This window comes from Burkholderia sp. SCN-KJ, from assembly GCF_024656005.1.
Lineage (GTDB): Bacteria > Pseudomonadota > Gammaproteobacteria > Burkholderiales > Burkholderiaceae > Burkholderia.
In genome coordinates this window covers 1-113,627 of record NZ_JANKOG010000008.1, presented here as the reverse complement: position 1 = coordinate 113,627, position 113,627 = coordinate 1, and the positions used below count along the sequence as shown (strand labels likewise).

109 protein-coding genes and 2 tRNA genes (1 of these 111 running past the window's edge) are annotated in these 113,627 nt (G+C 67.3%); 64 read left to right on the top strand and 47 right to left on the bottom strand.

What is annotated here, in order from left to right; all coding sequences use genetic code 11:
* Both NQV17_RS15385 and NQV17_RS15380 read right to left on the bottom strand, forming a co-directional pair.
* Positions 1–3,216 carry the 5' portion of a DNA translocase FtsK gene (locus NQV17_RS15385; RefSeq protein WP_257772902.1) on the bottom strand. Its footprint begins 1,734 nt before the window's first position, so only the first 3,216 of its 4,950 coding nucleotides appear in the window; the start codon lies at positions 3,214–3,216; its stop codon lies beyond the left edge, outside the window.
* 180 nt (positions 3,217–3,396) lie between these two features.
* Positions 3,397–3,942, bottom strand: coding sequence for an META domain-containing protein (locus NQV17_RS15380; RefSeq protein ID WP_124487195.1), 546 nt, complete (start codon positions 3,940–3,942; stop codon positions 3,397–3,399).
* Positions 3,943–4,168: 226 nt separating this feature from the next.
* Between NQV17_RS15380 and purT the strand changes: the two genes are divergently transcribed.
* The 4 genes from purT to NQV17_RS15360 all read left to right on the top strand — a co-directional run bounded on the left by purT (position 4,169) and on the right by NQV17_RS15360 (position 8,070).
* Positions 4,169–5,383: a formate-dependent phosphoribosylglycinamide formyltransferase gene (purT, locus tag NQV17_RS15375; RefSeq protein ID WP_257772901.1), complete on the top strand. Its 1,215-nt coding sequence runs from the start codon at positions 4,169–4,171 to the stop codon at positions 5,381–5,383.
* Between the two features lie 18 nt (positions 5,384–5,401).
* Positions 5,402–5,596 carry a DUF6726 family protein gene (locus tag NQV17_RS15370; RefSeq protein ID WP_257772900.1) on the top strand — a complete coding sequence of 65 codons (195 nt, stop codon included), beginning with the start codon at positions 5,402–5,404 and terminating at the stop codon, positions 5,594–5,596.
* A gap of 92 nt (positions 5,597–5,688) precedes the next feature.
* Positions 5,689–6,072: an MliC family protein gene (locus NQV17_RS15365; protein WP_257772899.1), complete on the top strand. Its 384-nt coding sequence runs from the start codon at positions 5,689–5,691 to the stop codon at positions 6,070–6,072.
* A 447-nt stretch (positions 6,073–6,519) separates the two neighbouring features.
* Positions 6,520–8,070 carry a DEAD/DEAH box helicase gene (locus tag NQV17_RS15360; protein WP_124572221.1) on the top strand — a complete coding sequence of 517 codons (1,551 nt, stop codon included), beginning with the start codon at positions 6,520–6,522 and terminating at the stop codon, positions 8,068–8,070.
* 281 nt (positions 8,071–8,351) lie between these two features.
* On the opposite strand, the gene gluQRS is transcribed toward NQV17_RS15360, so the two are convergent.
* The gene (gene gluQRS, locus NQV17_RS15355; RefSeq protein ID WP_257772898.1) at positions 8,352–9,245 is read right to left on the bottom strand and encodes a tRNA glutamyl-Q(34) synthetase GluQRS; all 894 of its coding nucleotides are present in this window, start codon (positions 9,243–9,245) and stop codon (positions 8,352–8,354) included.
* 22 nt (positions 9,246–9,267) lie between these two features.
* Complete coding sequence (locus NQV17_RS15350) at positions 9,268–10,122, bottom strand: sulfurtransferase (RefSeq protein ID WP_257772897.1); 855 nt, start codon at positions 10,120–10,122, stop codon at positions 9,268–9,270.
* A gap of 223 nt (positions 10,123–10,345) precedes the next feature.
* Here NQV17_RS15350 and dnaE point away from each other — a divergent pair, with 223 nt between their 5' ends.
* The 3 genes from dnaE to NQV17_RS15335 all read left to right on the top strand — a co-directional run bounded on the left by dnaE (position 10,346) and on the right by NQV17_RS15335 (position 16,643).
* Entirely contained in the window at positions 10,346–13,879 is a 3,534-nt protein-coding gene (dnaE, locus tag NQV17_RS15345) for a DNA polymerase III subunit alpha (RefSeq protein WP_257772896.1), read from the top strand.
* Positions 13,880–14,158: 279 nt separating this feature from the next.
* Positions 14,159–15,253 (top strand): glycosyltransferase family 9 protein, encoded by a 1,095-nt coding sequence (locus tag NQV17_RS15340; RefSeq protein WP_257772895.1) that lies wholly within the window; start codon positions 14,159–14,161, stop codon positions 15,251–15,253.
* A 211-nt stretch (positions 15,254–15,464) separates the two neighbouring features.
* Positions 15,465–16,643, top strand: a complete 1,179-nt coding sequence (locus NQV17_RS15335; RefSeq protein WP_124487202.1) for a glycosyltransferase family 9 protein — start codon at positions 15,465–15,467, stop codon at positions 16,641–16,643.
* 243 nt (positions 16,644–16,886) lie between these two features.
* Here the strand turns inward: NQV17_RS15335 and NQV17_RS15330 are convergent, their stop codons facing one another.
* From NQV17_RS15330 to NQV17_RS15320, 3 genes are all read right to left on the bottom strand, one after another.
* On the bottom strand, positions 16,887–18,167 hold the full coding sequence (locus NQV17_RS15330; RefSeq protein ID WP_257772894.1) for an O-antigen ligase: 1,281 nt from the start codon (positions 18,165–18,167) through the stop codon (positions 16,887–16,889).
* A 134-nt stretch (positions 18,168–18,301) separates the two neighbouring features.
* A complete protein-coding gene (locus NQV17_RS15325) occupies positions 18,302–19,144 on the bottom strand; it encodes a glycosyltransferase family 2 protein (RefSeq protein WP_257772893.1) in 843 nt (280 codons plus the stop codon).
* A 145-nt stretch (positions 19,145–19,289) separates the two neighbouring features.
* The gene (locus NQV17_RS15320) at positions 19,290–20,042 is read right to left on the bottom strand and encodes a glycosyltransferase family 2 protein (RefSeq protein ID WP_257772892.1); all 753 of its coding nucleotides are present in this window, start codon (positions 20,040–20,042) and stop codon (positions 19,290–19,292) included.
* Between the two features lie 223 nt (positions 20,043–20,265).
* On the opposite strand from NQV17_RS15320, the gene msbA reads away from it, so the two are divergent.
* Positions 20,266–22,017, top strand: coding sequence for a lipid A export permease/ATP-binding protein MsbA (gene msbA, locus NQV17_RS15315; RefSeq protein ID WP_257772891.1), 1,752 nt, complete (start codon positions 20,266–20,268; stop codon positions 22,015–22,017).
* Between the two features lie 88 nt (positions 22,018–22,105).
* On the top strand, positions 22,106–22,498 hold the full coding sequence (locus NQV17_RS15310; protein WP_257772890.1) for an RcnB family protein: 393 nt from the start codon (positions 22,106–22,108) through the stop codon (positions 22,496–22,498).
* Positions 22,499–22,565: 67 nt separating this feature from the next.
* Here NQV17_RS15310 and NQV17_RS15305 read toward each other — a convergent pair whose 3' ends face one another.
* The 5 genes from NQV17_RS15305 to NQV17_RS15285 all read right to left on the bottom strand — a co-directional run bounded on the left by NQV17_RS15305 (position 22,566) and on the right by NQV17_RS15285 (position 27,675).
* The gene (locus NQV17_RS15305) at positions 22,566–23,144 is read right to left on the bottom strand and encodes an aromatic acid exporter family protein (RefSeq protein ID WP_044844713.1); all 579 of its coding nucleotides are present in this window, start codon (positions 23,142–23,144) and stop codon (positions 22,566–22,568) included.
* Positions 23,145–23,176: 32 nt separating this feature from the next.
* Positions 23,177–24,436 carry an MFS transporter gene (locus NQV17_RS15300; protein WP_257772889.1) on the bottom strand — a complete coding sequence of 420 codons (1,260 nt, stop codon included), beginning with the start codon at positions 24,434–24,436 and terminating at the stop codon, positions 23,177–23,179.
* Positions 24,433–25,398 carry a PRC-barrel domain-containing protein gene (locus NQV17_RS15295; RefSeq protein WP_257772888.1) on the bottom strand — a complete coding sequence of 322 codons (966 nt, stop codon included), beginning with the start codon at positions 25,396–25,398 and terminating at the stop codon, positions 24,433–24,435. Before NQV17_RS15295 ends, NQV17_RS15300 begins: the two co-directional genes overlap by 4 nt.
* 347 nt (positions 25,399–25,745) lie before the next feature.
* Positions 25,746–26,888 carry a collagen-like triple helix repeat-containing protein gene (locus NQV17_RS15290; protein WP_257772887.1) on the bottom strand — a complete coding sequence of 381 codons (1,143 nt, stop codon included), beginning with the start codon at positions 26,886–26,888 and terminating at the stop codon, positions 25,746–25,748.
* A gap of 451 nt (positions 26,889–27,339) precedes the next feature.
* The gene (locus NQV17_RS15285) at positions 27,340–27,675 is read right to left on the bottom strand and encodes a YggL family protein (protein ID WP_044844709.1); all 336 of its coding nucleotides are present in this window, start codon (positions 27,673–27,675) and stop codon (positions 27,340–27,342) included.
* Positions 27,676–27,969: 294 nt separating this feature from the next.
* On the opposite strand from NQV17_RS15285, the gene NQV17_RS15280 reads away from it, so the two are divergent.
* Together NQV17_RS15280 and NQV17_RS15275 are read left to right on the top strand one after the other, a co-directional pair.
* On the top strand, positions 27,970–28,401 hold the full coding sequence (locus NQV17_RS15280; RefSeq protein WP_374692719.1) for an STM2901 family protein: 432 nt from the start codon (positions 27,970–27,972) through the stop codon (positions 28,399–28,401).
* Between the two features lie 2 nt (positions 28,402–28,403).
* Entirely contained in the window at positions 28,404–28,787 is a 384-nt protein-coding gene (locus NQV17_RS15275; RefSeq protein WP_257772885.1) for a DUF1493 family protein, read from the top strand.
* A 59-nt stretch (positions 28,788–28,846) separates the two neighbouring features.
* On the opposite strand, the gene NQV17_RS15270 is transcribed toward NQV17_RS15275, so the two are convergent.
* The 10 genes from NQV17_RS15270 to upp all read right to left on the bottom strand — a co-directional run bounded on the left by NQV17_RS15270 (position 28,847) and on the right by upp (position 36,995).
* Positions 28,847–28,923 (bottom strand) — tRNA-Met (locus NQV17_RS15270).
* 200 nt (positions 28,924–29,123) lie between these two features.
* Positions 29,124–30,593: a ribonuclease G gene (rng, locus tag NQV17_RS15265; RefSeq protein WP_044844707.1), complete on the bottom strand. Its 1,470-nt coding sequence runs from the start codon at positions 30,591–30,593 to the stop codon at positions 29,124–29,126.
* A gap of 8 nt (positions 30,594–30,601) precedes the next feature.
* Entirely contained in the window at positions 30,602–31,234 is a 633-nt protein-coding gene (locus tag NQV17_RS15260; protein ID WP_257772884.1) for a nucleoside triphosphate pyrophosphatase, read from the bottom strand.
* 51 nt (positions 31,235–31,285) lie between these two features.
* Positions 31,286–31,756 (bottom strand): 23S rRNA (pseudouridine(1915)-N(3))-methyltransferase RlmH, encoded by a 471-nt coding sequence (gene rlmH, locus NQV17_RS15255; protein ID WP_257772883.1) that lies wholly within the window; start codon positions 31,754–31,756, stop codon positions 31,286–31,288.
* Positions 31,757–31,775: 19 nt separating this feature from the next.
* Entirely contained in the window at positions 31,776–32,222 is a 447-nt protein-coding gene (gene rsfS, locus NQV17_RS15250; protein WP_257772882.1) for a ribosome silencing factor, read from the bottom strand.
* 4 nt (positions 32,223–32,226) lie between these two features.
* On the bottom strand, positions 32,227–32,934 hold the full coding sequence (locus tag NQV17_RS15245) for a nicotinate-nucleotide adenylyltransferase (protein WP_257773022.1): 708 nt from the start codon (positions 32,932–32,934) through the stop codon (positions 32,227–32,229).
* Positions 32,935–32,975: 41 nt separating this feature from the next.
* A complete protein-coding gene (gene hemF / locus NQV17_RS15240) occupies positions 32,976–33,896 on the bottom strand; it encodes an oxygen-dependent coproporphyrinogen oxidase (RefSeq protein WP_257772881.1) in 921 nt (306 codons plus the stop codon).
* Between the two features lie 118 nt (positions 33,897–34,014).
* Positions 34,015–35,292 (bottom strand): phosphoribosylamine--glycine ligase, encoded by a 1,278-nt coding sequence (gene purD / locus NQV17_RS15235; protein WP_044844701.1) that lies wholly within the window; start codon positions 35,290–35,292, stop codon positions 34,015–34,017.
* A gap of 105 nt (positions 35,293–35,397) precedes the next feature.
* A complete protein-coding gene (locus tag NQV17_RS15230) occupies positions 35,398–36,126 on the bottom strand; it encodes a YebC/PmpR family DNA-binding transcriptional regulator (protein WP_044844700.1) in 729 nt (242 codons plus the stop codon).
* 218 nt (positions 36,127–36,344) lie between these two features.
* Positions 36,345–36,995 (bottom strand): uracil phosphoribosyltransferase, encoded by a 651-nt coding sequence (gene upp / locus NQV17_RS15225; RefSeq protein ID WP_006478229.1) that lies wholly within the window; start codon positions 36,993–36,995, stop codon positions 36,345–36,347.
* A 245-nt stretch (positions 36,996–37,240) separates the two neighbouring features.
* On the opposite strand from upp, the gene NQV17_RS15220 reads away from it, so the two are divergent.
* A complete protein-coding gene (locus NQV17_RS15220) occupies positions 37,241–38,020 on the top strand; it encodes an SDR family oxidoreductase (RefSeq protein WP_044844699.1) in 780 nt (259 codons plus the stop codon).
* Positions 38,021–38,073: 53 nt separating this feature from the next.
* A complete protein-coding gene (locus tag NQV17_RS15215) occupies positions 38,074–38,466 on the top strand; it encodes a methylglyoxal synthase (RefSeq protein WP_044844698.1) in 393 nt (130 codons plus the stop codon).
* 129 nt (positions 38,467–38,595) lie between these two features.
* On the opposite strand, the gene NQV17_RS15210 is transcribed toward NQV17_RS15215, so the two are convergent.
* The gene (locus NQV17_RS15210; RefSeq protein WP_257772880.1) at positions 38,596–39,063 is read right to left on the bottom strand and encodes a type VI secretion system amidase effector protein Tae4; all 468 of its coding nucleotides are present in this window, start codon (positions 39,061–39,063) and stop codon (positions 38,596–38,598) included.
* A 15-nt stretch (positions 39,064–39,078) separates the two neighbouring features.
* Positions 39,079–39,432, bottom strand: coding sequence for a Rap1a/Tai family immunity protein (locus NQV17_RS15205; protein WP_257772879.1), 354 nt, complete (start codon positions 39,430–39,432; stop codon positions 39,079–39,081).
* A 307-nt stretch (positions 39,433–39,739) separates the two neighbouring features.
* Between NQV17_RS15205 and NQV17_RS15200 the strand changes: the two genes are divergently transcribed.
* The 14 genes from NQV17_RS15200 (at position 39,740) to NQV17_RS15135 (ending at position 55,744) form a co-directional block, all read left to right on the top strand.
* Complete coding sequence (locus NQV17_RS15200) at positions 39,740–40,714, top strand: quinone oxidoreductase (RefSeq protein WP_257772878.1); 975 nt, start codon at positions 39,740–39,742, stop codon at positions 40,712–40,714.
* A 368-nt stretch (positions 40,715–41,082) separates the two neighbouring features.
* Positions 41,083–41,175: a K(+)-transporting ATPase subunit F gene (kdpF, locus tag NQV17_RS15195; RefSeq protein ID WP_257772877.1), complete on the top strand. Its 93-nt coding sequence runs from the start codon at positions 41,083–41,085 to the stop codon at positions 41,173–41,175.
* Positions 41,172–42,977 (top strand): potassium-transporting ATPase subunit KdpA, encoded by a 1,806-nt coding sequence (gene kdpA / locus NQV17_RS15190; RefSeq protein ID WP_257772876.1) that lies wholly within the window; start codon positions 41,172–41,174, stop codon positions 42,975–42,977. Before kdpF ends, kdpA begins: the two co-directional genes overlap by 4 nt.
* 54 nt (positions 42,978–43,031) lie before the next feature.
* A complete protein-coding gene (gene kdpB, locus NQV17_RS15185) occupies positions 43,032–45,143 on the top strand; it encodes a potassium-transporting ATPase subunit KdpB (RefSeq protein ID WP_257772875.1) in 2,112 nt (703 codons plus the stop codon).
* A 24-nt stretch (positions 45,144–45,167) separates the two neighbouring features.
* Entirely contained in the window at positions 45,168–45,749 is a 582-nt protein-coding gene (kdpC, locus tag NQV17_RS15180) for a potassium-transporting ATPase subunit KdpC (RefSeq protein WP_257772874.1), read from the top strand.
* Positions 45,750–45,911: 162 nt separating this feature from the next.
* Entirely contained in the window at positions 45,912–48,755 is a 2,844-nt protein-coding gene (locus NQV17_RS15175) for a sensor histidine kinase KdpD (RefSeq protein ID WP_257772872.1), read from the top strand.
* The gene (gene kdpE / locus NQV17_RS15170; protein WP_040127870.1) at positions 48,748–49,446 is read left to right on the top strand and encodes a two-component system response regulator KdpE; all 699 of its coding nucleotides are present in this window, start codon (positions 48,748–48,750) and stop codon (positions 49,444–49,446) included. The genes NQV17_RS15175 and kdpE overlap by 8 nt, the downstream gene beginning before the upstream one ends.
* A gap of 157 nt (positions 49,447–49,603) precedes the next feature.
* Positions 49,604–49,888, top strand: coding sequence for a DUF333 domain-containing protein (locus NQV17_RS15165; protein ID WP_044844690.1), 285 nt, complete (start codon positions 49,604–49,606; stop codon positions 49,886–49,888).
* Between the two features lie 181 nt (positions 49,889–50,069).
* The gene (sugE, locus tag NQV17_RS15160) at positions 50,070–50,390 is read left to right on the top strand and encodes a quaternary ammonium compound efflux SMR transporter SugE (RefSeq protein ID WP_124612514.1); all 321 of its coding nucleotides are present in this window, start codon (positions 50,070–50,072) and stop codon (positions 50,388–50,390) included.
* Between the two features lie 221 nt (positions 50,391–50,611).
* A complete protein-coding gene (locus NQV17_RS15155) occupies positions 50,612–51,229 on the top strand; it encodes a DUF4126 domain-containing protein (RefSeq protein WP_257772871.1) in 618 nt (205 codons plus the stop codon).
* Between the two features lie 107 nt (positions 51,230–51,336).
* Positions 51,337–53,841, top strand: a complete 2,505-nt coding sequence (locus tag NQV17_RS15150) for an ABC transporter permease (protein ID WP_257773021.1) — start codon at positions 51,337–51,339, stop codon at positions 53,839–53,841.
* 42 nt (positions 53,842–53,883) lie between these two features.
* On the top strand, positions 53,884–54,294 hold the full coding sequence (locus tag NQV17_RS15145; RefSeq protein ID WP_044844686.1) for a group II truncated hemoglobin: 411 nt from the start codon (positions 53,884–53,886) through the stop codon (positions 54,292–54,294).
* Between the two features lie 104 nt (positions 54,295–54,398).
* Positions 54,399–55,130, top strand: coding sequence for an alanyl-tRNA editing protein (locus NQV17_RS15140; protein ID WP_257772870.1), 732 nt, complete (start codon positions 54,399–54,401; stop codon positions 55,128–55,130).
* Positions 55,127–55,744: a DUF924 family protein gene (locus tag NQV17_RS15135; protein ID WP_257772869.1), complete on the top strand. Its 618-nt coding sequence runs from the start codon at positions 55,127–55,129 to the stop codon at positions 55,742–55,744. The genes NQV17_RS15140 and NQV17_RS15135 overlap by 4 nt, the downstream gene beginning before the upstream one ends.
* A 93-nt stretch (positions 55,745–55,837) precedes the next feature.
* Here NQV17_RS15135 and NQV17_RS15130 read toward each other — a convergent pair whose 3' ends face one another.
* From NQV17_RS15130 to NQV17_RS15080, 11 genes are all read right to left on the bottom strand, one after another.
* A complete protein-coding gene (locus tag NQV17_RS15130; RefSeq protein WP_257772868.1) occupies positions 55,838–57,733 on the bottom strand; it encodes a glycosyltransferase family 39 protein in 1,896 nt (631 codons plus the stop codon).
* Positions 57,734–57,961: 228 nt separating this feature from the next.
* Complete coding sequence (locus tag NQV17_RS15125; RefSeq protein WP_257772867.1) at positions 57,962–58,723, bottom strand: SDR family oxidoreductase; 762 nt, start codon at positions 58,721–58,723, stop codon at positions 57,962–57,964.
* 22 nt (positions 58,724–58,745) lie between these two features.
* The gene (locus tag NQV17_RS15120) at positions 58,746–59,327 is read right to left on the bottom strand and encodes a TIGR00730 family Rossman fold protein (protein ID WP_044844682.1); all 582 of its coding nucleotides are present in this window, start codon (positions 59,325–59,327) and stop codon (positions 58,746–58,748) included.
* Positions 59,324–60,079: a TetR/AcrR family transcriptional regulator gene (locus NQV17_RS15115; protein WP_044844681.1), complete on the bottom strand. Its 756-nt coding sequence runs from the start codon at positions 60,077–60,079 to the stop codon at positions 59,324–59,326. Before NQV17_RS15115 ends, NQV17_RS15120 begins: the two co-directional genes overlap by 4 nt.
* Positions 60,080–60,271: 192 nt before the next feature.
* Positions 60,272–60,808, bottom strand: a complete 537-nt coding sequence (locus tag NQV17_RS15110) for a diacylglycerol kinase (RefSeq protein WP_044844680.1) — start codon at positions 60,806–60,808, stop codon at positions 60,272–60,274.
* Positions 60,805–61,839, bottom strand: a complete 1,035-nt coding sequence (locus tag NQV17_RS15105) for a glycosyltransferase family 1 protein (protein WP_044844679.1) — start codon at positions 61,837–61,839, stop codon at positions 60,805–60,807. Before NQV17_RS15105 ends, NQV17_RS15110 begins: the two co-directional genes overlap by 4 nt.
* 30 nt (positions 61,840–61,869) lie before the next feature.
* Positions 61,870–62,808 carry a UDP-2,3-diacylglucosamine diphosphatase gene (locus NQV17_RS15100; RefSeq protein WP_044844678.1) on the bottom strand — a complete coding sequence of 313 codons (939 nt, stop codon included), beginning with the start codon at positions 62,806–62,808 and terminating at the stop codon, positions 61,870–61,872.
* Between the two features lie 291 nt (positions 62,809–63,099).
* The gene (locus tag NQV17_RS15095; RefSeq protein WP_257772866.1) at positions 63,100–63,612 is read right to left on the bottom strand and encodes an RDD family protein; all 513 of its coding nucleotides are present in this window, start codon (positions 63,610–63,612) and stop codon (positions 63,100–63,102) included.
* A gap of 6 nt (positions 63,613–63,618) precedes the next feature.
* Positions 63,619–64,380 (bottom strand): DUF3106 domain-containing protein, encoded by a 762-nt coding sequence (locus tag NQV17_RS15090; protein WP_257772865.1) that lies wholly within the window; start codon positions 64,378–64,380, stop codon positions 63,619–63,621.
* 30 nt (positions 64,381–64,410) lie between these two features.
* Positions 64,411–64,836, bottom strand: a complete 426-nt coding sequence (locus NQV17_RS15085; protein WP_257772864.1) for a DUF3619 family protein — start codon at positions 64,834–64,836, stop codon at positions 64,411–64,413.
* On the bottom strand, positions 64,833–65,396 hold the full coding sequence (locus NQV17_RS15080) for an RNA polymerase sigma factor (RefSeq protein WP_040144687.1): 564 nt from the start codon (positions 65,394–65,396) through the stop codon (positions 64,833–64,835). The genes NQV17_RS15085 and NQV17_RS15080 overlap by 4 nt, the downstream gene beginning before the upstream one ends.
* A gap of 352 nt (positions 65,397–65,748) precedes the next feature.
* On the opposite strand from NQV17_RS15080, the gene NQV17_RS15075 reads away from it, so the two are divergent.
* From NQV17_RS15075 to NQV17_RS15050, 6 genes are all read left to right on the top strand, one after another.
* Entirely contained in the window at positions 65,749–67,512 is a 1,764-nt protein-coding gene (locus NQV17_RS15075) for an acetolactate synthase 3 catalytic subunit (protein ID WP_044844674.1), read from the top strand.
* Positions 67,513–67,624: 112 nt separating this feature from the next.
* Positions 67,625–68,116, top strand: coding sequence for an acetolactate synthase small subunit (gene ilvN / locus NQV17_RS15070; RefSeq protein ID WP_034207977.1), 492 nt, complete (start codon positions 67,625–67,627; stop codon positions 68,114–68,116).
* A 104-nt stretch (positions 68,117–68,220) separates the two neighbouring features.
* Entirely contained in the window at positions 68,221–69,237 is a 1,017-nt protein-coding gene (gene ilvC, locus NQV17_RS15065; protein WP_044844673.1) for a ketol-acid reductoisomerase, read from the top strand.
* A 138-nt stretch (positions 69,238–69,375) separates the two neighbouring features.
* Entirely contained in the window at positions 69,376–70,020 is a 645-nt protein-coding gene (locus NQV17_RS15060; RefSeq protein ID WP_039370565.1) for a phosphatidylserine decarboxylase, read from the top strand.
* A gap of 15 nt (positions 70,021–70,035) precedes the next feature.
* The gene (pssA, locus tag NQV17_RS15055; RefSeq protein ID WP_257772863.1) at positions 70,036–70,908 is read left to right on the top strand and encodes a CDP-diacylglycerol--serine O-phosphatidyltransferase; all 873 of its coding nucleotides are present in this window, start codon (positions 70,036–70,038) and stop codon (positions 70,906–70,908) included.
* Positions 70,909–71,231: 323 nt separating this feature from the next.
* A complete protein-coding gene (locus tag NQV17_RS15050; protein WP_044844671.1) occupies positions 71,232–72,776 on the top strand; it encodes a 2-isopropylmalate synthase in 1,545 nt (514 codons plus the stop codon).
* Between the two features lie 79 nt (positions 72,777–72,855).
* On the opposite strand, the gene NQV17_RS15045 is transcribed toward NQV17_RS15050, so the two are convergent.
* The 3 genes from NQV17_RS15045 to NQV17_RS15035 form a co-directional block, all read right to left on the bottom strand.
* The gene (locus NQV17_RS15045) at positions 72,856–74,406 is read right to left on the bottom strand and encodes a SulP family inorganic anion transporter (RefSeq protein ID WP_257772862.1); all 1,551 of its coding nucleotides are present in this window, start codon (positions 74,404–74,406) and stop codon (positions 72,856–72,858) included.
* A gap of 36 nt (positions 74,407–74,442) precedes the next feature.
* Positions 74,443–75,084, bottom strand: a complete 642-nt coding sequence (locus NQV17_RS15040; protein ID WP_124522486.1) for a carbonic anhydrase — start codon at positions 75,082–75,084, stop codon at positions 74,443–74,445.
* Positions 75,085–75,471: 387 nt separating this feature from the next.
* The gene (locus NQV17_RS15035; protein WP_124487226.1) at positions 75,472–75,984 is read right to left on the bottom strand and encodes a hypothetical protein; all 513 of its coding nucleotides are present in this window, start codon (positions 75,982–75,984) and stop codon (positions 75,472–75,474) included.
* Between the two features lie 190 nt (positions 75,985–76,174).
* On the opposite strand from NQV17_RS15035, the gene NQV17_RS15030 reads away from it, so the two are divergent.
* The 28 genes from NQV17_RS15030 (at position 76,175) to NQV17_RS14895 (ending at position 102,873) form a co-directional block, all read left to right on the top strand.
* Positions 76,175–77,434, top strand: a complete 1,260-nt coding sequence (locus NQV17_RS15030) for a branched-chain amino acid ABC transporter substrate-binding protein (protein WP_257773020.1) — start codon at positions 76,175–76,177, stop codon at positions 77,432–77,434.
* A 117-nt stretch (positions 77,435–77,551) separates the two neighbouring features.
* Positions 77,552–77,821, top strand: coding sequence for a 30S ribosomal protein S15 (gene rpsO / locus NQV17_RS15025; protein WP_006398792.1), 270 nt, complete (start codon positions 77,552–77,554; stop codon positions 77,819–77,821).
* 291 nt (positions 77,822–78,112) lie between these two features.
* Positions 78,113–80,260, top strand: a complete 2,148-nt coding sequence (gene pnp, locus NQV17_RS15020) for a polyribonucleotide nucleotidyltransferase (RefSeq protein WP_044844667.1) — start codon at positions 78,113–78,115, stop codon at positions 80,258–80,260.
* A gap of 144 nt (positions 80,261–80,404) precedes the next feature.
* A complete protein-coding gene (locus NQV17_RS15015) occupies positions 80,405–81,424 on the top strand; it encodes an NAD(P)H-quinone oxidoreductase (protein WP_257772861.1) in 1,020 nt (339 codons plus the stop codon).
* 140 nt (positions 81,425–81,564) lie between these two features.
* Complete coding sequence (tpiA, locus tag NQV17_RS15010) at positions 81,565–82,320, top strand: triose-phosphate isomerase (RefSeq protein ID WP_257772860.1); 756 nt, start codon at positions 81,565–81,567, stop codon at positions 82,318–82,320.
* Between the two features lie 72 nt (positions 82,321–82,392).
* Positions 82,393–82,755, top strand: coding sequence for a preprotein translocase subunit SecG (gene secG, locus NQV17_RS15005; RefSeq protein WP_257772859.1), 363 nt, complete (start codon positions 82,393–82,395; stop codon positions 82,753–82,755).
* A gap of 111 nt (positions 82,756–82,866) precedes the next feature.
* Positions 82,867–82,951: transfer RNA gene (locus NQV17_RS15000), tRNA-Leu, on the top strand.
* A 154-nt stretch (positions 82,952–83,105) separates the two neighbouring features.
* Entirely contained in the window at positions 83,106–83,465 is a 360-nt protein-coding gene (locus NQV17_RS14995; protein WP_006398798.1) for an NADH-quinone oxidoreductase subunit A, read from the top strand.
* A 62-nt stretch (positions 83,466–83,527) separates the two neighbouring features.
* The gene (locus NQV17_RS14990; RefSeq protein ID WP_006398799.1) at positions 83,528–84,007 is read left to right on the top strand and encodes an NADH-quinone oxidoreductase subunit B family protein; all 480 of its coding nucleotides are present in this window, start codon (positions 83,528–83,530) and stop codon (positions 84,005–84,007) included.
* Between the two features lie 21 nt (positions 84,008–84,028).
* Positions 84,029–84,631, top strand: a complete 603-nt coding sequence (locus NQV17_RS14985) for an NADH-quinone oxidoreductase subunit C (protein ID WP_044844664.1) — start codon at positions 84,029–84,031, stop codon at positions 84,629–84,631.
* Between the two features lie 10 nt (positions 84,632–84,641).
* On the top strand, positions 84,642–85,895 hold the full coding sequence (locus NQV17_RS14980; protein ID WP_044844663.1) for an NADH-quinone oxidoreductase subunit D: 1,254 nt from the start codon (positions 84,642–84,644) through the stop codon (positions 85,893–85,895).
* Positions 85,896–86,074: 179 nt separating this feature from the next.
* Positions 86,075–86,560 (top strand): NADH-quinone oxidoreductase subunit NuoE, encoded by a 486-nt coding sequence (nuoE, locus tag NQV17_RS14975; RefSeq protein WP_006478266.1) that lies wholly within the window; start codon positions 86,075–86,077, stop codon positions 86,558–86,560.
* Complete coding sequence (gene nuoF, locus NQV17_RS14970; protein ID WP_006756904.1) at positions 86,557–87,867, top strand: NADH-quinone oxidoreductase subunit NuoF; 1,311 nt, start codon at positions 86,557–86,559, stop codon at positions 87,865–87,867. The genes nuoE and nuoF overlap by 4 nt, the downstream gene beginning before the upstream one ends.
* Positions 87,868–87,951: 84 nt before the next feature.
* Positions 87,952–90,282: an NADH-quinone oxidoreductase subunit NuoG gene (nuoG, locus tag NQV17_RS14965; protein ID WP_257772858.1), complete on the top strand. Its 2,331-nt coding sequence runs from the start codon at positions 87,952–87,954 to the stop codon at positions 90,280–90,282.
* Complete coding sequence (gene nuoH, locus NQV17_RS14960; protein WP_044844661.1) at positions 90,283–91,350, top strand: NADH-quinone oxidoreductase subunit NuoH; 1,068 nt, start codon at positions 90,283–90,285, stop codon at positions 91,348–91,350.
* 15 nt (positions 91,351–91,365) lie between these two features.
* Positions 91,366–91,854, top strand: a complete 489-nt coding sequence (nuoI, locus tag NQV17_RS14955) for an NADH-quinone oxidoreductase subunit NuoI (protein ID WP_011885529.1) — start codon at positions 91,366–91,368, stop codon at positions 91,852–91,854.
* Positions 91,855–91,968: 114 nt separating this feature from the next.
* Positions 91,969–92,619: an NADH-quinone oxidoreductase subunit J gene (locus NQV17_RS14950; RefSeq protein WP_044844660.1), complete on the top strand. Its 651-nt coding sequence runs from the start codon at positions 91,969–91,971 to the stop codon at positions 92,617–92,619.
* 18 nt (positions 92,620–92,637) lie between these two features.
* Positions 92,638–92,943, top strand: coding sequence for an NADH-quinone oxidoreductase subunit NuoK (gene nuoK / locus NQV17_RS14945; protein ID WP_004185739.1), 306 nt, complete (start codon positions 92,638–92,640; stop codon positions 92,941–92,943).
* 17 nt (positions 92,944–92,960) lie between these two features.
* A complete protein-coding gene (nuoL, locus tag NQV17_RS14940) occupies positions 92,961–95,018 on the top strand; it encodes an NADH-quinone oxidoreductase subunit L (protein WP_124487230.1) in 2,058 nt (685 codons plus the stop codon).
* 18 nt (positions 95,019–95,036) lie between these two features.
* Positions 95,037–96,527 (top strand): NADH-quinone oxidoreductase subunit M, encoded by a 1,491-nt coding sequence (locus NQV17_RS14935; RefSeq protein ID WP_044844658.1) that lies wholly within the window; start codon positions 95,037–95,039, stop codon positions 96,525–96,527.
* A gap of 36 nt (positions 96,528–96,563) precedes the next feature.
* Positions 96,564–98,018 (top strand): NADH-quinone oxidoreductase subunit NuoN, encoded by a 1,455-nt coding sequence (gene nuoN / locus NQV17_RS14930; protein ID WP_193759852.1) that lies wholly within the window; start codon positions 96,564–96,566, stop codon positions 98,016–98,018.
* Positions 98,018–98,314: a DUF2818 family protein gene (locus NQV17_RS14925; protein ID WP_257772857.1), complete on the top strand. Its 297-nt coding sequence runs from the start codon at positions 98,018–98,020 to the stop codon at positions 98,312–98,314. The genes nuoN and NQV17_RS14925 overlap by 1 nt, the downstream gene beginning before the upstream one ends.
* Positions 98,315–98,350: 36 nt before the next feature.
* The gene (locus tag NQV17_RS14920; protein WP_257772856.1) at positions 98,351–98,941 is read left to right on the top strand and encodes an NUDIX domain-containing protein; all 591 of its coding nucleotides are present in this window, start codon (positions 98,351–98,353) and stop codon (positions 98,939–98,941) included.
* Between the two features lie 136 nt (positions 98,942–99,077).
* Positions 99,078–99,500, top strand: coding sequence for a DUF1178 family protein (locus tag NQV17_RS14915; protein WP_006756910.1), 423 nt, complete (start codon positions 99,078–99,080; stop codon positions 99,498–99,500).
* Positions 99,501–99,554: 54 nt separating this feature from the next.
* Complete coding sequence (locus NQV17_RS14910) at positions 99,555–100,751, top strand: acyl-CoA dehydrogenase family protein (protein ID WP_044844732.1); 1,197 nt, start codon at positions 99,555–99,557, stop codon at positions 100,749–100,751.
* 19 nt (positions 100,752–100,770) lie between these two features.
* Positions 100,771–101,904, top strand: a complete 1,134-nt coding sequence (locus NQV17_RS14905; RefSeq protein ID WP_257772855.1) for an acyl-CoA dehydrogenase family protein — start codon at positions 100,771–100,773, stop codon at positions 101,902–101,904.
* A gap of 34 nt (positions 101,905–101,938) precedes the next feature.
* Entirely contained in the window at positions 101,939–102,400 is a 462-nt protein-coding gene (locus tag NQV17_RS14900) for a MaoC family dehydratase (RefSeq protein ID WP_044844653.1), read from the top strand.
* Positions 102,397–102,873, top strand: a complete 477-nt coding sequence (locus NQV17_RS14895; RefSeq protein WP_044844652.1) for a MaoC family dehydratase — start codon at positions 102,397–102,399, stop codon at positions 102,871–102,873. Before NQV17_RS14900 ends, NQV17_RS14895 begins: the two co-directional genes overlap by 4 nt.
* Before the next feature lie 51 nt (positions 102,874–102,924).
* On the opposite strand, the gene NQV17_RS14890 is transcribed toward NQV17_RS14895, so the two are convergent.
* Positions 102,925–103,617 (bottom strand): glutathione binding-like protein, encoded by a 693-nt coding sequence (locus tag NQV17_RS14890; RefSeq protein WP_257772854.1) that lies wholly within the window; start codon positions 103,615–103,617, stop codon positions 102,925–102,927.
* 174 nt (positions 103,618–103,791) lie between these two features.
* Positions 103,792–104,583 carry an oxepin-CoA hydrolase, alternative type gene (locus NQV17_RS14885; RefSeq protein WP_257772853.1) on the bottom strand — a complete coding sequence of 264 codons (792 nt, stop codon included), beginning with the start codon at positions 104,581–104,583 and terminating at the stop codon, positions 103,792–103,794.
* Positions 104,584–104,794: 211 nt separating this feature from the next.
* Between NQV17_RS14885 and NQV17_RS14880 the strand changes: the two genes are divergently transcribed.
* The gene (locus tag NQV17_RS14880; protein WP_257772852.1) at positions 104,795–105,451 is read left to right on the top strand and encodes a glutathione S-transferase; all 657 of its coding nucleotides are present in this window, start codon (positions 104,795–104,797) and stop codon (positions 105,449–105,451) included.
* A 49-nt stretch (positions 105,452–105,500) separates the two neighbouring features.
* On the opposite strand, the gene NQV17_RS14875 is transcribed toward NQV17_RS14880, so the two are convergent.
* Positions 105,501–106,673 (bottom strand): pyridoxal phosphate-dependent aminotransferase, encoded by a 1,173-nt coding sequence (locus NQV17_RS14875; protein ID WP_257772851.1) that lies wholly within the window; start codon positions 106,671–106,673, stop codon positions 105,501–105,503.
* A 33-nt stretch (positions 106,674–106,706) separates the two neighbouring features.
* A complete protein-coding gene (locus NQV17_RS14870) occupies positions 106,707–107,204 on the bottom strand; it encodes a putative toxin-antitoxin system toxin component, PIN family (RefSeq protein ID WP_044844648.1) in 498 nt (165 codons plus the stop codon).
* A gap of 57 nt (positions 107,205–107,261) precedes the next feature.
* Between NQV17_RS14870 and yaaA the strand changes: the two genes are divergently transcribed.
* Both yaaA and NQV17_RS14860 read left to right on the top strand, forming a co-directional pair.
* Positions 107,262–108,044 carry a peroxide stress protein YaaA gene (gene yaaA, locus NQV17_RS14865; protein ID WP_257772850.1) on the top strand — a complete coding sequence of 261 codons (783 nt, stop codon included), beginning with the start codon at positions 107,262–107,264 and terminating at the stop codon, positions 108,042–108,044.
* 88 nt (positions 108,045–108,132) lie between these two features.
* Positions 108,133–109,287, top strand: coding sequence for a M14-type cytosolic carboxypeptidase (locus NQV17_RS14860; RefSeq protein WP_257772849.1), 1,155 nt, complete (start codon positions 108,133–108,135; stop codon positions 109,285–109,287).
* A gap of 83 nt (positions 109,288–109,370) precedes the next feature.
* On the opposite strand, the gene NQV17_RS14855 is transcribed toward NQV17_RS14860, so the two are convergent.
* From NQV17_RS14855 to NQV17_RS14835, 5 genes are all read right to left on the bottom strand, one after another.
* Positions 109,371–110,024, bottom strand: coding sequence for a BspC domain-containing protein (locus NQV17_RS14855; RefSeq protein ID WP_257773019.1), 654 nt, complete (start codon positions 110,022–110,024; stop codon positions 109,371–109,373).
* Between the two features lie 135 nt (positions 110,025–110,159).
* Entirely contained in the window at positions 110,160–110,834 is a 675-nt protein-coding gene (locus NQV17_RS14850; RefSeq protein WP_044844644.1) for an energy-coupling factor ABC transporter permease, read from the bottom strand.
* Between the two features lie 75 nt (positions 110,835–110,909).
* On the bottom strand, positions 110,910–111,746 hold the full coding sequence (locus NQV17_RS14845) for a response regulator transcription factor (protein ID WP_257772848.1): 837 nt from the start codon (positions 111,744–111,746) through the stop codon (positions 110,910–110,912).
* Between the two features lie 209 nt (positions 111,747–111,955).
* A complete protein-coding gene (locus NQV17_RS14840; RefSeq protein WP_044844642.1) occupies positions 111,956–113,173 on the bottom strand; it encodes a DUF2863 family protein in 1,218 nt (405 codons plus the stop codon).
* 158 nt (positions 113,174–113,331) lie between these two features.
* A partial coding sequence (locus NQV17_RS14835; protein WP_257772847.1) for a hypothetical protein occupies positions 113,332–113,627 on the bottom strand: 296 nt, incomplete at its 5' end.

Here is a 113,627-nt window from a genome sequence, read left to right as displayed (position 1 = left end):
CGACGGGGCCTGCGGCAGCGGTGCGGACGCGATGGAGTGCGCCGGTGTCGTCGTGTCGACGGATCCGCCCGGCGCGGAGTAGGTCGGCAATGCCGAGACCGACGGGGGCGCGGAAGTCGGCGACGCGGCCGGTGCCGTCGCGGCGGGGGCAGCGGCGAAGGAGGCCGGCGCGCCATTTGTCGCGGCAGGCGTGGCGCCGAATGCGGCGGGGGCGGCAACGGCGACCGTGCTCGTCGGGGCGAGTGTGCCGGAAGACGGTGTCGGGGCGATGGCAGTGGCAGCGACAGGCGCGGCGCCGGTTGTCGTCTGCGTCGCTCCAGTCGTCGCGGCCGGCACACCGAATGCCGAACCGTCAGGCATGCGGGTGGTCGATGCTGCCGAAGGCGTCGTCGGTGCGGTTGACGTTGCGGCCAATGCGCTGCCCGACGAGGCGAAAGACGCGGCGGCAGGCGACACCGGCGTGCGTTGCGCAGGTTGCGATCCGGTTGCGCTGAAGGACGTGCCGGTCGATGCGGGCGCCGTGGCGGCTGCCGCGGTCGGCGCGGGTGCGGACGGCTGCGCGGCGGACGGGACGGCGGCACTTGTCGAAGGCGTCCGGGCAGGCGTCGTCGGTTCGGGCGCCGGCGTGACCGTGCTCGATGCCGGATCCGTGGCGTCGATCGTCGACGCTGCGGCAGCCGGCACGCGAACGCCGGAACCGTACGCAGTACCCGTGACACTCACCGGCGCGGACGGTGCAACGGGCGCGACAGGTGCAGCAGACGCAACAGGTGCAGCAGACGCAACAGGTGCAGCAGACGCAACAGGCGCAACAGACGCTGCTGATGCGGACGGTCGCGACAGCGAACCGGCGGCCGGGTTCGTCATGCCGGTAAACGCAGGCGCTGCGGCGACAGGTGTGCTGTTCGGCGTGTTCGCGGGTGCCGGCGCAGCAGAACCGGGTGCGCTGCCGACGGGCGACGACGCGTCAGCTGCCGAGGTCGTCTGCGCATCAGCGAAGGGCTCAGCCGACAAAGGCTTCGACCATGATGCGGAGGAGGCAGCGGCGTCGACGAACGCCGGTTCCATGACCGCGGTGGCCGATGCCGCCGGTGCCGCCGGTGCTGCCGCCGTTGCCGGCGGCGTGGCGCGTTGCATGCCTGCAGGCAACGGAGCGGTTTCGCCACCGTGCTTTGCTGCCGCGTGCCAGACCGTTCCCGTCACGGCGCCGGCCGGTGCCGTGTTCGACGCGGCCGAGGCTGCCGTCGTCGCTGCTGCGACGGGCACTGCATCGGCACGCGGCTGCGTCGGCGTTGCCGCGATCGACGAAGCGGAGAGGGGAGGCGGCGTGACCGGCTGGACCGGCTTCACGACATCCTGCGTCGCGTGCGCGTGTTCTTTCGCGACGACCGATACGGCGGTATCGGCAAGCGCCGTAGCGTGCGATTGGACCTGGCCGGCAATTCCGGCGGCGGTTGCCGCATCCTTCGCATCGACGGTACGGCCCGTGGCGCTCACGGTCGACGTGACAGCGGCCGAAGGCGTCTCGACCGCTGCGCTCGCGGCCACCGACTCGTCCGCGTCCGACGGTGGCGCGGCAATCGGGCTTTCATGCGACGCGCCGAGCCCGGAAACCGGCGGGCTGACGATGTCTTCCCAAGGCGCAAAGTCGATCGGAGCATCGAATGCCGGCGCGGCTGGTGCATCGGCTCCATGCCGATGCTCGCGGTCCGCGTGACGCGTCGGCGCATCGGTTTCGACGCCGGGATCCGGCATGGCATGCCGCACGGTCTCGCCGAACGCCGGGGTACCCGTATCGACAGCAGGCACGCGCACGCCCGGCTCGGCCGGTATGAACGCATCCAGCACGATCGGTGCGTCGTCGGATGGCAGCACGGCCTCGTCGAATGCCGCGCCATCCGTATCGACGGCAGGCACGCGCATGCTCGGCTCCGCCGGCATGAATGCATCCAGCACGATCGGTGCGTCGTCATAGGCCGGCGCGGCTTCGTGCGAGTCCGGACGGACTGCGTCGCGGGGCGAGGCCTGATGCGCGTCCGCAACGATCCCGGCCGGTACGGCCGTCGACGCCGACGCGGCGACGCTGCCCGCCGCTGCAACCGCGGCGGCCGGTGCCGACGACGCATCGGCCTGCCGCACACCGTCCATCGTCGCCCACTGTGCGGTACTGGCTTCGATCGAGCGCAGCGTGTCGTGAACGCTCGGTGCCGGCGTGATCGGCTCCGCGGGCTGTTGCACCCACGCGTAGAGCGGCGCGCGTGCCGGGGCCGGCGGCGCGGGGCGGCGTCGTGCGGCGTCCGGCGACTGGCCGGCGGCGCCGGCGCCCGTCACCGGGCGGGCGGGCGTGCGCGGCGGCGTCGCGGCGGCCGGGCGCGGCGTGACCGCGGTGCGCGGCGCGGCCGGTTGCTTCAGCGCGGCTGCGGCCGGTCGCGCGGCGGTCGGTTGCGGCCGAACGGGCTCGAACCCGGCCGGCAGCGGGGCCGGACTCGGGCGTGGCACCTGGGTGTTCGCGGCGGCGCGCGCGAGGCTGGCGGTGCTGCCGGTCGTCGGGGGCGGCATGGCGCTCGTCGCGCCCGGTGCGGGCGGCGGCATGCGATTGGCCGACGTCGGCTTCAGCCAGCCCGTCGGCGCGACCGGCTCGGCGAGCGGACGCGGCGCGGGCTTGCTGCGCGGCTTCGGCCGCGCCTGCGGATCGGGCTTCCACAACGTCGGGCGCGAATACCGGCCGTTCTGCCGCGGCGCCATCGAGTTGACGGTATGGGCGGTGGTCGGCTGCACGATGTCGTCGTCGCGATGCAGCGCGCTGCGCGGCAGGTCGGCAACGCCGCGCACGTCGTCGTCGTCGACGTCGCGCGCGAGCTTGACGCCGAACGACGTATCGACCCACGCGGCGAACTGCCGCCAGCCGATGCCGGTCAGCCACGGCAGGCCAGCGAAGAACAGCACGACCATCGCGACCGGCGTGCCGATCGGGCCGAGCACATGCGCGAAGCCGTTCGAGAACGCGTGGCCGAGCGCATTCGAGTCGGGGCCCGACAGCGGGCTCGTCAGCGCGCAGCTCGCGACGAACACGGCCGCGAAGCCGAGCCACAGGCGAATCGAGCCGCGGCCGGCGAGTCCGCCGCCGCCGGGCAGCATCGCCTGAACGAGACGCCAGATGAGAAGGAGGAACCAGACGGCGGAGATGCCGAACCAGCCGAAGACAACCGTGTGCATGCTTTGATGAAACAGGAAGAGGGCGGGGAGCGCGGTGCGCGACCCGCCGAGTTTAACCGGCCGACGAACAGGACTCTAAGGCAGCCTGAAAGCGCAGAAGCGCTTCCAGGCCGCGGGACGCATGCGTCCGGGATCCGCGCGCGGCGAAGGCGGCCGATCGGCCTTCGCCCGCGCGCTGCATCAGGGGCTCCGGCGCGTGAAGGTCAGCGTCGCGCCGGCTTCGGTCACGATCTGCAATTGCTGCGGCTCGCGCATCTGCACGCCGGTCTTCCCGATGTGCGCGAGCGCATCGAGGTACGCGTGCTCGAGCTGGCCGCCGAGCGTGTTCGTGCATGCCATGCGCGTGCCGGCGAGCGGCCCGAAGCTCAGCAGGCCGTTCTTCAGCGCATAGGTTCCCGTATAGCGGTTGCAGCCCGAAAAGCCGCTGGCGCGTCGGACGCCCGCTTCGGTGGACAGCGCGAGCTTGATCGGCTCGCCGTTGTCGCCGTGCGGAATCGTGCGCGGCGTGCCGTCGGCGTTCACCCAGCTCGTGAGCTCCCAGCTCGTGTCGTCGAGCAATTGGACGGCGGCGGGGTTGTACGGGTCGGGTGCGGGGGCGGCGGAATCGGGGTGGGTCGGCATCGCGCAGGCGGCGAGAAGCGTGGCAAGCGTCAACGCGCAGAGCGGCGCGCGCAGCGGGCGAAGCAGGCCGGTGCGTGCACGTGCGGCGGCGGACAGGTGGGACATGAGCCTCGTTCCTCATCGGATTCTGATCAAGGCGTAAGAGTAACGCACCCGCCCCGCGCGAGGCGAGCCGACACTTCGCGCGTGAAAACGTTCGCAATCCGCCCGCGAGCCTCGCGCGGCGGGGGGCGATGCGACGAAACCGGCCGGACCGGCGCGGGTGTGCGTCGGGTCTGCGTGTTAACATCGAAGCCGTTTTCGTCCTCCAACAGAACCAGCGGGAAATCACATGCAGATCGGTCAGCGGCTCGGTACGCCGCTCTCACCCTCGGCCACGCGCGTCATGCTGCTCGGCGCGGGCGAACTCGGCAAGGAAGTCATCATCGCGTTGCAGCGGCTCGGCGTCGAAGTCGTCGCCGTCGACCGCTATCCGGACGCACCGGGCCACCAGGTCGCGCATCGCGCGCACGTGATCGACATGACCGACGCCGCCGCGCTGCGCGCGGTCGTCGAGGCCGAGCGTCCGCACCTGATCGTGCCGGAGATCGAGGCGATCGCGACCGATGCGCTCGCGGCGATCGAGGCGGCCGGCCTCGCCGAGGTGATCCCGACCGCACGCGCGACGCAGCTCACGATGAACCGCGAAGGCATCCGCCGTCTCGCGGCCGAGGAACTCGGGCTGGCAACTTCGCCGTACGCGTTCGCCGATTCGTTCGACGCGTTCAGCGCGGCCGTCGCGAAGATCGGCATGCCGTGCGTCGTGAAGCCGGTGATGTCGTCGTCGGGCAAGGGACAGTCGGTCGTGCGGACCGAGGCCGACGTGAAGCCCGCCTGGGACTACGCGATGGCGGGCGGCCGCGTGAACCACGGCCGCGTGATCGTCGAGGGCTTCGTCGATTTCGACTACGAGATCACGCAGCTGACCGTGCGCGCGATCGACCCCGCGACGCTCGAGACGCGCACCTACTTCTGCGAGCCGGTCGGGCACGTGCAGGTGGCGGGCGACTACGTCGAATCGTGGCAGCCGCAGCCGATGAGCGCCGTCGCGCTGGAAAAGTCGCGCGAGATCGCGCACAAGGTGACCGAGGCGCTCGGCGGGCGTGGGCTGTTCGGCGTCGAGCTGTTCGTCCGCGGCGACGAAGTCTGGTTCTCCGAGGTGAGCCCGCGGCCGCACGACACCGGCCTCGTCACGCTCGCGTCGCAGCGCCAGTCGGAGTTCGAACTGCACGCGCGCGCGATTCTCGGGTTGCCGGTCGATCCGACGCTCGGTTCGCCGGCCGCGTCCGCGGTGATCTACGGCGGGCTCGACGAGCGCGGTATCGCGTTCGAGGGCGTGCGCGACGCGCTGGCCGTGCCGGGCGCCGACCTGCGCCTGTTCGGCAAACCGGAAAGCTTCGCGAAGCGGCGCATGGGCGTCGCGCTCGCGACCGGCGCGACCGTCGACGAAGCCCGCGAACGCGCGAAGCGCGCCGCGGCGGCCGTGCGGCCCGTGTCGGCACGCTGACCGGACCAGCAGAGCGCGATGGCGTCGACATGGCAGCGGATCGGACGGCTCGGCAAGCTGGCCGCCGCGCTGGCGCTGGTCGCGAGTCTCGCTGGGTGCGGCCTCGCGGCCGCGCCGTGCCGGGTCGCATCGGCCGGGCTGAAGATCGTGCCGCTCGTCGGCCACGTCGCGGCCGCGCCGACCGACGCGTGCGCCGACGTCATCGATCCCTGACGGGCGAACCCTCGATCCGTAGCCAACCATAACCAACGACAATCTCGCGTCCCGCGAGGGCGCGCTTCCACCCGTCTCGTGAGAGGAACTGCATGATTCGCCACACCCTCGCCGCGCTCGCGCTGGCCGGCACCGCCGTTTCCGTCGCGCAGGCCGCGCAACTGACCGTCGAGGAGATCGACGCCGATGCGCGCGTGCAGACCCTCTATCAGTGCGCGAACCAGAAGCAGCCGGTACGCGTGTCGTACTGGCGCGCGGGCAACGGCCAGAGCTTCGCGCTGGTGCCGGTCAACGGGCAGCAGCTGCTGTTCGTCGATACCGTTTCGGCGTCGGGCGCGCGTTACCAGGCCGGACGCTATACCTGGTGGACGAAGGGCAAGGAAGGGACGCTGCGCGACGAGATCGCCGGCCAGAACGCGGCACCGCTGCTGGGCGACTGCGTGCAGGTCGAGAAGAAGAAAAAGAAGAAGGGTTGAACGTTGCGCGCGCGATCGGCTACGCCGCGCGGGCGTGCCGGTTGCCATGATCGATCCGGGCCGCCGGATTCGACCTCGGACCGAAGGTGGCGCCGGCGGCGCCCGCGCTCGCCGGCCGCCGGCTGATTCCTCGCGGCCGCTGCCCCGCGGCAGATGCCCGAGATTCGACCCCGTATTTCCACCGTCAGCCGATCGAGATAGCCCGATCGCACGACGCATCCGCCCCGCGGCGGCCTGCCGGCGTACGCCGCGGGCCGCCGCCGGGGCCGTTCGCGGCGTTGTCACGGACAGATTGCTGCGCAGTGCTACAATACGGCCCTTTCCGCCGGCATTCGCGCCGAACGGAGTCCGCACGGCCTGTGGCGCCCGCTGTTCGAATTGAACCGGTCCCGAGCGCCAGAGCGGCGCCGCGCGGCGCGCCGCGGCTCCGTCTACTTCCGAAATGTGATGAGCGCAGGCCCGGCCGGCCTGACGCACGAAGTCCCCGCCGCGCCTTTTGAGCGAAACGCCACCATGTCCGATTCTGTCGCCAAGCCAGTCGACGCAACCTTCGATCAATTCGGCCTTGCCGCCGATATCCTGAAAGCCATTGCGGAGCAGGGCTATACGACGCCGACGCCGATCCAGGCGCAGGCCATTCCGGTCGTGCTCGCCGGCCGCGACGTCATGGGCGCCGCGCAAACGGGCACCGGCAAGACCGCGAGCTTCTCGCTGCCGATCCTCCAGCGCCTGCTGCCGCAGGCCAACACGAGCGCATCGCCCGCGCGCCACCCGGTGCGCGCGCTGATCCTCACGCCGACCCGCGAGCTCGCCGACCAGGTCGCCGCGAACGTGCATGCGTACGGCAAGCACACGCCGTTGCGCAGCGCGGTCGTGTTCGGCGGCGTCGACATGAACCCGCAGATGGCCGAGTTGCGCCGCGGCGTCGAGATTCTGATCGCGACGCCGGGCCGCCTGCTCGACCACGTGCAGCAGAAGACCGCGAATCTCGGGCAGGTGCAGATGCTCGTGCTCGACGAGGCCGACCGGATGCTCGACATGGGCTTCCTGCCGGACCTGCAGCGCATCCTGAACCTGCTGCCGAAGGAACGCCAGACGTTGCTGTTCTCGGCCACCTTCTCGCCGGAAATCAAGAAGCTCGCATCGACCTACCTGCGCAACCCGCAGACGATCGAGGTCGCGCGGAGCAACTCGACCAACGCGAACGTCACGCAGATCGTCTACGACGTCGCCGAAGGCGACAAGCAGGCCGCCGTCGTGCAGCTGCTGCGCGATCGCGGGCTCAAGCAGGTGATCGTGTTCTGCAACAGCAAGATCGGCGCGAGCCGGCTGGCCCGCAACCTCGAGCGCGACGGCGTGGTCGCGTCGGCGATCCACGGCGACAAGACGCAGATCGAGCGGATGCAGGCCCTCGACGCGTTCAAGCGCGGCGAGATCGAGGCGCTGGTCGCGACCGACGTGGCCGCGCGCGGCCTCGACATCGCCGAACTGCCGGCCGTGATCAACTTCGACCTGCCGTTCAACGCGGAAGACTACGTGCACCGGATCGGGCGCACGGGCCGCGCGGGCGCGACGGGCGATGCGCTGTCGCTGTGCAGCCCGAACGAGCGCAAGCAGCTCGCCGATATCGAAAAACTGATCAAGCGTCCGCTCGAGGTGCAGACGCTCGCGCTCGACAAGCCGGCGCGCCATCGTCACGACGATCGTGGCGGCGAGCGCGGGGGCGATCGTAGTGAGCGCGGTGATCGCGGCAGCCGTCGCGATCGCGACGAGCATCGCGGCGCGTCGGGGCGTCGTTCGGGCGGGTCCGAGCGCGGCCATCACCGTCGCCACGAGGCGCCGGTCGACGACTTCTTCCTGAAGCCGTACGAACCGTCGGCGCCGGCGAAGCAGCCGGAAGAGACGAAGTCCGCGCAGCAGCCCGAGAAGAAGGGGCCGAAGCGTCAGGTCGCCGCGTTGCTGGGCGGCTTCGGGATGCCGCGCAAGCCGTCGGCGTAAGCGGGCGGTTCAGGCGGTCGGTGCGGCGCGCGAGCGCTGCCGCGGAAACGGGTGCATGCGATGAGCATGTGCCCGTTTTTCATTGGGCGAGACGATTCGTGAAGGAGTGGGCGAGATGGGCGACGACTTGCCGCGTGGGGCGGGGCAGCCTGCGGGACTAGTCCGATGCCGTGTCGCCGGCGGGCGTTCCGTTCAGGCTGCCATCACGCTTGCATGCGACCGGACTCACCGCTGACGGACGCAGGAACGCGGTCGACACGAACGGGTGTCCCGCGAGCGCCTCAACCGGCGCGTGGCCCGAAGCGACGCGCCCACGCATCGGTCGCGGCCGCGTAGAACGCATCGAGCGTATCGATCGACGGATCGCCATCGGCCCGCAGGCCGAGATGCGCGGCGGCGGCGCGCAGCGCCGGCAGCGGATCGTCGCGCTCGAGCGCGGTCGCGCCCGTCTGCTTGCTGAGCTTTTCGCCGTTCGCGTCGACGACGACGGGCACGTGCAGGTACGCCGGCGTCGGCACGCCGAGACAGCGCTGCAGGTAGATCTGGCGCGCGGTCGAGTCGAGCAGGTCGGCGCCGCGCACGACGTGCGTGATGCCCGCGTCGGCATCGTCGACCACGACCGCGAGCTGATACGCCCATTGGCCGTCGGCGCGCTTCAGCACGAAATCGCCGACCTCGGTCGCGAGGTTCTGCACTTGCGTGTGCTGCCAGCGGTCGTCGAACGTGACGAGCGCCGCGTCGCCGTCCGGCACGCGCAGCCGCCACGCGCGCGCGGGCTTGCCGTGCAGGCCGGTGCGGCAGGTGCCCGGGTACGCGAGCGTCGTGTGGCGCTCGTGCGCGGCGCGCAGCGAATCGGCGATTTCCTTGCGCGTGCAGCCGCACGGATAGACGAGCCCCGCGGCGACGAGCCGTTCGAGCGCGGCCGCATAGTCGGCCTCGCGCGTGCTTTGCCACACGGGCGGCTCGTCGGGCGTCATGCCGAAATGCGCGAGCGTCGCGAGGATGTCGTCGGCGGCGCCGGGCACCGTGCGCGGGCCGTCGATGTCCTCGATGCGCACGAGCCATGCGCCACCGTGCGCGCGCGCGTCGAGCCAGCTCGCGAGCGCGCCGACCAGCGAGCCGAAATGCAGCGGGCCGGTGGGCGACGGCGCGAAGCGGCCGCGGTAGCCGTTCATCGGGACGCGGTGCGACGCGCGCTTACGCGGCGCTGGCTGCCTGCGCGCAGGCCGGGCACGACTTGCCGGGCACGTAGCTCGGCGCTTGCTGGGCTTCCGGCGTGACGACCGCGCGGCACGCGAAGCACGTGACGTTCTCGGTCGGCTGCAGTTGCGGGTTCAGCGCGGTGCGGTAGTCGAACACGAAGCAGTCGCCGTGATAGTGCGCGCCGCCGACTTCCTCGAAGTACTTCAGGATCCCGCCCTCGAGCTGGTACACGTTCGCGATGCCGATTTCCTTCATGTGGATCGCCGCCTTCTCGCAGCGGATGCCGCCGGTGCAGAACGACACGACCGTCTTGCCCTCGAGATCGGCGCGGTTCGCGTCGATCACTTCCGGGAACTCGCTGAACTTGTCGATCCGGTAGTCGAGCGCGTCGTCGAACGTGCCGACGTCCACTTCGAACGCGTTGCGCGTGTCGAGCATCACGACCGGGCGGCCGGCGTCGTCGTGGCCGCGGTCGAGCCACGCCTTCAGCGTGTGCGCGTCGACCGACGGCGCGCGGCCGAGCTCCGGCTTGATCGCGGGCTTCTTCATCGTGATGATCTCGCGCTTCAGGCGCACGAGCATCCGGCGGAACGGCTGCGAGTCGGACAGGCTCTCCTTGAACTGCAGCGTCGCGAACTTGCCTTCGAACAGCGGATCGTGGCGGAGGTAGTCGATGAAAGCGTCGGTCGCGTCGCGCGGGCCGGCGATGAACAGGTTGATGCCTTCCGGCGCGAGCAGGATCGTGCCGCGCAGGCCGAGTTCGTTGCAGCGGGCGGTGACGAGCGGGCGCCATTGCTCGGTCGCGTCGAGCGACACGAAGTGGTAGGCGGCGAGGTTGACGATGGTCATGATGGTCCGACGGGAAAACGGCCGCGACCGTGCGGCGGGCGCACGGTGGCCCCGCAAAAAAAGGGTGCGAAGCCGGGGCGGTGATTCGAAAACCCGTATTATCCCGCAAACTGCACGTCTGCCGGCACCCGGCCGTTCGGCCGGCATCGCGCGCATCGGCCGAACGGCCGCGCGCGGGGATTTTTTGGGCAGCCTGCGCGGCGACGCGGCTACAATAACGCCCATGTCAGATCCCCGCTTCGTCCATCTTCGCGTTCACTCCGAATTCTCGATTGCCGACGGCATCGTGCGTCTCGACGACATCGTCAAGGCGGCGGCCGCGGACGGCCAGGGCGCGCTCGCCCTCACCGATCTCGGCAACGCGTTCGGCCTCGTCCGTTTCTACCAGGAAGCCCGCGGCAAGGGCATCAAGCCGATCGCCGGCTGCGACGTCTGGATCACCAATCCGGACGATCGCGACAAACCGTCGCGCCTGCTGCTGCTGGTGAAGGACAAGACCGGCTACCTGAACCTGTGCGAGCTGCTGTCGAAGGCGTGGCTCACGAACCAGTACCGCGGCCGCGCGGAGCTCGACGCGAGCTGGCTCGACGGCGAGCTGTCGCAAGGGCTGCTCGCGCTGTCCGGCGCGCAGCAGGGCGACATCGGGCTCGCGTTCGCGGCCGGTAACGAGGAGGCCGCGCGCCGGCACGCCGAGCGCTGGGCGAAGGTGTTCCCGGGCGGCTTCTACATCGAGCTGCAGCGTTACGGCCAGCCGGGCGCCGAGGCGTACATCCAGCAGGCCGCGACGCTCGCCGCGTCGCTGAAGCTGCCGGTCGTCGCGACGCATCCGACGCAGTTCATGACCGACGACGATTTCACCGCGCACGAAGCGCGCGTGTGCATCTCGGAAGGCGACATGCTCGCGAATCCGCGGCGCCAGAAGCGCTTCACGACCGATCAGTACTTCCGCACGCAGGACGAGATGGTCGCGCTGTTCGCCGACCTGCCGTCGGCGGTCGCGAACACGGTCGAGATCGCGAAGCGCTGCAACCTGAAGCTCGAACTCGGCAAGCCGAAGCTGCCGCTGTTCCCGACGCCGGACGGCATGTCGCTCGACGATTACCTCGTCCAGCTGTCGAAGGAGGGGCTCGAGAAGCGCCTCGAACAGCTGTATCCGGATGCGGCGGAGCGCGACGCGCAGCGCGACACGTACTACAAGCGGCTCGAATTCGAGTGCGGGACCATCACGAAGATGGGCTTCCCGGGCTACTTCCTGATCGTGGCCGACTTCATCAACTGGGCGAAGAACAACGGCGTGCCGGTCGGTCCGGGCCGCGGCTCGGGTGCCGGTTCGCTGGTCGCGTACGCGCTCGGCATTACCGATCTGGACCCGCTGCGCTACAACCTGCTGTTCGAGCGATTCCTGAATCCGGAACGCGTGTCGATGCCCGACTTCGACATCGACTTCTGCCAGCACGGCCGCGATCGCGTGATCCAGTACGTGAAGGAAAAATACGGCGCGGATGCCGTGTCGCAGATCGCCACCTTCGGCACGATGGCCGCGAAGGCGGCCGTGCGCGATATCGGCCGCGTGCTCGATCTCGGCTACATGTTCACCGACGGCGTCGCGAAGCTGATCCCGTTCAAGCCGGGCAAGCACGTGACCATCGCCGACGCGATGAAGGAAGAGCCGCAGTTGCAGGAGCGCTACGACCACGAGGACGAAGTGCACCAGCTGCTCGACCTCGCGCAGCGCGTCGAGGGCCTGACGCGTAACGTCGGGATGCACGCGGGCGGCGTGCTGATCGCGCCCGGCAAGCTGACCGATTTCTGCCCGCTGTACACGCAGGGCGACGACGGCGGCGTCGTCAGCCAGTACGACAAGGACGACGTCGAAGCCGTCGGCCTCGTGAAGTTCGACTTTCTGGGTCTCACGACGCTGACGATCCTCGACTGGGCCGAGCGCTACATTCGCCGCCTCGATGCGTCGAAGGCCGACTGGTCGCTCGCGCAGGTGCCGCTCGACGATCCGGCGTCGTTCCAGATCCTGAAGAAGGCCAACACGGTCGCCGTGTTCCAGCTGGAAAGCCGCGGGATGCAGGGCATGCTGAAGGATGCGCAGCCCGACCGCTTCGAGGACATCATCGCGCTCGTGTCGTTGTACCGTCCGGGCCCGATGGACCTGATCCCGAGCTTCTGCGCACGGAAGCACGGCCGCGAGAAGGTCGACTATCCGGATCCGCGCGTCGAACCCGTCCTGAAAGAGACCTACGGCATCATGGTCTATCAGGAGCAGGTGATGCAGATGGCGCAGATCATCGGCGGCTACTCGCTCGGCGGCGCCGACCTGCTGCGTCGAGCGATGGGCAAGAAGAAGCCCGAGGAGATGGCCAAGCACCGCGAGATCTTCGCCGAGGGTGCGGCGAAGAATGGCCTGACGCGCGAGAAGTCCGACGAGATCTTCGACTTGATGGAGAAGTTCGCGGGCTACGGCTTCAACAAGTCGCACGCGGCCGCCTATGCGCTGCTCGCGTATTACACCGCGTGGCTGAAGGCGCACCATCCGGCCGAATTCATGGCGGCCAACATGACGCTCGCGATGGACGACACCGACAAGGTGAAGATCCTGTACGACGACTGCGTCGTGAACAACCTCGCCGTGCTGCCGCCGGACATCAACGCATCGCATTACCGGTTCGAGCCGGTCGCCGAAGCCGACGGCAAGCGCTCGCGCACGATCCGCTACGGTCTCGGTGCGGTGAAGGGCAGCGGCCAGAACGCGATCGAGGAGATCCTGCGCGCCCGCGACGAAAAGCCGTTCACCGACCTGTTCGACTTCTGCGAGCGGATCGACCGGCGCGTCGTCAACCGCCGCACGGTCGAGGCGCTGATCCGCGCCGGCGCGTTCGATTCGCTGAACGCGAACCGCGCGCAGCTGATTGCGTCGGTGCCGCTCGCGATGGAAGCGGCCGACCAGGCCGAAGCGAACGCGATGCAGGCCGGGCTGTTCGACATGGGCGCCGAGTCGCCGCACGCGCATGCGCTCGTCGACGAACCCGCGTGGGACGACAAGCGCCGCCTGCAGGAGGAGAAGGGCGCACTCGGCTTCTACCTGTCCGGCCACCTGTTCGACGCGTATCGCGACGAAGTGCGCCGGTTCGTGCGGCAGAAGGTCGGCGACCTGAAGGAAGGGCGCGACAAGCTCGTCGCGGGCATCATCGCATCGCTGCGCACGCAGATGACCCAGCGCGGCAAGATGCTGATCGCGCTGCTCGACGATGGCACGGGCCAGTGCGAGATCACGATCTTCAACGAGCAGTTCGAGGCGAACAAGGCGCTGTTCAAGGAAGACGAACTGCTGATCGTGCAGGGGCAGGCGCGCAACGATGCGTTCACCGGCGGCATCCGCTTCACGGCCGACACGGTGATGGATCTCGAACGCGCGCGCAGCCGCTACGCGCAGGCGGTGCGGCTCACGATGAACGGCAACGCGGATGCGGCGGCGCTGCGCCGCGTGCTCGAGCCGCACGTGTCGAAGGACGATCCGGCGGCTGCGCCCGCGGTCGAGGTGCCCGCGCCGCGCGGCGGCGGGCGCGACGGCGGCCGTCGCCCGCAGGCGCCGCTGCCGAACGGGCTCGCGGTCCAGGTTCACTACAGCAACGCGCGCGCGCAGGGTGAAATGCGTCTGGGCGACGCGTGGCGCGTGAAGCCGAGCGACACGCTGCTCGCGGAGTTGCGCGCGACGTTCGACGGCAGCATCGTCGAGATCACGTACTGACGGTCCCCGCCGGACGGTCGTTGCCGGCGCGGCCCGTCGCATCGCCATCGTGCGGTGCGGCGGGCCGTTTTCATTGGGGCGGGTGCTTGGGGCTGTCACCCGGACGCTATACAATCCGTCGCGCGCGACGCGGATGCGGCGCCGGCCCGCGGCGACATCGCGCGCGTGCTCCGGTGCGGCGCGGTACCGCGCGCGACCACGCGCCGAGCCCGGCACGGCGCAGGACGCCAGGTGCCGACCGATACGCGACGATAAAAAATCGATAGCACGACCACCACAATGGCCAACGGGAAACCGACGGGGCGGATCCTCGTGATCCGGATTGATTTTCTGGGCGACATGCTGTGCACGACCGCTTTTCTCGGCGCGCTGAAACAGCGCTGGCCGGGCAAGGAGCTGCACGTGGTCGCGAACCGCTACAACGCGGCCGCGCTGGTCGGCAACCCGGACGTGCACACGGTCCATACCTATGTGTACAGCCGTCAGTGCGAGCGCAACGACCGCCCCGGACGGATGCGCGCGTTCTTCGACCGGCTGCGGCTCGTGCGCCGGCTGCGCCGCCTGCGGTTCGACCTCGTGGTCGTGCCGAACGGCGGCATGCATCGCAGCAGCATCCGGTTCGCGCGGCAGCTCGGTGTGAAGGATTGCCGCTGGCACGATGCCGATTCCGAATTCGACGACCGCAAGCCCGACCATGTCGCGTCGCGGCCGATGTGCCATGAAGCGCTGTCGGGATTCCGGCTCGTGCCCGAACTCGGCCGCGCCGATCTCGACGGTCTCGCGCTGTCCGTCCACCCGGACCGCGCGCTGCAGGACGCGTGGTATCGGCTCCTCGGGCCGCGCACGAAACCGCGCGTCGGGCTGTTCGTGTCGAACAAGGCGGCCGAGCGGCGCTGGCCGGCCGAGCGATGGCGCGACCTCGGCCGGCGGCTCGCACCGTTCGCCGACGTGATCGTGTTCCGCGATTCCGCCGTGTCGGCCGAGGCCGACGCCGACCGCGATGCGTGGCGGGACGTGAACGCCCGGCATGTCGCGCCGTCGTCGGTCGTCGAACTGGTGGCCGCCGCGAGCCTGCTCGACGCGATCGTGTCGGCCGACAGCGCCCCCGTGCATCTCGCGTCGGCGCTCGGTGTGCCGGTCGCTGCGCTGTTCGAGGATCGTCCCGAGAAATACCGGCGCTGGCATCCGCTCGGCGTGCCGCACATGATCCTGCGGGCCGGCGCGACGGTCGACGCGATCGGCGTCGACGCGCTCGAGCGCGCGGTGCTTCATCTGTTGACGCAGGCCGGACAGCTCGACGACGCGATGGGGCGCGCGATGCCGCTTGCGGCCGCGACGCTCGCGGCACCCGCGGTCGGCGCGAGCGTTTCGTAGCCCCCGGAAGGCCGGCGGCGCCTGCATTGCCGGCACACCGTCATCGGACGCGCAAACGGGGGCCAGGCGGCGCGGCGGTAGCAGGCCCCGCCGCCCACCGCCCACCGCCCACCGCGGCATGTCGCCGACGCCCGCACCCGACGCCACGCCACCGGCCGCAAAATCCTGTACATTGCGAGCCTTGTCCAGCCAGCTAGACGGAACGATCGCCGTGGCCCTGTTTTCTTCCGCCCGCCCGCCCCGAACCATCCTCGTCGCAGCCCCGCGCCGTATCGGCGACGTGCTGCTGACGACGCCGCTCGTGCGTTCGCTGAAGGCGCGCTGGCCCGATGCGCAGATCGACATGCTGGTGTTTCGCGGCACCGAGGGTGTGCTCGAGCACAACCCCGACGTGCGGCGCGTGATCGTCGTCGCGCAGCGCGCGGGGTTCCGCGAGCGGCTGCGCGATGCGCTGTCGATGTGGCGCCGCTACGACCTCGCATGCGCGGCACTGAGCTCCGACCGGCCGCGCTTCTATAGCTGGTTCGCCGGCCGCAAGCGCGTCGGCCTCGTCGATCCGAACCGCGTCACGTGGCTGACTCGAATGATGCTGAACGGCATCGCGATCAATCATCACGAGTCCGCGCATACGGTCGTCAGCACGCTTGCGCTCGCGCCGGTGATCGGCATCGAGCCGGTATCCGAGGTGGTCGCGCCGGGCATCGGCGACGATCCCGCGCGGCGCGCGCGTTTCGACGCGTGGCTCGCCGAATCGCCGGCGATCCGCGACGGCAAGCCGCTCGTCGTGCTGCATCCGTATCCGATGTTCCGCTACAAGCAGTGGCGGCTCGAGGGCTGGGTCGAGATGATCGAATGGCTGCGCGCGCAGGGGTTTGCGATCGCGCTGTCGGGCGGCCCGGCCGATCGCGAGCGCGAGTACGCGGAGCAGGTCGCGGCCGAGGCGGGCGGCGACGTGCTGAACCTGGTCGGCCGCCTCACGTTCGGCGAAAGCGCGGAGCTGGTGCGGCGCGCGCGGCTGTTCATCGGGCCCGATACGGGCGCGACGCACGTTGCGGCCGCGACGGGCACCGACACGATCGCGCTGTTCGGTCCGTCCGATCCGGTGCGCTGGGGGCCGTGGCCGCAGCACTGGCCGGCGACCGAGAACCCGTGGGCGCTGCGCGGTTCCGCGCGGCACGGCAACGTATGGCTGCTGCAGGGGGAGGGCGATTGCGTGCCGTGCCGGCACGAAGGCTGCGAGCGCCATGTCGACAGCCACAGCGACTGTCTCGTCAATCTCGGCACGCAGCGTGTGAAGGCGGCGGCCGCCGAGATGCTCGGACTGAATCCGCCGGGCGCCGCCGACGCGGTTGTCGATACGTCGCGACTGCATCGCGCGCGCCCGGACTGACGCGCGAAAGCCGTACGTTTCCTGATTCGAAAAGCGGGGGAGTGGCGACGCGTCGGCGCCGCGCGGCCGTGCTTCCGGCAAGCGGCACGCATGCGCCGCGATTGAAGTCGTAGAAGCCGTAGAAGCCGTAGAAGCCGTAGAAGCCGTAGAAGCCGTAAAAGCCGTAAAAGCCGTAAAAGCCGTAGAAGCCGAACCGGCGGCAGGCAGCAACGCACGCTGCCCGCCAGCCCGGCACATGATGCGTTACGCGCTGCGCCGGATCGCCGACGTTTCGCGCGGCAGTGCTTCCGTGCGCGCGCCGCAGCCGAGCAGGATCCCGGCGAGCAGCACCAGCAGGTGACCTTCGGCGAAATCGAGCAGCAGCGAATTCGCGAGGCTGCCGATCGCGAAGATCGCGAGCCACGCGAGCAGCACATGCCGCGAGCGCGGGTCGAGCGCGCGGCTGCCGCGCGCGATCTGCACGATCAGGTTCAGGAACAGCAATACGCCGAGCGTGCCGAGCTGCACGGCCATCAGCAGGTATTCGTTATGCGGATTCGACGTGAGCTGGCCTTCGGCAGCCGTCTTGCCGGCCGTGAGCTTCTCGAACTCGAACTCGAGGCCGCCGGCGCCGTAGCCGATCAGCGGGCGCTGGCGATACAGTTCGAGCCCCTTCTTGTACCACTCGAGCCGCAGCCCGGTCGACGTGACCGCATCGCTCTGCCGATACTGCTGCACTTCCGACACGACCTTCACGAGCCGGCCGTTGTGCACCGTGCACGCGGCGACGACGAGCGCGACGCCGGCCAGCACCAGCGCCCCGGCGGCGAGCCCCGCGCGCAGCGCCGACTGGCGGCGCAGCAGCAGCACGAAACGCACCGCGACGACGAGGATCAGCAGCAGCGCGATGACCTGCCCGGTGCGTCCCTGCAGCATCACGAACACGTTGACCAGCGACCATGCGGCCACGGCGGCATACGCGGCACGCGACAGCGCGGTGCGGGCCGACAGCGCGAGGTCGGCCGCCTGGTAGAACAGCAGCGCGCCGAACATGCCGGCCGCGATGTGGTTCTTGAACACCCAGGCGCGCGACAGCGGCAGTTCGCTCGAATGCGCGGGCCCGATCGCGGTCAGCCCGAGATAGTTGGTGGTCGACAGCAGCAGGATCACGCACAGCGTGCCGAACCAGGCGCGCCGCACGATCGGCGCCCAGTTCGAATGGCGGAAGGCCAGCACGGCAAACGGCAGCAGCAGCAGCTTGTCGTACTTGGCGACCCAGTTCCACGCCTTCGGGTGCGGCGCGACCGTATAGGTGACGCTCGCGGCCAGTGCGGCGAGGATCAGGAGCGCCGCGAGCGACGCCGGTTCGGCGACGAACGTGCGCAGATCGCGCCAGAATTCGGGGGAGATGACGAGCGCGGCCGCGAACAGCCCGCAGAACACGTTGGTCAGCGCGGTCGAGACGGGCACCATGCAGAGCGCGACGACGGCGAAGGCGCGGGCGGCGGTCAGGCGCCGCGAGGCGGGAGCGGAAAACGAAAGCATCGGAACCTGTCGAATGGACGAATGCGGCATGCGGGCACCGTGCTGCGCGCCGCGCGTCCCGGCGGCACCGCGCGGGACGAAGCGCGCAGTATACGCGAAGCCGCGGGCGTTTCCGTGCCGTTTCCGGGGTCGGGTCAGCTGAACGCGCGCTTGATCCGCGAGCGCAGCAGCGCACGCTTCAGGCGGCCTTCGACGGCCGGCGTGTCGAGCGCGACGCGCGCGCCGGCCGGTTCGCCGCGATGCAGGTAATAGCGGTCGAACGTGGCCTGCGTCATGCCCCATTTGTTGAGGAACTGGCGGCGGCCGTCGTTCTTGACGATCTTGCCGGTGCTCTTCTGCTGGAAGTGATAGACGAGGCTGTCGCCCACGCCGAGGAAGATCCGGCAGCCGGCGTCCCAGAATTTCATCGAGAAGTCGTTGTCGCTGCTCATCCCCGGCGACAGCTCGCTGCTGTAGCCGCCGATGCGGTTCCACCAGTCGCGGTGCACGAGCGTCGGCGGCCAGGTCGAGCCGAGCCAGTCCGCGCGCGCGAGCCGCGGCGTGGCCGCGACGAGGCCGGCCGCGTCGAACTGTTCGGCGTCACGGCCGAAGTTGCTGACGACGACGCACGGGTTGCGCGTGTCGACCGGCTCGACCATCGTGCCGGACAGCATGAACAGGTCGGTCGGCATCTGCTCGATGCGCCGCACGAGCGCCGTGTCCCAGCCCGGGCAGCAGTACATGTCGTCGTTCATGTAGACGACGTAGTCGCGCGTCGCGCGGGCGGCGGCCAGGTTCACCGCGTGGCAGATGCCGATGTTGGCCGGCGACGCGGTGTGCTCGATGCCTTCGCTGCGCACCCAGTCGAGCGTGCCGTCCGCGCCGTCGTTCACGTGCACGATGATCTGGTGGTCGTACGCCGAATGACGGCGCAGGCTGTCGACGACGAGCTTGAGGTACGGCAGGTTGTTCCAGGTCGGGATGATGATGGAGAACATGGCGGTCGGATTCGGTGGTCGTCGTATCGGCGGCGCGCAGCGCTGCGCCGTGCTCGGGCGCGCATGGCGCGCGGGCAGCCCGGCATTGTAACGCCGGGCCGGCCGCATGCCGGCGGCGTCAGGGTGGCGGCAGGGCGGGGCGCGCTCAGCGGGCCGCTTCGTGGCCGAGCTTCAGGAACCGGTAGTAGACGGTTTCCGCGTTGAACACGGCGATCATGAAGCCCGCGCGGCCGTCGAGAAACCCGCGCCGCAGCACGTAGGTCCGCACGAACGCCCACGCGCCGCGCGCGAGCGCCTTGCCGAAGCCGCCGCGCTGGCCGGCCGCGCGGCGCTGGCGCGCACCGGCCGTCGAATACGCATCGAGCTTGCGCACGACGGTTTCGAAATCCTCGTACGAATAGTGCATCAGCTTGCCCGGCAGCCGCTGCGCAGGGGTGTCGAAGACGAGCCGCTCGTGCACCAGGTCGTCGGAGAAGCGGGCGGTGCCGCGCCGGAACAGGCGCGGCACCCAGTCCGGATACCAGCCGCTGTGGCGGATCCACTGGCCGCAGAAGCTCGACAGCCGGTCGAGCGCGTAAACCTGCGCGGCCGGCGTGCGGATGGCCGCGCGGATCGACTGCGCGAGTTCCGGGCTGACGACCTCGTCGGTGTCGAGCGACAGGATCCAGTCGGTGTCGAGCGCGTCGAGCGTGCGGTTCTTCTGCGGGCCGAAGCCCGGCCAGTCGCGCTCGACGATCACGCGGGCGCCGTGCGCGCGGGCGATCTCGACCGTATCGTCGGTGCTGCCGCCGTCGATCACGACGACGTCGTCGGCGAAGGTCAGCGCGTCGAGGCACTGCGCGAGCCGCGCGGCCGCGTTGAGGGCGATGAGGGCGACGCCGAGGGTGGGTTCTGCCATGAAATCGTCGAAAAGGCGGAGAAAACGGTGAGCGGCAGTATACCCGCGCGCAGGCAGCCGGCCGCTTCGGCGACGGCCATGCCGGCGGGGGCGGTCCAGCTATAATGTTGGGCCTTTTTCGGCACCCGCCGGACGGGGCGAATCCCGGGCAGTCACGCCCCGGGCGCCGCGTCGCGGCTCAAGAAGGATTGCCTTGGAAACCCAGAACACTCTTCGCAAACCGATGGACGGCACCGGTACGTCGCCGCTTACGGTCCTCAAGCGCCTGTGGCCGTACATCCGGCCGCTCATCGGCATCGTGCTGCTCGCCGTGATGACGATGGGCGTCGTCGCGGCCACGGAAGCCGGGATCCCGGCGCTGCTCAAGCCGCTGCTCGACCACGGCTTCGGCTCGCACGGCAGCGACAGCGCGAAATGGTACGTGCCGATCGCCGTGATCGGCCTCGCGCTCGTGCGCGGCGTGTCGCAGTACACGTCGAATTACCTGCTCAACTACGTATCGAATCGCATCCTGCTGCAGCTGCGGCTCGAGATGTTCCAGCGGATGCTCCACACCGGCGCGTCGTTCTTCCAGCGCGAGACCGCGAGCACGGTGATCAACGCGATCGTGTTCGAGGTCAACCAGATCCTGTCGGTGCTGACCGGCGTGATGGTCACGCTCGTGCGCGACTCGCTGACCGTGGTGTTCCTGCTCGGCTACCTGTTCTACCTGAACTGGCGGCTCACGCTGATCGTCGCGGTGATCCTGCCGGGCATCGGCTGGCTTGTCAGCAAGATCAACCGCCGCCTGCGCCGCCTGAACCGCGAGCACCAGACGCTGACCAACGAGCTGTCGTACATCGTCGAGGAGACGGTCGGCGGCTACAAGGTCGTCAAGGTGCACAACGGCGAAGCGTACGAGATGGACCGCTTCACGACGATGAGCAAGCGCCTGCGCGGCTACGCGATGCGCATGACGATCTCGGGCGGGCTCGCGCAGCCGCTGACGCAGTTCCTCGCGTCGATCGCGCTCGCGGTCGTGATCACGATCGCGGTCGTGCAGTCGACCAACGACCAGACGACGGTCGGCGGCTTCGTCGCGTTCGTCACGTCGATGCTGCTGGTGATTTCGCCGCTCAAGCACCTGATCGACGTCAACCAGCCGCTGCAGCGCGGGATGACGGCCGCCGAGCTGATCTTCGGGCTGATCGACGAGCCCGCCGAGCCGCAGGGCGGCGGCCGGGCGCTCGCGCACGCGCGCGGCGAGATCGAATTCCGCGGCGTGTCGTTCGACTACGGCGCCTCCGAGCGGCCGACGCTCGACCGCATTTCGTTCAAGGTCGCGCCGGGCGAGATGATCGCACTCGCGGGGCCGTCCGGCAGCGGCAAGACGACCCTCGTGAACCTGCTGCCGCGCTTCTTCGATCCGACGGGCGGCGCGATCCTGGTCGACGGCGTGCCGGTGGCCGACTACGACATCCATGCGCTGCGCGGCCAGATGGCGATGGTCAGCCAGGACGTCGTGCTGTTCAACGACACGATCGCCGCGAACGTCGCGTACGGGCAGACGCCCGACCGCGCACGCGTGCAGGCGGCGCTCGAGGCCGCGAACCTCGCCGACGCGGTCGCCGCGATGCCCGACGGGCTCGACACGCTGGTCGGCGGCAACGGGATGCGACTGTCGGGCGGCCAGCGGCAGCGGCTCGCGATCGCGCGCGCGATCTACAAGGACGCGCCGATCCTGATCCTCGACGAGGCGACTTCCGCGCTCGATTCGGAATCCGAGCGCCACGTGCAGGCCGCGCTCGAGCGGCTGATGGAAGGGCGCACGACGCTCGTGATCGCGCACCGGCTGTCGACGATCGAGCGCGCGGACCGGATCCTCGTGCTCGAAGCCGGCAAGATCGTCGAAGAGGGCAGCCACGAAGAACTCCTGCGCCACGGCGGGCTGTACGCGCACCTGCACCGGATCCAGTACCAGCAGCAGGCGGCGTGACATGAAGTCGGGTCGCACCCGTGTGCTAGTCTTGATCGGGCAAGTCCAGTTGTTTCCGGTTCGACGTGACAACACGGAGGGAAGGACGATGAGGAAGATGCACGGGATGATGCTGGCCGCGCTGGTTGCGGCGGGTTTCGCCGCGCCGGTCGCGATGGCGCAGGGGCACGGCAACGACGACAACCACGGCAATCACGGCAATCACGGCATGCACCGCGGCCACGGCCCGAAGCACATGCCGCCCGGCCAGGCGATGCATCGCGACGACGACGTACCGCCGCGCTGGGCCGATCAGCCGCGCCGCGACTGGCACAAGGGCGACCGGCTCCCGGACGAATTCCGCGATCGCCAGTACGTGGTCGACGACTGGCGCGGCTATCGGCTGAGCCCGCCGCCGCGCGGCTATCACTGGGTCGGCGTCGGCGGCGACTATCTGCTCGTGCAGATCGGCTCGGGCATCGTGCTGCGGGTCGGCCCGTAACACCGGCCACACCCGCCGCCGCTCATCGCTTCATCCGGCTGCCGGGGCATGCGTCCCGGCAACCGCGTCATTTGTCCTGGTCCGACTTCGCCGCCCGGCGGAACCAGCGTCGCTCGATCCGCGACATTGCCCAGCACACCGCCAGCGCGCAGACGGTGCCGAGCGCGACTTCCCCGAGCCGCATCAGCGGAATGTCCCAGAGCGGGCCGTTGCCCGGAAACAGCAGCACGATCGTCGCGGTGACGCCGCCGAGCCGCGCCGCGCTGCCGACGTTCAGGCACCAGCAGCCGACGATCGTGATCGCGACCGCGATCGCATAGGCGACGAGGCGATCGCCGCCGAGCGCGGCCCCCGCGAAGCCGACCACGCCGCCGATCATCGCGCCGATGAACTGGTCGCGCGACAGCGACATCGTGTCCGAATAGTTGTGCTGCGTGACGGCGATCGCGGTGATCGCCGCCCACACGGCCTGCTCGGTGTGCAACGCGCGGCCGATCGCGTACGCGAGGCACGCGCCGCACACGGCCTGCAGCGCCATCAGCGCGCCTTGCGTGAGGCGTTCGCCGAAAGTCAGCCCCTTGAACAGATCGAAGATCGACTGCTGGATCTGCTGGCGGGCTTCGTTGAGGGTCCTGATCGTATCCATCGTGTCGGCCAAGAAGCGGGGCGGCGCGCGCGTCAGTGCGCCTGTTCGGACGATGCGGCGGCCGGCGCGCCCTCGGGTGCGTCGCCGTTCTCGACGCGCGTTTCGGGCATCGCGAGCCAGACGAGCAGGACCGCGAGCGCGCCGGCGGCGGCGAGCCCGAAGAAGCTGATCGCGTTGCCGAAGTGATCGGCGACATAGCCGGCCACGGCCGTGCTGAGCGTCGCGCCGATCCCGGCCGCGAGCCCGAACAGCCCGATGCACAGGTTGTAGCGGCCCTTGCCGCCCGCGACGTCGGCCGCGATCAGCGGCAGCATCACGCCGAACACGGCGGCGCTGATGCCGTCGAGCATCTGCACCGGCACGAGCAGGTACGGGCTGCTCACGCCGGCGAACAGCAGCGCGCGCACCGGCAGCGCCGAGAAGCCGAGCAGCAGGATCGGCCGGCGTCCCCAGCGTTGCGAGGAACGGCCGACCCACGGCGACAGCATCGCGACGATCGCCTGCGGCACGATGATGCACGCGGCGATCACGAGCTGCACGTTCTCGCCCATCCCGGCCGTCACTTCGCCGGCCGCGAGGTTGAGCATCGCCGCGTTCGACAGGTGGAACAGCACGACGCACGCCGCGAAGATCAGCATCCGGCGATCGCGCAGCAGTTCGAGCAGCGTCTCGCGGTGCTCGCCTTCGTCGTGATCGTCGGGTTTCGACGAATGCGGGATCACTTCGTGGGTCGGCTGGATCATCGCGAGCGCGAACAGCGCGGGCAACGCCAGCACGGCGGTCAGCCAGAACACCGCGCGCGCGGAGAAATACTCGCCGGTGAGCCCCATCAGGCCCGCCGCGACCGCGCTGCCGATCGACGCCCAGCGCGCGTTGCGGCCGAGCCGGTCGCCGAGATCGGCTCGGCCGACCAGCGAGAACGAGATCGCGGCCATCGCCGGCACGAGCATGCAGCTCGCGAAGCCGTGGAACACTTCGGCCGCGATCACCGGCACGATCGTCGGGCTCGACGCGAGCAGCACCGCGGACAGGATGATGGCCGCGATCGCCCACGCGGCCGCGCCTTTCTTGTTCTTCAGCGCATCGACGGCCGCGCCGCCCGGCACCTGGCTGACCATCGCGCTGATCGTGCCGATCGACAGCACCATGCCGATCTCGCCCTGCGTCCACTTGTGCGACGCGAGGTAGGACGCGATGAACGGACCGAACCCGGTTTGAACGTTTGCAACGAAAAAGTTGAGCCAGTCGAGGGACCGCAGACTGCGCACGCTGACGGAATGCTTGATCGTCATCGGGTGGCACTCGCAGACGAAGCCGGCACCGGTGCCGGGGCAACGGGCGGGAAGACCGCGATGATCGGCTTGTCGGCCGCGTAGGGCGGCGACGCCTTGATCTGCGCATCGTTCAGGTCGAGCTGCGGATGCAGCGCCTTGTCGCGCGTGACGAAGCGCAGCGCGCCCCAGCTCGCGGCGATCGAGCGGCGGTCGGTGTTGACGAGCCCGCCGAGGTCGAGCACGACCGCCTGCGGCTGCGCGGCGCGGTCGATCAGCACGTCGACGATGCGGCCGATCTTCGTGCCGTTGGGGCGCTCGACATCGCTGTCGAGCAGCGGCAGTCGCGTCGCGGGCGACGCCGCGGCCGAACCCGACAGCGGCACGGCCTTGGGCCGCGCGGCCGGGGGCAGGTCGCCCGACGGCACGTCGAGCACGATCGGCTCCTGTTTGCCGCCCGGCGTGAAGCGGAACACGTTCCACGGGAAGATGACCTTGCGGTCGCCGACGCCCATGAAGCCCTGCAGGTTGACGATCATCTCGCGCGGCTTGCCGCTCGCGTCGGCCACCATGTCGACCGCGCGGCCGATCACCTTGCCGTTGCGGCGCGCGACCTCGCTGTCGAGCAGCGCATGGATCTGCGTGCGGTCGAGCGGGCGCGTCGCGACGATCGGGGCGGGCGGTGGTGGCGGAGGCGTCGGTGTTTCGGGGCGCTGCACGGGTTTCGGCCGCGTCACTTCGCGGTGCGGTTTCTTCGGTGCTTCCGGCGCTTCCGGTTGCGTCGGCGCCGGCACGGGCGGCATCGTCAGCGGTTCGCCGGCGGTTTCCTCGACGGGTTCGACGAGCGCCTCGCTGATCGGCGCGGGCGGATTCTGCGTCGGCAGCAGCCCGCAGCCGGACAGCAGCGCGGCGGCGAGAACGAGGAAGACCGTCGAGGACGGAAACGACATGCGGGATGCGGGAAACGGAAGTCCGCCGCTCATTGACACTCACTCCATGGGTCGGGGGCCGGGCCCGGAGGCGCGCGGCTGGCGATGGATGGCGGGTGCGGGCGGCGCACCACGCGAGGTGAGAGTTTAACGTGTCTTCCTTTCAGGACCGATTTCTGCGGAGGATTGGGCGCGGGATGGCGGGGAAAGGACCGGAACAGGGCAGGGAATAGCAGGAAAACGGCGAAGTAGGAAAACGACAGGTAAAGGGCCGGGAAAGGGGCAGGTAAACGGGCGGGGATCGATCGCCGAGAGCGGGCGCCCGCCATCGGATCCCTCAGCGCGCACGGCACCCGACCGTCGACGACAGGTCGGGCGCCGCACGGGCCGCCGGCGTGGCGTTACTTGACCAGCCCGCCGAGCGTCGTCGTCACCGGGGCGAGCAGGCCGCCGCCGGTCTTCGACAGCGCGCCGGTGTTGCTGCCGCCCGCCAGGCCGCCGACCGGCGCGCTGCTGGCCGCCGCCGTCACGGTGCCGACCGCCGAGGTGAGCGCGCCTGCCGGATTGCCGCCGACCGTCGCGCCGCCGAGTGCGCCGGTCGACAGCAGCCCCGTCACCGGGGCGAGCGGATTCGTCGCGGCGCTGCCGCCGCCGAGCAGCGCCGTGCCCGCGGTGGCGACCGTGTTGCCGGTCGCGGTCACGACGTTGCCGACGCCGGTCGTGACCGGATTGTTGCCGGTGTTCGCGAGCGTCGTGCCGGCGTTCGCGACGCCGTTGCCGACGGTCGTCACGAGATTCGTCAGCGGTGCGCCGAGCGGCGTGCTCGCCGCGGCCGTCTGCGTGAGCGAGCCGACCGTCGTCGTGATCGGCGTGATCGCCGAGCTGGCCGCGCCCGTCACCTGCGCGACCGGGCCGGTCGACAGTTGCGTGCCGAGCGTCCCGCCGCCGCCCGCGATCGTGTTGCCGAGCGTCGTCACGGCACCGCCGACGGGCGACGTGACGGGCGCGAGCGGCGCCAGCGCCGAACCGCTCGCGCCGAGACTCGACACGACGCCACCCGTCGCGGCGACGGCCTGGCCGAGATTCGTGACCACGCCACCCGTGCTGGCGACCGTCGTGCCGACCGGATCCGACGATGCGCCGAGCTGGCCGAGGCCCGAACCGAGGCCGGTGCCGAGCGTCGTGACGGCCGCGCCGACGTCCTGCACCACCGTGCCGAGCCCCTGCGTCGTCGCGGGGTTCGTGCCGGGCAGCGTTTGCGACGCGATCGCCGTGCCGACACCCGATACCGCGCCGCCGCCGGCCGTCACGATGTTGCTCGACGCCGCGGTCGTCTGGCCGACGCCGTTGGCCGACGTGCCGCTCGAGCCGTTCCCCGTGCCGCCGGTCGATGCCGTCGGATCGCCGGACCCCGACCCGGAACCGCCGGTGCCCCGGCTCAGCGAGCCGGAGCCGCCGCACGCGGACAGCGACATCAGCGCCGCGGTACCGGCCGCGATCATGATCATTCGGAGTCCTGCTTGATGAATGGTGGGCGTCTTCATGTCGTCCTCGTCTCGATTATGGAAATGGATCAGGCGGCCTTCGTGTGCGCCGGTGTGTCGTCGCTGCGGAAGGGATGCGGCGGGCGCATCGTCGTTGTCTCCCTGATTGGCCTGTCGCCGTGCCGCGTATTCGCCTGAGTCGGAACCCGGAGCGCTTGCAGGACGCATTGCGTTGCATTCTTTCGTCTTGCTTGCCGATCGTGCCGGAAATCACCGGATTCGTACGATCAGAGTAGGTCCACGGCGGCGAGACGTCTTTTAATGATCGTTAAATTGAAGTAAGCGTCCGATTCACTGCCGGAATCGGGGTAATCACGATCGACACGAGGTGAGTCGTGTGATGGAGGCGGGAGGGACGGTGCGAGGGGAAGGCGGGACGGCGGCGCCTGCCTGGCCCGCCGTCGCGGCGGGCAGGCGCGGGCGCTGCCCGAGGGGCGGCGTAACGGCGGCGTCAGGCGTCCGGATACCACGCGTCGGTGAATTCGCTGACCCTGACGTCGGTCAGCTCCGGACGTGCGGCCAGCCACGCACGCACGTTCTCACGGTCGGCATCGGTGGTCGTGCCGCGCGGCGCGCCGGAGATCACGTAGGCGCCGATCCCTTCGTCAGCGGAGGCGACGGTCAGCAGCCCGTTCGCTTCGACGAAATCGATGAACGCATCGATCAGCTGGCCGCGCTCGAGGTCGGACAGCTCGTTGCGGTATTGCGCGGCCGCGTTGAACGCGAGTTCCTGGAACTCGGCGATGTGGAGTTTCTTGCGCTGGCGGCGGTTGTGGCGTTGGCTCATGGTGTGTGGTGAGTGAATGTGAGGGGGAAAGGATAGCGCGGCGGCCGCTGCGGGCACGATGTCGACGTGCCGCGCAGCCCGCGCACGCAGCGAGTGGCCCGAGCGTTGCGTCGTCGCGATATCGGTTTGTCGCGCGGTTGATCATGAAACCATTGTTAAACAATCGATCGACCGGGATTTCTCGGCGTGGCTTGGCCCGGCGGGTCATCGCGCGTATGACCGAATGATACAGGGATGGCGAGCCGCTTCGGCTTTGCTAAGGTCGGCGGCTATTCGAACAACAACGAGGGCCGTATGTCGGACAATCGCTATTCGTACAATGGTGATGTCGATCTCAAGCCGGCGGATTTGTTTTTCTGGATCGCGGTCGATGAGATCCAGCGGCGCGTCGGGTTCGATGACCTTGCGGCCGCTTCGGCCATGTTGCTGGGTCAAGCCGATGTGCCGGCACCAGGAAAATTCGCTGCGGCGACCAAGGGCACATCGGTCGCCTCAATTGCTGCGCGCAAGCTGTTGCCGATTCAGATGAGAATGCGTTTGCCAATGATCATGTCGGTGGGCGCTCAGGGCGTACGTATCGCGTCCACGCGGAATCTCGGTGCATGGGTCGGCCGAACCATCCCCGTGGTCGGGGAGTTGTTCTTGGCCGCCGACGCGGCCGTCATCATGTTCAACACGGTGCGTCGCTACAACGCCGTCGTCAAACTTGAAAACAGGGTGTTCTGATCGTGTCTGCCGCTAGGTGGGAAAAGCTTGCCGCATTTGCGCGCGAAGAGCTCGGTCGCCCGTTGTTCGGCGGCCAATTGCGAATCGAGCCGTCGTCACGTCTCGAGGAGGATCTGCGCGTGACGGGAATCGATGCAATCGAATTCATCGACAAATGGGCCGAAACGTTCGGTGTGAATGCTGCCGAATTCCCTTACGACCGCTACTTCGGCCCTGAAGGGCAGGAGATGGTGACGACGTTTCTCGCGCTGTTTTCCGAGCGTTACCGGAAGCGACCGCGTGTGCCCCTTACCCTCGGCATGCTGGAAGAAGCAATGCGCATCGGCCGATGGGATACGGACGCGATCGAGAGCGTTGCACGAGACGAGGTCGCTCGTGGGAAATGAGCCCACGAATCGGCGAAATGCAAAAAGCCCGCTTGCTGTCGCAAAGCGGGCTTCGATGTTGGTTGCGGGGATAGGATTTGAACCTATGACCTTCGGGTTATGAGCCCGACGAGCTGCCAGACTGCTCCACCCCGCGGCGCGAATTATAGTGATACTGCTGCGGCGCGTCAAACGCTCAGTGACCAAAGTTGAAATCAAGCGGCCGTGCTTCGCTCGCCAGGGGGCGCTTACGTTGCCCGAGCCCTCGAAGCTCGGCGTGCCAATCGATATTTTTGCTCGATGCCCGCGGCAAGGGTGGGGGGCGATCTCCCGATTCGGAGATCGCCGCGCATGACCTTACATCAGCACGATGTCGTATTGCTCCTGGCTCAGGTTCGACTCGACCTGCAGCGACACTGGCTTGCCGATGAAGTCGATCAGCATCGCGAGATGCTGCGACTCCTCGTCGAGGAACAGGTCGATCACCTGTTGCGCGGCGATCACGCGGAATTCGCGCGGATTGAACTGGCGCGACTCGCGCAGGATCTCGCGCAGGATGTCGTAGCACACGGTGCGCGACGTCTTCACCTGGCCCTTGCCCTGGCAGGTCGGGCACGGCTCGCACAGCACGTGCGCGAGCGATTCGCGCGTGCGCTTGCGCGTCATCTCGACGAGCCCGAGCTGCGAGAAGCCGTTGACCGTCACGCGCGTGCGGTCGCGCGACAGCGCCTTCTTCAACTCGGACAGCACCGCGTCGCGATGCTCGGCGTTCTCCATGTCGATGAAGTCGATGATGATGATCCCGCCGAGGTTGCGCAGCCGCAGCTGCCGCGCGATCGTATGCGCGGCCTCGAGGTTGGTCTTGAAGATCGTGTCGTCGAAGTTGCGCGCACCGACGTAGCCGCCGGTGTTCACGTCGATCGTCGTCATCGCCTCGGTCTGGTCGATCATCAGGTAGCCGCCCGACTTCAGGTCGACGCGGCGCGACAGCGCGCGCTGGATCTCCGTCTCGATGTTGTACAGGTCGAACAGCGGCCGCTCGCCGGTGTAGTGATGCAGCTTCGGGCTCACCGCCGGCGTGAATTCGTTCGCGAATTCCGCAAGGCGCTGGTACGTCTCGCGCGAATCGACCTGGATGCGCGTCGTGTCGTCGTTCGCGAAATCGCGCAGCACGCGCTGCGCGAGATCGAGATCCTGGTACAGCAGGCTCGTCGCCGGCAGCCGCTGCGCCTGGGCCACGATGGTCGTCCAGGTCTTGCGCAGGTAGGCGACGTCGCCGGCCAGTTCGTCGGAGGTCGCGTCTTCGGCGATCGTGCGCACGATGTAGCCGCCTTTCTCGTCCGGCGGGATCACGGCGGTCAGCCGCGCACGCACGGCCTCGCGCTCGGCCTCGCTCTCGATCTTCTGCGAGATGCCGATGTGCGGCTCCTGCGGCAGGTAGACGAGCGTGCGGCCCGCGATGCTGACCTGTGTCGACAGTCGGGCGCCCTTCGTGCCGATCGGATCCTTGATCACCTGGACCATCAGCGTCTGGCCTTCGAACACGGTCTTCTCGATCGGCTGGTGCGGCGCGCCCGACTGCGGCTCGCCCGCGAGGCGCGGATGCCAGATGTCGGCGACGTGCAGGAACGCCGCGCGCTCGAGACCGATGTCGATGAACGCCGACTGCATGCCGGGCAGCACGCGCACGACCTTGCCGAGATAGATGTTGCCGACCCGCCCGCGCGACAGCGTGCGCTCGACGTGAAGCTCCTGCACCGCGCCTTGCTGGACGAGTGCGACCCGCGTTTCCTGCGGCGTGAGGTTGATCAGGATTTCTTCGTTCATGGTGCGATTCAGAAGGCGACGCGCGCGGTGCGCAGCAACGCGGCAGTCTCAAAAAGGGGCAGACCCATGATACCCGAATGGGAACCGTCGATTCGCTCGATGAATTCGGCCGCGCGTCCCTGGATCGCGTAGGCGCCCGCCTTGCCGAACGGTTCGCGGGTGTCGACGTAGCGCTCGAACGCGTCGCGCGGCGCGGCCGAAAAGCGCACCGACGAGCGCGACAGCGCGGGCGGCAGCAGTTCGCCGTCGGCGCCGACCACCGCGACGGCGGTCAGCACCTCGTGTTCGCGGCCTGCGAGGCGTGTCAGCATCGCGAGCGCGTCGTCGGCATCGGCCGGCTTGCCGAGGATCGCGCCGTCGATGGTCACCGTGGTGTCCGCAACCAGCACCGGCGCGGCCGGCTTGCCGCTCGCGACGAGACGCGCCCGCGCGGCCTCCGCCTTCGCGACGGTCACGCGCCGAACATACGCATCGGCGGCTTCGCCGGGCAGCTCGGCTTCGAGCGCCTCGGCGTCCTCGTCGGGGCGCGGCAGCAGCAATTCGAAGCGCACGCCGATCTGCTGCAGCAGCTCCTGGCGGCGCGGGCTTTGCGAAGCGAGGTAAAGGGTCGGGAAAAGGGCAGGGGGCGTGCTGGACGGCATGGTGTCGTTATCTCGTTGAGCGCGCGCGGCGCGCGTCCCGAGGACGGCACGTCATGCGCGATGGTAGGGGTGATTCTGCGTGATGCTCCACGCGCGGTAAAGCTGTTCGGCGAGCAGCACGCGCACCATCCCGTGCGGCAGCGTCATGCTCGAGATGCGCAGCAGCAGGTCGGCGCGCGCCTTGAGTTCCGGATCGAGCCCGTCGGCGCCGCCGATCACGAACGCGACGTCACGGCCGTCCTGCTGCCAGCCGGGCAGCGCCTGTGCGAGCTGCATCGTGGTCCAGTCGCGGCCGCGCTCGTCGAGCGCGAAGATGCGCGCGCCCTTCGGCAGCGCGGCCTCGATCTTCTGCCGCTCGGCCGCCATCACGCTTTCCGCGCTGCGGCCGCCCGAACGCAGTTCGGGCTTGATCTCGCGCAGCTCGATGCGCAGCTCGGGCGGCATCCGCTTCGTGTATTCGTCGAAGCCGGACGCGATCCAGCCGGGCATCTTGTGGCCGACCGCGAGGATGAAAAGCTTCATCGGGACGACTCGCTGCGGCTCAGCGGCGGCGGGCAGCCGTCTTGCGCGCCGGGCGTGCGGGCGCTTCTTCCTCGTCGTCCTCGTCTTCGCTGGCGGTCGCGAGACCGTTCGGACCCTTGCCGCCGCCGAGCTTCATCCGCACGGGCTTGTCGCCCCAGATTTCCTCGAGGTTGTAATACTGGCGCAGCGCCGGCTGCAGGATGTGCACGATCGCGTCGCCGCAGTCGACCAGCACCCATTCGCCGGTGTCTTCGCCCTCGGAGCTGACGATGTCGCCGCCGGCTTCCTTGACCTTGTCCCGCACGCTCGACGCGAGCGCCTTGGTCTGGCGGTTCGACGTGCCCGACGCGACGATCACGCGGTCGAACAGTTCGGTCAGGTGGCTGGTGTTGAACACCTTGATGTCTTGCGCCTTGATGTCTTCGAGAGCGTCGACGATCACGCGCTGCAGTTTGCGGATATCCATGGAATCAGGAATGGTAGAGACGATGTTGAAGAATATAGGCCCAGACGGCGGCCGGCACATGCTCGGCCGACGCATCGGGCATTTGCGCGTGACGCGCGATGCATTCGCGCAGGTGCGCGCGGATGTCGGTTGCGGCGATATCGAACGCCAGCGTCGTGTCGATCAGCAGGTGGCCGGCCGGCGTCGCTTTCAGCACGTCGGCACCGGCCTGCCGCCGCGCGATTTCCCGCGCGACGTCCGGCGGCGCCGCGCCGAGGTCGAAGCCCGGGCGCGTCGACGCGCACACGTGCGCGTAGTCGAACAGCTTGCGCCAGTCGCGCCACGTGTCGAGCCGCACCAGCTGGTCGGCGCCGATCAGCAGCGCCAGCGACGCATCGGGGCCGATCCGCTCGCGCCAGCGTGCGAGCGTCTCGACCGTATAGGTCGGCCCCGCGTGCTCGATCTCGTCGGTCGCGACGGTGACCGTCACGCCGGGCAGCGACAGCGAGCCGGCAGCGGCGCGCGTCATCGCGAGCCGATGCTCGGCGGCCGACACGTCGCGCTTCTGGTACGGCTGCCCGGCGGGCAGCAGCGCGAGCTCGGTCAGGCCGAGCTCTTCGGCGAACCGGCGCGCGAGCGCGAGGTGGCCGTCGTGGATCGGGTCGAACGTGCCGCCCAGCAGGCCGATACGACGTGACAGCGGCTGCGGGGCGGGGCGGGTGATGGTGTCCAGAAAAACGTGTCCTGTTCTTGAGGCGGCGGGGCGCGGCGGGCTCAGACCCAGTCGCGCGGCACGAGGAACTCGCTCAGGCGCGCTTCCGGCGAGCCCGGCTCGGGCTGCCAGTCGTAACGCCAGTGCGCGATCGGCGGCATCGACATCAGGATCGACTCGGTCCGGCCGCCGCTTTGCAGCCCGAACAGCGTGCCGCGGTCGAACACGAGGTTGAATTCGACGTAGCGGCCGCGCCGGTAAGCCTGGAAGTCGCGTTCGCGCTCGCCGTACGGCAGCGCGACACGGCGTTCGACGATCGGCAGGTACGCGTTCAGGAACGCGTCGCCGACGCTTTGCATCATCTCAAACGAGCGTTCGAATCCGGGCTCGGAGAAATCGTCGAAGAAGATCCCGCCGATGCCGCGCGTCTCGTTGCGGTGCTTCAGGAAGAAATACTCGTCGCACCACGTCTTGAAGCGCGGGTAGAGCTCGGCGCCGAACGGATCGAGCGCGTCCTTGCAGGTCTGGTGGAAATGCCGCGCGTCGTCCTCGAACGGATAAACCGGTGTCAGATCCATGCCGCCGCCGAACCAGAAGATCGGCGCGTCGCCGGGCTTCGTCGCGATCAGCATCCGCACGTTCATGTGCACGGTCGGGCAGTACGGGTTGCGCGGATGCAGCACGAGCGACACGCCGAGCGCCTCGAAGCCGCGGCCGGCCAGCTGCGGGCGCGCGGCGCTCGCCGACGGCGGCAGCGCATCGCCGGCGACGTCGGAAAAACCGATCCCCGCGCGCTCGAACACGCGGCCGCCTTCGAGAATCCGCGTGCAGCCGCCGCCGCGCAGGCGCTCCTCGGGCCCGCGCTGCCACGCGTCGGTCGCGAGCGGCGTGCCGTCGAGCGCGCCGAGCGCGTCGGCGATGCGTGTCTGCAGGCCCTGGAGGTACGTGCGCACGCGCGCCACGTCGTAGGTCGAATCGGTCATGTCTGAACTGGGTGCCCCCGCGCGAAGCGGGGGCCGTAAAAAAGGCATCTGCCGGGCATTCTATCGAACCCCGGCAGAGGAGGCCGCCGTTTGCGACGGCAAAGCGGCGGTCAGGGTGTTACGTGCTCTTGCGATTCAGCGCGCGGAAGCCGATGTCGCGGCGATACTGCATGCCTTCGAAATTGATCTGGTTGATCGTGTCGTACGCATGCTGCTGCGCTTCGCGCACCGAATCGGCGAGGCCGACCACGCACAGCACGCGGCCGCCGGACGTCGTCAGCTTGTCGCCGTCGAGCGTCGTGCCCGCATGGAACGTCACGGCCTGCTCGGTCTCGGCCGGGATCCCGTTGATGCGGTCGCCCTTGCGCGGCGCGTCCGGATAGCCGTGCGCGGCCAGCACGACGCCGAGCGCGGTGCGGCGGTCCCAGTCGAGCTCGACCGTGTCGAGCGTGCCCGCGATCGCCTGTTCGACGACCTTCGAGAAATCGCTCTTCAGGCGGGCCATGATCGGCTGCGTCTCGGGGTCGCCCATCCGGCAGTTGAATTCCAGCGTGCGCGGATTGCCTTCCTTGTCGATCATCAGGCCCGCATACAGGAAGCCCGTGAAGCGGATGCCGTCCTTCTCCATCCCGCGCACCGTCGGCATGATGATTTCGCGCATCACGCGTGCGTGCATCTGCGGCGTGACGATCGGCGCGGGCGAGTAGGCGCCCATGCCGCCTGTGTTCGGGCCGCGGTCCTCGTCGAGCAGGCGCTTGTGGTCCTGGCTCGAGGCCAGCGCCAGCGCGTGCTTGCCATCGACCATCACGATGAAGCTCGCTTCCTCGCCGTCGAGGAATTCCTCGATCACGACGCGCGCGCCGGCGTCGCCCAGCTTGTTGCCCGACAGCATCATGTCGACCGCGGCGTGCGCTTCTTCCAGCGTCATCGCGACGACGACGCCCTTGCCGGCCGCGAGGCCGTCGGCCTTCACGACGATCGGCGCGCCTTTCGCGTCGATGTATGCGTGCGCGGCGGCCGCGTCGGAGAAGGTTTCGTAGTCGGCGGTCGGGATGCCGTGGCGCTTCATGAACGCCTTCGCGAAATCCTTCGAGCTTTCGAGTTGCGCGGCTTCGCGGGTCGGGCCGAACACCTTCAGGCCGCGCGCGCGGAACAGGTTGACGATGCCGGCCGCGAGCGGCGCTTCCGGCCCGACGAGCGTGAACGCGACGCCTTCGCTTTCCGCGAAATCGGCCAGCGCGTCGAGCGACGTGATGTCGACGTTCTTCAGACGCTCGTCCTGTGCCGTGCCGCCATTGCCGGGCGCGACGTAGACCATCTGGACGCGCGGCGACTGCGCGAGCTTCCACGCCAGTGCATGTTCGCGGCCGCCGGAGCCGACGACGAGTAGTTTCATGGGATTCCCCGCAGACTAGAAAACAGGGCGGCCGGCACGCTCAGGCGCGCCGGCCGCGAAATCGGTCGGGCCGCCGTCGCAACGCTGCGCACGGCGGCCGGCATCTCATTCCTCGACGATGACGGCGTTCGTATACACCTCCTGCACGTCGTCGAGGTTCTCGAGCGCGTCCAGGAGCTTCTGCATCTTCGCCGCATCGTCGCCGGTAAATTCGACTTCGTTCTGCGGCTTCATCGTCACTTCGGCGAGTTCGGCCTTGAAGCCCGCGGCTTCGAGCGCGTCCTTCACTGCCGAGAACGCCTGCCAGTCGCACAGCACTTCGATCGAGCCGTCGTCGTTCGTGCTGACGTCGTCCGCGCCGGCTTCGAGCGCCGCTTCCATCAGCGCGTCTTCCGACGTGCCGGGCGCGAACAGGAACTGGCCGACGTGATCGAACATGAACGCGACCGAACCGTCGGTGCCCATGTTGCCGCCGAACTTCGAGAATGCGTGACGGACTTCCGCGACCGTGCGGGTGCGGTTGTCGGTCAGCGTGTCGACGATGATCGCCGCGCCGCTGATGCCGTAGCCTTCGTAACGGATTTCTTCGTAGTTTGCGCCGTCCGCGCCGCCGACGCCGCGGTCGATCGCGCGCTTGACGTTGTCCTTCGGCATGTTCGCGTCGGCCGCCTTGTCGACCGCGAGACGCAGGCGCGGGTTCGAACTCGCGTCGCCGCCGCCGAGGCGGGCCGCGACCTGGATTTCCTTGATCAGTCGGGTCCAGATCTTGCCGCGCTTCGCGTCGGCTGCTGCCTTCTTATGCTTGATGTTGGCCCATTTCGAATGACCAGCCATACCTTTCTCCGTGCCCGGGCGCGCTGCGCGGGCGATTGTGCCAATGTGTCGTTGAATCGGCGGCCGTCTGGGCGGGCATGAAGCCGCGGGGCCGCGCGTGTCGAGTGGAACGTGATTTTATCACGCGGCGACCGTCGCTTCGGGGCCGCCGCGCATGGCCGAACGGCCGGGCGGGCCGTTGCGGCGTGCCGGGCCGCGCGGCCCGGCGGCGCCGTCTGTCAGTTCTTGGTGCCGAACAGGCGGTCGCCCGCGTCGCCCAGGCCCGGCACGATGTACGCATGCTCGTTCAGGTGCGAGTCGAGCGACGCGACGAACAGCTTCACGTCCGGGTGCGCGTCCTGGAACACCTGCACGCCCTCGGGCGCGGCGACCAGCGCGACGAACATGATGTTCGCGGCCGGCACGTTGCGGCGCTTGAGCACGTCGACCGCGTGCACGGCCGAATAGCCGGTCGCGACCATCGGGTCGCACAGGATGAAGATGCGATCCTCGAGATCGGGCAGGCGCACCAGGTATTCGACCGGGCGGTGATCTTCCGCGCGGTACACGCCGATGTGGCCGACGCGCGCGGACGGCACCAGGTCGAGCAGGCCGTCCGACATCCCGATGCCGGCGCGCAGCACGGGCACGATCGCGAGCTTCTTGCCCGCGATCACCGGTGCGTCGACCGCCACCAGCGGGGTTTCGACCCGCTTGGTCGTGATCGGCAGGTTGCGGGTGATCTCGTAGCCCATCAGCAGCGTGATCTCGCGCAGCAGTTCGCGGAACGTGCGCGTCGACGTGTCCTTGTCGCGCATGTGGGTCAGCTTGTGCTGGATCAGCGGGTGATCGGTGATGAAGAGATTCGGGAAACGGCTATCCTGTTTCATGACGGGGTGCCTTGGCGGCAAAAGGGGATCGGGGGCGGCGCCGGCGCCAGGCCGGCCGCCGCTCATGGCCGCAATTTTACCAAGGCGCGCCACGTGATCCGGATATTATCGACGTCTCACGACAATCCGCGCGCCGTGTTCGCCCGCTCGCCTGCGTTCGCGACCGTTCGCCCGCCCGGCGAACCGGCCTGCGACCCGTCGGCGACCCGGCCCGGCCGGCGCGCGTCGCCATAAAGGAATCGACGATGGATCTCGGCATCGCAGGAAAGACCGCGCTCGTGTGCGCGGCGAGCAAGGGGCTCGGGCGCGGCTGCGCGGAAGCGCTGGCCGCCGAGGGCGTGAACCTCGTGATCGTCGCGCGCACGCGCGACACGCTGGAGGAAACCGCGGAGGAGATCCGCGCCGGGTCGAACGTTTCGATCACCGCCGTCGCCTGCGACATTACGACGCCCGACGGCCGCGCGGCCGCGCTCGCCGCGTGCCCGCAGCCGGACATTCTCGTGACGAATGCCGGCGGGCCGCCGCCCGGCGACTTCCGCGATTTCTCGCACGACGACTGGATCCGCGCGCTCGAGTCGAACATGCTGACGCCGATCGAACTGATCCGCGCGACCGTCGACGGGATGATCGGCCGCGGCTTCGGCCGGATCGTCAACATCACGAGCTCGGCCGTGAAGGCGCCGATCGACGTGCTCGCGCTGTCGAACGGCGCGCGCTCGGGGCTGACCGGCTTCGTCGCGGGGCTGTCGCGCAAGGTCGCGGGGCAGGGCGTGACGATCAACAACCTGCTGCCCGGGCTGTTCGACACCGACCGGATCGCGACGACGCTCGCCGCGTCGGCGAAGGCGCAGGGCGTGAGCGTCGACGAGATGCGCGCGCGGCGCGCGAAGGAAATCCCGGCCGGGCGCCTAGGCACGCGTGCCGAATTCGGCGCGGCGTGCGCGTTCCTCTGCAGCGTGCATGCCGGCTATATCACCGGGCAGAACTGGCTGCTCGACGGCGGCGCGTATCCGGGCACGTTCTGACGCGCACCGCCGTTCACACATACGACAACAATCGACCCACGAAGGAAACGGAGATGAGCAAACCCCGCATCGCACTCATTGCGCACGACGCGAAGAAGGACGAGATCGTCGCGCTCGCGGGCCAGTACCGCGCGACGCTCGCGCAATGCCGGCTGGTCGCGACCGGCACCACGGGCGGCCGCATCGCCGCCGCGCACGGGCTCGAGGTCGAGCGCAAGCTGTCGGGGCCGCAAGGCGGCGACCTGCAGATCGGTGCGGAGCTGGCCGAAGGCCGCGTCGACATCGTCGTGTTCCTGCGCGACCCGATGACCGCGCAGCCGCACGACCCGGACATCACCGCGCTGGTGCGCGCATGCGACGTGCACGACGTGCCGGTCGCGACGAATGTCGCGACCGCGCGGATGCTGCTCGACGATCTGGCGCGCAACATGCAGGACGTTTGCTAGGCGTTCGGCACGCGTGAGTGTGCGTGCTTGCCGCCATCTGTCGTGTGGATGACATGTGACGGATGGCGGTGAGCGTTGATAGCGCCGAAACAGGCGCAGATTGCGATGCCCGAGATCGCGGCCGGTCGCTCATCGTAACGACCAGAACCACACGGTTGATGCAGCCCAGTAGCAATCCGAACTGCAGAGCGCGCGGGCGCCATCGATCAGGTCGATGTGTCCGCCGCGGCCGTTCATGTATCCGGGGATGTGCCAGAAGGCCACGACGCCCTTTCTGGCGGCAATGCCGGTCGTCGCATCGTCTCGCCGGAACACTTCAGCCTTGCCGAAATAGGCCGGCTCCGCCAGCATGTTGGCCAGCCTCGCCTGGCCGGCTTCAATTCGCCGTCCACGGTGCGGCCCCTTCTGAATGACGAGGCCGCCGCGCAATGTCATTCCGCTCTTGACGAGTGCCAGGCTGATCCGAATGGCGCACGTATTTGCATACGCCGGATTGGCGACTAGGTCTTGCCAGCCCAGTTCCTCGTATAGCGCTTCCCTGGATACCGTCCTGTTGTCCGGATAGTGGCTGTTCAGTAATGAGAAGTGTGGTTTCAAGCAGATCGTCCCCGATCAACGGCACGGATATTTCTGTTGCAGGATGCGGGCGATCAGGCCTGCTGCGTTTGTGCGCAGCGCATCGTTCGGCAGTTTTCGAAGACCGCCGATCACTTCCGAATCGATCTCTCCGGATTTGACGCGCCCGTTGTCGCACCAGTCCTTGCCTTCGGTCATGTCGGCCACGCCGGCCAGATAACCGGTCATGACGTGGCGCTCGGCGTCGGCGTACGGATTGTTGTCCGTACGGCTGATGCCGTTGAGCAGCCGCGCACCGTCGACGCGTGGGAGCGCGGCTCCGTTCGCGATGCCGATACCTGCCGACAACGATGCGAAAACAAATGCATTGCGGATGAAAAGGGCGTTCATGGCATGGGGTTCGTGAATTCGGCGCAAAGCAAAATAGCACGGTCACCGTCCCGGGAATCTCCATTGATCGCATGATTTCGCGGGGGACCGCACGGACCGGATGCCGCACCATCCGCCGGAATGCACGTCACGTGCCGATCGCTTTTCGCGAAGACCCTACGGTCGTGAAGGGATTGCCGCTGCGTGCAGCACGAGCGCGCGCGACGCGCGAAAATCACGCGCAGTGTCCCGCGTCTGCCCGCCTCGCCGTTCGGGGGCAGCGACGTATTTGCCGAACCGAATTTCCAGACAAGCGAGGAGCGAAACGATGCCGAAAGCAATCCGATACGACCAGGCAGGCGGCCCGGACGTGATGAAGTGGGTCGACGTCGAGGTCAGCGAGCCGCAGGCGGGCCAGGTCCGCGTCAAGCAGCATGCGGTCGGGCTCAACTATATCGACGTGTATTTCCGCACCGGCCTCTATCCGCAGCCGTTGCCCGCCGGGCTCGGGATGGAGGCGGCCGGCGAGGTGACGGCGGTCGGCGATGACGTGACCGCGTTCAAGCCCGGCGACCGCGTCGCCTATGTGTGGTCGTCGCCCGGCGCGTACGCGCAGGAGCGCGTGCTGCCCGCCGACCGCCTCGTCAAGCTGCCGGACGGCATCAGCTACGACGCAGCGGCGTCGGTGATGCTGCAGGGCCTGACCGCGCACTACCTGCTGCGCCGCACGTACCCGGTGAAAGCCGGCGACACGATCCTGATCCATGCCGCGGCCGGCGGCGTCGGCCTGCTGGTCTGCCAGTGGGCGAAGGCGCTCGGCGCAACGGTGATCGGCACGGTCGGCTCCGACGAGAAGGCCGAACTCGCGAAAGCGCACGGCTGCGACCACCCGATCGTCTACACGCGCGAGAACTTCACGCAGCGCGTGAGGGCGATCACGAACGATGCGCTCGTGCAGGTCGTCTACGATTCGATCGGCAAGGACACCTACATCGGTTCGCTCGACTGCCTCGCGCCGCTCGGGCTGTTCGTCAGCTTCGGCAACGCGTCGGGCCCGCTGCCGCCGATCGACTCGAAGGAGCTCTCGTCGCGCGGTTCGCTGTTCTTCACGCGGCCGACGCTGTTCTCGTACATCGCGAAGCGCGCCGATCTCGAAGCCGCGGCCGCCGAGCTGTTCGACGTGATCCTGTCGGGCAAGGTGAAGACGAGCATCAACCAGCGCTATCCGCTCGCGGAAGTCGGCCGCGCGCATGCCGACCTCGAGTCGCGCAAGACGACCGGCTCGACGATCCTCGTTCCCTGACGCATCCCTTCGCGCCGGCGCCATGCCGGCGCGCAACCTGGCGAGCGGCGACGGTCGCCGTCTGTCCAGTCTTCGTCCAGTCTTCGTCCCGCCGCTGTTCCGCCCGACGTCCCGTCCGCCGTTCCGCCCGGCGCCCCGTCCGACGTTCCCCCCGCCGCCCGCGTTTACGCGTTTTTTATACCGGTCCGATGACCTTTGACCCGTCCTTTACGCGCGTTCCCATAAGGTTCTAGTCGTCCGATTTCGACGACGGAGAACACAAAAATGGATGGGGTTTTCATCGGCGCACTGGTGCTGTTCACAGCGCTGATCCTCGGTTTGCTTGCCGGTTGCGAGACGCTCGCGCAATACGGCCGCGGGGGGCGCGCATGACCTGGATGCTTTGGCTGGCGGGTGCCTCGACGGTCCTGCTGTTCGCGTATCTCGTCTTTGCGCTGCTGCGCGCGGAGGACATCGAATGAACGCGAACAACCTGTTGCAGACGCTGCTGTTCATCGTCGTGCTGCTCGCCGCGGCCGTGCCGGTCGCGCGCTACCTGACGGCCGTGATGGACGGCAGCTCGCGCGTCGTGCGCGTGTTCGGGCCGCTCGAGCGTGCGCTGTACCGCATCGCCGGCGTCGATGCCGGCACCGAGATGAACTGGAAGCGCTACGCGATCGCGACGATCGCATTCAACGCGCTCGGCGCGCTGTTCCTGTACGGCCTGCTGCGCCTGCAGGGCTTCCTGCCCGGCAATCCGCAGCAATTCGGCGCGATGACGACCGATGGCGCATTCAACACGGCCGTCAGCTTCGTCACCAACACCAACTGGCAGGACTACACGCCCGAGCAGACTGTCAGCTACCTGACGCAGATGCTCGGCCTGACCGTGCAGAACTTCCTGTCGGCCGCGACCGGCATCGTCGTCGTGATCGCGCTGATCCGCGGTTTCGCGCGCCACACCGCGCAGACGATCGGCAACTTCTGGGTCGACCTCACGCGCGTGACGCTGTACGTGCTCGTGCCGATGGCGGCGCTCGTCGCCGCGCTGCTGATGAGCCAGGGCGTGATCCAGAACATGAAGGCGTACCAGGACGTGCCGGTGTTGCAGGCAAGCACCTATGCGGCGCCGAAGCTCGACGCGCAGGGCAACCCGGTGAAGGACGACAAGGGTAACGCGGTCACGGTGCCGACGCAGCTGACGAAGCAGACACTCGCGATGGGCCCGGTCGCGTCGCAGGAGGCGATCAAGATGCTCGGTACCAACGGCGGCGGCTTCTTCAACGCGAACTCCTCGCATCCGTACGAGAACCCGACGCCGTTCGCGAACTTCGTTCAGATCTTCGCGATCCTGATCATTCCGGCGGCGCTGTGCCTCGTGTTCGGCCGCATGATCGGCGACCGCCGGCAGGGCATCGCGGTGCTCGCGGCGATGACGGTCGCCTTTGCGGTCGCGATCGGCGTCGAGGTGAGCGCCGAGCAGGCCGGCAACCCGGCGCTCGCCGCGCTGCACGTCGACCAGTCGACGAGCGCGCTGCAGCCGGGCGGCAACATGGAAGGCAAGGAAACGCGCTTCGGCATCGCGCAGACCGGCATCTTCACGGTCGCGACGACGGCCGCGTCGTGCGGCGCGGTCGACACGATGCACGATTCGCTGACGCCGCTCGGCGGTCTCGTGCCGATGCTGCTGATGCAGCTCGGCGAGGTGATCTACGGCGGTGTCGGGTCCGGTCTCTACGGGATGCTGGTGTTCGCGCTGCTCGCGGTGTTCGTCGCGGGCCTGATGATCGGCCGCACGCCGGAATACGTCGGCAAGAAGATCGAGTCGTACGAGATGAAGATGGTGTCGATCGTCGTGCTGCTCACGCCGCTGCTGGTGCTGGTCGGCACGTCGATTGCGGTGCTGGCCGATGCAGGCCGTGCCGGCATCGCGAACCCGGGCCCGCACGGCTTCTCGGAAATCCTGTACGCGTTCAGCTCGGCCGCGAACAACAACGGCAGCGCGTTCGCGGGCCTGACGGTCGGCACGCCGTTCTACAACTGGATGACCGCGATCGCGATGTGGTTCGGCCGCTTCGGCACGATCGTGCCGGTGCTGGCGATCGCCGGCTCGCTCGCCGCGAAGAAGCGCATCGCGGTGACGAGCGGCACGCTGCCGACCCACGGCCCGCTGTTCGTCGTGCTGCTGCTCGGCACCGTGATGCTGGTGGGCGCGCTGACCTACGTGCCGGCGCTCGCGCTCGGCCCGGGCGTCGAGCATCTGATGATGTGGCTGGGCGCATGACGCGCGAGCGCATGGCGACACCTTGCAAAGACTGAAGAGATTGAAGAGATCGCAATGACTCAACATTCCGCAACACGGTCCATGTTCGATCCGGCGCTGCTGCGCCCGGCGATCGTGGATTCGTTCAAGAAACTCACGCCGCGCACGCAGTTCCGCAATCCGGTGATGTTCTGCGTGTACGTCGGCAGCATCCTGACCACGATCCTGTGGATCGCGGCGCTCGCCGGCCAGGCCGAGGCGCCGGCCGGCTTCATCCTCGCGATCGCGCTGTGGCTGTGGTTCACCGTGCTGTTCGCGAACTTCGCCGAAGCGCTCGCCGAAGGGCGCTCGAAGGCGCAGGCCGCGTCGCTGCGCAGCGCGAAGAAGGACGTGATGGCGAAGAAGCTCAACGAGCCGCATCCGAAGTCGCCGATCCGCATCACGACCGCGTCCGACCTGCGTAAAGGCGACGTCGTGCTGGTCGAGGCCGGCGACGTGATCCCGGCCGACGGCGAAGTCGTCGACGGCGTCGCGTCGGTCGACGAATCGGCGATCACCGGCGAATCCGCGCCGGTGATCCGCGAATCGGGCGGCGACTTTTCGTCGGTGACCGGCGGCACGCGCGTGCTGTCCGACTGGATCGTCGTGACGGTCACCGCGAACCCCGGCGAGGCGTTCCTCGACCGGATGATCGCGATGGTCGAGGGCGCGAAGCGCAAGAAGACGCCGAACGAGGTCGCGCTGACGATCCTGCTCGTCGCGCTGACGATCGTGATGCTGCTCGCGACCGCGACGCTGCTGCCGTTCTCTATGTTCTCGGTCGACGCGATGAAGGCCGGCCACGTAGTGACGATCACCGCGCTCGTCGCGCTGCTGGTGTGCCTGATCCCGACGACGATCGGCGGGCTGCTGTCGGCGATCGGCGTGGCCGGGATGAGCCGGATGATGCAGGCGAACGTGATCGCGACGTCGGGCCGCGCGGTGGAAGCGGCCGGCGACGTCGACGTGCTGCTGCTCGACAAGACCGGCACGATCACGCTCGGCAACCGCCAGGCGTCGATGTTCGTGCCCGCGCCGGGCGTGAGCGAGGAGGCGCTGGCCGACGCCGCGCAGCTGTCGTCGCTCGCCGACGAAACGCCGGAAGGCCGCAGCATCGTGGTGCTCGCGAAGGAACGCTTCAACATCCGTCAGCGCGACATGGCGCAGCTGCACGCGACGTTCCTCGGCTTCTCCGCGCAGACGCGCATGAGTGGCGTCGACCTGTCCCCCGAGGGGACTTCCCCCGGGGCGCCGGCTCGCGAAATCCGCAAGGGCGCGGCCGATGCGATCCGCCGCTACGTCGAAACGCACGGCAGCCGCTTCCCGGATGAAGTGCGCCGCGCGGTCGACGACGTCGCGCGCCGCGGCAGCACGCCGCTCGTCGTCGCCGACCTGCACGACGGCGTGGCGCGCGTGCTCGGCGTGATCGAGCTGAAGGACATCGTGAAGGGCGGCATCAAGGAGCGCTTCGCGGAACTGCGCAAGATGGGCATCAAGACCGTGATGGTGACGGGCGACAACCGGCTGACGGCCGCGGCGATCGCGGCGGAGGCGGGCGTCGACGACTTCCTAGCGGAAGCGACGCCGGAAACCAAGCTCGCGACGATCCGCGAGCACCAGGCGGCGGGGCGCCTCGTCGCGATGACGGGCGACGGCACCAACGACGCGCCGGCGCTCGCGCAGGCCGACGTGGCGGTGGCGATGAACACCGGCACGCAGGCGGCGAAGGAGGCCGGCAACATGGTCGACCTCGACTCGAACCCGACGAAGCTGATCGAGATCGTCGAGATCGGCAAGCAGATGCTGATGACGCGCGGTTCGCTGACGACCTTCTCGATCGCGAACGACATCGCGAAGTACTTCGCGATCATCCCGGCCGCGTTCGTGACGACCTACCCGCAACTGCGCGTGCTCGACATCATGCATTTGACGTCGCCGGCCTCCGCGATCCTGTCCGCGGTGATCTTCAACGCGCTGATCATCGTCGCGCTGATCCCGCTCGCGCTGAAGGGCGTCACCTACCGGCCGCTCGGCGCCGCGTCGCTGCTGCGCCGCAACCTGCTGGTGTACGGCCTCGGCGGCGTGCTGCTGCCGTTCCCGTTCATCAAGCTGATCGACATGACGCTCGCCGCGCTCGGCTGGGCCTGATGCGCCGCATTTGAAGGAACCCTCATGAAAACGTTGATTCGCCCGCTCGTCGTGATCTTTGTCGTCCTGACCGCCGTGACGGGGCTCGCCTATCCGGCCGTGATGACCGTGTTCGGCCAGGCCGTGTTTCCGTCGCAGGCGAACGGCAGCCTGATCGAGCAGGGCGGCCGCGCGGTCGGCTCCGCCCTGATCGGCCAGCCGTTCGATGCGCCGAAGTATTTCTGGGGCCGCCTGTCGGCCACCTCGCCGATGCCGTACAACGCGTCCGGCTCCGGCGGCTCGAACCTCGGCCCGCTGAACCCGTCGCTCGCCGACCAGGTGAAGGCGCGCATCGCCGCGCTGCGCGACGCGGGCACCGACATGTCGAAGCCCGTGCCGGTCGACCTCGTGACGGCGTCGGCGAGCGGCCTCGATCCGGAGATCACGCCGGCTGCCGCCGCGTACCAGGTCGAGCGCGTCGCGAAGGCGCGCAACCTGACGGCCGATGCGGTCGCGCAGCTCGTCGCCGCGAACACGACGGGCCGCCAGTTCGGCGTGCTCGGCGAGCCGCGCGTGAACGTGCTGAAGCTGAACCTCGCGCTCGACGCGGCGCAGGCCGCGCACTGAACGCGCGGCCGGGCTCCCGGCGCGGCAACCGGCGTGCGGCGCGGCCTGATGCGCGCCGCACGCGCTTGGTCGACGGCGCATGCGCCGTCTTTGCCTTTTGCGGCGATTTGGAACCACAATGACAGTACTCGTTCGTCATCCCGCGTTTCGCCTTCCTGACGCATGAACCGCCCCGATCCCGACCAACTCCTCGACAAGCTGCAGCGCGACGAAGAAAAGCAGCGGCGCGGCCAGCTGAAGATCTTCTTCGGCGCGTCCGCCGGCGTCGGCAAGACCTATGCGATGCTGCAGGCCGCGCGCCAGCGGCTGCAGGACGGCGTCGACGTCGTCGTCGGCATCGTCGAGACCCACGGCCGCGGCGAAACCGCCGCACTGCTCGACGGCCTCGACGTGCTGCCGCTCGCGCGCATCGAGTATCGCGGCCGCACGCTCGCCGAATTCGATCTCGACGGCGCGCTCGCGCGTGCGCCGCAATTGATCCTCGTCGACGAGCTCGCGCATTCGAACGTGCAGGGCGCGCGCCACCTGAAGCGCTGGCAGGACGTCTACGAACTGCTCGACGCGGGCATCGACGTCTATACGACGGTCAACGTCCAGCACCTCGAAAGCCTGAACGACGTGGTCGGCGCGATCACCGGCATCCGCGTGTGGGAGACCGTGCCCGACCGCGTGTTCGACGCGGCCGACGAAGTCACGCTGGTCGACCTGCCGGCCGAGGAGCTGCTCGAGCGGATGCGCGACGGCAAGGTCTATCTCGCGCAGCAGGCCGAGCGCGCGGTGCGCAACTTCTTCCGCAAAGGCAACCTGATCGCGCTGCGCGAGCTGGCGCTGCGGCGCACGGCCGATCGCGTCGACGCGCAGATGCGCGAGTACCGCGCCGACCGTTCGATCCAGCGCATCTGGCAGGCGCGCGAGCGGCTGCTCGTGTGCGTCGGGCCGGGCCCTGAGGCGCCGACGCTCGTGCGCGCGGCCGCGCGGCTCGCGGCGAGCCTGAAGGCCGACTGGATCGCCGTGTACGTCGAGACGCCGCGGCTGCAGCGGCTGCCCGACGCGCGGCGGCAGCGCACGCTCGACGCGTTGAAACTCGCGGCCGAGCTCGGCGCGGAGACGGCCACGCTCGCGGGCGACGACGCGGTCGCCGCGCTGATCGGCTATGCGAAGGTGCGCAACGTGTCGAAGCTCGTCGCGGGCGGCTCGCCGAAGGTCGGGCTCGCGCGCCGCTTCGCGCGGCCGTTCGGCGAACAGCTCGCCGAACGCGCGGGCGACGTCGACCTGATGCTGATCCGCGCATCGGCGAGCGACGAAGTGCGCGCGGCGCCGCTCGACGCGCGCGCACGCGACTGGCGCGACGCGTTCGCGCAATTCGGGTTGCGGCGTTCGCCGCCGCGCCACTACCTGTACGCCGCCGCGATCTGCGCGGCGATCACCGGTGTCGCGAGCGTCGTGTCCGAGCGGCTCGACCTCACGAACCTCGTGATGCTGTACCTGCTCGGCGTCGTGTTCTCGGCCGTGCGGCTCGGGCGCGGCCCGGGCGTGCTGCAGTCGTTCCTGTCGGTCGCCGCGTTCGATTTCTTCTTCGTGCCGCCGCGCATGTCGTTCTCGGTCAGCGACACGCAGTACCTGCTGACCTTCTTCGGGATGCTGCTGACGTCGCTCGTGATCAGCCACCTGACGTCGACGCTGACGCGCCAGGCGAGCATCGCGCAGCGCCGCGAGCGCCGCACCGGCGCGATCTACGCGATGGCGCGCGAACTCGGCGCGGCGCTGACGACCGAGCAGATCGTCGAGATCGGCAGCCGCCACGTGGGCGAGGTGTTCCGCGCGCGCGTCGCGTTCCTGCTGCCCGACAGCGCGGACCAGGTGCGGCAGAAGATCGAGGAACCCGACGCGGCCGTCACGCTGACGGGCGCGGATCTCGACAGCGACGTCGGCCAGTGGGTGTACGACCAGCAGAAGCCGGCCGGCCGCGGCACCGACACGCTGCCTGCCGCCGCCGCGCTGTACCTGCCGCTGAAGGCGCCGATGCGCACGCGCGGCGTGCTCGCGGTCGCGTCGCGCGAGCCGCGCGAGCTCGAGGTGCCCGAGCAGCTGCGGATGCTCGATGCGTTCGCCGCGCAGATCGCGCTCGCGCTCGAGCGCGTGCACTACGTCGAGATCGCGCGCGACGCGCTCGTCAACATGGAATCCGAGCGGCTGCGCAACTCGCTGCTGTCGGCGATCTCGCACGACCTGCGCACGCCGCTCACGACGATCGTCGGCTTTTCGTCGATGCTCGCGAACGGTCGCGCGGCCGCGCAGGACGGCGACGCCGCGGCGGCCGAACGCTTCGCGCAGCGCGAGGGCGAGCTGGTCGACGCGATCCACGACGAGGCGCTGCGGATGACGGGCATCGTCACCAACCTGCTCGACATGGCGCGGCTGCAGGCCGGCAGCCTGCAGCTCAAGCGCCAGTGGTCGCTGCTCGAGGAAACCGTCGGCGCCGCGCTCGCCGCGTGCAAGCGCGTGCTCGCGCGCCATCCGGCGCGCGTGTCGCTGCCGGCCGACCTGCCGCTCCTGCAGATGGACGCGGTGCTGATGGAGCGGCTGTTCACCAACCTGTTCGAGAACGCGGCGAAGTACACACCGGCCGACGCGCCGATCGACATCGGCGCCGAACGCGTGACCGACGACGGCCAGCCCTTCGTGCGCGTGCACGTCGACGATCACGGCCCGGGCCTGCCGGCCGGGATGGAAACGCGGATCTTCGACAAGTTCACGCGCGGCGAAAAGGAATCGGCGACACCGGGCATCGGTCTCGGCCTCGCGATCTGCCGCGCGATCGTCGAGGCGCATGGCGGTAGAATCGGCGCGCTCAACCGTACCGCGCCCGACGGCCGCGTGACGGGCGCGCGCTTCTGGTTCACGCTGCCGGTCGACACGCCGCCGGCCGTGCCTGCCGTACCCGACGACGAAATCGACGTGCCCGGCGCGTCGTCTCCCTCCGAGCCATTGCCAGACCATGAGTGAACCGAGCCTGACCGTCGTCCTGATCGAGGACGAAAAACAGATCCGCCGCTTCGTGCGCGCCGCGCTCGAAGAGGAGGACATCGCCGTGTTCGAGGCGGAGACGGGCAAGCAGGGATTGATCGACGCGGCGACCCGCAAGCCCGATCTCGTGATCGTCGACCTCGGCCTGCCCGACACCGACGGCCTCGACGTGATCCGCGAGTTGCGCGGCTGGTCCGAGGTGCCGGTGATCGTGCTGTCCGCGCGCACCCAGGAAGAGGAGAAGGTCGCCGCGCTCGATGCCGGCGCCGACGACTACCTGACCAAGCCGTTCGGCGTGTCCGAGCTGCGCGCGCGGATCCGCGCGCAGCTGCGCCGGCGCAACCAGGGCGGCGCGAACGAGTCGCCGAAGGTGAGCTTCGGCACGGTGAGCGTCGATCTCGCGCTGCGCCAGGTGTGGCGCGACGGCGAGATCGTGCACCTGACGCCGCTCGAGTACCGGCTGCTCGCGACGCTCGTGCGGCACGCGGGGCGCGTGCTCACGCATCGCCAGCTGCTGCGCGACGTGTGGGGGCCGTCGCACGTCGAGAGCCATCACTATCTGCGCATCTACATGGCGCACCTGCGCCAGAAGCTCGAGCGCGATCCCGCGCAGCCCGAGCATATCGTCACCGAAACGGGCGTCGGCTACCGGCTCGTCGGCGCCGCGTGACGTCCGCGGGATGCCGCGCGATGCGGCCGGAATGCAAGGCCGCACGCCGGTGAAGTTGCTTCGGCGCGACATTGCCGCCGCATGCGCGGGCCGCGCACACCGGCCACGGATTCCCCGCTATGCTGACCGTTCCGCGAACAAAATCGAGGAGCGTGCAATGTCCGTCCGTCTGGTCGTCATCTGTGCGCTGGCGCTCGCTGCGCCCGGCGCGTTTGCCCAGCCGCTGCCGCCCGGGCAGCAGCCTTCGGCGCCGCAACAGGCGCTCGCCAATCCCGCGTCGGTCAACTGCGAGAAGCTCGGCGGCCGCCACGTGATCCGCAACCTGTCGAGCGGGCAGGTCGGCATGTGCGTGTTCAAGGACGGCCGGGTGTGCGACGAATGGGCGCTGTACCGCGACGACCGCTGCGTCGGCGGCGGCGGCGCCAAACGCGTGTCGAACTGAGACCGGGCACACGGCCGGGCGGCGGCGCGCGGGCCATGCGTCGCAGCGATCCCTCCGTTCGCCCCCGGCCGGCGCATCCGGCATGCCCGTAAGCGTCTTGTTATACTCGGCGCCGCCCGGGGACGACCCCGGGCCATTCGCTTCAACGGGGACGGCCCCATCCGATCCGGAGTACGTCGAGATGGCGTGGGTATGGTTGTTGATCGCCGGTTTGCTGGAAGTGGCCTGGGCGGCCGGCATGAAATCGTCCGAGGGTTTCACGAAGCTCGGGCCGTCGGTGTTGACGATCGTGGCGGCGCTCGCCAGCTTCGGGCTGCTCGCGGTCGCGATGCGCCAGTTGCCGCTCGGCACCGCGTATGCGGTATGGACGGGCATCGGCGCGGTCGGCGCGTTCGTGTTCGGGATCGTGATGATGGGCGAGGCGCTCACCGCCGCCCGCGTCGCGAGCGCATCGCTGATCGTGCTCGGGCTGATCGGCCTGAAGCTGTCGTCGGCTGCCTGACGCCGACGCGCCGGGCGCCGGCCGGCGCTCGCGCCCGGCCGTGACGCACCGCGGAATTGCGGCGGCCCGCCTGCCAGCCTGTCTATAATGGAACGCATTCGGGCCTGAATGCCGCTGCGCCGTTCCCGGCAGGCGGCACCGGTTGCCACGCGCCGCGCGGCCGGTCATACCGACTCGATCCGATCAATCGGCAAGCGCACGGAAAGTGCAAGGAGAGGGCCATGATCGAAGCCATTTCGCTCGGCGCGGGGCTCGCGTGGGCGAGCGGGCTGCGCCTTTACCTGACGGTGCTGATCGCCGGCGTGCTCGCGCGGGTCGGCTGGCTCCATCTGCCCGACACGCTGGCGGTCCTGACGTCGCCGTGGGTCATCGGCGCCGCCGCCGTGCTCGCCGTCACCGAATTCCTTGCCGACAAGATTCCCGCGTTCGATTCGCTGTGGGACGCGGTCCACACCTTCATCCGCATTCCGGCCGGCGCGGTGCTGGCCGCCGGTGCGCTCGGCCATGCCGACCCGACCGTGCTCGCGGTCGCCGGGCTGGCCGGCGGTTCGCTCGCCGGTGCCGCGCACGTCGCGAAGGCCGGCACGCGCGCGCTGATCAACCTGTCTCCCGAGCCGATCTCGAACTGGATCGCATCGTCCACCGAAGACGGCCTCGTGTTCGGCGGCCTCGCACTCGCGTTCTTCGTTCCGCTCGCGTTCCTCGTGCTGCTCGCGGCGTTCATCGCGGCGTCGGCCTGGGCGCTGCCGCGTCTGTGGCGCGGCGTTTCGGGCGGCTTCCGCGGGATGGCGAACCACATGGTGTCGCGGCTCAACTCGATCGGGGGCAAGCGCGATTGAAGGCGCCGTCATCCGCCGAGCGGCAGCATCCTGACCCTTCGCCGGCCCGGCGGCCCGGCCATGCCGGCCGCTTCGGCTGGCACGACCTGATCCGCCAGGCCGCACGGATGACCGCACGCGACTGGCGTGCCGGCGAACTGACGCTGCTGGTGCTCGCGCTGGTGCTCGCGGTCGCCGCGCTGACGAGCGTCGGTTTCCTCGCCGACCGGTTGCGCCAGGGGCTCGAGCGCGACGCGCGCCAGATGCTCGGCGCCGATTTCGTCGTGCGTGCCGACCATCCCGTCGATCCGTCGTTCGATCGCGAGGCGCGCGCGCTCGGCCTGCGCACTGCAACGACCGCGATCTTCCCGAGCATGATCGCGTCGGCCGCCGGCCGGCAGGCGAGCGACGCGGCACCCGCGCGCCTCGCGGCCGTGAAGGCCGTGTCGCCCGGCTATCCGCTGCGCGGCGCGGTCGAGATCGTGCCGGCGGGCGCCGCCGCCGCGCACAAGGCGGCCGCGATTCCCGCGCCCGGCACCGTGTGGGCCGATCCCGCGCTGCTCGATGCATTGCATCTGAAGGCGGGGGATACCGTGCGTGTCGGGTTGCGCACGTTCACGGTCGCCGCGTCGATCGCCCGCGAACTCGATCGAGGCTTCTCGTTCGTCAATTTCTCGCCGCGGCTGATGATGCGCGCGGACGAGCTTGCCGCGACCGGGCTCACCGGCTACGGCAGCCGCGTCACGTACCGGCTGCTGGTCGCCGGCGACCCGGCGGCCATCGCGCGCTTCGAGGCCTATGCGCATGGGCGCGTCGACGGCGGCAAGCTGCGCGGCGTCGGTCTCGAATCGCTGCAGGAAGGCCAGCCGCAGGTGCGCCAGACGCTCGATCGCGCGCGCCATTTCCTGACGCTCGTCGCGCTCCTGACCGCATTGCTCGCGGCGGTCGCGATCGCGATGGCCGCGCAGCGCTACATGCGGCGCCATCTGGACGGCTGCGCGACGATGCGCTGCCTCGGCGTGAGCCGGCGCACGCTCGGCGCGCTGTTCGCGCTCGAATTCGCGGGCCTCGGTATCGTCTCGGGCGTCGCCGGCGCGGCGCTCGGCTACGGCGGCCACTGGGCGCTCCTGGCGGCGCTCGGCGGCCTGATCGACGTCGCGCTGCCGCCGCCGACGCTGTGGCCCGCGCTCGTCGGCATCGGCACCGCGCTCGTGCTGCTGCTCGGCTTCGCGTTGCCGCCGCTCGCGCCGCTCACGCGCGTGCCGCCGGTGCGCGTGCTGCGGCGCGACTGGGGCGACGCGTCGCGCACCGCGTGGGCCGCGTATGCGCTCGGCGTCGTGCTGTTCGCGGGGCTGCTGATCGTCGCGGCGGGCAACCTGAAGCTCGGGCTGATCGTCACGGGCGGGTTCGCCGGCGCCCTGGTCGGGTTCTCGCTGATCGCGCGGCTCGTGCTGTACGCGGCGGCGCGCGCGGTGCGCGATGCGCGCGTGGCGGCGGGCATCGGCTGGCGCTATGCGCTCGCGTCGCTGCACCGGCGCGGCACGGCGAGCGCGCTGCAGATCACGGCGCTCGCGCTGGGCCTGATGTGCCTGCTGCTGATCGCGATCACGCGCAACGATCTCGTCGCCGGCTGGCGGCAGTCGATGCCGCCAGATGCACCGAACCAGTTCCTGATCGACATCCAGCCCGACCAGCGCGACGACGTCGCGGCGTGGCTCGCCGCGCACGGCGTGCGCGATGCGGTGCCCGCGCCGACGGTGCGCGGCCGGCTCGTCGCGATCAATGGCAAGCCGGTGAACCCGGACGCATATCCGTCCGACGAGGCGCGCCGGCTCGTCGACCGAGAGTTCAACCTGTCGTATACGACCCAGCTGCCGCCCGACAACCGGATCGTCGCAGGCGACTGGTTCGGCAATTCGGCCAGCCCGCAGATCTCGATCGAGGCCGGGCTGGCGCAGACGCTGAACGTGAAGCCCGGCGACACGCTGCGCTTCGACGTGACGGGGCTGACGGTCGATGCGCCGGTCACCAGCGTGCGCAAGCTCGACTGGGGCACGTTCCGCGTCAACTTCTTCGTGCTGATGCCGCCGCCGGTGCTGAAGGATTTCCCGGCCGTCTACCTGACGAGCTTCCACCTGCCGGCCGAGCAGGCGGCGCTGCTCGATCCGCTGATCGCGCGCTACCCGAACCTGACCGCGATCGACATCGCGCCGATCCTCGCGCAGCTGCAAAGGATGATGCTGCAGGTCGTCGGCGCGGTGCAGTTCCTGTTTGCGTTCACGCTCGCGGCGGGCGTGCTGGTGCTGTACACGGCGCTGGCCGGCTCGCGCGACGAGCGCGTGCGCGAGGCCGCGCTGCTGCGCGCGCTCGGCGCGTCGCGCGCGCAGGTCAATGCGGTGCAGCGCGCGGAATTCATCGTCGTCGGCGCGCTGGCCGGCGCACTGGCTGCGGCGGGGGCGATCGCGGTCGGCTGGGTGCTCGCGTCGCGCGTGTTCGAGTTCCGGCTCGCCGTCGATCCGTGGCTCGTGCCGGCCGGCATCGCGGCCGGCGTCGCGTGCGCCGGTGCGGCCGGCTGGCTGAGCCTGCATAATGTGTTGCGGCGCCCGGCGCTGCAGTCGCTGCGCGACGCCTGAGCGTCGCCGGCGGCCCCGACTATCCCGTTTCCGATTATCCGTATGACCGATGTGAATGATGAAGCGCCGTCGCAGCCGACGGCGTTCGAGCTCGTGGGCGGCGAAGCCCGCGTGCGCGAGATGGTGGACCGCTTTTACGACCTGATGGACCTCGAGCCCGAGTTCGCGGAGATTCGCGCGCTGCATCCGGCGTCGCTCGACGGCTCGCGCGACAAGCTGTTCTGGTTCCTGTGCGGCTGGCTCGGCGGCCCCGATCACTACATCAGCCGGTTCGGCCATCCGCGGCTGCGCGCCCGGCACCTGCCGTTCCCGATCGCGTCGGTCGAGCGCGATCAGTGGCTGCGCTGCATGGCGTGGGCGATGGAGGACGTCGGGCTGCCCGAGCCGCTGCGCGAACGGCTCATGCATTCGTTCTACGACACGGCCGACTGGATGCGCAACCGGCCCGGTTGATCGACCGGTACGCCGCTGTCCGGACGCCGGGCGAACTGCGTCTGGGCGGCCGGCGCGGTGCGGCGCGACACTGGTCGCTTCCCCATCGATACGAGGCTCGCCCGATGATGACCCAGGCCCTGTTTCGCGACGATGCCTATCTGACGCAATGCGAGGCCGTCGTCACGGCCGTCGGCGAAGACGGCATCCGGCTCGACCGCACCGTGTTCTATCCACTCGGCGGCGGGCAGGCCGGCGACAGCGGCGCGCTGACGCTGCCCGACGGCAGCACGATCGCGATCGTCGACACGCGCAAGGCGAAGTTCGAAGGCGCAACCCCCGACGATGCCGTGCACGTGCCCGAGGCGGGCCAGGAAGCGCGCGTCGCGGCGCTCGCACCCGGCGCGCGCGTGGTCGCGGATATCGACTGGCTGCGCCGCTACCGGCACATGCGGCTGCATACGGCCGCGCACCTGATGTGCGCGGTGCTGCCTTACCCGGTCGACGGCTGCAGCGTGACGGCCGACTACGTGCGGCTCGATTTCGCGACGTCCGACACGATCGACCGCGTCGACGTCGAGCGCCGTCTCGCGGAACTGGTCAACGGCGCGCATGCGGTCACGACCGAATGGATCACCGACGCGGAGATGGCCGAGCGCCCCGAACTCGTGCGCACGATGAGCGTGAAGCCGCCGCTGGGGCTGGGCCGCGTGCGGCTGCTGCGCATCGAAGGCGTCGATCTGCAGCCGTGCGGCGGCACGCATGTGCGCAATACGTCGGAAATCGGCGACCTGCGGGTCGCCAGACTTGAAAAGAAGAGTGCGCGGACACGGCGCCTCGTGCTGGAGTTTGCATGACGATCGACAACCTGACGGACAGCGCCGCGGCGCTCGATCCGCAAGCACGCGAGATTCTCGATTTCTGGTTCGGCGAACCGGATTCGGCGGCGTTCGGCCACGCGCGCAAGGTGTGGTTCAACGGCGGCGCGGCGTTCGACGACGTGCTGCGTACGCGCTACGGCGCGTTGCTCGACGCCGCGTGCGACGGCGCCTGCGATCGCTGGGCCGACACGCCGCTCGGCGCGCTCGCGCTGATCGTGGTCCTCGACCAGTTCTCGCGCAACATTCACCGCGGCACGCCGCGCGCGTTCGCCGCCGATCCGAAGGCGCTGGCGCTCGCGCGGCGCGTCGTCGCGGCCGGGTGGGACGCGCAGTTGCCGAGCGGCCATCACCGCGCGTTTGCGTACCTGCCGTTCGAACATGACGAGTCGGACGCGAGCCAGCGCGAGGCCGTGCGCCTGTGCGCGGGCATTCGCGGCGAGGCCGGGTGTGCGAGCTATCACGACTTCGCGTTGCGTCATGCGGCCGTGGTCGAGCGCTTCGGTCGTTTCCCGCACCGGAACGCGATTCTCGGCCGTGCATCGACCGATGCGGAGGCGGCATTCCTGCGCGAGCCCGGTTCGTCGTTTTGACGGGCGGGGTGGTGGGCATGAAGCCGCGCTCGCGCGCCGCTTGCCTGGTCTTGCGGAAATGACGACGGCGCCGTTTCGCGGCGCCGCCTTGCATTACTTCGTTTCGTGCGCTTCGGGCGTGCGCACGTAGACGCGCAGCAGTTCCTCGTCGTCGCCGGGGCGGGCGCCGGTCCAGAACAGTTTCCATTCGCTGCCCGGCGCCGGATCCACGGCCCGCACGCCCTGGACGATCATCCACGTGCAGCGCGTCGTCTTCGCGTCGTCGATCGGCGTGTGCTGGATACCGGAGAAGTAGTACAGCATCGGCGCTTCCGATTCGCCGAGCCCGTGCAGGCTCGCCATGCAGTCGCCGTCGCTCCACTCGAGCGCGAGATGCGCGTTCAGGTCGTCGAACACCGATCGGTAGCTCTTCGCGACGTCGAGCCACGGCAGCAGCAGCGTATAAACGAGACCCCACGCAACCAGCGCGCCTGCGCCCCACGACAGCGCGCCGCGCCACAGGCCGGTCGTGCGCAGCTTCGGCAGCAGCGACAACCAGCCGACCGTCAGCGCGAGCGCACCGATCACGAGCCCGGGCACGATCGGCATGGTCCAGTCGAGCGGCAGCCAGCGGCCGAGCACCGCGAGGTTCGCGCGCGATGCACCGGGATCGGCCATGACCGCCCAGATCATCCACGCGAGCGCGACGACGGTGCCGAACAGCAGGCGGCTCAGGTAGTCCCATGCGAGATGCAGCCCGCGCGGCAGGCGTTCGATCGCCTGCGCGGCGACCAGCGCGAGCGGCGCGAAGAACGGCAGGATGTAGAGCTGGCGCGAGGTCGCGGACACTTGCAGCACCGCCAGGCCGATCCCGGCGAACAGCACGGGCAGCGCGATGCGCGGCGTGCGCCAGTCGCGCCATGCGCCGCGCGCCAGCGCGACGATCGCGAGCGGCGCGACCGGGAAGCCGAGCAGCAGGAACGCACGCAGGATGAAGAACGGCTTGTCATTTTCCGCGCCGAGTTCCGGCACCGAGAAACCGAAGAAGCGGCCGACGTTGTTGTCCCAGAACCACGTCATGAACAGCGTCTCGGAACGCAGGAACAGCGCGGTCGGCCAGATGAGCGCGAACGGTGCGAACACCAGCGCGGCGACGCCGAGCGAGCGTGCGAATGCGCGCGTACGGCAGGCGGGGTAGAGCACCAGCGCGCCCGTGAGCGTGGCCGCGAACACGAGCGGCACGAACAGCCCCTTCGCCATCAGCGCGATGCCGACACCCGCGCCGAAGAGCGGCGCGGCCCAGCGGCCGGACGGCCGCACCGGCAGCCCGTGCCGCATCTGCCGCGCCTGCGCGACGTGCCGCATCACGAGCTCGAGCAGGCCGCAGAAGCCCATTGCGGTGCCGGCGAACAGCGCGACGTCCGTCATCATGTCGTGCACGTGCTTGATGACGACGAGCGTGCCCGCGCTCAGCACGACGGGGCCGATCACGCGCAGGTCGAGCCAGCTGTCGGCCCGGCCGGCACTGCGGGCCGCGCGAGCGATGAAGCCGAACGCGAGCGCCGCGAACAGCGCGCTCGCGAGCCGTGCCGCGTCGTGCAGCGGCATCACCCGCTGCAGCAGCCACGCGAGGCTCGTCGCGACCCATGCGTAGAGCGGCGGCTTTTCCATGAACGGCTGGCCGGCGCTGGTCGGCACGACGAAGTCGCCCGTCTCGAGCATGTGCTGGATGATGCCGAACGTATAGGTTTCGTCCTGCTTCCACGGATCGTGGCCGAGCACGCCCGGCAGCGTATACGCGCACACCAGCGCGGCAACCAGCAGCCAGACGCGCCAGCCGAGCCGGAGGACGCGATCGCGGGTGGCGTTCGGTGCGGCGGCGCCGGCCACGGCAGGCGTGCCGGCGCCATCGAGTGTCGCGCTGAGGTTGGGATCGGCGGCTGAGCGTGCGTGCGCGGCCGAAGCGGGCACGGCCGTGCGTCGCCGGCCGGGCGCTGCGGTTCCTGGCATGGAAAAGATCTCGGTCGGGTCAAGCCGGTCCGGCGACATGGGCCGGGACCAATAAGGGTCGCATCGAGGCGAAATGACAGCCGGATGACCGGCCGTTTTTGGCTTGGCGCTAGTAGAACACGGAACCGTTACGGATGTTTACTGAAACAGCCGCGATATTGTGGAGATTTGTGGTGTCGTGACCACGGACGGCCACGGTCGGCCGTTTTTCCGCCTTTTGGGGCGGGATTACCGGCCGCCGCCGACGTCGAGCAGGGCGCCCGTCGTGTAAGACGCCGCGTCGCCGAGCAGCCAGACGATCGCTTCCGCGATCTCCTGCGCTTCGCCGGCGCGGCCGAGCGGCGTCTGCGCGCCGAGGCGTGCCGCGCGGCCCGGCTGGCCGCCGCTCGCGTGGATTTCCGTCTCGATCAGGCCGGGGCGCACCGCGTTGACGCGTACGCCGTGCGGGCCGAGTTCCTTCGCGAGGCCGATCGTCAGCGAATCGACCGCACCCTTCGAGCCCGCGTAGTCGACGTACTCGTTCGGCGAGCCGAGCCGGGACGCGATCGACGACACGTTGACGATCGCGCCGCCGCGCCCGCCGCGATCGGTGGACAGCCGGCGCGCGGCTTCGCGCGCGCACAGGTAGGCGCCGAGCACGTTGGTGTCGAACATCCGCCGCAGCCGTTCGACCGGCATGTCGGCGAGCGGCAGCGACGGCGCGACGATCCCCGCATTGTTGACGAGCGCGTCGAGGCGACCGAACGCGGTCGCGACCGTATCGAACATCGCGATGACGTGCGCTTCGTTCGCGACGTCGCCGGCGACGACGCACGCGCGCGCGTCGGCGTCGCGAACGGCTTGCGCGGTCAGTTCGGCGGCCGCCGCGTCGCGCGCGTAGTTGATGCCGACGTCCCAGCCGCGCCCGGCCGCGAGCACGGCGGTCGCGCGGCCGATGCCGCGGCTCGCGCCGGTGATGAGGACAGCCTTGCGCTCGGACGGTGCGGGCATCGCGTGCGGCTCCTGATGAAGGTTACTTGGCCGCGTCGGTTGCCCACTTGTCCTGGGCGAGCGGCTGGTAGCGGCGCAGCTGTTCGATCAGCGCGACCGGTTCGGCGTCGATGCACAGCGCGTCGAAGTAGGCCGGGCGCATGAAGCCTTCGTCGACCGTATGGCGCAGCAGCGCGATCAACGGATCGTAGAACGAATCGATGTTGTACAGCGCGACGGGCTTGCGGTGATAACCGAGCTGCGCCCACGTATAGACCTCGAAGAATTCCTCGAGCGTGCCGGCGCCGCCGGGCATCGCGACGAACGCGTCGGACAGGTCGGCCATCATCTTCTTGCGGTGGTGCATGTCGGGTACGACGTGCAGTTCGGACAGCCCGGTATGGCCGACTTCCTTGTCGACGAGCAACTCGGGGATCACGCCGACCGCACGGCCGCCGGCCGCCATCACTTCATCGGCGATCACGCCCATCAAACCGACGCGGCCGCCGCCGTAGACGAGCGTGAGGCCCGCATCGACGAGCGCGCGGCCGAATGCGCGCGCGGCGTCCGCATAGACGGGCCGCACGCCGGACGACGAGCCGCAGTAAACACAGACTGCCTTCATTGTTTCGTATCCTTCGCGGCGGGCTTGGCGGCGACCGGGCTGCCCGCGGGGCGCGGCGAACCGTCGCGCGGCGGCAGGTAGTCGGTGAACTGGCGCTTGGGCAGCTTGCCGGAGACGAGATCGTCGAACAGCTGGCGCGAACGGCCGCGCAGGTACGGGGCCATGATCGAGATCACGTGCATGCTGACCTGGTGCAGCTCTTCGCGGATCGCGTCCTGGTCGTTGTATTTGCGCGGGTGCATCACGTACTGATACGACAGCCAGTACGTCGAGATCACCGCCATGTTGGTGGCGATGACTTCGATCTCGGCGGGCGTCGCGACCATTTCGGCGTCGGACACGAGCAGTTCGCACATCTCGTGCGCGAAGCGCACCTTGTGGCTGATGATCTGCTTGAAGTGCGTCTCGAGCGTGCGGTTGCGCGCGAGCAGGTCGTTGAGGTCGCGATACAGGAACCGGTAGGTCCACATGAAATCGGCCATGTACTGCAGGTACGACCAGGTCTCGTCGATCGTCGGACGGTGATCTTCGGGGAAGCGCAGCCGCCGTTCGATCTGCTGCTCGAACTGCGCGAAGATGCTGTTGATGATGTCGTCCTTGTTGCGGAAATGGTAGTACAGGTTGCCTGGACTGATTTCCATTTCCTCGGCGATCGTCGTGGTCGTGACGTTCGGCTCGCCGATCTCGTTGAAGAGTTTCAACGACAACTCGAGAATCCGTTCGCGGGTGCGGCGGGGAGGTTTCGCTTCCATGTCGTCCGGCCCTGTGTGTGCCGGACTGGCGGGCGCTGCAATCGATGCTGCGGGATTCGTCCGGCGCGGGTTGCTGTTCTAAGTCTGGCGGACGATTATAAACCGCGGTTTCCTTGCATCGGGCGCATTTCGTGATCGCGATGCGTTCCGCGCATGGTGCGCCGCCGCACGCGGGCGGCGGCGCGGGGGTTGCTAGAAGCCGAGCCAGCGGGCGATCACCGGCCCGAGCACGAAGCCCCACGTCGTCACGCACGCGAACAGCGCGACCGTGACCGCCGCGCTGCCGAGGTCCTTCGCGCGCTTCGACAATTCGTGGCGCTCGAGCGAGATGCGGTCGATCGCGGCCTCGACGCTCGAGTTCAGCAGCTCGACGATCAGCACGAGCAGCACCGACGCGATCAGCAGCGCGCGCGATGCGGCGGGGACCGGTGAGAACGCACCGATCGGCAGCATCAGCGCGGCGAGCGTGAGTTCCTGGCGAAACGCGCTCTCCTCGCGGATCGCGACGCGAAACCCGTTCAGCGAATGCTTGAGCGCGTACCACGCGCGCGTGATGCCGCGGTGGCGCTTGTACGGGTTCGGCGGCAGCGGCGCCAGGCGATCGTCGGGGCCGAGCGGTTCGTGCGGGTGCACGTCCGCGTCGGCGTGCGGCTCTTCTTCGTCGAACGGACGATGCAGTGGCGCCGTGATGGCAGGGGACGGGGTCTTGTCGTTCAGGTCTCGTTTCAAACGGCGGCACCTTCGGCGGGCGAGTACGCAGTCTTCGGCAGCGGCTTCAGATGCGACGCGAACTGCTCGGACGCCGCGCGCCACGAGAAGCGTTCGGCCCACGCGCGGGCCGTCTCGCGTTCGATCTTCAGCGCCTCCAGGCAGGCTTCCTGCAGGTCTTCGTGCATTGCGCCGGCAGCGCCCCCGCCGAGCACGTCGATCGGGCCCGTGACGGGGTAGGCGGCGACCGGCGTGCCGCACGCGAGCGCCTCCAGCAGCACGAGGCCGAACGTGTCGGTGCGACTCGGGAACACGAACACGTCGGCCGCAGCATACACCTTGGCGAGCTCGGCTTGCGACAGTACGCCAAGATAGTTCGCTTCCGGGTAGCGCGACTTCAGCTCGGCGAGCGCCGGGCCTTCGCCCGCGACCCACTTCGAGCCGGGCAGGTCGAGGCGCAGGAACGCCTCGACGTTCTTCTCGATCGCGACGCGGCCCACGTACAGGAAGATCGGCCGGGCGGTGTTGAGCACCTTCGACTCCATCGGCCGGAAGATGTCGAGATCGACGCCGCGCGTCCACAGCACGACGTTCGTGAAGCCGAATTTCTCGAGGTCCTGTTTCACGACCGGGGTCGGCGCCATCACCGCGAGCGACGGCCCGTGGAACCAGTGCAGGAACTTGTAGGTCGCCGACAGCGGAATCCCGAAGCGCGCCTGCACGTATTCCGGAAAGCGCGTGTGATACGCGGTCGTGTACGGCAGCTTGCGCGCGCGCGCATAGCGTCGCGCGGCGAGGCCGAGCGGGCCCTCGGTCGCGATGTGCAGCGCATCGGGTGCGAACGCATCGATCCGCGCGCGCAGCTTGCGGTACGGCAGGATCGACAGGCGGATCTCGGGGTAGGTCGGGCAGGGCACCGTGCGGAATTCCAGCGGCGTCAGCATTTCGACCCGGTGGCCGAGCGCGGTGAGTTCACGGGTGGTGCTCTTCAGCGTGCGCACGACGCCGTTGACCTGCGGTTCCCACGCGTCGGTGACGATCATGATCTTCATCGCGGCATGTGTCCTGTAAGTGGAGTTGTGTCAGGCAGTGGCCTTGGCCTTGCGCGACGGGGCGGCGGACGGCGCGGTGCGCATCGCCGTCCAGTAGACGACCTTCAGTTCGCCTTCCATCGTCTCGACGAGCGCGGACAGGCTCTCGACCCAGTCGCCGTCGTTGCAGTACAGCACGCCGTCGATGTCGCGGATCTCCGCCTTGTGGATGTGCCCGCACACGACGCCGTCGCAGCCGCGGCGGCGCGCCTCGTCGGTCATCACGGTCTCGAACTGCGAGATGAAGTTCACCGCGTTCTTCACCTGGTGCTTCAGGTACTGCGACAGCGACCAGTACTGGAACCCGAGCCGGCTGCGGATCCGGTTGAACCAGCGGTTCAGCACGAGGATCAGCGTGTAGAGCGTGTCGCCGAGATACGCGAGCCATTTCGCGTGCTGGATCACGCCGTCGAACAGGTCGCCGTGCACGATCCACAAACGTTTGCCGGCGAGCGTCGTGTGGAACGCCTCGCCGCGCACCTGGATGTCGCCGAACGCGAGATCGCAGAACTGCCGCGCGCCTTCGTCGTGGTTGCCCGGGATGTAGACGACCTGCGTGCCCTTGCGCGCCTTGCGCAGCACCTTCTGCACGACGTCGTTGTGCGCCTGCGGCCAGTACCAGCCTTTCTTCAGCTGCCAGCCGTCGATGATGTCGCCGACGAGGTACAGGTATTCCGAATCGTTGTGGCGCAGGAAATCGAGCAGGTAGGGCGCCTGGCAGCCGCTCGAGCCGAGATGGATGTCGGACAGCCAGATCGTGCGGTAGCGATGGGTGGACGGCTCGGGGTCGTCGCGCTGCGTGACGTGTGCGGCCGCCGGTTCGTGCGGCGAAAGGGCATCGGTTGCGGCCGAGCCGGACAGGAAGGCGGTGACGGCGCGGGCGCCGAGCGGTTGACGGAACAGGGAGGTCGCGGACGTTTTCTGGCCCATGCATGACTCGCGCCGGTTGACATTACCGGCATTGCGCCATGCGGGCGTGACCATGCCGTGACAGTCACGAGACGTTCTTATTACTGTCGTCGCGGCGTGTTTAGCAGTGAACGTGGCGGCGTTGCGTAACCTGCCGAACCGACCGGCCTGCGGTTACCGTGGAAGCCGCGCGGGGCGGGCGTGCGGGCGGTTTCGAGGGGTTTTATCTGATGAATGCACGGATGCACGGATGCACGGATGCACGGATGCACGAATGCACGAAGCCGTCCCGCGATCACGCGAACCGCGCGGTCAGCGCGGAATCGCGACGACGCGCGTGCGGGCGATGCGGTCGTGCGGAAACTGGCGATCGGCATGCAGGCGGGCGGCGCCGGCCCATACGACGATCCACGCGGCGGCGAGCGCGAGCGTGACGGGCACCGACAGGCCGAGGAGCGGATGCAGCGCGAGCGGCGGCAGGAACCACAGCCAGCCGAGCGCGTAGCGGACGAGCGCGTGGCCGGCGTTCAGCGGCCGGCCGCTCGACGATTCGAGCCGCAGCCGCCAGGTCTTCATCGGCAGCGTCTGGCCGCCATGGGTCCAGAACCAGACGAAGTACGCGCCGACGACGAGTGTGATCCACGCGGCGAGCAGGTTGTGATGGACGAGGCCGTTGCGCTGCTGCGTCGCGAGGCTGAAGGCGAGGGCGGCGAAGAATACGACGCCGAACAGCAGCACGGCTTCGTACAGCATCGCCGCGAGGCGCCGCCGCACGGACGGCGCGGCGGCGACGGCCGGGGCCTTGGGTGCGGGGGCGCTTGCCACGGCGGGTCAGGAACCCTTGAACATCGACGGCGCGTCGGCCGGCGACACGGGCGTGACGGTCGCGGGTGCGGGGGCGGTGCCGGACGTGGCCGATGCGGTCACCGGCGGCGCGCCGGCGCCGGCCGATGCGGGCGCCGGTACCGCAACAGGGGTGCTCGCCGGATGCTCGTGCGAATTGACGAGACGGCGCACGTCGCGGTCGGCGACGGTCGGCGGCGCGCTGACGACGCTCGGCCGGCGCCGGCGCTCGGTCGCGGCGAGGCGCTGCTTCTGTTCTTCGGGCAGTTGCTGGTAGGCCTTCCATGCGCGCTCGCGCGCCTGCGCGGAAAGCTCCTTTGCGCTCTGGTAATTCTCGCGCGCGACGCGGCGCTGCTCGGGCGTCATCCGCGCCCATTCGGACATCCTGTCCTGCAGGTGCTTCTGCTCATCGGGCGTCAATTTCGCGAAACGGGACGCGATCTTCAGCCATTTGCGCTTGCGCGCATCGCTGAAGCCATCCCACTGATCGGCGAACGGCGCGAGTGCCGCGCGTTGTGCGGGTGTCAGGCGCGCCCACGACAGCGGGCCGTTGGCGGCCGGCAGCGGCAGGGGCAGCGGGGCGAGTTCGGTGGTCAGGCCGGCTGCGGCCGAGGTCGGCGCGGGCGCGCTGCTGGCCGCGGCGGAGACCGTCGCGGGGGGCGGGTTGAATCGGGAATAGGTGGCGACGTAGGAAATGGCGATCGCGATCACGCATCCGAAAAATACGGCCAGGCCGCGTTTCTGACTCACCCGTGCGATCCCCTCGTTATTGTCTGTTTGTTAGCGTGTGTGCGAAAGATACGCGTTGAACCCGTGATCGAGATACGCGTTGAGCGGCAGGTCGTCGCTGAGCATCGCCGCGTCGATGTCGGCGAGTTCGGCGGTGCGCTGCATGTCTTCCCAGTACGCGATGCCGACGAGCCCCGCGAGCAGCAGCGCGAGCGGCCACGCGCGCAGCAGGCGGCGCGCGAACGACGTCTGCGGGCGGCTCGCGGGCGGCGTGCCGGATGCGGCGGCGGCACCGGCGAAGGCGGGCACGAACACCGGCGCGGTGGCGGCTTCCGGCTTCTTGCGCGCGAGCGCGGCCCGGCGCGCGACGGCCAGACGATCGGTGGTCGCGGCAGGCAGCGCCGCGGCACGTTCGTCCAGTGCGCGGCGGACCTTCAGCGCGAATTCGTGTTCTCGATTTACGGGAGCGGAGCTCATAGCGTGATTCCTTTGGCCTTGAGCGCTTGCGCCAGGGCATGGGTGGCTCGCGAGCAGTGCGTCTTGACGCTGCCTTCGGAGCACCCCATTGCGGCGGCAGTCTCGGCGACATCCATATCTTCCCAATAACGCATCAGGAACGCTTCCCGTTGACGCGTCGGAAGTTTCTGGATTTCTTCGTCGATCAGGGCCAGAACCTGCTCCCGCTCGAGGCGGTGCTCGGTGCTCTCGACACCTGCATTGTCGTCCGCTGACTCGAGCGTTTCCAGTGGATCGAAGTCCTCGTCGTCCGTATTGTTGAGCGACGAGAACAGCGTGACCCAGGTATTGCGGACCTTCTGCCGGCGGAACCAGTCGTGGATCGCGTTCTGCAGGATCCGCTGGAACAGCAGCGGCAGTTCGGCCGCCGGCCGGTCGCCGTATTTCTCCGCCAGCTTGATCATCGCGTCCTGCACGATGTCGAGCGACGCATCGTCGTCACGCACGGCGTACGCAGCCTGCTTGAACGCGCGCCTTTCGACGCCCGCCAGAAAGTCGGCGAGTTCCTTGTCTGATGCCATTCCGTAAAGGTATGCGCTGCGGACTGCGGCGTGTGAAAGGTCGAAAAATTTCGTAAAACCCGCGGATGCTAACAAATTTTCGCGCGACTTGGCACCGGTTGCGGCTCGCCACGTTGCATGCGAGCCGCGTCCGCGGCCCGCCGGGCGGGGCGCATGATGCGCTGCGGGATATTTTGCTTGACGACCCAATCATGACCCGCTATCGTCAGCGATTCGCAACATGAAGTGATGGTCTCATTTGAGGCTGGCCCAAGAAGCCCGCCCTTCAAACTGGACGCGCCGCTTGAACCCGAGCCACAAGCCCGGCAGAGAGCACCCGATCAATTTTTTGCCGAAAATTCGAAAGGTCAAAATGAACATGCCCAGCGCGGAATTCTCCACGTCGGAACCCCTTTCCCCTCCCGATAGCGACTCCATCGGCGCCACCGTGCTCATGAAGGCACTGGCCGACGAGAACGTCGAATTCATCTGGGGCTACCCCGGCGGCTCGGTACTCTACATCTACGACGAGCTTTACAAGCAGGACAAGATTCAGCACGTGCTGGTGCGCCACGAACAGGCGGCCGTGCACGCAGCCGATGCGTATGCGCGTTCCACCGGCAATGTCGGCGTCTGTCTCGTGACGTCCGGCCCCGGTGTCACCAATGCGGTGACCGGCATCGCGACGGCCTACATGGATTCGATCCCGATGGTCGTGATCAGCGGCCAGGTGCCGACTGCCGCGATCGGCCAGGACGCGTTCCAGGAATGCGATACGGTCGGCATCACGCGTCCGTGCGTGAAGCACAACTTCCTTGTGAAGGACGTGCGCGACCTCGCGGAAACCGTCAAGAAGGCGTTCTACATCGCCCGCACCGGCCGTCCGGGCCCGGTGCTGATCGACATCCCGAAGGACATCTCGAAGACGCCGTGCCAGTACGAGCCGGTCAAGAGCGTGTCGCTGCGTTCGTACAACCCCGTCACGAAGGGCCATTCGGGCCAGATCCGCAAGGCCGTGTCGCTGCTGCTGTCGGCGAAGCGTCCCTATATCTACACGGGCGGCGGCATCATCCTCGCCGACGCGGCACGCGAACTGAACCAGTTCGCCGACCTGCTCGGCTACCCGGTCACGAACACGCTGATGGGCCTCGGCGGCTATCGCGCGTCGGACAAGAAATTCCTCGGCATGCTCGGCATGCACGGCACCTACGAAGCGAACATGGCGATGCAGCACTGCGACGTGCTGATCGCGATCGGCGCCCGCTTCGACGACCGCGTGATCGGCGACCCGGCGCACTTCGCGTCGCGTCCGCGCAAGATCATCCACATCGACATCGACCCGTCGTCGATCTCGAAGCGCGTGAAGGTCGACATCCCGATCGTCGGCGACGTGAAGGAAGTGCTGAAGGAGCTGATCGAACAGCTGCAGACGGCCGAGCACGGCCCCGACACCGACGCGCTCGCGCAATGGTGGAAGGACATCGAAAGCTGGCGCGCGAAAGACTGCCTGAAGTTCGACCGCGACAGCGAGATCATCAAGCCGCAGTACGTGGTCGAGAAGGCGTGGGAGCTGACGGACGGCAACGCGTTCGTGTGCTCGGACGTCGGCCAGCACCAGATGTGGGCTGCGCAGTTCTACCGTTTCAACAAGCCGCGTCGCTGGATCAACTCCGGCGGCCTCGGCACGATGGGCTTCGGCCTGCCGGCAGCGATGGGCGTCAAGATGGCGCACCCGGACGACGACGTGCTGTGCATCACGGGCGAAGGCTCGATCCAGATGTGCATCCAGGAACTGTCGACCTGCCTGCAGTACGACACGCCCGTGAAGATCATTTCGCTGAACAACCGCTATCTCGGCATGGTCCGCCAGTGGCAGCAGATCGAATACAGCAAGCGCTATTCGCATTCGTACATGGATGCGCTGCCCGACTTCGTGAAGCTCGCCGAAGCGTACGGCCATGTCGGCATGCGGATCGAAAAGACCTCGGATGTGGAGCCGGCGCTGAAGGAAGCGCTGCGCCTGAAGGACCGCACCGTGTTTCTCGACTTCCAGACCGATCCGACCGAAAACGTCTGGCCGATGGTACAGGCCGGCAAGGGCATCACCGAGATGCTGCTCGGATCGGAAGATCTGTAACGGCGCGACGCGCGTCCAGGCCGGGAGCGGCCGCCTTCACGAAGGGCGGTGCGGCACCGGGCGGCGCGCGGCGCGAGTGAATCGACACGGACACATTCTGGAAGAAGCGAACATGAGACACATCATTTCCGTCCTGCTGGAAAACGAACCGGGCGCGCTGTCGCGCGTGGTCGGTCTGTTTTCCGCACGCGGCTACAACATCGAAACCTTGACGGTGGCGCCGACCGAAGACCAATCGCTGTCGCGGCTCACCATCGTTTCCATTGGCTCCGACGACGTGATCGAACAGATCACGAAGCATCTGAACCGCCTGATCGAGGTGGTGAAAGTGGTGGACCTGACCGACGGTGCACACATCGAACGCGAGCTGATGCTGATCAAGGTACGTGCAGTGGGCAAGGAGCGCGAAGAAATGAAGCGGATGTCGGACATTTTCCGCGGCCGCATCATCGACGTGACCGAAAAGACCTACACGATCGAATTGACGGGCGCGAGCGACAAGCTCGACGCATTCATCCAGGGGCTGGACGCCACCGCGATCCTAGAGACCGTGCGTACCGGCAGCTCCGGCATCGGACGCGGCGAGCGCATCCTGAAGGTGTGATGCCGAAATTGCCAAAGAGGCACGCCGGGTGCGCCGTCATGTCCCGGCCCGCAGTACTCCATCTGAACGAATTGTTGAATTTTTGAATTAGCGAAGGAACCATCATGAACGTTTTCTACGACAAAGACGCTGACCTCTCCCTCATCAAGGGCAAGCAAGTCACGATCATCGGCTATGGCTCGCAAGGCCATGCACACGCACTGAACCTGAAGGACAGCGGCGTGAACGTGACGGTCGGCCTTCGCAAGGACGGCGCGTCGTGGAGCAAGGCTGAAAACGCAGGCCTCGCGGTCAAGGAAGTCGCGGAAGCGGTGAAGGGCGCGGACGTCGTCATGATGCTGCTGCCGGACGAGCAGATCGCCGACGTGTACGCGAAGGAAGTGCACGCGAACATCAAGCAGGGCGCCGCACTGGCATTCGCGCACGGCTTCAACGTCCACTACGGCCAGGTGATCCCGCGCGCCGACCTCGACGTGATCATGATCGCGCCGAAGGCCCCGGGCCACACCGTGCGCGGCACGTACTCGCAAGGTGGCGGCGTGCCGCACCTGATCGCGGTTGCGCAGAACAAGTCGGGCGCGGCACGCGACATCGCGCTGTCGTACGCGGCAGCGAACGGCGGCGGCCGTGCCGGCATCATCGAGACGAACTTCCGCGAAGAGACCGAAACCGACCTGTTCGGCGAGCAGGCCGTGCTGTGCGGCGGTACCGTCGAGCTGATCAAGGCAGGTTTCGAGACGCTGGTCGAAGCCGGCTACGCGCCGGAAATGGCGTACTTCGAGTGCCTGCACGAACTGAAGCTGATCGTCGACCTGATCTACGAAGGCGGCATCGCGAACATGAACTACTCGATCTCGAACAACGCCGAGTATGGCGAGTACGTGACGGGCCCGCGCGTCGTCACGGAAGAGACGAAGAAGGCGATGAAGCAGTGCCTGACCGACATCCAGACGGGCGAGTACGCAAAGAGCTTCATCCTCGAGAACAAGGCAGGCGCCCCGACGCTGCAGTCGCGCCGCCGCCTGACGGCCGAGCACCAGATCGAGCAGGTCGGTGCGAAGCTGCGCGCGATGATGCCGTGGATCGCGAAGAACAAGCTCGTCGACCAGACGAAGAACTAAGCACGGATCGCGCAAAACGTGCTGTTCCGGCCCTTCGAGTGGAGGGTCGGTTTCAAAAAGCCGTCCGAAGGCAGCAGTGCCCCGGGCGGCTTTTGCTATCCTACGGGCTTTGCAATTCACCGAACACCGAACGAACCCATGAACTATCCTCATCCGATCATCGCGCGCGAAGGCTGGCCGTTCATCGCGATTGCAGCCGTCATCGCGTTGTTGATCCACGCCGTCGGGGGCTTCGGCTTCGCGTGGCCGTTCTGGCTGCTGCTCGTCTTCGTCGTCCAGTTCTTCCGCGATCCGCAGCGCCCGATCCCGGCACAGCCGAATGCGGTGCTGTGCCCGGCCGACGGCCGCATCGTCGCGGTCGAGACCACGCAGGATCCGTACGCGAACCGCGAAGCGCTGAAGATCAGCGTGTTCATGAATGTCTTCAACGTTCACTCGCAGCGTTCGCCGGTCGACGGCGCGATCTCCAAGGTCGAGTACTTCCCGGGCGCGTTCCTGAACGCGGCGATCGACAAGGCGTCGACCGAGAACGAGCGCAATGCGGTCGTGATCCAGACCGCGAGCGGCAAGACCGTCACCGCCGTGCAGATCGCCGGCCTCGTCGCCCGCCGGATCCTCTGCTACGTGCGCGCCGGCGAGCCGCTGTCGCGCGGCCAGCGCTACGGTTTCATCCGCTTCGGTTCGCGCGTCGACGTGTATCTGCCGCTCGGCAGCCGCGCGAAGGTGTCGATCGGCGAGAAGGTCTACGCGTCGTCGACGATCCTCGCCGAGCTCGAACAGTAAGCGGCGGGGCGCACGATGGCCGCATTCAAACCGCGTCGGCCGCGTAACGGCTCCGGCCAGACGCCACGTCCGTTCCGCCGCAACAAGGTAATGGCGCCCGATCCCGCGCCGCTCGAGAGCCGCCGTGCCGCGCGCCAGCGGTTCCTGAAGACGCGCGGCATCTACCTGCTGCCGAACGCATTCACGACCGCCGCGCTGTTCTGCGGCTTCTTCGCGGTCGTGCAGGCGATGAACGTGCGCTTCGAGATCGCCGCGATCGCGATCTTCGTCGCGATGGTGCTCGACGGGATGGACGGGCGCGTCGCGCGCATGACGCATACGCAAAGCGCGTTCGGCGAACAGTTCGACAGCCTGTCGGACATGGTGTCGTTCGGCGTCGCGCCCGCGCTCGTGATGTACGAGTGGGTGCTGAAGGATCTCGGCCGCTGGGGCTGGCTCGCCGCGTTCGTCTATTGCTCGGGCGCCGCGCTGCGCCTCGCGCGCTTCAACACGAACATCGGCGTCGTCGACAAGCGCTTCTTCCAGGGGCTGCCGAGCCCGGCCGCCGCCGCGCTGATCGCCGGCTTCGTGTGGCTCGCGACCGACAACCGCGTGCCGATGAAGCTCGGCTGGCTGCCGTGGGTTGCGTTCGCACTGACGATCTATGCGGGCGTGACGATGGTGTCGAACGCGCCGTTCTACAGCGGCAAGGCGCTCGACGTGCGGCACCGCGTGCCATTCGCGGCGATCCTGCTGGTCGTCGTCGCGTTCGTGCTCGTGTCGTCCGATCCGCCGCTGATGCTGTTCTGCCTGTTCGTGCTGTACGGGCTGTCCGGCTACGTGTTCTGGGCCTACATGGCCGTGCGCGGGCGGGCGAATCCCGCGCGCTCGTCGCAACGCGACCACTGACGCGCAACCTGTCCTGAAACGGCGGCCTCGGAGATGATTCCGGGCCGCCGTTTTCATTTGCCCCTTTTCATGCGTCGGGGCCCGGCATCCCGGGTGCCGTCCGATTGCGCACCCGGCGGAATGTCGCTATAGTCTTTGGCATGACTGCATTTCCCCGCCTCTCCCTCCTTCTAGCCGGTGCGCCGCTACGCGCGCTAGCTTTGGCGCGCCTGCCGCGCTGACCGTTCTCGCCCTCCGTCAAGCCTCGTCTGTTGTTGAGCGTCGCCAGCGGTGGCGCGATCTCATTACGTTCGATTCCCGTATAAAGAGCCCTGGAGCCCCCCATGACAGACAAGCTGATCATTTTCGATACGACGTTGCGTGACGGTGAACAATCGCCCGGCGCGTCGATGACGAAGGAAGAGAAAATCCGCATCGCGAAGCATCTCGAGCGGATGAAGGTCGACGTGATCGAGGCCGGTTTCGCGGCCAGCTCGAACGGCGATTTCGACGCGATCCACACGATCGCCGGTCTCGTGAAGGACAGCACGATCTGCTCGCTGGCGCGCGCCAACGACAAGGACATCCAGCGTGCGGCCGACGCGCTGAAGCCTGCCAACAGCTCGCGGATCCACACGTTCATCGCGACGTCGCCGCTGCACATGGAAAAGAAGCTGCGCATGACGCCGGACCAGGTGTTCGAGCAGGCGCGCCTCGCGGTGCGCTTCGCGCGCAAGTTCACCGACAACGTCGAATTCTCGCCGGAAGACGGCAGCCGTTCGGATCTTGACTTCCTGTGCCGCGTGCTGGAAGCGGTGATCGCCGAAGGGGCGACGACGATCAACATCGCCGACACGGTCGGCTACGGCGTGCCGGAACTCTACGGCAACCTCGTGAAGACGCTGCGCGAACGCATTCCGAACTCGGACAAGGCGATCTTCTCCGTGCATTGCCACAACGATCTCGGGATGGCGGTGGCGAACTCGCTCGCCGGCGTGAAGATCGGCGGCGCGCGCCAGGTCGAGTGCACGATCAACGGTCTCGGCGAGCGCGCGGGCAACACGTCGCTCGAGGAAATCGTGATGGCCGTGAAGACCCGCAAGGACTACTTCGGCCTCGACGTCGGCATCGACACGACGCAGATCGTGCCGACCTCGAAGCTCGTGTCGCAGATCACCGGTTTCGTCGTGCAGCCGAACAAGGCGGTGGTCGGCGCGAACGCGTTCGCGCACGCGTCGGGCATCCACCAGGACGGCGTGCTGAAGGCGCGCGACACCTACGAAATCATGCGCGCGGAAGACGTGGGCTGGACCGCGAACAAGATCGTGCTCGGCAAGCTGTCGGGTCGCAACGCGTTCAAGCAGCGCCTGCAGGAGCTCGGCGTGTCGCTCGACAGCGAAGCCGAACTGAACGCCGCGTTCATGCGCTTCAAGGACCTCGCCGACCGCAAGGCCGAGATCTTCGACGAAGACATCATCGCGATCGTCTCGGAAGAATCGGCGCTCGCGCACGAGCAGGAGCACTTCAAGTTCGTGTCGCTGTCGCAGCGTTCGGAGACGGGCGAGCAGCCGCAGGCGAAGATCGTGTTCGCGGTCGAAGGCAAGGAAGTGACCGGCGAGGCACGCGGCAACGGGCCGGTCGACGCGACGTTCAACGCGATCGAGGGTGAAGTCGGCAGCGGTTCCGAACTGCTGCTGTACTCGGTGAACGCGATCACGACCGGCACGCAGGCGCAGGGCGAAGTGACGGTCCGGCTGTCGAAGAGCGGGCGGATCGTCAACGGCGTCGGCACCGATCCGGACATCGTCGCCGCGTCCGCGAAGGCGTACATCTCGGCACTGAACAAGCTGCATTCGAAGGACGACAAGGTCAACCCGCAGCGCGCATAAGCGCTGCGCGTCGAGCGCCCGAAGCACACGAAACGCCCCGTGCGGCCTTGCGCCGCCCGGGGCGTTTTTCATGCGCCGCTCATTCGGCGGCCGGCGCGCGGAACGACCAGCGGCGCGCGGCCTGGCGGGGCGCCGGGCTGCGGCGGCGGAATTCGACCGCGATCCCGCGCCGCGGCGCATCGGCGATGAACGCGTCGAGCAGTTCGAGCACGTCGTGGTCGATGTAGTCGGCGCGCGTCGCGTCGATGATCACGGCCGCGCGGTCCGGAATGTGCCGCAGGTGATGCTTGACCTGCACCTTGCCGAGGAACGACACGTCCTTGCGGAACGACAGCAGGAAGTGGTCGTCGTGCTGCGCGAGCGTGACGGGACTCTTCAGGTTCGCCATCGCGACCGCCAGCACGCTGCAGGCGAGGCCGAGCGCGATGCCGAACAGCAGGTCGACCGCCAGCACGCCCGCGATCGTCGCGGCGAACGGCACGAACGCGGCCGGGCCCTGTTTCAGCACCGAGCGGAACAGCGCCGGCTTCGCGAGCTTGAAGCCGGTGTGGATCAGGATCGCCGCGAGGCTCGCGAGCGGGATCAGGTTGATCAGCCCGGTGAGCGCGAACACGCTGGCGAGCAGCAGGATCCCGTGCACGATCGCCGACATCCGGCTTTGGGCACCCGCGTTCACGTTGACCGAACTGCGCACGATCACCGACGTGATCGGCAGCCCGCCGACCGCGCCCGCGACGAGATTGCCGACGCCCTGGGCCTTGAGTTCGCGGTCCGGCTGGGTCGGCCGGCGCTTCGGATCGATCTGTTCGACCGCCTCCAGGCTCAGCAGCGTCTCGAGGCTCGCGACGACCGCGAGCGTGATCGCGACGCGCCACACGTCCGGATTGACGAGTTGCGCGAAGTTCGGGCCGAGCTCGGCATGCTTCAGCGATGCCGCGAGCGCCGCGAACGATTCGAGCTCCGGCAGCGTGACGCGATGCGCGGCGCCCGGCGCGACCGACGGTGCAACGACGCCGAGCACCAGCGTCGCGCCGATGCCGAACACGACGACCGCGAGCGGCGCGGGCACCGCGCGCACCCAGCCGAAGCGCTTGAGCGCCGGCGTGTCCCACGCGACCAGCAGCGCGAGCGAGACGAGCGCGATGGCCGTTGCGGCCCAGGCGGTCGGCAGGCCGGGCCATGATGCAAACGATTGCGCGGCCGGCCCGCCGATGCCGAATGCGAACGGAATCTGCTTCACGACCAGCAGCAGGCCGATCGCCGCGAGCATGCCCTTGATGACGGGCGACGGTACGTACGCGGCGAAGCGGCCGGCGCGCAGCACGCCGAAGCCGAACTGCAGCACGCCGGACAGCAGCACCGCGAGCAGGAACGCGGAAAAGCTGCCGAGTTGCGCGATCCCTTCGACGACGATCACGACGAGGCCGGCGGCCGGCCCGCTGACCGACAGTGACGAGCCGCTCAACAGCGCGACGATGATCCCGCCGACGATGCCGGACACGAGCCCGGCGAACGGCTCGACGCCGGACGCATTGGCGATGCCGAGACACAACGGCAGCGCGACGAGGAACACGACGATGCCGGCGACGATGTCGCGCGGCAGGGTGGACAGGCGGTCGTTCAGTTTCATGGTTGGGGTGATTTCATTGGCGTAGGGAGGGGCGGGTCAGCCGAGTGCGGCGGCCATGGCGGCATGCTCCGGTTCGGCTTCGGCCGGCGCTGTCGTGTAGCCGGAATCGAGTTCCTTCAGGCGGCCGTCGGCGAGCGAAAAGATCCAGCCGTGCACGAGCGGCGGCCGCTGCCGGCCATGCACGATCGGCGAGGCGCGCAGCAGCCGCACCTGTTCGAGCACGTTGAGTTCCGCCAGGCGGTCGGCGGCGGCCGTGTCGTCGAGTCCGTCGAGCGTGTCGCGATGGCGCCGTGCAAGCGCGCACAGCGGCGCGATGCGGCGCGCGACGTGCGGCAGGTCGGCCGGCGGCGGCAGCAGCGACGCGCGCACCCCGCCGCATCCGTAGTGGCCGCACACGATCACGTGGTCGACTTCGAGCACGCGCACGGCGTACTCGAGCACGCTCGCGGAATTGTCGTCGTCGGGATGGAACAGGTTCGCGATGTTGCGATGGACGAACAGCTCGCCGGGCACGCAATGCGTGATGGTTTCGGCTGGCACCCGGCTGTCGGCGCAGCCGATCCACAGCACGCGCGGATTCTGGCCGCGCGCGAGTGCGTCGAAGAAACCGGGCGTGTGCTCGTGCGTCTCGCGGGCCCAGGCGATGTTGGCAACCAGCATGCTCTTGGGGCGATTCATGAGGACTCCTTTCTGATAAGAACAAACTAATACCGGGCGAAGTGGAGCAATAGGATGCTTTCTAAATTGAAAGGTTCAATTTCATGCGATATTAGGGGTATGCCCTAACATCCGGTGCCAATGATACAAATTGTTTCAACTCGATCTGGAGAGGTGCACCGAATGCACCAATGCAACGCATGACATGTATCGTGCATGCCTGTTTCCCGCCCGCGGCCGCGTGGCGCGGGGTTCACCCGTGACGCTTTCGGCGCATATTCGATCGGAAAGGATTGCTGCTTCAATTCGAAATTAATCGAATATGACGGAAAAAATGAAATGGCCATTCACGCAATAATTCGTGAATGGCCATTGCGAAAATTGCGCGTAAATGCGCAATCAATCCGATCAGAACAGGTTGCGGCGATCGGGATCGTGCAGCGGGTCCGGTGTTTTCTGCGTAGTGCGCAGGATGCCCTGCGGGTCGAAGTAGAAGCTGTACATCATGTACCAGACGTTGTCTTCGAGATAGCGGTAGGTCCACACCTCGCGCTTCATCAGCGGGAAGTAGGACGTCTCGACCGGGCGGCCGAAATTGACGAGCACGTCGGTCTTGGTCCACTTGCCGATGTCCGCGCGATAGAACTCGCTCGGCTGCAGCACCTGGCGCACGTTGACGATCCGGTGGGCCGCGTCGACGTCGGCCGCGATGGTGATCTCGCCCATCGGCTGGGTCGGCCACATCAGGCGCTTGCCGCCGCCGGGCAGGTCGTAGATCTCGCGCGGCGGGCCCATGCGCGCGACGATCGCCGACTCGTCCTGGCCGGCCTGGTATTGCTGCCACGGTTGCGCACAGCCGGCGAGCAGCGCCGCCGCACAGGCGACCAGCACCGGCAGGCGCGCGGGAATGCGAATGCGCATGGGATCCTCCAGAACGCTCTAACCGTTCAGTTGTATCACGGACGGCGCGCGCCGGCGCATCGTGCCGAAAAAATCGGTGCGGATCGCCGGCTGGGTGCCGTCGGAGTGTCGTTGCGCGCCGGGCTTGCGGCCGGCGCCGCCCGCGGCCTATGATCCGCGCTTCTCGGACAGGTTGAAGGGCAGGGAGCCGATGCAGCTGTGGAAACGGTACGCGCTCGCATGGAGCGCGGGGTGGATGCTGGCGTCGTCCGCGTTCGCGGCAGGCGAGCCGGTACGGATCGCGCTGATCGAAGGGATGTCGGGCCCGTTCGCGAACGCGGGCGCGGCCGTCGAGCGCAACCTGCGCTTCGGCGTCGAGCGGGTCAACGCGGCGGGCGGCGTGAAGCTGCGTGACGGCGCGCACCCGCTCGAACTCGTCGTGCTCGACAGCAAGGGCAGCCCGGAGGAGGCGCTGGTGCAGTTGCGCGCGGCGGCGGACCGGCACATCGGTTTCGTCGCGCAGGGCAACAGCTCGGCGGTCGCGGCCGCGCTCGTCGCGGCGCTCGACAAGCTGAACGCGCGCAATCCGGACAGCCGGATGCTGTTCCTCAACTATTCGGCCGACGATCCGGCGCTGACCGGTGCGCGCTGCAGCTTCTGGCATTTCCGCTTCGACGCACACGCGGGGATGCGGATGGCCGCGCTGGCGGACGTGATGGCGCGCGACCGCCCGCTGCGCAAGGTCTACCTGCTGAACCAGGACTACAGCTTCGGCCACGACGTCAGCGCGCTGGCGCGGCAGGCGCTGGCCGAGCGGCGCCCCGACGTGACGATCGCCGGCGACGAATTCCACCCGATTGGCCGCATCAAGGATTTCTCGCCCTATATCGCGAAGATCCGGGCGAGCGGCGCGGACGCCGTCGTGACCGGCAACTGGGGCAACGACCTCACGCTGCTCGTGAAGGCGGCACGCGAGCAGGGGCTGAACGCGAAGTTCTATACGTTCTACGGCAACAGCCTCGGCGCGCCGGCCGCGCTCGGCGATGCGGGCGTCGGCCGGGTGGTCGCCGTCGCGGACTGGCATCCGAACGCGGGCGGCGCGCAATCGGATGCGTTCTACCGCGCGTTCCGGACCCGTTTTCCCGCTGCTCCGGACGACTATCCGGTGCGACGGATGAGCCTGATGATCGAGATGCTCGCGGCGGCGATGAATCGCGCCGGCTCGTCCGACCCCGTCGCAGTGGCGCGCGCGCTCGAAGGGCTGTCGCTCGACGACGGCTTCCACGCGTCGTGGATGCGGGCGCAGGATCACCAGTTGATCCAGCCCCTTTATGTGATGGAAATGGACAAGGCCGGCACGCCGGGCGTGCGCTTCGACAACGAGGGCTCGGGATACGGTTTCCGGACGGTCCTCGCGGTGCCCGCGCAGCGCACGCAGATGCCGTCGACCTGCTCGATGACGCGCCCGTGACAGGAGGCGATGGAACGGCGTGCAGTTGTGCTACAATGCCCGCCGGTTGTAAGTCACGGCACGGCCATTCTTCCGTGTCCGCCTGTTAGTTAGCCAGTAGGAAACAAAGGAAATCTCATGTCTGTTGCAGATATCAAGAAGTCGGAAGTCGTTGCTCAGTTCGCCCGCGGTACCAACGACACGGGTTCGCCCGAAGTCCAGGTCGCACTGCTGACCGCACGTATCGTCGAACTGACGGGTCACTTCAAGACCCACGCGAAGGATCACCACAGCCGCCGCGGCCTGCTGCGCATGGTGAGCCGCCGCCGCAAGCTGCTCGACTACCTCAAGGGCAAGGATGCCGACCGTTACCGCGCGCTGATCGAGAAGCTGGGTCTGCGTAAGTAATCGAGGCGATTGCCGCCAGCAAGATGCCTGTGTCAGTCCGCTGATGCAGGCATTTTGTTTTTGCGCGGTGCGTAGCGTCACGCGCACCGCAGGTCGTCCGGCACGTGGGTGCCGGGCTGCCGGAACGGCTGATACCGGGGTCGGGATTTGTGTCATTCCAGCGCGCCGCTCGTCGAGCGGCGTGCTGGAATGGCATAAAAAACACACCTTGCTCCGGGTGATTCGGTCGGGACGCCGCCGCGCGGGATGGCCCGCACGGCGAATGAAATGAATGAATTCAAAGGAGCAACCATGTCCATGTTCAACAAGGTCGTGAAGGAATTCCAGTGGGGCCAGCACAAGGTGCGCCTCGAAACCGGTGAAGTCGCCCGCCAGGCGAGCGGTGCCGTGATCGTCGACGTGGAAGACACCGTCGTGCTGGCCACCGTCGTCGGCGCGAAGTCGGCGAAGCCGGGTCAGGACTTCTTCCCGCTGACCGTCGACTACCTCGAAAAGACCTACTCGGCCGGCAAGATCCCGGGCGGCTTCTTCCGTCGCGAAGGCCGTCCGTCGGAACACGAGACGCTGACGTCGCGCCTGATCGACCGTCCGCTGCGCCCGCTGTTCCCGGAAGGCTTCTACAACGAAGTCCAGGTCGTGATCCACGTGCTGTCCGTGAACCCGGAAATCCCGGCGGACATCCCCGCGCTGATCGGCGCATCGGCCGCGCTTGCCGTATCGGGCCTGCCGTTCAACGGTCCGGTCGGTGCCGCGCGCGTCGCGTACATCGACAACGCCTACGTGCTGAACCCGACGCGTGACCAGATCAAGGCATCGAGCCTCGACCTCGTCGTCGCCGGTACGGAGCGCGCGGTGCTGATGGTCGAATCGGAAGCCGACCAGCTGCCGGAAGACGTGATGCTGGGCGCGGTCGTGTTCGGCCACGAGCAGATGCAGACGGCGATCGACGCGATCCACGAGCTCGTGCGCGAAGGCGGCAAGCCCGAGTGGGACTGGCAGCCGGCACCGAAGAACGAAGCGCTGATCGCGCGCGTGACGGAACTGGCGCACGGCGACCTGCTCGCCGCTTACCAGCTGCGCGACAAGCAAGCGCGTTCGACGAAGCTGAAGGAAGTCTACGCAGCAACCTCGGCGAAGCTCGAGGAAGACGCGCTGGCGGCCGGCACGGTCGCGGCCGACAAGGCGACCGTTGGCAACATCCTGTTCGACATCGAAGCGAAGATCGTCCGTTCGCAGATCCTGAACGGCGAGCCGCGCATCGACGGTCGCGACACGCGCACCGTGCGTCCGATCGAGATCCGCACCGGCGTGCTGCCGCGCACCCACGGTTCGGCGCTGTTCACGCGTGGCGAAACGCAGGCGCTCGTCGTCGCGACGCTCGGCACCAAGGGTGACGAGCAGATCATCGACGCGCTCGAAGGCGAATACCGCGAGCGCTTCATGCTCCACTACAACATGCCCCCGTTCGCGACCGGCGAAACGGGCCGCGTCGGCTCGCCGAAGCGTCGTGAAATCGGCCACGGCCGTCTCGCGAAGCGCGCGCTGGTCAAGTGCCTGCCGAGCGCCGACGAATTCGGCTATTCGATCCGTGTCGTGTCGGAAATCACCGAATCGAACGGTTCGTCGTCGATGGCATCGGTGTGCGGCGGCTGCCTCGCGCTGATGGACGCCGGCGTGCCGATGAAGGCGCACGTCGCGGGCATCGCGATGGGCCTGATCCTCGAAGGCAACAAGTTCGCGGTGCTGACCGACATCCTCGGCGACGAAGATCACCTCGGCGACATGGACTTCAAGGTGGCCGGCACGGAGCAAGGCGTGACGGCACTGCAGATGGACATCAAGATCCAGGGCATCACGAAGGAAATCATGCAGGTCGCGCTCGCGCAGGCGAAGGAAGGCCGCATGCACATCCTCGGCAAGATGACGTCGGCGGTCTCGGGTGCGAACACGCAACTGTCGGAATTCGCGCCGCGCATGATCACGATCAAGATCAACCCGGAAAAGATCCGCGACGTGATCGGCAAGGGCGGTTCGGTGATCCGCGCGCTGACCGAAGAAACCGGCACGACCATCGACATCTCCGATGACGGCGTCGTGACGATCGCGAGCACGAACAGCGAAGGCATGGCCGAAGCGAAGAAGCGCATCGAGCAAATCACGGCCGAGATCGAAGTCGGCCAGGTGTACGAAGGCACGGTGCTCAAGCTGCTCGATTTCGGCGCGATCGTGAACCTGCTGCCGGGCAAGGACGGCCTGCTGCACATCTCGGAAATCGTCAACGAGCGCGTGAAGGACATCAACGACTACCTGAAGGAAGGCCAGCAGGTGAAGGTCAAGGTGATCCAGACGGACGAGAAGGGTCGCGTGCGTCTGTCGGCGAAGGCGCTGCTGAACGAAGCGGCGGCGGCGTCGCATTCGGATACGCCGCCGCAGCAGTAAGCGGACAGGCGTGAGAACGGCCGGCAGTGCGAAAGCGTGCCGGCCGTTTTTTCTGTAGCATCGTTGTGCGGCGCAGCAGCGCCGGCGAGGCGCCCGTGCCGCGCACGGGGTGCGCCACCCGATTCCGATCCTGGAGCGACCACCATGAAAGCCATCGAAATCACCGAATTCGGCGCCCCCGACGTGCTGAAGCTCGCGGAGCGTCCGCGCCCCGAACCGAAGCGCGGCGAAGTGCTGATCAAGGTGGCGGCTTCCGGCGTGAACCGGCCCGACGTATTCCAGCGCAAGGGCGCCTATGCGCCGCCGCCGGGGGCATCGGATCTGCCGGGCCTCGAGGTCGCGGGCGAGATCGTCGGCGGCGACCTGTCGGATGCGGCGCTGAACCCGTTCGGCCTGAAGCTGGGCGATCGCGTCTGCGCGCTGCTCGCGGGCGGCGGCTACGCCGAGTACGCGGTCGCGCCGCTGCCGCAATGCCTGCCGGTTCCCGACGGGCTGACCGACATCGAAGCCGCGTCGCTGCCCGAAACGTTCTTCACGGTGTGGAGCAACGTGTTCGACCGCGCGCTGCTCGGCGCGGGCGAAGGCGGCGAGCAGGAAACGCTGCTCGTGCAGGGCGGCTCGAGCGGGATCGGCGTGACGGCGATCCAGATCGCACACGCGCTCGGCTATCGCGTGTTCGCGACGGCCGGGAATGCCGACAAATGCCGGGCATGCGAGGCGCTCGGCGCCGAACGTGCAATCAACTACAAGACCGAGGACTTCGTCGAGGTCGTCAAGTCGCTGACGCACGATCGTGGCGTCGACGTGATCCTCGACATGGTCGCGGGCTCGTACGTGCCGCGCGAACTGTCCGCGCTCGCGGATGGCGGCCGCCTCGTGCTGATCGCGCTGCTCGGCGGGGCGAAGGCCGAGGTCAACCTGAACGAGATCCTGCGCCGCCGGCTGACGGTGACGGGCTCGACACTGCGTCCGCGTCCGGTCGAGTTCAAGGCGCGCATCGCCGCACAGCTGAAGGCGCGCGTCTGGCCGCTGCTCGCGGACGGCCGCATCAAGCCCGTGATCTACCGCGTGCTGCCGGCCGGCGAGGCCGCGCAGGCGCATGCGCTGATGGAAAGCGGCGAGCACATCGGCAAGATCGTGCTCGATTGGGGTACGACCACCTGACGGCCGTGCGGCCGGACTTGACATGCGCGGTTTGACCGGTTCAAGCCGCGCGCAGTAAAATCGCGGGTTTGCTTCGCCAGATCCAACCTGACGGCCGGTTTCCGGTGCGTTAATGACAAGATAGTGACGAGACAGACACGATGTCGAAACAACGAACGAAGCGAGTGATCGGCAACTGGAAGATGCACGGCCGGCTGGCCGGCAACCAGGCGTTGCTGAACGAAGTGGTGCAGGGCGCAGGCGCGGTGGCGGCCGAGACGTCGATCGGCGTGTGCGTGCCGTTCCCGTATCTCGCGCAGGTTCAGGCGCAGCTCGCCGGCGGCCGTGTCGCGTTCGGCGCGCAGGACGTGTCCGCGCACGAGCAGGGCGCGTTCACCGGTGAAGTGGCGGCCGCAATGGTGGCGGAGTTCGGCGCGCAATATGCGATCGTCGGTCACTCGGAGCGCCGCGCGTATCACGGCGAGCGCAGCGAAACCGTCGCTGCGAAGGCGCAGCGCGCGCTCGCGGCAGGCCTCACGCCCGTCGTGTGCGTCGGTGAAACGCTCGGCGAGCGCGAAGCGGGTGCGACCGAGCAGGTGGTCGGCGCGCAGCTCGACGCCGTGCTGGCCGTGCTGACGGCCGACGAGGCGGCGCGTATCGTCGTCGCGTACGAGCCGGTCTGGGCGATCGGCACGGGCAAGAGCGCGACGTCGGCACAGGCGCAGGACGTACACGCATTCCTGCGTGCGCGTCTCGCGGCGAAGGGGGCGGCGGACGTATCGGTGCTGTACGGCGGCAGCGTGAAGCCGGACAACGCGGAAGAACTGTTCGCGCAGCCGGACATCGACGGCGGCCTGATCGGCGGCGCGTCGCTGAAGGCGGAAGATTTCCTGGCGATCTGCCGGGCCGCGCGTTGAGCGGTCCGGGGTCGAATTGAACCATGATGGCGGCCGGTCGGTCCGGTCGCCTGATCCAATCGGGTGGGTGTGATGCTGTTATTCAAGACGCTGATTATTGTCGTGCAGGTACTGTCTGCACTGGGTGTGATCGGGCTGGTGCTGCTCCAGCACGGCAAGGGTGCCGACATGGGTGCTGCATTCGGCAGCGGCGCGTCGGGCAGCCTGTTCGGTGCGACGGGCTCAGCGAACTTTCTGTCGCGCACGACGGGCATTCTCGCGACGATCTTTTTCGTCGCGACGCTCGCACTGACGTATCTCGGTTCGTACAAGTCGACGCCGTCGGCCGGCGTGCTCGGCACGGCAGCGACCGCGCCGGCATCGGCACCTGCAGCATCGGCACCGGCAGTCGCGGCGTCCGCCGCAAGCGCGCCGGGCCAGGATGTCCCGAAGTAAAAAGTTAAAATTTTTGCGGTTGTGCGTTGAACAAATCCGGAACTCGGGTTAGAATTTAATTCTTGAAGCGATTCGCGGGAAACGAGCAGTACAACCCGAGTTGCATGCAGTGCCGACGTGGTGAAATTGGTAGACACGCTATCTTGAGGGGGTAGTGGCGAAAGCTGTGCGAGTTCGAGTCTCGCCGTCGGCACCAAAGTTACTCAATGCCAGCCGCTTCTAGTGGCTGGCATTTTTCATTTGTGGGGTGTGCCTTGCGGTTGTCTTGTGATCGCAGGCACTCCGAAATGATTCCTTCCGCCGGAAGTGGTATTCTCCGGACGCTCAGAACCAACCGATAGAGGATTGCCTTGAACCTCGCAGCCTATTACCCCGTCTTGTTGTTCCTCCTCGTGGGCACTGGTTTAGGTATAGCGCTGGTCAGCATCGGCAAGCTCCTTGGTCCCAACAAGCCGGACGTCGAGAAGAACGCACCGTACGAGTGCGGCTTCGAAGCCTTTGAAGACGCCCGGATGAAATTCGACGTCCGGTACTACCTCGTCGCCATCCTGTTCATCATCTTCGATCTCGAAACCGCATTCCTGTTTCCGTGGGGCGTCGCGCTCCGGGACATCGGCTGGCCGGGTTTCATCGCAATGATGATTTTTCTGCTCGAATTCCTGCTGGGCTTTGCCTATATCTGGAAGAAAGGCGGCCTCGACTGGGAGTGATGGGTTAATCGCCGGTTTGCATGGGCGGCCACGCTCGGTCGCTCGTCTGGAGTGGAAAGCAAATGAGTATCGAAGGGGTCTTGAAGGAAGGGTTTGTCACCACGACGGCTGACAAGCTGATCAACTGGACGCGTACCGGCTCGCTGTGGCCGATGACGTTCGGGCTCGCGTGTTGCGCCGTCGAGATGATGCATGCGGGCGCGGCCCGTTACGACCTGGACCGGTTCGGGGTCGTGTTCCGTCCGAGCCCGCGTCAGTCGGACGTGATGATCGTCGCCGGCACGCTGTGCAACAAGATGGCGCCCGCGCTGCGCCGCGTGTACGACCAGATGGCCGAGCCGCGCTGGGTGATCTCGATGGGGTCGTGCGCGAACGGTGGTGGCTACTACCACTACTCGTACTCGGTGGTCCGCGGTTGCGACCGGATCGTGCCGGTCGACGTCTACGTGCCGGGCTGTCCGCCCACGGCCGAGGCGCTGGTCTACGGCGTGATCCAGCTTCAGGCGAAGATCCGCCGCACCAACACCATCGCCCGTCAATAAAGCCCCGAGCGTCCCCTCAATATGGCAAGCAAAATCGAGACCCTCAAGGCCAACCTCGAAGCCGCGCTCGGCGCGCGCGTGGTGAGCCTCACCGAAGCGATCGGTGAACTGACGCTCGTCGTGAAGGCGAGCGATTACCTCGAAGTCGCAAAGACGCTGCGCGACGATCCGAAGCTCCGTTTCGAGCAGCTGATCGACCTGTGCGGCATCGACTATCAAACGTACGGCGACGGCGCCTACGACGGCCCGCGTTTCGCGGCCGTGTCGCAGTTGCTGTCGGTCACGAACAACTGGCGCCTGCGCCTGCGCGTGTTCGCGCCGGACGACGATCTGCCGATCGTGGCATCGCTCGTCGACATCTGGACCTCCGCAAACTGGTACGAGCGCGAAGCGTTCGACCTGTACGGCCTCGTGTTCGAGGGACACCCCGACCTGCGCCGCATCCTCACCGACTACGGCTTCATCGGCCATCCGTTCCGCAAGGATTTCCCGGTGTCGGGCTATGTCGAAATGCGTTACGACCCGGAAGAGAAGCGGGTCGTCTACCAGCCGGTGACGATCGAGCCGCGCGAAATCACGCCGCGCGTGATCCGCGAGGATCGCTATGGCGGTCTGAAACATTAAGGGGGGCGTCATGGCAGAAATCAAGAACTACACCCTCAACTTCGGCCCGCAGCACCCGGCAGCGCACGGCGTGCTGCGCCTGGTGCTCGAGCTCGACGGCGAAGTCATCCAGCGTGCCGACCCGCACATCGGCCTGCTGCACCGCGCGACCGAAAAGCTCGCGGAAAGCAAGACCTTCATCCAGTCCGTGCCGTACATGGACCGTCTCGACTACGTGTCGATGATGGTCAACGAGCACGGCTACGTGCTCGCGATCGAGCGCCTGCTCGGCATCGACGTGCCGGAGCGCGCGCAGTACATCCGCGTGCTGTTCGACGAGATCACCCGCGTGCTGAACCACCTGATGTGGATCGGCGCGCACGCACTCGACGTCGGCGCGATGGCCGTGTTCCTGTACGCATTCCGCGAGCGCGAAGACCTGATGGACGTGTACGAAGCGGTGTCCGGTGCCCGGATGCACGCGGCGTACTACCGTCCGGGCGGCGTCTATCGCGACCTGCCTGACGCAATGCCGCAATACAAGGCGTCGAAGATTCGCAACGAGAAGGCGCTCGCGAAGATGAACGAAGCGCGCAGCGGCTCGGTGCTCGACTTCATCGACGACTTCTTCACGCGCTTCCCGAAGTGCGTCGACGAATACGAAACGCTGCTGACCGACAACCGGATCTGGAAGCAGCGTCTGGTCGGGATCGGCGTCGTCAGCCCGGAGCGTGCACTGCAGATGGGCCTGACGGGCCCGATGCTGCGCGGCTCGGGCATCGCCTGGGACCTGCGCAAGAAGCAGCCGTACGAAGTGTACGACCGCATGGATTTCGACGTGCCGGTCGGCGTGAACGGCGATTGCTACGACCGCTATCTGGTGCGCGTCGAAGAAATGCGCCAGTCGGTCCGTATCGCGAAACAGTGTATTGAGTGGCTCCGCAAGAATCCGGGCCCGGTGATGACCGACAATCACAAGGTTGCGCCGCCGTCGCGCGTCGGCATGAAGACCAACATGGAAGACTTGATTCACCACTTCAAGCTCTTCACCGAAGGTTTTCACGTGCCGGAAGGCGAGGCGTACGCGGCAGTCGAGCATCCGAAGGGCGAATTCGGCATCTATCTGGTGTCGGATGGTGCCAACAAGCCGTATCGCCTCAAGATCCGCGCACCGGGCTTCGCGCACCTCGCGTCGCTCGACGAAATGGCGCGCGGTCACATGATTGCCGACGCCGTCACGATCATCGGTACGCAGGACATCGTGTTCGGCGAAATCGATCGCTAATGGTTGCGCCGCCTGCGCGAGCGGGCGGCGAGCAGTCAGTCACACGCGAAGTCACATGCGGTTGCGCCGAACCGGCGCGGCTTCGCAAGCTGTCAACAGTGAGCGCCAGGTCTGCCGTCCTTGCACAGCAGTGCGGCAGGTTGTTCGTTCGGTAGGAATTGAAAGAGTCGTGTCTGAAAATGATCTCAGCTGAAGGCCTGAAGGAAATCGATCGAGCGTTGACGAAGTATCCCGCCGATCAGAAACAGTCCGCCGTGATGTCGGCGTTGGCCGTCGCTCAGGAAGAGCACGGCTGGCTGTCGCCCGAACTGATGCAGTTCGTCGCGGACTATCTCGGCATGCCGGCCGTCGCCGTGCAGGAAGTCGCGACGTTCTACACGATGTACGAGCTCAAACCGGTCGGCAAGCACAAGATCACGCTCTGCACGAACCTGCCGTGCCAGCTTGGCCCGCACGGCGGCGCGGAAGCGACGGCCGACTACCTGAAACAGAAGCTGGGCATCGGCTTCGGCGAGACCACGCCCGACGGCAAGTTCACGCTGAAGGAAGGCGAATGCATGGGCTCGTGCGGCGATGCGCCGGTGCTGCTGGTGAACAATCACAGAATGTGCAGCTTCATGAGCCGCGAGAAGATCGACCAGCTGCTTGAGGAGCTCTCGAAATGACGTCCCTCCACGACCGTCACATCAAACCGCTGATCCTCGCTGGTCTGAACGGCGAGAACTGGCATCTCGAAGACTACGTTGCGCGCGGCGGCTACAAGCAGCTGCGCCGCATTCTCGAAGAAAAGATTCCGCCGGAGCAGGTGATCGCCGACGTGAAGGCGTCGGGCCTGCGTGGCCGTGGCGGTGCGGGCTTCCCGACCGGCCTGAAGTGGAGCTTCATGCCGCGCCAGTTCCCGGGACAGAAGTACCTCGTCTGCAACTCGGACGAAGGCGAGCCGGGCACGTTCAAGGATCGCGACATCCTGCGCTGGAACCCGCATGCGCTGATCGAAGGCATGGCCATCGGCGCATACGCGATGGGCATCACCGTCGGCTACAACTACATCCACGGCGAAATCTTCGAAGTGTATCGACGCTTCGAGGCCGCGCTCGATGAAGCGCGCGCCGCGGGTTTCCTCGGCGACAACATCATGGGCTCGGAATTCTCGTTCCAGCTGCACGCGCACCACGGTTACGGCGCGTACATCTGCGGCGAGGAAACGGCGCTGCTCGAGTCGCTCGAAGGCAAGAAGGGCCAGCCGCGCTTCAAGCCGCCGTTCCCGGCGAGCTTCGGCGTGTACGGCAAGCCGACCACGATCAACAACACCGAGACGTTCGCCGCGGTGCCGTTCCTGCTGTCCATCGGGCCGCAGAATTACCTCGAGATCGGCAAGCCGAACAACGGCGGCACGAAGATCTTCTCGGTGTCGGGCGACGTCGAGCGTCCGGGCAACTATGAAGTGCCGCTCGGCACGCCGTTCGCGACGCTGATGGAGCTCGCCGGCGGGATGCGCGGCGGCCGCAAGATCAAGGCCGTGATTCCGGGCGGCTCGTCGGCGCCGGTGATCCCGGGCGACATCATGATGCAGACCGATCTCGATTACGACTCGATCGCGAAGGCGGGCTCGATGCTCGGCTCCGGCGCGGTGATCGTGATGGACGAGACGCGCTGCATGGTGCGTTCGCTGCTGCGCCTGTCGTACTTCTACTACGAGGAATCGTGCGGCCAGTGCACGCCGTGCCGTGAAGGCACCGGCTGGCTGTATCGCGTCGTGAATCGTATCGAGCACGGCGAAGGCCGCCAGGAAGATCTGGACCTGCTGAACTCGGTTGCCGAGAACATCATGGGCCGCACGATCTGCGCGCTCGGCGATGCGGCGGCGATGCCGGTTCGCGGGATGCTCAAGCATTACTGGGACGAATTCGCGTACCACGTCGAGCACAAGCACTGCATGGTCGGCGGCCACGCGCACGCGGCGGCAGCCTGAAGCGAAGCACCGGTTGCGGAATTTGAGCGCACGGTCGGGCGAACGCGCGAACGGGCGGAAATAGGTTAAGGACCATTCACCATCATGGTTGAACTTGAAATAGACGGCAAGAAGGTCGAGGTGCCCGAAGGCAGCATGGTGATCCAGGCTGCGCACAAGGCGGATACGTACATTCCTCACTTCTGCTATCACAAGAAACTGTCGGTCGCGGCCAACTGCCGGATGTGTCTCGTCGAAGTCGAGAAGATGCCGAAGGCCGTGCCTGCCTGCGCGACGCCCGTGTCGGCCGGCATGATCGTGCACACGCAGTCCGACAAGGCCGTGAAGGCGCAGCAGTCGGTGATGGAATTCCTCCTCATCAACCATCCGCTCGACTGCCCGATCTGCGATCAGGGCGGCGAATGCCAGCTGCAGGATCTGGCGGTCGGCTACGGCAAGTCGTCGTCGCGCTACTCGGAAGAAAAGCGCGTGGTGTTCCACAAGAACGTGGGCCCGCTGATCTCGATGGAAGAAATGTCGCGCTGCATCCACTGCACGCGCTGCGTCCGCTTCGGCCAGGAAATCGCCGGCGTGATGGAGCTCGGCATGCTGGGCCGCGGCGAGCACTCGGAAATCACGACGTTCGTCGGCAAGACGGTCGACTCCGAACTGTCGGGCAACATGATCGACCTGTGCCCGGTCGGCGCGCTGACCAGCAAGCCGTTCCGCTACAGCGCCCGTACGTGGGAACTGTCGCGCCGCAAGTCGGTGAGCCCGCACGATTCCGTCGGCGCGAACCTCGTCGTGCAGGTGAAGAACAACCGCGTGATGCGCGTGCTGCCGTTCGAGAACGAAGCGATCAACGAATGCTGGATCTCGGACAAGGATCGTTTCTCGTACGAAGGCCTGAACAGCGAAGAGCGCCTGACGAAGCCGATGCTGAAGCAGGGCGGCCAGTGGATCGAAACCGACTGGCAGACCGCGCTCGAATACGTCGCGAAGGGCCTGAAGGGCATCGCCGCGGATCACGGCGCGAATGCGCTGGCGATGCTCGCGAGCGCGCACAGCACCGCTGAAGAGCTGTTCCTCGTGAAGCAGCTCGCCAACGAACTGAAGACGCCGAACGTCGACTTCCGTCTGCGTCAGCAGGATTTCTCGGCGCCGGTCCAGGGCGCACCGTGGCTCGGCATGCCGATCGCCGACCTGTCGAACGTGGATGCCGCGTTCGTCGTCGGTTCGTTCCTGCGCCGTGACCACCCGCTGTTCGCCGCACGCCTGCGCCAGGCCGCGAAGAACGGCGCGAAGCTGCACTTCCTGCACGCGACCGCCGACGACTCGCTGATCCCGACCGCGAAGCGCATCGTCGCTGCGCCGTCGGCATGGCTCGACGAACTGGCCGGCGTGGCCGCAGCCGTCGCGCAACTGCGCGGCGTCGCGCTGCCGGACGCGCTCGCGGGCGTCACGGCTTCGCCGGCTGCGCAAGCGGTCGCCCAGTCGCTCGCGAACGGCGAGCGCCGCGCGGTGCTGCTCGGCAACGCAGCCGTCCGTCATCCGCAATTCGCGAAGCTGCACGCCGTCGCACAGTGGATCGCCGACAACACCGGCGCCACGTTCGGCTTCCTGACGGAAGCGGCGAACACGGTGGGCGCGCACGTCGTCGGCGCACTGCCGGGCGAAGGCGGCCTGAACGCACGCGAAGCGTTCGCGCAGCCGCGCAAGGGTTACGTGCTGCTGAACGTCGAACCGGAATTCGACACGGCCGATCCGGCGCAGGCGCTTGCCGCGCTGAACCAGGCCGAGATGGTCGTCGTGATGTCGCCGTTCAAGCACGGCCTCGATTACGCCGACGTGCTGCTGCCGATCGCGCCGTTCACGGAAACGGCTGGTACGTACGTGAACGCGGAAGGCTCGGTGCAGAGCTTCAACGGCGTCGTGCGCCCGCTCGGCGACACGCGTCCGGCATGGAAGGTGCTGCGCGTGCTCGGCAGCCTGCTCGGCCTGCCGAACTTCGAATACGAAACGGCGGAAGAAGTGCGTCTCGCGGCGCTCGGCGACGCAGGCGTCGCGAACCGTCTGTCGAACCAGGCGTCGGCCGCACCGGCCCGCGTCGCGGCTGCTGCCGCGAACGGCGGCTTCGAGCGCCTCGCCGACGTGCCGATCTATCATGCCGACGCACTCGTGCGCCGCGCAGGTGCGCTGCACCTGACGGCCGCCGCGAAGGTAGCGAACGCCGCGGCCCTGCCGGCCGCGCTGTTCGACAAGCTGGGCTTGAAGGAAGGCGACGCGGTGCGCGTGCGCCAGGGCGAGCGTGCGGTGCAGTTGCCGGCCGTGCGCGACGCGAATCTTGCGGAGACGGTCGTTCGCGTGTCGGCGGCAACGCCTGCCGGCGCAGCGCTCGGCAGCCTGTCCGGTGAACTGGTGGTGGAGAAGGCGTAAATGAGCTTGTTCGATACGATCAACGCGGGCGGCGCCCAGGTTCTCGGCGTCGCGTGGCCGACGGTGTGGGCAATCGTGCGCATCCTCGTCGTCTCCGTCGTCATCCTGCTGTGCGTCGCGTACCTGATTCTGTGGGAACGCAAGCTGATCGGCTGGATGCACGTGCGTCTCGGCCCGAACCGCGTCGGCCCCGCCGGCCTGCTGCAGCCGATCGCCGACGTGCTGAAGCTGCTGCTGAAGGAAGTGATTCAGCCGAGCGCCGCCAGCCGCTGGCTGTACCTGATCGCGCCGGTCATGACCGTCGTGCCGGCGTTCGCCGTGTGGGCGGTGATCCCGTTCCAGGCCGAAGCCGTGCTCGCGAACGTGAACGCGGGCCTGCTGTATGCGATGGCGATCTCGTCGATCGGCGTGTACGCGGTGATTCTCGCCGGCTGGGCATCGAACTCGAAGTACGCGTTCCTCGGCGCGATGCGCGCCGCGGCGCAGATGGTCTCGTACGAAATCTCGATGGGCTTCGCGCTGGTGCTCGTGCTGATGACGGCCGGCAGCCTGAACCTGTCGGAAATCGTCGGCTCGCAGCAGCACGGCTTCTTCGCCGGCCACGGCGTGAACTTCCTGTCGTGGAACTGGCTGCCGCTGCTGCCGGCGTTCGTCGTCTATTTCGTGTCCGGCATCGCCGAAACGAACCGTCACCCGTTCGACGTGGTGGAAGGGGAGTCGGAGATCGTCGCGGGTCACATGATCGATTACTCGGGCATGGCGTTCGCGCTGTTCTTCCTCGCCGAGTACATCAACATGATTGTGATCTCGGCGCTGGCCTCGACGCTGTTCCTCGGCGGCTGGGACGCACCGTTCGAATTCCTGTCGTTCATTCCGGGCATCTTCTGGCTGGTGCTGAAGGTATTCGCGCTGCTGTCGGTGTTCATCTGGGTGCGCGCGACGTTCCCGCGCTACCGTTACGACCAGATCATGCGTCTGGGCTGGAAGGTGTTCCTGCCCGTCACGGTGATCTGGGTGGTCGTGGTCGGCTTCTGGATGATGTCGCCGCTCAACATCTGGGTGAAGTAAAGATCGGACGAAATCATGACGGCAATCCAACACTTCTTTAAGACCTTCTTCCTGACGGAGCTGCTGAAGGGGCTCGCGCTGACCGGTCGTTACACGTTCCGGCGCAAGTTCACCGTGCAGTTCCCGGAAGAGAAGACCCCGATTTCGCCGCGTTTCCGCGGGCTGCATGCGCTGCGCCGCTACGAAAACGGCGAAGAGCGCTGCATCGCGTGCAAGCTCTGCGAGGCCGTGTGCCCCGCGATGGCGATCACGATCGAATCGGAAACGCGCGCGGACAACACGCGCCGCACGACGCGCTACGACATCGACCTGACGAAGTGCATCTTCTGCGGTTTCTGCGAAGAAAGCTGCCCGGTCGATTCGATCGTCGAGACGCAGATTCTCGAATACCACGGCGAAAAGCGCGGCGACCTGTATTTCACGAAGGAAATGCTGCTCGCGGTGGGCGATCGCTACGAGAAGGACATCGCTGCGGCGAAGGCTGCCGACGCGCCGTATCGTTGATTGTGTTTGCAGTGCCGGCCCGGCATGAACGGGCCGAGCCGCCGCGACGGGTGCGGCACGCGAGAGCGTCCCGCAAGCCGCGCCTGACTATGGCCTAACGATGAACCGGTAATCATGGAATTCACGACCGTACTGTTCTACATCTTCGCGCTGCTCCTGGTGGTATCAGGGCTGAAGGTGATCACTTCGCGCAACCCGGTGGCGTCTGCGCTTTTCCTTGTGCTGGCGTTCTTCAACGCCGCCGCGATCTGGATGCTGCTGGAAGCGGAGTTCCTCGCGATCCTGCTGGTGCTGGTGTACGTGGGCGCCGTGATGGTGCTGTTCCTGTTCGTCGTGATGATGCTGGACATCAACATCGATTACCTGCGCCGCGACTTCAAGCGCTTCGTGCCGATGGCGACCGTCGTCGGCGCGATCATCGTGGTCGAGACCGCGCTGATCCTGTGGCGCGGCTACGGCGACACGCACACCGTGCACGCGATGGCGACGGGCGCGATGGCCGACTGGTCGAACACGCGTCTGATCGGCAAGGTGATCTACACCGACTACATCTTCGCGTTTGAAATCGCCGGCCTGGTGCTGCTGGTCGCGATCATCGCCGCGATCGGGCTGACCGAGCGCAAGGGCAAGGACAGCAAGCGCCAGCGCGTGTCGGATCAGGTCAAGGTGCGCCGCGACGACCGCGTGCGCCTCGTGAAGATGGAAGCGGACAAGCCGCAGCCGGAAACGGCGCAGAGCGAAGCCGGTACGAGCACCAACGGCTAAGCGGAGGAAAGGAAAACCATGCTGACTCTTGCTCATTACCTCGTGCTCGGCGCGATCCTCTTTGCGATCGCGATCGTCGGGATCTTCCTGAACCGCCGCAACATCATCATCATCCTGATGGCGATCGAGCTGATGCTGCTGGCGGTGAACACCAACTTCGTCGCGTTCTCGCACTACCTCGGCGACGTGCACGGCCAGATCTTCGTGTTCTTCGTGCTGACCGTCGCCGCAGCGGAAGCCGCGATCGGTCTCGCGATTCTGGTGACCCTGTTCCGTAAGCTCGACACGATCAATGTCGAGGATCTCGATCAGCTCAAAGGTTAATTTCAGGCAACGCTGTTATGTCAACGACACTCAATGAAAACCTGCTGCTGGCGATTCCGCTCGCTCCGCTGGCCGGCTCGCTGATTGCGGGGCTGTTCGGGAACGCAGTCGGGCGCAAGGGCGCACACCGGATCACGATCCTCGGCGTGATGATCGCGTTCCTCCTGTCGGCGAAAGTCTTCGCCGACGTCGTGATGGGCGGCGCGAGCTTCAACGCGACCGTCTACGAATGGATGCGGGTCGGCTCGCTGAAGCTCGAAGTCGGCTTCCTCGTCGATTCGATGACGGCGATGATGATGGTCGTCGTGACCTTCGTGTCGCTGATGGTGCACGTCTACACGATCGGCTACATGCAGGAAGAGGACGGCTACCAGCGCTTCTTCTCGTACATCTCGCTGTTCACGTTCTCGATGCTGATGCTCGTGATGAGCAACAACTTCCTGCAGCTGTTCTTCGGCTGGGAAGCGGTGGGTCTGGTGTCGTACCTGCTGATCGGCTTCTACTTCACGCGTGAGAGCGCGATCTACGCGAACATGAAGGCGTTCCTCGTGAACCGCGTGGGCGACTTCGGCTTCCTGCTCGGCATCGGCCTGCTGCTCGCGTTCGCCGGTTCGATGAACTACGGCGAAGTGTTCGCGAAGCGTGCCGAGCTCGCCAGCCTGCACTTCCCGGGCACCGACTGGGGCCTGCTGACCGTCGCCTGTATCTGCCTGTTCATCGGCGCGATGGGTAAATCGGCACAGTTCCCGCTGCACGTGTGGCTGCCCGACTCGATGGAAGGCCCGACCCCGATCTCCGCGCTGATTCACGCGGCGACGATGGTGACCGCCGGCATCTTCATGGTGTCGCGCATGTCGCCGCTGTTCGAACTGTCGGATACCGCGCTGTCGTTCATCACGGTGATCGGCGCGATCACGGCGCTGTTCATGGGCTTCCTCGGCATCATCCAGAACGACATCAAGCGCGTGGTCGCGTATTCGACGCTGTCGCAGCTCGGCTACATGACCGTCGCGCTCGGCGTATCCGCGTACCCGGTCGCGCTGTTCCACCTGATGACGCACGCGTTCTTCAAGGCGCTGCTGTTCCTCGGCGCGGGCTCGGTGATCATCGGCATGCACCACGACCAGGACATCCGCAACATGGGCGGCCTGCGCAAGTACATGCCGATCACGTGGATCACGTCGCTGATCGGCTCGCTCGCACTGATCGGCACGCCGTTCTTCTCCGGCTTCTACTCGAAGGATTCGATCATCGAGGCCGTGAAGGAATCGCATCTCGCGGGTTCGGGCTTCGCGTACTTCGCAGTGGTCGCAAGCGTGTTCGTGACGGCGCTGTACTCGTTCCGCATGTACTTCCTCGTGTTCCACGGCGAAGAGCGCTTCCGCAACCCGAAGCATCCTGAATCGCCGATGGGCATGGCGGCCGCGCACGGCCACGACGATCACGGCCACGGCCATGGTCACGACGACCACGCGCACGAACCGCACGAGACCCCGTGGGTCGTGTGGCTGCCGCTCGTGCTGCTCGCGATTCCGTCGGTCATCATCGGTGCGATCGCGATCGGCCCGATGCTGTACGGCAGCTTCTTCGAACATGGCGTGGCCTTCGACAAGGTGATCTTCATCGGCGAAAACCACCCGGGCCTCGAAGAGCTGGGCAAGGAATTCCACGGCTGGGCCGCGATGGGCCTGCACTCGCTGACGACGCTGCCGTTGTGGCTCGCGATTGCCGGCGTCGTGGTCGCGTGGTTCCTGTACCTGAAGCGTCCTGAGCTGCCTGCCGTGATCCGCCGCGCGTTCGGCCCGATCTACACGCTGCTCGACAACAAGTACTACATGGACAAGATCAACGAAGTGGTGTTCGCCCGTGGTTCGGTGGCGATCGGCCGCGGCCTGTGGAAGGAAGGCGACGTCGTCGTGATCGACGGCCTCGTCAACGGCAGCGCCAAGTTCATCGGCTGGTTCGCCGGCGTGATCCGCTTCCTCCAATCCGGTTACATCTATCACTACGCGTTCGCCATGATCATCGGCATGCTGGGGCTCCTGACCCTGTTTGTAACGCTCGGCGGCAAATAAGGCGAGGGGACAAGAACAATGCACGCTTTTCCGATTCTCAGTACCGCGATCTGGTTGCCGATCGTTTTCGGCCTCCTGGTACTCGCGGTAGGTAACGACAAAAACCCGGGGACGGCCCGCTGGGTCGCGCTGATCGGCTCGCTGCTCGGTCTCGCGGTCACGGTCCCGCTGATCACGGGCTTCGACTCGAGCACGGCTGCGCTGCAGTTCGTCGAGCAGTCGACCTGGATCGAGCGCTTCAAGATCTCGTACCACCTCGGCGTCGACGGCATCTCGATGTGGTTCGTCGTGCTGACCGCGCTGATCACGGTGATCGTCGTGATCGCCGCGTGGGAAGTGATCACCGAGAACGTCGCGCAGTACCTCGCGGCCTTCCTGATCCTGTCCGGGATCATGATCGGCGTGTTCTCGGCGGCTGACGGCCTGCTGTTCTACGTGTTCTTCGAGGCGACCCTGATCCCGATGTACATCATCATCGGCGTGTGGGGCGGCCCGAACCGCGTGTATGCGGCGTTCAAGTTCTTCCTGTACACGCTGGCCGGCTCGCTGCTGATGCTGGTCGCGCTGATCTACCTGTACACGCAGACGCATTCGTTCGACCTCGCGACGTGGCAGGGCGCCAAGATCGCGATGACGCCGCAGATCCTGCTGTTCATCGCCTTCTTCCTAGCGTTCGCGGTGAAGGTGCCGATGTGGCCGGTGCACACCTGGCTGCCGGACGCGCACGTGGAAGCGCCGACGGGCGGTTCGGTCGTGCTGGCGGCGATCATGCTGAAGCTCGGCGCATACGGTTTCCTGCGCTTCTCGCTGCCGATCACGCCTGACGCAAGCCATTTCCTGGCGCCAGTCGTGATCACGCTGTCGCTGATCGCGGTGATCTACATCGGTCTCGTCGCGATGGTGCAGGCCGACATGAAGAAGCTGGTCGCGTATTCGTCGATCGCGCACATGGGCTTCGTCACGCTCGGCTTCTTCATCTTCAACCAGCTCGGCGTCGAAGGCGCGATCGTCCAGATGATCTCGCACGGCTTCGTGTCGGGCGCGATGTTCCTGTGCATCGGCGTGCTGTACGACCGCGTGCACTCGCGCCAGATCGCCGATTACGGCGGCGTCGTGAACGTGATGCCGAAGTTCGCGGCATTCGCGATGCTGTTCTCGATGGCCAACTGCGGCCTGCCGGGCACCTCGGGTTTCGTCGGCGAGTTCATGGTGATTCTCGCGGCCGTCCAGTACAACTTCTGGATCGCATTCGGCGCGGCATTCACGCTGATCCTCGGCGCGGCCTACACGCTGTGGATGTACAAGCGCGTGTACTTCGGCGCGGTCGCGAACGATCACGTTGCCAAGCTGAAGGACATCGGCCGTCGCGAATTCGTGATGCTGGCGGTGCTCGCCGCGTTCACGATGCTGATGGGCCTGTATCCGAAGCCTTTCACCGACGTGATGCACGTTTCCGTGGAAAACCTCCTCTCCCAAGTCGCGCAGTCGAAGCTGCCGCTGGCCCAGTAATCGCGAGCGGAGGAAATCAAGATCATGAACGCTCCTATGAATGTCCTGTTGCCTGACGCGCTGGTGATGGTCGCCATCGTCGTCGCATGGCTGAACGACACCTTTACCGGTGCCGCTGGCCGTCGCCTGACCTATCTGATCGCGGTGGTTTCGTCGGTCGTCGCCGGCGTGTGGTTCGCGGTGCAGGCGCTCGACCCGCAGCCGTACTACTTCTTCTCGCGGATGGTCGTCGTCGACTCGTTCGCGAGCATGATGAAGGCCGTCGTGTCGATCGGCTTCGCGGTCTCGCTCGTCTATTCGCGCAAGTACCTCGAAGACCGCGACATGTTCCGCGGCGACGTGTTCCTGCTGGGCATGTTCTCGCTGCTCGGTCAGTTGGTGATGGTGTCGGGCAACAACTTCCTGACGCTGTACCTCGGCCTCGAACTGATGTCGCTGTCGCTGTACGCCGTCATCGCGCTGCGCCGCGATGCCGCGCAGTCGAGCGAAGCCGCGATGAAGTACTACGTGCTGGGCGCGCTCGCGTCGGGCTTCGTGCTGTACGGCATCTCGATGCTCTACGGCGCGACCGGCTCGCTCGAGCTGGGCGAGGTGTACAAGGCGGTCGGCGGCAACACCGACGCAGCCGTGCTGATGTTCGGCGTGATCTTCATCGTCGCCGGTATCGCGTTCAAGCTCGGCGCCGTGCCGTTCCACATGTGGGTGCCGGACGTCTACCAGGGCGCACCGACCGCGATGACGCTGTTCGTCGGCGGCGGCCCGAAGGTTGCCGCGTTCGCGTGGGGCCTGCGTTTCCTGGTGATGGGCCTGCTGCCGCTCGCACAGAACTGGCAGACCGCGCTCGTGATCCTCGCCGCGCTGTCGCTGATCGTCGGTAACATCACCGGTATCGTCCAGCGCAACATCAAGCGGATGCTCGCGTATTCGGCGATCTCGAACATGGGCTTCGTGCTGCTCGGCCTGCTCGCCGGCATCGTGAAGGGCGACGCGGCCGCACCGGCGAACGCGTACAGCTCGGCGATGTTCTACGCGATCGTCTACCTGATCACGACGCTCGGCTCGTTCGGCGTGGTGATGCTGCTCGCACGCCGCGATTTCGAAGCGGAAACGATCGACGACTTCAAGGGCCTCAACAAGCGCAGCCCGGTGTTCGCGTTCGTGATGATGGTCATGATGTTCTCGCTGGCAGGCATCCCGCCGACCGTCGGCTTCTACGCGAAGCTCGCGGTGCTCGAGGCGACCGTCAATGCGGGTCTCACGTGGCTGGCCGTGCTGGCCGTGATCACGTCGCTGTTCGGCGCGTTCTACTACCTGCGCATCGTCAAGCTGATGTACTTCGATGCGCCGCAGGATACGGCTCCGGTCACCGGCGATTTCTGCAAGCGCACGATCCTCGTGCTGAACGGCCTCGCGGTCGTCGTGCTCGGCCTGATCCCGAGCCCGCTGCTGACGGCCTGCCTGCAGGCGATTCGTCACACGCTGCCGCTGTAATGTCGGCAGCCGGCTGGTTCATCGTGCTGTTGGCGCTCGTCTGCGCCAACCTGCCGTTCCTGAACCAACGCCTCTTCGCCGTCGTGCCGATCGGTGCGACGAAGAAGAATGCGTGGGTTCGGATCGGCGAGCTGATCGTGCTGTATTTCGCCGTCGGCGCGCTCGGCTTCTGGCTCGAGTCGCGCGCCGGCAACCGCTTCGAACAGGGCTGGCAGTTTTACGCGATCACGTTCAGTCTCTTTGTCGTGTTCGCGTTCCCCGGCTTCACGTTCCAGTATCTCGTCAAACGACGCTGACGGCTTCGGCCGTCGCGCTCATTCTTGGAGCCGCCGATGGCCGAACTACCCAATCACGATGCCGCGCTGACCGAAACCTGCCTCGAGAGCGAGGCGATTTTCGAAGGCTCGTTCCTCAAGCTGAAACGCGATACCGTCCGTTTGCCGGACGGCAAGCAGGCCACGCGCGAATACGTCCAGCACCCGGGCGCGGTGATGGTGATCCCGCTGTTCGACGACGGCCGCGTGCTGATGGAAAGCCAGTACCGCTATCCGATCGGCAAGGTCATGGCCGAATTCCCGGCCGGCAAGCTGGATCCGAACGAAGGCGCGCTCGCCTGCGCGGTGCGCGAACTGCGCGAGGAAACCGGCTACACGGCACGCGAATACGTGTTCCTGGCCCGGATTCACCCGATCATTTCCTATTCGACCGAATTCATCGACCTGTATCTCGCGCGCGGGCTGACGGCCGGCGAGCGCAAGCTCGACGAAGGCGAATTCCTCGAAACCTTCACGGCGACGCTGCCCGACCTGCAGGAGTGGGTGCGCACGGGCCAGATCACCGACGTGAAGACGATCATCGGCACGATGTGGCTCGACAAGGTGCTGTCCGGCACTTGGCCGCTGGGTCCGGTCGAGCAGCCCTGACGACGCGTCAGCGGCGGGTGGGACGCCGCGTTACAATCGGGTGACGCGGTTGCTGGCCGGCCGCGCGATCCTGGTTTAGCACGATCGTTCACAAAAGCGCGTTTTGCGCTACACTCGTCACACGCCCTGATTCAGCATGAAGGTCCTCGATTTACAGTGCCCGCACGGCCATCGGTTCGAAGGCTGGTTCGCTTCCGCCGATGAGTTCGAAGCGCAGTTGTCCCGCAAGCTGGTCGAATGTCCGGTGTGCGGGACGACCGAGATCAACCGGATGCCGTCGGCGCCTCGCCTGAACCTGTCGGGCGCGACGCAGGCACAGCCGGCCGATCCGCGTGCGCTGCAGGCGCAGGTGATGCGCGCGCTGCGCGAGGTGCTGGAGAAGACCGAGAACGTGGGCGAGCGCTTCGCCGAGGAAGCGCGGCGCATCCATTACAACGAGGCGCCGGCACGCAGCATTCGTGGCGTCACGACGCCGGAGGATGCGCAATCCTTGGCCGAAGAAGGCATCGACGTGATGCCGCTGCCGATTCCTGCCGCGCTGAAAGAACCGCTGCAATGACGTATGCAGTGTGTCCTTGGCGGCCCGGACGGCCGCGGCCAGGAGACACTGCGCATGGATCTGGATTATTCCCCCGCCGACGACGCGTTCCGCGTCGACGTCCGCGCCTGGCTCGAGGCCAATCTGCCTCACGCACTGCGCGCCAAGGTACTCGATCACAAACGACTCGACCGCGAGGATTTCGCGAGCTGGCACCGGATTCTCGGCCAGCGCGGCTGGTCCGCGCCCGCGTGGCCGGCCGAATACGGCGGCCCGGACTGGAACGCGACGCAGCGGCACATCTGGGATGAGGAGTGCGCACGCATCGGCGCGCCGACCGTACTGCCGTTCGGCGTGTCGATGGTCGCGCCGGTGCTGATGAAATACGGCAGCGAAGCGCAGAAGCGCCATTATCTGCCGCGCATTCTCGACGGCACCGACTGGTGGTGCCAGGGCTATTCGGAGCCGGGCTCCGGATCGGACCTCGCATCGCTGCGCACGCGCGCCGAACGCCACGGCGATCACTACGTCGTCAACGGCCAGAAGACCTGGACGACACTCGGCCAGTACGCGGACATGATGTTCTGTCTCGTGCGCACCGATCCGGCGGCGAAGAAGCAGGAGGGCATCTCGTTCCTGCTGATCGACATGAAGACGCCCGGCATCACGGTGCGCCCGATCATCACGCTCGACGAGGACCACGAAGTCAACGAGGTGTTCTTCGAGGACGTGAAGGTGCCCGTCGAGAATCTCGTCGGCGATGAAAACCGCGGCTGGACCTACGCGAAATACCTGTTGGGCCACGAGCGCACCGGCATTGCACGCGTCGGCGCGTCGAAGCGCGAGCTCGCATTCCTGAAGCGCGTGGCGTCGAACCAGCGCAAGAACGGCAAGCCGCTGCTCGCCGACCCCGTGTTTGCCGCGAAGGTCGCGGCGCTCGAGGTCGAGCTGATGGCGCTCGAGGTGACGGTGCTGCGCGTCGTGAGCCGCGAGACGAGCGGCAAGGGGCCGGGCCCCGAGGCATCGATGCTGAAGATCAAGGGCACCGAGGTGCAGCAGGCGCTCACCGAGCTGATGTTCGAGGCGATCGGGCCGCTCGCCGCGCCGTTCGATGTCCCGTTCCTCGAGGGCGAGCGCGAACACAGCAGCGCGGGCGACGACGATGCGGCGCCGCTCGCCGCGTACTACTTCAATTACCGGAAGACGTCGATCTACGGTGGCTCGAACGAGATTCAGAAGAACATCATCGCGCAGATGATCCTGGGGCTGTGATCAGGGAACGGAGACAACCATGGATTTCAGCTTTACCGATGAGCAGCAACAGTTCGCCGATGCGCTGCGCCGTTATCTCGGCGAGCAATACGGTTTCGACGCGCGCCAGGCCATCGTGCGCAGCGAGGCGGGCGTGTCGGACGCACAATGGAGCGCATTCGCGGAGCTGGGCCTGACCGCGCTGCCCGTGCCGGACGCACAGGGCGGATTCGGCGGCGGCCCGGTCGACATGCTGGTCGCGATGCAGGAGCTCGGCCGCGCACTCGTGGTCGAGCCATACTGGGCGACGGCGGTCGGTATCGAGGCGCTGCGCGTTGCCGGGTCCGTCACGGGCGACGATGCCGCGCTGCTGGAAGCGGTCGCACAAGGGCAGAAGCGCGTCGCCGTTGCATTCCACGAACCGCGGGCGCGCTACGACCTGTACGAACTCGAAACGCACGCGCGCGAACAGGGCGGTACGTACCGGCTGACCGGCACCAAGTCGATCGTTCAGCACGGCGCACAGGCACATGTGTGGATCGTGCCCGCGCGCGTCGACGGCGGCGGCATCGGCCTGTTCGTCGTCGATCGCGATGCCGCGGGCGTGAAGCTCGTCGACTACCGGACGATCGACGGCCAGCGCGCCGCGACGATCGAGTTCAAGGAAACGCCCGCGCGGCAGTTGACGGGCGGCGCACGCGATGCGGCCGCTCTCGAGCAGATTGCCGATTACGCGACCTTCCTGCTCTGCGCGGAAGCGGTCGGCGCACTCGACGAACTGAACCGCGCGACGGTCGAATACACGAAGACGCGCGAACAGTTCGGCGTGCCGATCGCGCGCTTCCAGGCGCTGCAGCACCGGATGGTCGACATGCTGATTCACGCGGAGCAGGCGCGCTCGCTGACTTACCTGGCCGCCGTGCGTTACGCGGGCGGCGACGCCGACGCGCGGCGCAAGGCGGTGTCGGCCGCGAAGGCGCGGGTCGGCGCGGCCGCGCGCTTCGTCGGCCAGCAGGCCGTGCAACTGCACGGCGGTATGGGCGTGACCAACGAGGTTGCCGCCGCACATCTGTTCAAGCGGCTGTCGATCATCGAGACGACCCTCGGCGACACCGATCATCACCTTGCGCGCATCGCGGCCCTGCCGGATTTCGCGCAGACCGACGCGGCATGACGGCGACGCGCGAGCGCGCTACAGGAGATAGACAGTGGGTATCAGTTACGAAGATCTGGAAGTCGGCAGTACGACCGAAATCGGCCGCTATACGTTCGAACCGGACGACATCAAGGCGTTCGCGCAACGCTACGATCCGCAGCCGTTCCACCTCGACGAGGAAGCCGGCAAGGCCTCGCCGTTCGGTGGACTGGTCGCGAGCGGCTGGCATACGTGTTCGGTGTTCATGAGCCTGCTCATCAAGAAGCTCGGGCCGGATTCGACCAGCATGGGCTCGCCCGGCATCGATTCGATCCGCTGGCTCAAGCCCGTGCGTGCCGGCGACACGATCACGATGTACCAGAAGGTCCACGACAAGCGCGTGTCGGCGAGCAAGCCCGATCGCGGCATCGTGTCGACGGAGTGGATCGGCCTCAACGGTGCCGGCGACACGGTGATCACCGTGCATACCAAGGTGATCTTCGGGCTGCGCCATCCGCAAGGAGCGGGTGCATGACGGACGTGACATTGCCGCTGATCGCGTCGACGCAAGCGCTGCTCGAGCGGGTCGGCGCGGAACCGCTCGCGAGCGGCTGGGTCGAGATCGACCAGCGCCGGGTCGACGGGTTCGCCGACGCGACCGGCGATCACCAGTGGATTCACGTCGATCCCGAGCGTGCACGGCGCGAGTCGCCGTTCGGCGGCCCGATCGCGCACGGCTTCCTGACGCTGTCGCTGATTCCCGCGCTGATGACCGATGCGATGCGCTTCGAGCAGAAGATGGGCGTGAACTACGGACTGAACCGCGTGCGGTTCCTGAAGCCGGTGCCGGTCGGCGCACGCGTGCGCGCGCTGTTCGCGGTGAAGGAAGCCGCGCAGGCCGCGCGGGGCGGCGTGCAGGTGACGTGGTCGGTGTCGATGCAGGTCGAGCGTCCGGATGCGCCGTTGCCCGTTTGTTCGGCGGAGTTCATTACGCTGCACTACTTCTGATGCGCGCGGCGGCAGCGACGGATGCCGCTGCGTCGCAGGGCGCGCGGTGCTTCAGTGCTTCGCGTATTGCGTCGCGCCGAACAGCATCTCGCGTGCCTTGTCGTCCTGCAGCGGCTTGCGCAGCGACGCGAGTACTTCGACGCCGCGCTGCACGGCGGCACGCGCGGCAATGGCTTCATGCCAGCGCTTCACGTTCGGCAGTTCGTCGAGCACGATGCCCTGGTTTTGCCACGAACGCGTCCACGGGAACGTCGCAATGTCCGCGATCGTGTACGTGTCGCCCGCGAGATAGGCGGATTCGCCGAGGCGCTTTTCCATCACGTTGTACAGGCGCTTCGCTTCGTTCGTGTAGCGATTGACTGCGTACGCGATCTTCTCCGGCGCATACAGACGGAAGTGATGCGCCTGGCCGAGCATCGGGCCGACGCCGCCCATCTGGAACATCAGCCATTCGAGCGTCGCGTAGCGCGCGGCCGGCTCGGGCGGCAGGAACTTGCCGGTCTTTTCCGCCAGGTAAACGAGGATCGCGCCGGATTCGAACAGCGAGATCGGCTTGCCGCCGGGGCCGTCCGCGTCGACGATCGCGGGGATCTTGTTGTTCGGGCTGATCTTCAGGAATTCGGGCTCGAACTGGTCGCCCGCACCGATATCGACCGGATGCGCACGATACGCGAGGCCTGTTTCCTCGAGCATGATGTGTACCTTGTGGCCGTTCGGGGTCGCCCAGCTGTAGACGTCGATCATCGTCAACTCCTTTATTGCATGCGCGAAAACGGCGCCGACAGGGCGCCGCGACAGGCGGTCATTAGAGCATGGATCGATGCGGGCTGCAGGCGACGGCAACGTGCGGCCACGCGCCTGCGCGCGCGTGTCGCCGAGGCGGCGGAACCGACGTTCGAGCGGTGGCCGCGCGCCGGATCAGCGCTTGTAGCGCGGCTGGCGTTTCTCGAGAAATGCGGTAATGCCTTCGAACGCGTCCGCGTGATGCAGTGACGCGACGAAGTGATCGCGCTCGGTGCCGAGGTGCGCATCGAGCGGCTGCGCGGTCGCATCGTCGAGCAATGACTTGATGCGTGTCAGTGCGTTCGGCGAGATGCCGGCAAGCGAGTCGGCCCACGCGAGCGCGTCGGACAGCACGGCACCGGGCGCGGCGAGCCGGTTGACGACGCCGAGCGCATGCAGGCGTTCGGCCGCGACAGGCTTGCCCTCGAACAGGATTTCGGCGGCGAGCGCACGCGGCAGCGCACGTGCGAGGAACCACGAGCCGCCGCCGTCGGGCGTCAGGCCGACGCGTGCGTACGACATCACGAACTTCGCATCGCGCGCGGCAACGATCAGGTCGCACGCGAGCGCGAGCGAGAAGCCCGCGCCGGCCGCCGCGCCTTCGACGGCCGCGATCACGGGCTTCGTCGTTGCGCGCAGCGCCGTGATCCACGCGCCGAGCTGATCGATGCTGTCGGCCTGGTAGGACGGATCCTTCGAGCGGTTGTCGAGCAGCCGGTTCAGGTTGCCGCCCGCGCAAAAGAAACGATCGGCCCCCGTGAGCACGACCGCGCGAATCGCGGGATCGCGCTCGGCGGTGGCGAGCGCTTCGACGCCGGCCGCATACATGTCGGGATGCAGCGCGTTGCGCGCGCCGGGATTGGACAGCGTGAGGACGAGCGTCGATTCGCTTTCGGGCGGACGCGAGGCCAGCAGTTCAGCACTCATGCGAGTGTGTCTCCATCGAATGGCGGGGTTGCGGCGTCGCATGTTGCGCGGGCTTGCGCGCCTACCCGTGAGGGTGATGCCGCAGCGGATGTATCGTTGTCTTGACGGACGCGAAACTGCTTTAGACTAGCACGAACGTGCTTTTCAGCGCGACGCATCCCGATGCGGCCGGCATCACTGCGGCCGCGCCTCAGCAACGAAGGAGACTCCGATGCTACAGCTGTGCGGTATTCCGTTGTCCAACTATTACAACAAGGTGAAGTTCGTCCTGCTCGAGCATGGCATCCCGTTCGAGGAATCGGCATGCGGTCTGCCGATCAACGATCCGGCACTGCTTGCCGATTCGCCGCTCGGCAAGATTCCGTTCCTGAAGACGGAAGAGGGCGCGCTGTTCGAGTCGCAGGTGATCATCGAGTATTTGGCGGCGCGTTATCCCGACAAGGCCATTTTCCCGGCCGGGCCGTTCGCGGCCGCGAAGGTGCGCGAACTCGTCGAGACGCTCGAGCTGTATCTCGAATGGACCGCGCGCGAGGTCTATACGGAAGCGTTTTTCGGCGGCAAGGTCAGCGACGGGATGAAGGCGCACGTCGAGAAGCGCCTGCCGCGCGCGATCGATGCGTTCAAGCGGATGACGCAGTTCTCGCCGTACGTGCTCGGTGACACGTTCAGTCTTGCGGACATTGCCGCAGCGATCCATCTGCCGGTGATCGGGATGGCGACGAAGGCCGTCTTCGGCCGCGATTTCCTGCTCGACGCCGGCATCGACTGGAAGGCGCACGTGAAGCTGGTCGGCGAGCGGCCGGCCGCGCAGCGCGTGGCGGCCGATCGCAAGGCCTACGTCGAGGCGGCGAGCGCCGCGCGTTCGTAAGCGCGGTGCGGGCGCGGTGTCATGCCGCGCCCGGTCGCCGAGGCAAGTCTTACAGGCGCGCGAGCCGTTCGAGTGCGGATGCGAGCGTGCCTTCCTGCTTCGCAAAGCAGAAGCGCACGACGCCCGACTCGTGCGGCTCGTGGTAGAACGCCGACACCGGAATCGCCGCCACGCCGATTTCCGATGTGAGCCACTTCGAGAATTCCGCTTCGGGCAGATCGCTGATCGCCGAATAGTCGACGCACTGGAAGTACGTGCCGGTGCACGGCAGCAGTTTGAAGCGCGTGCGCTCGAGGCCGGCGCGGAAGAAGTCGCGCTTGTTCTGGTAGAAGCCGGCCAGCGTCAGGTACGGCGCCGGATCGCGCAGGTAGTCGGCGAGCCCGATCTGCATCGGCGTGTTCACCGTGAACACGTTGAACTGATGGACCTTGCGGAACTCCGCGGTCAGCGCGGCAGGCGCCGCGACGTAGCCGACCTTCCAGCCCGTCACGTGGTAGGTCTTCCCGAAGCTCGACACGATGAAGCTGCGCGCGGCCAGGTCCGGGTAGCGTGCGACGCTCTCGTGCCGCGCGCCGTCGTAGACCATGTGTTCGTACACTTCGTCCGACAGGATCAGCACGTTGGTGCCGCGCACGATCTCCTCGAGCCTGCGCATGTCGGCCTCGCGCCACACGGTGCCGGTCGGGTTGTGCGGCGTGTTGATCATGATCATCCGCGTCTTCGGCGTGATCGCGGCGGCCAGGCGATCGAACGGGATCGCATAGTCGGGCGCTTCCAGCGTGACGAACACGGGTTTGCCGCCGGCCAGTTCGATCGAAGGCAGATAGCTGTCGTAGGTCGGTTCGACGACGATCACTTCGTCGCCGGGATGCACCGCGCACAGGATCGCCGTCAGCAGGGCCTGCGTCGCGCCGGCCGTGACCGTGATCTCGGTGGCCGGATCGTAGCGCCGGCCGTAGACCTGCGCGATCTTGTCGGCGATCGCATCGCGCAACGGCGCGACGCCGGCCATCGGCGGATACTGGTTGTGACCGTTGCGCATCGCGGCCGCGACCGCATCGACGATGCGCGGGTCGCAGTCGAAATCCGGGAAGCCCTGGCCGAGGTTCACGGCGCCTTTCTCGGCGGCGAGCGCGCTCATCACCGTGAAGATCGTCGTGCCGACGTTCGGCAGGCGCGAGGGGAAAACGGGAGTCGTAGGCATGTCGGAAGGAGCGTTCATCGATACGGTCGCAAGCGGGTGGCGCCGGGCTCGTCAGGCCGGCGTGGTGGGGGTGGCCGACGCGGCATCGAGCGCGCAGGCTTCGGTAAATGGCGCGGGCTGCGCGATCCGGAAGCCGAAGTCGCGTGCGGTGCGCTTCGCGAGCTTGAGCAGCGCACGGTCCTTCGACACGAGCCAGTCGGCCTGCGCGGCGCGCGCGAGCTCGAGAAACTTCTGATCGTCGCGGTCCTTGCACTTCGGCAGCGGCGGCGCGTCGGCGTCGACGGGCGGCGGCTCGACGAGGCGCGTCAGGCGGGCGACGGTCGCGAGCGCTTCGGCCTTGTCGATCGCGCGCGCCTGGAACTGCGGATAGTCGAGCACGAGCTCGAGTTCGTTCAGGCAGCGGCCGTCGATCACGGCGGCCAGCGTGCCGCGTTCGAGCGCAGCCCGGATCGGGCGCGTGGCGGGGTCGTCGAATACGAGTATGTCGATCCAGACGTTCGAGTCGAGCACGACGCGATGTGCGGCATGCGGGGCGAGGGAGCGGGTCATTCGTTACAATCGGTGGTTTTCGTCTGACCGCAAGGCACGGCGTGCCAGCGAGCCTCTATGATAATCGTTCTCTCCCCAGCCAAATCCCTCGACTACGATACGCCCGCCCACGTCCCGTCTTACACGAAGCCTGCATTCGTCGACGATGCGTCGGAACTGATCCACGGCCTGCGCAAGCTGTCGCCGCAGGACATCTCGACGCTGATGGACATCTCCGATCCGCTCGCGCGGCTGAACTTCCAGCGCTACGCGGACTGGTCGCCGACCTTCACGACGGCCAATGCGAAGCAGGCGGTGCTCGCGTTCAACGGCGACGTGTACGAAGGGTTCGATGCCAAATCGCTGTCGGCCGCCGATCTCGACTATGCGCAGCAGCATGTGCGCGTGCTGTCGGGCCTGTACGGGCTGCTGCGTCCACTCGACCTGCTGCAGCCGTACCGGCTCGAGATGGGCACCCGTTTCGCGAACGCGCGCGGCAAGGATCTGTATGCGTTCTGGGGCGACCGCATCACGCGGGCACTGAACGAGCAGCTGGAGACGCGCAGCGGCGCGGCACGTGTGCTGGTCAACTGCGCGTCGACCGAGTACTTCAAGTCGGTCAAGCCGAAACTGCTGGCCGCGCCGATCGTCACGCCGGTGTTCGAGGACTGGAAGGGCGGCCGCTACAAGATCATCAGCTTCCATGCGAAGCGCGCCCGTGGCCTGATGGCGCGCTATATCGTCGAGAACCGCATCGCCGAGCCGGCGGCGCTGAAGGATTTCGCGGTGGAAGACTACGCGTTCGATGCCGCTGCGTCGAACGATTCGACTTACGTATATCGCCGGCGAATCGGCGAGTGACCGAGCCGGCCGTTCACGAGACGGCCGGTTCATGCATGAGGCCGGACACGTGGCAAACCGCCTGCTCCGGTCGCAATTGGAGAGACAGATGACCCTTTCGATCACCAGCAATTTCGACGCAGGCGCCGTCGACGTCGTGTCGTGCGACAGCCCGGACGCGATCCGGCTGCGCATACGTGGCGACAACCGCTCGGAATTCGCGCAATGGTTTTACTTTCGCCTGACGGGCGCGCGCGGCGAGCGGTGCGTGATGTCGTTCGAGAATGCAGCCGAATGTGCGTATCCGTCGGGATGGCGCAACTACAGTGCGGTCGCGAGCTACGACCGGGTCGACTGGTTCCGCGTGCCGACGACATTCGATGGCAAGACGATGACCATCGACCATACGCCCGAGTTCGACAGCATCTACTACGCGTATTTCGAGCCGTATTCGGAAGAGCGCCATGCGGCGTTCCTCGGCGCGGTTCAGCAATTGCCGCAGGCGAGCGTCGTCGAACTCGGCCGCACGGTCGAAGGCCGTCCGATGTCGCTGCTGACGCTCGGTACGCCGGAAGTCGACGGGGCACCGAAGAAGAAGGTGTGGATCATCGCGCGCCAGCATCCGGGCGAGACGATGGCCGAGTGGTTCGTCGAAGGGCTCGTCAAGCGGCTGGCCGGATGGGGCGACTGGGCGGGCGATCCGGTGGCGCGCAAGCTGTACGACCGCGCGACGTTCTACATCGTCCCGAACATGAATCCGGACGGCAGCGTGCACGGCAACCTGCGCACCAACGCGGCGGGCGCGAACCTGAATCGCGAGTGGATGGAGCCCGATGCCGAGCGCAGCCCCGAAGTGCTGGCCGTGCGCGATGCGATCCATGCGATCGGCTGCGACATGTTCTTCGACATTCACGGCGACGAGGATCTGCCGTACGTGTTCGTTGCGGGTTCGGAGATGCTGCCGAGCTTTACCGAACAGCAGGGCAGGGAGCAGACCGCGTTCATCGATGCGTTCAAGGTCGCGAGCCCGGATTTCCAGACCGAGCACGGCTATGCGGCGAGCAAGTACAAGGAAGACGCGCTCAAGCTCGCGTCGAAGTACATCGGCCATCAGTTCGGCTGCCTGTCGCTGACGCTCGAGATGCCGTTCAAGGACAACGCGGACCTGCCCGACGAGCGGGTCGGCTGGAATGGCGAGCGGAGCGCGGCGCTTGGCGCTGCGATGCTGGCGGCAATCCTGGTGCACGTCGAGACGTTCGCGTAAGCGCATCGTCGTCGATATGAAAAAAGCCGGCGCATCGCATGATGTGCCGGCTTTTTGGTTTCTGTCGTTGCCGCTCCGTCGTATCAGGACTTCTTCGCGGTTTTCTTCTTCACGGCATTCTTCTGGCCGCTGGATTTTTTCGTTGCGACGGCTTTCTTGCCGGTGCGGCCGGATGCCTTGGCCTTCACCTTGCCGCGGTGCGACTTGCCGTTGAACTTCTTCGTCGACGACGACGGCCGCTCGACGCGCGGCTTGAGCGGCGGCACGGGATCGTTCCAGCTGAACGCAAGCATTTGCTGACCGACGTAGCCGCAGCGGAATTTCAGCGGTGTCGGGTCGCTGCCGTCGCTGTGGACGCCGAGGCCATCCACGGTAACGATGTTGTCGACCTTCACGCGCTGCTTGCCCTGATCGAACGAATCGTTCCACGGCGTGATCGTCGCCTTGCCGCTTTCGAACGCGTTCGGCGCGAAGTCGACGCGATCGAAGGCCGACGACGTGCTGGCGATGAAGCTGCCGTGCGCCGCACAATCGGCGACGATCGGATCGGCATGCATCTCGTTGACGAATTTGTTGATCAGTTCGGAGCGCTGGTCGAGGAGGTCGGCGAATACCGGTGCCGGAAGCGCAAGCGACAGGCCCGCGACACAGGCCGCCAGCTTGCCGAGCGCCCGGAAAATCCGGAGCGAGGCAGGTGAGCTGTCCATCTGGTTATTGGTGAGGAGCGAATGAGGCATCGGGCACGTATAGATGCCCGATGAAGAGCAGGAGTTCAATCTTAGCGTAAAAAAGTTGTGCGGCAGTAGGCGTTGCACTCTGCCGCGCTGCGCAAACGGATCGCCGCGCGCACCGCTCGCATCGGGCCGGCGCTTTCAGGCGCGCGGGCCGCCGAGGCGATAGCGCCGAACGTCGAACGTCGTGACCCACGCCGGACGATAGACAGCGATGAGCGCGGTGGCCATGCCGGTGAACCACGCTTCGCCGAGCGCGAGCAGCGCGGTGTTCAGCAGATAGCCGGCGGGAATCACGACGGGCACGCCGTCTGCGAGCGCGAGCTGGACACCGGCCGCGGCCGCGGCGACCGAGACGATCGCGATGGCCGGTGACAGGAACCCCTGGCCGATGATGAACGATGCGAGGTTGTGCGGGAGCCACGCGATCGCGGCGCGTTGCAGCAACGCGGACACGGCGACCGGTAGCGCGCCGTAGATCAGATAGGTGAGACCGATGCCTTGCCACGGCGCATCGAAGACGATCGCGGCGACGGCTGTGACGGCACCCATCGCGATCAGCGCAAGCGTCCAGTCGAACAGCGTGACGAGCAGCGTCGCGCCGAGCAGGTGCATGACGATGCCATCTTCGAGCCACGCATTCGAGGCCCACAGCACAGTGATCGCAGTGACGAGCGCGAGCCACACGTGCTGGAGCGTTGCGTCCTGCAGCCGGACGAAGGGACGATTCCAGAGCGCGAGCACGAGCAGCGCCACGGCGGCGATCCAGCCACCGATGCCAACCCAGAGCGGAAGCGGTGTGAAAAGAAAACCCATGGGTCCATATTACTCGTTGAGCATCAAAGGTGGGAATCCGCACATGTCGACCGTCGCAATATCGAGACTGTCCGATCAGCGTTCGCGCCGAAACCGCGCCCGCGGCTCGGCCGCGAGCGGCAGGTCGCGGGTGCTGGTGTCCGCGGCAGGCAGCGGGTATGGACGGTCGTTCCGTTGCTTGCGCAGGGGGACCGGGCCGCGTTCGCCGATGACGGGCTTGCTTGCACGATCACGGTTCGCCAGCAGCACCTCGAGATGGGGCGACAGCCAGCCGTTGTAGATCGCGACTGCGGCAGCGCGGTTTGCCGCGCCCAGCTGCTGGAAGATGCTGGCGAGGTGGATCTTCACCGTGCCTTCGCTGATGCCGAGCGTGCGGGCGATCATCTTGTTGGTGTTGCCCATATGGACGAAGCGCATGATCTGCGCCTGTCTAGGCGACAGGAGGCTGCTTGGCGGGCGGCGCGGCAGCGATCCGGCGAGCGTCTGGAAATGGGCATCGTGACGCGCCGCGGCGGCGGAAGGCAGCAGGCTGAGCGCGATCGGCGGGATGTAATGGCCGCCCAGCAGAACCATTTCGAGCGCCCGCACGATCAGGTGCGGCCGTGTGGAGTGCGGGATCACGCCCGCGACGCCGTAGTTGTAGAAGCGCTGGATGGCCTCCGGCGTGGATTCGTCGATCAGCACCGCGGCGGGCGTCGGCGAGCAGGCGCTGCAGAGCGCCTGGAGTTCGCTGTGCCGCCCGACGTCCAGCCAGTCGATGGCAACGAGGTCGAAACGTTGGGTACGCAGCAGCCGGCGCGCCTGGAAACCATCGGGTGCATCGTTGATGCGGGCGTGACGGTCGATCTGCCGCAGCAGGGCTTTCAGTCCGTCACGCCGTTCGGCGTCTGAGTTCAGCACCAGGAACCGCATATTCAACCTCCGTAAGGTGAGTCATTGAGCTGCCGTCGGCATGGGGTCGCTCCGATAATGACAAAAACCTTACACGATGTCTGCTTGGCTGAAAGGATTAGGAAAAGTCTGAAATTTCTCGTGAGGGAAATGCGGACGAAAAAAAAGCCGCTCCGGCAGGAACCGGGAACGGCTTCATTGGGCAGGCTCAGCGGGCCTGCCGTGCACGATCAGTGAAAGTGCGGCTGGGCGGGCGATGCGTCTTCCGGCATTTCCGCATGGACGATCTCGCCGAGCGGATCCGCATAGAGCGGCACGCCGCAGTCGTCGCAGTACTCGGGCTCGAAGCGGCCTGCGTGCCGGCGGACGTCGGTTACGCCGCATTCCTTCAACAGACTCACGATCTCCTCGAGCGGCCCTTCGATCGGTGCTTCGCCTTCGAGCGTCGCGCTGTCGATCGACACGTCACCGTTCTCGCGACCGTACAGCGGCCACACGACGCCATAGATCACGTCGTTGCTGGCACGTCGCGTGAAGCCGACGCGATACTCGTCGATCCGGCGCTCGCCGAAGCCCGCGACCACCGCGCGCAGCTCTTGCGGTGCCGCACCAAGTGTGTCGAAAAGATAACGGATGGCTGTTCGGACCGTGTGCGGACGGATGCGCTCGTCCGCATCGCGGCAGGCCGAGTAGTACGCGTCCGGAAGCAGGCATTCGAACTCGCAGCCGGGCAGGGCCGCCGACAGGTTCGGGCCGCCCTGGGCGGTCCATTGCTCGAGACACTGGCCGCGTTCGATCCGGTTGCCGTGTTCTTCCTCCTGCCAGCGAAACAGCGGTGCGCCGGCCGGCGCGGCGACGACGGCGAGCAGGAAGCGTGGGTCGGCCAGAATCGGTGAGGTTTCGGGCAGGTCGCCGAAGCTGAGCTTGGCGGCGTGCTGGCCGAGCGCCGCGTGCGCGAGCTGCTGGGCGAGCCGATAGGTCTCGACGTGGTGGCGCGGCAACTGGTCGATGCTGTACAGGAACGGGGCCAGCCCGACGAGCGTGCCGGTGGCGAGCACGTGCGCCTGCAGGTGCGTGCGCAGTGCGTCGGCGACGTCGCCTTTCAGCGGGCCCGACGGAATCATGTAGCGCGTCCAGGCGAGAACGGGAACGGCGACGAGCAGCGCATCGTACGGCTGGCCGTCGTGTTCGATCACCATCGATTCGCTGTGCGTCTCGGCCATGTCGGCGAGCGCGCCATACGCGTCGGGGTGGTTCTGCTGCAGATGGTCGAGTGCTGCGTCGAGCGTGGTCTGGTTGCCGTTGCGAACAATCTTGGCGAGCAGCGCATCGAGCTTCGCTTCCCAGAAGCGATCCTCGATGCGACTGCCCGAGGCGAAGAGCGCAAGCGACAGGCCGACCAGTTTGTCGGCGTCGGGGGGGAGGCGTTTGGCGATTCGCTGGCGCATATTAAATACGTATAGAAAGAGGCGAAGAACCTCACATTCTAGTCCGTTCTTTGCGCTATAAGCGGTCTCGTGCTCCGGCACGTTCGGAAGGCCGAATCGGAGGGGATGAAAGAAAAACCCATCGAACCCCTTGCGCGATTGCCGGCAGGTGCTTAGAATCACGCCTCTTTCGCGCTAACGGAAACGCAGCGCGGGAGAAGAAGGGAAGCGGTGCTGTCGGGCGGGTCGTAGCGGCCTCGGCGGTGCAGGAAGTTGAACCCCAGCCGTCGCAACGAAGCAGTTAAAAAGTTGTTGACGAACTGAAAAAGACGGTTCATAATTTCGCTTCTCTGCTGCTGAAAACGCAGCGCTGCTGAGAAAACCTCCGGGTCCTCGCAGAAATGCTCTTTAAAAATTAACAGCCGATAAGTGTGGGCGCTTGATGGAAGCGAGCTGGTCCTCGGATCAGATAGCA

Coding starts and splice junctions, on each gene's coding strand:
- NQV17_RS15360 (WP_124572221.1), top strand. CDS start 6,520: ATGAGCGCAGGCCCGGCCGGCCTGACGCACGAAGTCCCCGCCGCGCCT.
- NQV17_RS15145 (WP_044844686.1), top strand. CDS start 53,884: ATGACCGATGTGAATGATGAAGCGCCGTCGCAGCCGACGGCGTTCGAG.
- NQV17_RS15040 (WP_124522486.1), bottom strand. CDS start 75,084: ATGAATCGCCCCAAGAGCATGCTGGTTGCCAACATCGCCTGGGCCCGC.
- NQV17_RS15045 (WP_257772862.1), bottom strand. CDS start 74,406: ATGAAACTGAACGACCGCCTGTCCACCCTGCCGCGCGACATCGTCGCC.
- NQV17_RS15350 (WP_257772897.1), bottom strand. CDS start 10,122: ATGACCATCGTCAACCTCGCCGCCTACCACTTCGTGTCGCTCGACGCG.
- NQV17_RS14840 (WP_044844642.1), bottom strand. CDS start 113,173: ATGCGCCAGCGAATCGCCAAACGCCTCCCCCCCGACGCCGACAAACTG.
- NQV17_RS15080 (WP_040144687.1), bottom strand. CDS start 65,396: ATGGCATCAGACAAGGAACTCGCCGACTTTCTGGCGGGCGTCGAAAGG.
- ilvN (WP_034207977.1), top strand. CDS start 67,625: ATGAGACACATCATTTCCGTCCTGCTGGAAAACGAACCGGGCGCGCTG.
- NQV17_RS15135 (WP_257772869.1), top strand. CDS start 55,127: ATGACGATCGACAACCTGACGGACAGCGCCGCGGCGCTCGATCCGCAA.
- NQV17_RS15215 (WP_044844698.1), top strand. CDS start 38,074: ATGAGCAAACCCCGCATCGCACTCATTGCGCACGACGCGAAGAAGGAC.
- NQV17_RS15120 (WP_044844682.1), bottom strand. CDS start 59,327: ATGAAGGCAGTCTGTGTTTACTGCGGCTCGTCGTCCGGCGTGCGGCCC.
- NQV17_RS15115 (WP_044844681.1), bottom strand. CDS start 60,079: ATGGAAGCGAAACCTCCCCGCCGCACCCGCGAACGGATTCTCGAGTTG.
- NQV17_RS14845 (WP_257772848.1), bottom strand. CDS start 111,746: ATGCGGTTCCTGGTGCTGAACTCAGACGCCGAACGGCGTGACGGACTG.
- NQV17_RS15060 (WP_039370565.1), top strand. CDS start 69,376: ATGAACTATCCTCATCCGATCATCGCGCGCGAAGGCTGGCCGTTCATC.
- NQV17_RS15125 (WP_257772867.1), bottom strand. CDS start 58,723: ATGCCCGCACCGTCCGAGCGCAAGGCTGTCCTCATCACCGGCGCGAGC.
- NQV17_RS15310 (WP_257772890.1), top strand. CDS start 22,106: ATGAGGAAGATGCACGGGATGATGCTGGCCGCGCTGGTTGCGGCGGGT.
- NQV17_RS15305 (WP_044844713.1), bottom strand. CDS start 23,144: ATGGATACGATCAGGACCCTCAACGAAGCCCGCCAGCAGATCCAGCAG.
- nuoK (WP_004185739.1), top strand. CDS start 92,638: ATGCTGACTCTTGCTCATTACCTCGTGCTCGGCGCGATCCTCTTTGCG.
- nuoN (WP_193759852.1), top strand. CDS start 96,564: ATGAATGTCCTGTTGCCTGACGCGCTGGTGATGGTCGCCATCGTCGTC.
- rng (WP_044844707.1), bottom strand. CDS start 30,593: ATGAACGAAGAAATCCTGATCAACCTCACGCCGCAGGAAACGCGGGTC.
- NQV17_RS15260 (WP_257772884.1), bottom strand. CDS start 31,234: ATGCCGTCCAGCACGCCCCCTGCCCTTTTCCCGACCCTTTACCTCGCT.
- NQV17_RS14880 (WP_257772852.1), top strand. CDS start 104,795: ATGCTACAGCTGTGCGGTATTCCGTTGTCCAACTATTACAACAAGGTG.
- msbA (WP_257772891.1), top strand. CDS start 20,266: ATGGACGGCACCGGTACGTCGCCGCTTACGGTCCTCAAGCGCCTGTGG.
- NQV17_RS15285 (WP_044844709.1), bottom strand. CDS start 27,675: ATGAGCCAACGCCACAACCGCCGCCAGCGCAAGAAACTCCACATCGCC.
- dnaE (WP_257772896.1), top strand. CDS start 10,346: ATGTCAGATCCCCGCTTCGTCCATCTTCGCGTTCACTCCGAATTCTCG.
- yaaA (WP_257772850.1), top strand. CDS start 107,262: ATGATAATCGTTCTCTCCCCAGCCAAATCCCTCGACTACGATACGCCC.
- NQV17_RS15140 (WP_257772870.1), top strand. CDS start 54,399: ATGATGACCCAGGCCCTGTTTCGCGACGATGCCTATCTGACGCAATGC.
- nuoI (WP_011885529.1), top strand. CDS start 91,366: ATGACGGCAATCCAACACTTCTTTAAGACCTTCTTCCTGACGGAGCTG.
- upp (WP_006478229.1), bottom strand. CDS start 36,995: ATGAAACAGGATAGCCGTTTCCCGAATCTCTTCATCACCGATCACCCG.
- NQV17_RS15290 (WP_257772887.1), bottom strand. CDS start 26,888: ATGAAGACGCCCACCATTCATCAAGCAGGACTCCGAATGATCATGATC.
- nuoL (WP_124487230.1), top strand. CDS start 92,961: ATGTCAACGACACTCAATGAAAACCTGCTGCTGGCGATTCCGCTCGCT.
- NQV17_RS14850 (WP_044844644.1), bottom strand. CDS start 110,834: ATGGGTTTTCTTTTCACACCGCTTCCGCTCTGGGTTGGCATCGGTGGC.
- NQV17_RS15380 (WP_124487195.1), bottom strand. CDS start 3,942: ATGTCCCACCTGTCCGCCGCCGCACGTGCACGCACCGGCCTGCTTCGC.
- kdpB (WP_257772875.1), top strand. CDS start 43,032: ATGACTCAACATTCCGCAACACGGTCCATGTTCGATCCGGCGCTGCTG.
- NQV17_RS14905 (WP_257772855.1), top strand. CDS start 100,771: ATGGATTTCAGCTTTACCGATGAGCAGCAACAGTTCGCCGATGCGCTG.
- NQV17_RS14920 (WP_257772856.1), top strand. CDS start 98,351: ATGGCCGAACTACCCAATCACGATGCCGCGCTGACCGAAACCTGCCTC.
- NQV17_RS14890 (WP_257772854.1), bottom strand. CDS start 103,617: ATGATCGACGTCTACAGCTGGGCGACCCCGAACGGCCACAAGGTACAC.
- NQV17_RS15280 (WP_374692719.1), top strand. CDS start 27,970: ATGTCGGACAATCGCTATTCGTACAATGGTGATGTCGATCTCAAGCCG.
- NQV17_RS15220 (WP_044844699.1), top strand. CDS start 37,241: ATGGATCTCGGCATCGCAGGAAAGACCGCGCTCGTGTGCGCGGCGAGC.
- NQV17_RS15200 (WP_257772878.1), top strand. CDS start 39,740: ATGCCGAAAGCAATCCGATACGACCAGGCAGGCGGCCCGGACGTGATG.
- NQV17_RS15365 (WP_257772899.1), top strand. CDS start 5,689: ATGATTCGCCACACCCTCGCCGCGCTCGCGCTGGCCGGCACCGCCGTT.
- kdpC (WP_257772874.1), top strand. CDS start 45,168: ATGAAAACGTTGATTCGCCCGCTCGTCGTGATCTTTGTCGTCCTGACC.
- NQV17_RS15165 (WP_044844690.1), top strand. CDS start 49,604: ATGTCCGTCCGTCTGGTCGTCATCTGTGCGCTGGCGCTCGCTGCGCCC.
- NQV17_RS15035 (WP_124487226.1), bottom strand. CDS start 75,984: ATGCGCATTCGCATTCCCGCGCGCCTGCCGGTGCTGGTCGCCTGTGCG.
- NQV17_RS15150 (WP_257773021.1), top strand. CDS start 51,337: ATGACCGCACGCGACTGGCGTGCCGGCGAACTGACGCTGCTGGTGCTC.
- nuoF (WP_006756904.1), top strand. CDS start 86,557: ATGACGTCCCTCCACGACCGTCACATCAAACCGCTGATCCTCGCTGGT.
- kdpF (WP_257772877.1), top strand. CDS start 41,083: ATGACCTGGATGCTTTGGCTGGCGGGTGCCTCGACGGTCCTGCTGTTC.
- secG (WP_257772859.1), top strand. CDS start 82,393: ATGCTGTTATTCAAGACGCTGATTATTGTCGTGCAGGTACTGTCTGCA.
- pssA (WP_257772863.1), top strand. CDS start 70,036: ATGGCCGCATTCAAACCGCGTCGGCCGCGTAACGGCTCCGGCCAGACG.
- NQV17_RS14915 (WP_006756910.1), top strand. CDS start 99,078: ATGAAGGTCCTCGATTTACAGTGCCCGCACGGCCATCGGTTCGAAGGC.
- rlmH (WP_257772883.1), bottom strand. CDS start 31,756: ATGAAGCTTTTCATCCTCGCGGTCGGCCACAAGATGCCCGGCTGGATC.
- NQV17_RS15320 (WP_257772892.1), bottom strand. CDS start 20,042: ATGGCAGAACCCACCCTCGGCGTCGCCCTCATCGCCCTCAACGCGGCC.
- NQV17_RS14990 (WP_006398799.1), top strand. CDS start 83,528: ATGAGTATCGAAGGGGTCTTGAAGGAAGGGTTTGTCACCACGACGGCT.
- rsfS (WP_257772882.1), bottom strand. CDS start 32,222: ATGGATATCCGCAAACTGCAGCGCGTGATCGTCGACGCTCTCGAAGAC.
- NQV17_RS15205 (WP_257772879.1), bottom strand. CDS start 39,432: ATGAACGCCCTTTTCATCCGCAATGCATTTGTTTTCGCATCGTTGTCG.
- NQV17_RS15175 (WP_257772872.1), top strand. CDS start 45,912: ATGAACCGCCCCGATCCCGACCAACTCCTCGACAAGCTGCAGCGCGAC.
- gluQRS (WP_257772898.1), bottom strand. CDS start 9,245: ATGAACGGCTACCGCGGCCGCTTCGCGCCGTCGCCCACCGGCCCGCTG.
- NQV17_RS15015 (WP_257772861.1), top strand. CDS start 80,405: ATGAAAGCCATCGAAATCACCGAATTCGGCGCCCCCGACGTGCTGAAG.
- NQV17_RS14925 (WP_257772857.1), top strand. CDS start 98,018: ATGTCGGCAGCCGGCTGGTTCATCGTGCTGTTGGCGCTCGTCTGCGCC.
- sugE (WP_124612514.1), top strand. CDS start 50,070: ATGGCGTGGGTATGGTTGTTGATCGCCGGTTTGCTGGAAGTGGCCTGG.
- nuoH (WP_044844661.1), top strand. CDS start 90,283: ATGAGCTTGTTCGATACGATCAACGCGGGCGGCGCCCAGGTTCTCGGC.
- NQV17_RS14935 (WP_044844658.1), top strand. CDS start 95,037: ATGCACGCTTTTCCGATTCTCAGTACCGCGATCTGGTTGCCGATCGTT.
- NQV17_RS14870 (WP_044844648.1), bottom strand. CDS start 107,204: ATGACCCGCTCCCTCGCCCCGCATGCCGCACATCGCGTCGTGCTCGAC.
- NQV17_RS15100 (WP_044844678.1), bottom strand. CDS start 62,808: ATGGGCCAGAAAACGTCCGCGACCTCCCTGTTCCGTCAACCGCTCGGC.
- NQV17_RS14985 (WP_044844664.1), top strand. CDS start 84,029: ATGGCAAGCAAAATCGAGACCCTCAAGGCCAACCTCGAAGCCGCGCTC.
- NQV17_RS14910 (WP_044844732.1), top strand. CDS start 99,555: ATGGATCTGGATTATTCCCCCGCCGACGACGCGTTCCGCGTCGACGTC.
- nuoG (WP_257772858.1), top strand. CDS start 87,952: ATGGTTGAACTTGAAATAGACGGCAAGAAGGTCGAGGTGCCCGAAGGC.
- pnp (WP_044844667.1), top strand. CDS start 78,113: ATGTCCATGTTCAACAAGGTCGTGAAGGAATTCCAGTGGGGCCAGCAC.
- NQV17_RS15295 (WP_257772888.1), bottom strand. CDS start 25,398: ATGAGCGGCGGACTTCCGTTTCCCGCATCCCGCATGTCGTTTCCGTCC.
- NQV17_RS15075 (WP_044844674.1), top strand. CDS start 65,749: ATGAACATGCCCAGCGCGGAATTCTCCACGTCGGAACCCCTTTCCCCT.
- NQV17_RS15330 (WP_257772894.1), bottom strand. CDS start 18,167: ATGCTTTCGTTTTCCGCTCCCGCCTCGCGGCGCCTGACCGCCGCCCGC.
- NQV17_RS15130 (WP_257772868.1), bottom strand. CDS start 57,733: ATGCCAGGAACCGCAGCGCCCGGCCGGCGACGCACGGCCGTGCCCGCT.
- NQV17_RS14885 (WP_257772853.1), bottom strand. CDS start 104,583: ATGAGTGCTGAACTGCTGGCCTCGCGTCCGCCCGAAAGCGAATCGACG.
- NQV17_RS15155 (WP_257772871.1), top strand. CDS start 50,612: ATGATCGAAGCCATTTCGCTCGGCGCGGGGCTCGCGTGGGCGAGCGGG.
- NQV17_RS14855 (WP_257773019.1), bottom strand. CDS start 110,024: ATGCCTCATTCGCTCCTCACCAATAACCAGATGGACAGCTCACCTGCC.
- NQV17_RS15050 (WP_044844671.1), top strand. CDS start 71,232: ATGACAGACAAGCTGATCATTTTCGATACGACGTTGCGTGACGGTGAA.
- NQV17_RS15105 (WP_044844679.1), bottom strand. CDS start 61,839: ATGAAGATCATGATCGTCACCGACGCGTGGGAACCGCAGGTCAACGGC.
- NQV17_RS15370 (WP_257772900.1), top strand. CDS start 5,402: ATGGCGTCGACATGGCAGCGGATCGGACGGCTCGGCAAGCTGGCCGCC.
- ilvC (WP_044844673.1), top strand. CDS start 68,221: ATGAACGTTTTCTACGACAAAGACGCTGACCTCTCCCTCATCAAGGGC.
- hemF (WP_257772881.1), bottom strand. CDS start 33,896: ATGACCGATTCGACCTACGACGTGGCGCGCGTGCGCACGTACCTCCAG.
- purD (WP_044844701.1), bottom strand. CDS start 35,292: ATGAAACTACTCGTCGTCGGCTCCGGCGGCCGCGAACATGCACTGGCG.
- NQV17_RS15325 (WP_257772893.1), bottom strand. CDS start 19,144: ATGTTCTCCATCATCATCCCGACCTGGAACAACCTGCCGTACCTCAAG.
- NQV17_RS14980 (WP_044844663.1), top strand. CDS start 84,642: ATGGCAGAAATCAAGAACTACACCCTCAACTTCGGCCCGCAGCACCCG.
- NQV17_RS14875 (WP_257772851.1), bottom strand. CDS start 106,673: ATGAACGCTCCTTCCGACATGCCTACGACTCCCGTTTTCCCCTCGCGC.
- NQV17_RS14895 (WP_044844652.1), top strand. CDS start 102,397: ATGACGGACGTGACATTGCCGCTGATCGCGTCGACGCAAGCGCTGCTC.
- NQV17_RS15030 (WP_257773020.1), top strand. CDS start 76,175: ATGCAGCTGTGGAAACGGTACGCGCTCGCATGGAGCGCGGGGTGGATG.
- NQV17_RS14860 (WP_257772849.1), top strand. CDS start 108,133: ATGACCCTTTCGATCACCAGCAATTTCGACGCAGGCGCCGTCGACGTC.
- NQV17_RS15085 (WP_257772864.1), bottom strand. CDS start 64,836: ATGAGCTCCGCTCCCGTAAATCGAGAACACGAATTCGCGCTGAAGGTC.
- NQV17_RS15300 (WP_257772889.1), bottom strand. CDS start 24,436: ATGACGATCAAGCATTCCGTCAGCGTGCGCAGTCTGCGGTCCCTCGAC.
- kdpA (WP_257772876.1), top strand. CDS start 41,172: ATGAACGCGAACAACCTGTTGCAGACGCTGCTGTTCATCGTCGTGCTG.
- NQV17_RS14950 (WP_044844660.1), top strand. CDS start 91,969: ATGGAATTCACGACCGTACTGTTCTACATCTTCGCGCTGCTCCTGGTG.
- NQV17_RS15230 (WP_044844700.1), bottom strand. CDS start 36,126: ATGGCTGGTCATTCGAAATGGGCCAACATCAAGCATAAGAAGGCAGCA.
- kdpE (WP_040127870.1), top strand. CDS start 48,748: ATGAGTGAACCGAGCCTGACCGTCGTCCTGATCGAGGACGAAAAACAG.
- rpsO (WP_006398792.1), top strand. CDS start 77,552: ATGTCTGTTGCAGATATCAAGAAGTCGGAAGTCGTTGCTCAGTTCGCC.
- purT (WP_257772901.1), top strand. CDS start 4,169: ATGCAGATCGGTCAGCGGCTCGGTACGCCGCTCTCACCCTCGGCCACG.
- tpiA (WP_257772860.1), top strand. CDS start 81,565: ATGTCGAAACAACGAACGAAGCGAGTGATCGGCAACTGGAAGATGCAC.
- nuoE (WP_006478266.1), top strand. CDS start 86,075: ATGATCTCAGCTGAAGGCCTGAAGGAAATCGATCGAGCGTTGACGAAG.
- NQV17_RS15340 (WP_257772895.1), top strand. CDS start 14,159: ATGGCCAACGGGAAACCGACGGGGCGGATCCTCGTGATCCGGATTGAT.